We start from the raw sequence: 113,736 nt of genomic DNA, 5'->3' as shown, positions 1-113,736 counted from the left end.
ACGTCGCACCTCTGGGCTTCACCCTCGCCGCCGTCTGGGTGGCCGTCCTGTTCGTGCTGGCCGGCGGCGGTCACTGACCACCGCCGGCCGGGCCCGGCTCAGACCAGCCGGGACGTCCAGAGCAGACTCAGCCCGCCCGCGCACAGCGCCAGCAGCAGGGCTATCCCCGCGTACCACTGGGTGATCTCGCGCGGCTCCGTCCGGTAGCCGATCGAGCTGCCCATGTCCTGGTAGACCTGCTTCAGCTCGCTGGCCGACGCGGCCTCGTAGAAGAAGCCCTGCGTGGTCTCCGCGAGCTGAGACAGCGCGGTGCGGTCCACCGGCACCCGCTGGAGCTGCCCGCCGATGTCGACCTGCCCCGAATCGGTGCCGAACGCGATGGTGGACACCGGCACGTTCGCCGCCTGCGCCGCCGCCGCGGCCTCCTCCACCGACCGGCCGGAGGTCCGGTAGCCGTCGGACAGCAGCACGATGCGGGCCGGCGGGATGCCCGCCGCGCCGTCGGCCGGCACCGAGCGGATCGCCTCCAGGCAGGTGAAGACCGCCTCGCCGGTGGCTGTCGCCTCGGCCAGCACCAGCCCGTCGATGGCGGCGTTCACCGCCGCCCGGTCCTTGGTCGGCGGCACGAGCACGTTCGCCGACTTCGCGAACGACACGAGCCCCAGGTTGTAGCTCTCCGGCAGCTCGCCGACGAACTGTTTGGCCGCCTCCTGGGCCGCCTCCAGGCGGTTCGGCGACACGTCGTCGGCCTGCATCGACAGCGACACGTCGATGGCGAGCATGACGGTGGCCCGCTCCAGCGGCTCGCGGGTGTCGATCGCCGGGCGGGCCAGCCCGGTCGCCAGCACCAGCAGGCAGAGCAGGAACGCGACGGCCGCCACGTGCCGCCGCCAGCCCAGTCCCTTGGGCGCGACGGTACGCAGCAGGTCGACGTTGGTGAACCGCAGCGCGTACTGCCGGCGGTGCAGCTGCCGCCAGACGTACGCGGCGGCGAGGGCGAGCACCGGCAGCACGGCCAGCAGCCACCACGGTTGCAGAAAACGGATCATCGAGTCGTCCCTCGGGTGCGGGCGTGCCGCTGCGCGGCGACGAAACGCACCATGTCCAGCAGCCAGTCTCGGTCGGTACGCAGGCGCAGGTGGGCCGCGCCCGCGGCGCGCAGCTCCGCGGCGATCGCCCCGCGCTGGGCGGCCGCCGCCTCGGCGTACCGCCGGCGCAGGCCCGGGTCGGCGGTCTGCACCTCGTGCAGCTCGCCGCTCTCCGGGTCGACCACCGGCAGCACCCCCACGTCGGGCAGTTCCAGCTCCCGCGGGTCGACCACCTCCACGGCCAGCACGTCGTGGCGGACCCGCAGCTTACGCAGCGGCCGGCCCCACTGTGGCGGCGGCGCGAGGAAGTCGGAGATGACCACCGCCACGCCGCGCCGCCGGGGCGGCCGGTTGAGCATGTCGACGAGCGCGCCGAGGTCGCTGCGGCCCGGCCGGATCTCGGCGCCGGCCACCGCCCGCAGCAGCCCCTGCGCCTCCTTGCGGCCTCCGCGGGCGGGCAGCCGCAGCAGCGTCCCCGGCCCACCGGCCCCGCCGGTGCCGACGACAGCGCCGATCCGGTTGCCGCCGCGCACCGTGAGGTGGGCCAGCGCGGCGACGGCGGCGATCGCCACGTCCCGCTTGAGCCACCGCCCGGTGCCGAAGTCCAGGCTGGCCGACATGTCGACCGCCAGCCAGGTCTCCAGCTCGCGGTCGGCCACCGTACGCCGCACGTGCGGCATTGTGGTGCGGGCCGTGACCGGCCAGTCCATCCGGCGCACGTCGTCGCCGGGGCGGTACTCCCGGGACTCCCCCGCCTCGCTGCCCGGTCCCGGCAGCAGCCCGGCGTAGTCGCCCTGGAGCAGCCCGTCCAGCTTGCGGGTGACCATGAGCTGGAGACGGGCCAGCACGGCCCCGGAGCGGTCGCCGGTGGCGAGCCGGGTGGGCGGGGTCACGGCCGCTGCCCGGGCCATCCGTTGTGCGGCACGGCCGGCGGCGGTGTGGCCTGCTGGCGGGGCGCGACGGCGGGCAGCGGGATGGTCGACATCACCCGGTGCACGATGTGGTCGGCCGGTACGTCGTCGGCGAGCGCGTCGTAGCTGAGCACCAGCCGGTGCCGCAGGATGTCCGGCGCGATGTCCTGCACGTCCTGCGGCAGCGCGTAGTCGCGCCCGCGCAGCAGCGCCAGCGCGCGGGTGGCCCGGACCAGGCCGAGCGAGGCGCGCGGGCTGGCGCCGTACTGGATGAGCTGGGCGACGTCGGGCATGCCGTGCTCGGCGGGCGCCCGGGTGGCGAGCACCAGCCGGACCGCGTAGTCGACGAGCGCGTTGTGCACGAAGACCTGGTCGGCCTTGTGCTGCAGCGCGATCAGTTCCGGGGTGTCGAACACCCGGACCGGCTCCGGCGGGGCGACGCCCATCCGGTAGACGATCTCGCGTTCCTCGGCGTCGGTCGGGTACCCCACGACGATCTTCATGAGGAAGCGGTCCCGCTGCGCCTCCGGCAGCGGGTAGACGCCCTCCTGCTCGATCGGGTTCTGGGTGGCCATCACCAGGAACGGGTCCGGCACCCGGTGACTCTCGCCACCGATCGAGACCTGCCGCTCGCTCATCACCTCCAGCAGCGCCGACTGCACCTTCGCCGGCGCGCGGTTGATCTCGTCGGCGAGCAGGAAGTTGACGAAGACCGGACCCAGCTCGACGTCGAACTTCTCGCTGGACTGCCGGTAGATCCGGGTGCCCATGATGTCGGCGGGCACCAGGTCCGGGGTGAACTGCACCCGGGCGAACGACCCGCCGACGACCCGGGCCAGGGTCTCCACGGCGAGCGTCTTGGCCACCCCGGGTACGCCCTCCAGCAGGCAGTGCCCGCGGGCCAGCAGCGCGACGAACATCCGCTCGACCATCCGGTCCTGGCCGACGATCACCCGCTTGATCTCGAAAAGCGCCCGCTCCAGCAGCGTGGCGTCCTGGGCCGGGGTGGTGGCCGCCGGGGGCGGGCCGTCCGGCGGCGCCTCGGTCGGGTTCGGCACGTCGGGTGTGGTCGGCTGGGCCACCGGTCCTCCACAGCAGGGTCGTCGTCGCGGCGTGGTGCGTATCAAGACTGTCATGCCTCGCTGAGAGCCGAGGGTGGGAGAGGCACGATTTTCGCCGCGCCGTCCGGCCACGCCGTACCGCCGCACGGAAAACGCTGAACACGGGTGGACAACAAGGGGTCCGCAGTGTGTACGATTCACCCCGTCGCCGGGCGGCTCCCCCCGTGGCCGCCCGGCGCTAAAACTCCCGGCGTGCGACGCCTAGACTCGCCCCGGTGACGACTCCCAACGCCCCGGAAGACGCGCTGATCTGCTCGGCGCGGGGCTGTCGCGCGCCCGCCGCCTACCAGCTCCGCTGGCACAATCCGCGCCTGCACGCGCCCGACCGGCGCAAGACCTGGCTCGCCTGCGCGGCGCACCGCGGCTCTCTCGGTGACTTCCTCGACGCACGCGGCTTCCTCCGCGAGGTGGTCCCGGTGCCGGGATCGCCTACGCTCGGAGCGTGAGCGAGCAGACGAACCGAGCCCGTACCGCCGTCGAGCACGGCTGGTCCTCCCGGTGAGCGGTGACGGCCACACCGGGTCCCCGTCCGCCTCGCGCAGCGCGCTGGAGCCCTGGCCGGACACGGTCGACTGGCAGCCGATCTCCCGCGACCTGATCTGGGTGGAGCTGATCCGGCTCGGCATCGGGCTGGCGGTGTCGCTCGTGGTGCTCGGCGTAGCCTGGGCGCTGTCCGGGCACTGGCTGCTCGGCGCCGCCGTCGGCGTGGCCCTGCTGATCGGCGTCTGGCGGGCGATCACCATCGTGCGCGCGGTCCGCGCCTGGGGGTACGCAGAGCGCGACGACGACCTGCTGGTGCGGCACGGCCTGCTGGTGCGGCGGCTCTCCATCGTGCCGTACTCCCGGATGCAGTTCGTCGACGTGAGCGCCGGTCCGCTGGAGCGTGCCTTCGACCTCGCCACCGTGCAGTTGCACACGGCGGCGGCCGCCAGCGACGCCCGCGTGCCGGGGCTGCGCCCGGCCGAGGCGTCCCGGCTGCGCGACCGGCTCACCGCGCTGGGCGAGGACCGGGCGGAGGGCCTGTGAGCGAGCCGAGCGACTCCGGCGCGCCGCTCCCCCGGGACGACCGGCCCGGTCCGCCACCACCGGCCGGTCCGCAACAGCCGCCTGCCGCCGGAGAGCAGCCTGCTCCGGGGCAGCCGGCCAACGGGTATCCCTGGCCGCCCGTGCCGGGTTACGGCCCGCCCGCCGCGCCGCCCGGCCACGGACCCCCACCCGGATACGGGCCACCGCCCGGATACGCGCCACCGCCCGGATACGGGCCCCCGCCCGGGGCCGGGATGGCATCCGGTCCCGACGCGACGCCCGGGCCGTGGCCCGCGCCCGCTCCGCCGTACCCGGGACCCTGGGGTCCGGCGGCCGCGCCCTCGGCGGACGGCGAGGAACCGCGGCAGCGGCTGCATCCGCTGAGCCCCGCGCTGCACGGCGCGAAGTCGCTCGTCGTCGTGATCGCCGGTCTCTCCTGGTCGACGCTGTCGCGGGTCGGGTTCGGCTGGTTCGCCCTGCTGGTCACGGTCTTCGTGCTCGGGGCCACAGTGCTGTCCGTGGTGAGCTGGTGGAACACCGGTTACCACCTGGTGGGCCGTGAGCTGCGCGTGTACGAGGGCCTGCTGTGGCGGCGCACGCGCGCCATCCCGCTGGAACGGTTGCAGGCGGTGGAGGTGGTCCGGCCGCTGCTGGCCCAGCTCACCGGCCTGGCCGAGCTGCGCCTCGAGGTGGTCGGCGGGGGCAAGACCGAGGCGCCGCTGGCCTACCTCAGCGTGGCCGAGGCCACCGCGCTGCGGCAGCGGCTGCTCGCGGTCGCCGGCCGGGCCCCGGCGCCCGCCGTGGCCGAGCCCGGCGTGCCGGCCGCCCCGGGCGCGCCGGTCGCGACCGCGCCGGCCGGACGCCGGCTGCACGTCGTACGCAACCAGGACCTGCTGGTCAGCCAGCTGCTCACGCCGCAGGCGTTCCTGCTGCCGGTCGGCGTGGTGTTCGTGGGCGCCCAGTTCCTCTCCGAGGGCTCGTGGTCGTTCATCGCGGTGGCGAGCACGCTCACCGCGATGGCGGGCGTGGTGCTGCAACCGGTCCGCCGGGTGCTCGACGACTGGAGTTTCCGGCTCGACCGGGACGACGGCACGCTGCGCGTGCACAACGGGCTGCTGGAGACGCGGATGCAGACCGTGCCGCTGCACCGGGTGCAGACCGTGCGGGCGACCTGGCCGCTGCTCTGGCGGATGAAGGGCTGGCTGCGGCTGCGCCTGGAGGTGGCCGGTTACTCGGCCGGTGAGCCGGACGACCGCAACCGCCCGGACCGGCTGCTGCCGGTCGGCGACGCCGGCATCGGCGCGACGATCGTGGCGGAGGTGCTGCCCGGCGTGCGCCTGGACGAGCTGCCCGGCACGCCGCCCCCGTCCCGGGCCCGCTGGCTGCGCCCGCTGAGCCGCAAGGTGGTCGGCGCCGGCCTCGACGAGCGGGTCTTCGTGGCCCGCTCCGGGCTGGTGACGCGCCAGGTGACGCTGGTGCCGTACGCCCGGATCCAGAGCGTGCGCGTCACCCAGGGCCCGGCGCAGCGGCTGCTGCGGCTGGCCACCGTGCACGCGGACACCGCCGGTGGAGCCGGCGCGACAGCCGTCGACCGGGACCTGGCCGACGCGTGGGAGCTGGCCGCGGAGCTGACCGAGCGGTCGCGGGCCGCCCGCGGAGCCGACCACCGACGCTGACCCCGGACCGCCGGGCAGCGGCCGGGCCGGTGGCGTCGCGCGACCGGCGAGAAGCCCAGCCGGCGGGCAGCGGGGGCCTAGCGTCGCTCGGCCGGCACCGCGTCCCGGTCGTCGGCGTCCCGCTCCGGGGTGCCGGGCTCGACCGCGGTGCCGCCGCCGGTGACGGGCTGCGGCACGTCGGCGGCGACGGCGGGCTCGCCGGCCTGCCGGGCCCGCCGGGCCGCCCACCAGCGCTCGGCCAGGCCGACGACCAGGAACGTCAGGCCCACGTACGCCCAGCCGACCAGCACGTCGATCAGGTAGTGCTCGCCGCTGTACATCAGCGTGAACGTCATGGCCAGCGGATACGCCAGCATCAGCGGCCACCAGCGCTTGCGCACCGACCGCATGAAGAACAGCACCACGAACAGCGCGAACGCGGTGTGCAGCGACGGCATGGCGGCCACCGGGTTGGAGGCGATCTGCCCGGCGTTGAGCAGGTTGCCCGCGCCGTGCATGCCGATCTCCTTCCAGCCCCGGGTGGAGATCCGGGCCACCTCGGTGAGCAGCCCGTTCTGCGCCGCCCACCACGGCGGCGCGGCCGGGTAGAGGAAGTAGGTGACCAGCCCGGCGGCGCAGAGGAAGCCCCAGCGGGACATGTACGCGATCCAGCGCCGCCGGTTGCGCATCCACAGCACCGTGGCGGCGGCGAACGTCGCCACAAAGTGCGAGAAGTAGATCCAGCTCACCAGCACGTCCCACCAGCGCACCTCGGCCGGGTCGTACAGGCGCTCCTGGAGCCAGATCGTCGGCACCTCACCGCCGGTGAGCCAGCCGGTCAGGAACCGGTCGGCGACGATCAGCTCCATCGCGTGCGGAGTGGCGCCGTTGTCGGCGAAGCCCCGGGACAGGTTGTACGCGGCGAGCAGCAGCACCACCGGGATCCAGTCCCGGGCGAAGCGCAGGTGGCTGCGCCACGGGCGGGCGGAGTTCCAGGCGATGGTGCCGGCCCAGATCCACAGGAACGCGTACGCCGGGTCGGTGGGCAGGCCGATGACGAGCCAGGCCGCCACGAAGGCGACGCCCCAGATGGTCATCGCGATCACACGGCGGCGCCCGCCGTCGGGCGACTCGGTCTGCGCGGCGGGTGCGGGGGACGGGGATTGTGTCAGCTCGGCCATCGCGGACAAGGTTAACGGCGGTCGTACGGTGAACCGACGGGCGGGCGGCACGACCGGGACGGTGGCGGCTCGGACGCCGTACGGGCCCCGCCCACCTGCACTAGGCTCGGCCGCATGCAGGAGCAGCCGGAGTCGCCTTTCACGCCGGGCCTGACCGCCCGCGTCGAGCTCACCGTGACCGACGCCGACACCGCCCAGGCGGTGGGCTCCGGGGACGTGCCGGTGCTCGGCACCCCGCGCGTGCTGGCGCTGGCCGAGGCGGCGACCGTGGCCGCCACCGCGACCCGGATGCCGTCCGGGTCGACCACCGTCGGCGTCCGCGTCGAGCTGGAGCACCGCGCGGCCACCCCGGTCGGGCGTACCGTGGCCGCCCACGCCGAGCTGGTCAAGGTCGACGGCAAGCGGCTCGTCTTCGAGGTGACGGTCACCGACGGGCCGACAGTGGCGGCGCAGGGCCGGGTCGAGCGGGCGCTGGTCGACCGGCAGCGCTTCGTCGAGCGGGCCGTCGGCCCCTCATGACCGCCGGCTTCACCGAGGTCGCCCCCGGTGTGCACGTGCGACGTGAGCCGCTGCTGGCGGTGAACGTGGTGCTCGTGGTCGGCGACGGCGCGGCGCTGCTGGTGGACACGCTCTCCACCGCCGGGCAGGCCCGGGAACTGGCGGCGGCGGCGCGGGCGGTGACCCCGCATCCGTGGACGATCGTGAACACGCACCACCATTTCGACCACTGCTTCGGCAACGCCACGCTGGCCGGGCCGGACACCGCGATCTACGCGCACGCCCAGGCCGCGGCGGCGCTGCGGGACCGGCCCGACGCGCTGCGCCGCGCCGCGTACGAGGAGATGCGCGCCGAGCAGCCGGCGCTGGCCGAGGAGCTGGCGCGTACCGAGCTGCGGGCGCCGACGCACGAGGTGGTCGAGGAGACCGTGCTCGACGTCGGGGGCCGCCGGGTGGTGCTGCGCCATCCCGGGCACGGGCACACCGACGCCGATCTGGTGGTGCACGTGCCCGACGCGGACGTGCTGGTCGCGGGCGACCTGGTGGAGCAGAGCGGACCGCCGGCGTTCGAGGAGTCGTACCCCCTGAGGTGGCCGGACGCGGTGGCCGACCTGCTGCGGCTGACCACGCCCGCGACGGTTGTGGTGCCCGGCCACGGCGAGCCGGTCGGCGTGGACTTCGTCCGCGACCAGCACGCGCAGCTGGCGCGGCAGGCGTGGCTGATCCGCGCCGGGCACACCGGCAGCGCGCCGCCGGAGCGGGTGGCGGCCGAGTCGCCGTTCGGCGCCCGGCCGGGCCTGATCGCGGCCCGCCGCGGCTACGCGGAGCTGGACGGCACGGCCTGACCGGCGGCCGGTCTCAGCCGGCGTCGGCGAGGATCTCGCGGAGACGGTTGCGACACTCGGCGACGAACGCCGGGAAGGTGTGCCAGTAGTAGGAGACACCGCTGGCCGCGACCCCGAGCGCCCAGGCGCGGGCGCGGGCCCAGGTCACCTCGTCGATGCCGAGCGCCTGCCGGTAGGCGTGCCGGGCCTGCGGTGGAAGATCCCAGATCGGCGCGTGCTCCGCGTCCGGGTGCCCGACGGTCAGCCCGCCGAAGTCGATGACCGCGCACAGCCGGCCGTCGCGCGCCAGCAGGTTCGTGGGCTTGAGGTCGGTGTGCAGCCAGACGTGCGGGCCGGTGGGTTCGGGCAGGGTGAGGGCGGCCCGCCACAGCCGGTCCAGGGTGTCGACGTCGGTCTCGTCGCCGATTTTGCTCCGGCAGTCGTCGAGTGCCGCGCTGATCCAAGTGTCACAGGGGTGCAGGCTGCCGCCGCGGTATCCGCTCAGCGCGTCCGCGCGGGTCGCGCCGAGCAGGTCGGCCGCGTGCAGGCGGCGCACGAACACCGCCAGGTCGGCGCCGAGGGCGGCCCAGCCCCGGACCGTGCCGGGTCCGACCTCGTCGCCGTGGATCCACCGCTGCACCGACCACGGCAGCGGGAAGGCGGCGGTCGGCGTCCCGGCGTGGAGCGGTTCCGGCACCGGGTACGGCAGCAGTGGCGCGAGCCGGGGCAGCCACGTCTGTTCCTTGCGCAGGGCGCCGGCCTTGTCCGCGGTCCGGGGCAGCCGGACGAGCAGGTCGTCGCCGAGCCGGTACATGGTGTTGTCGGTCCCGGCGCCGGCCGGGGTCAACGGCAGCGCGGCCCACTCGGGGCGCTGGTCGGTCAGCAGCGCCCGGACGATCCCCTCGTCCACCGGTGTCTCGTCCTGGTGCAGCATCACCCGGTGATCATCCGGCCCCGGGCGGCGCGACGGCCACCGGGTTTCCGGGCGCACGGTGGTCCCGTTCCGGGCGGGTGTGTGCCCGCAGCGTGGTGAGCAGCGTGTCGAGGTGCGGGACGGCGGCCAGGATCGCGTCGCGCGCCGCCGGGTCGAGGTCGGCCAGCGCCTCGGTGAGCAGCGCGGTGCGGTGCCGTTGGTGGTCGGCCATCCGCCGGTGGGCGGCCTCGGTGACGCGCAGCCGGACCACGCGACGGTCGGCGGCGTCGCGGTCGCGGGCCAGCAGCCCGGCGTCGGTGAGGTCGCGGACCAGCGTGCTCACCGTGTTGGGGGCCGTGCCGAGGCGCTGGGCCACCTCCTTGCCGCTGATGCCCGGCGTGTCCCGGACGAGCAGGAGCAGTTCCACCTGAGCTTCGGGCAGCGGGTCCCGTCCGGCGCGCGCTGTGGACCGGCGGCGTACGAGCCGGTGCAGCTCCCCGACGACCGCGCCGAACCGCGCGACCTGCTCGTTCGTCGCCACGGAGTCACCCGCCTCACATCGCAATAGTTCTGACTACAGAGGTAAGGTACCCGAGCACACCGGATCAGGGGGTACCCGCTCGTGAGTCAAGCCGCGCCGACCGCCGCACGCCCGACCGGCGCCGGCGCCACCGCGTCCACCGGCGGCGCGAGCCTGCTGGTGCTGCTCGGCACGCTCACCGCGATCGGCCCGCTCTCGCTCGACATGTACCTGCCCGCGTTCCCGGCCATGACCCGCGACCTCGGCGCCGACCAGGCCGGCATCCAGCTCTCGCTCACCACCTGCCTGATCGGCCTGGCGTTCGGCCAGCTCGTCACCGGGCCGCTCAGCGACCGCTGGGGGCGCCGCCGCCCGGTGCTGGTCGGCGTGGTCGCGTACACCGTGCTGGCGCTGGCGTGCGCGGTGGCGCCGAACGCCCCGCTGCTGGCCGCCGTCCGGTTCGCCCAGGGCGTGGCCGGCGGCATGGGCGTGGTCGTCGCCCGGGCCGTGGTCCGCGACCTCTACTCGGGCCGCGACGCCGCGAAGTACTTCTCCCGGCTCACACTGGTCTTCGGGGTCGCGCCGATCGCGGCGCCGGGCGTGGGCAGCCTGGTGCTCCGGTTCGGCTCCTGGCGGGCCGTCTTCCTGGTGCTGGCCGCCATCGGAGCGGTGCTGGCCGTCGCCGTCGCGCTGCGCCTGCCGGAGACGCTGCCGGCCGAGCGCCGCAGCACCGGCGGGCTGGGGGCCACCGCCCGGACCATGCGGTCGCTGCTCGCCGACCGGGTCTACCTCGGGTACGCGCTGACCCAGGGCTTCGCGTTCGCCGGCCTGTTCGCGTACATCTCGGGCTCGTCGTTCGTGTTCCAGGACGTCTTCGGCGTCTCCGCGGCGGTGTTCAGCGTCATCTTCGGCGTCAACGCGCTCGCCCTGGTCGCCGTCGGGCAGCTGAACGCCCGGCTGCTCGACCGGTTCCCGCCACGCCGGCTGCTGGTCACCGCGCTGGCGGTCGGCCTGGTCGCCGCGGCCGGCGTGCTGAGCGGCGCGCTGACCGACGGCCTCGCGCTGACGGCGGTGGCGCTGTTCGGGTACGTCGGCGCGCTGGGCATGGTGACGCCGAACAGCACGGCGCTGGCGCTGGACGCGCACGCCCGCCACGCCGGCACCGCCGCCGCGCTGATGGGCGGCATCCAGTCGGTGGTCGGCGCGGTGGCCGCGCCCCTGGTCGGGCTCGGCGGCGAGGGCAGCGCGCTGCCGATGGCCACGGTGCTGGCCGGCGCCGCCGTCCTCACCCTGATCACCGTCCTGACGATGACCCGCACGCGCTCCGGAACCCACCCGCCGCTCGCGGGGTGAGCGCGTCGCGCGGGGTGAGCGCGCGCCGCGCGAATGCGTTAAGAAGGGGCCCCTTCTCTACCGGAGGCGTTAACAAGGGGCCCTTCCTTTCACGCGAAGCGGGTGGTCACCTCGGCGCGGGTGGGCATGGCGGTGGCGCCGCCGGGTGACTCGCAGACCACCGCTGCCACCCGCAGCGCGAACGCCACCCGATCAAGCCAGCCCGCCGGGTCGGCCGGCTCACCGGCGGCCAGCAGCTCGGCCACCAGCGCGCCCATCACCGAGTCCCCCGCGCCTGTCGCGTCCACCGCGTCGACCTTCGGGGCGGGCACGCGTACCACGTCGTCGCCGGCAGCGACAAGCGCGCCGTCCGCGCCGAGCGTGACCACGACCGTGCTCGCGCCCAGTTCCCGCAGGTACGCGGCCACGCCCGCGACCGGCTCGTCCGGGTAGAGCACCCGCGCGTCGGCGGCGCTGAGCTTGACCAGGTGCGCCGCGGCGGCGAACTCGGCGACCACCGCGCGCAGCCCGTCCAGCGCGCCCGGGGCGGTGAGCAGGGTGGGACGGACGTTCGGGTCGAACACCCGCAGCCCGCCGGCCATCGACCAGGCGCGGCGGGCGGCGGCCAGCACCGGCGGGTCGAGCAGCACGATCGAGCCGCAGTAGAGCACGTCCGCGCCCTCGACCAGCGCCACGTCCAGGTCGTCCGGGCCGAGCAGCGCGTACGAGCGGGGCTCGCCGTAGAAGCGGAACTCCGGCTCGGCGCCGGCGAACGTGGCCACCGCGAGCGCGGTCGGGGCCGGTACCGTCACCGCCCCGGTCACGTCCACGCCGGCGCCGGTGAGGAAGGCGCGGATCCGTCCGGCCAGCGCGTCGTCGCCGAGCGACCCGACGAACCGCGCGTCCCCGCCGAGCCGGGCGATCGCCACCGCCACGTTGAGCGGCCCGCCGCCGATCGCCTGCCGGTAGACGGGCTCTCCGTCGTGCTCGGCGTCGAGCAGGTCCACAAGCGCCTCGCCGAGCACCACCGCGTACCCCATCCTGGCTCCCCTCGTCGTCCTCCCCCGATCCTGGCGCATGCCGGGGTCGCGGCGCGCCGGGACCTGGGCATCGAGCACCGCCTATTGCGGGTCGCGCCCGGACGTGGTGGGATGGCGGTGCCGGGTGACGGCGCGGGGGCTGCCGCGCCTCCGGCCGCCGGGTCGATCAGACGCGAGGGCATCCACGGTCCGTGGGCAACGGACCGCAGACGGTGCGCGCCCGTCGACGGCCCCGGCCGCACTCCGACCGGGCGCGGGCACCGCGATCGCCGCATCCGCTCGTCCCAGCGGAGCGGGCCGAACCGGGCCACGCTCCGCGAGTCAGGAGATCCCCGTGCACCGAACCCGTACGGCCGCGTTGCTCACCGCGGCCGCCACCCTGGCCCTGGGCGCGTTCGCCCTGGCCACCAACTCCGGACCGGCGGCCGCACACGGCGCGGCCATGACGCCGGGCGCCCGCACCTACCTGTGCTGGAAGGACGGCCTCACCGGAACCGGTGAGATCCGGCCGAACAACCCCGCCTGCTCGTCGGCGGTGGCCACGAGCGGGGCGAACTCGCTGTACAACTGGTTCAGCGTGCTGCGCTCCGACGCCGGCGGGCGGACCGTCGGGTTCATCCCCGACGGTAAGCTGTGCAGCGGCGGCAACCCCAACTTCAGCGGGTACGACGCGGCGCGCACCGACTGGCCGCTCACCCACCTGACGGCGGGCCGGTCGATGGAGTTCCGGTACAGCAACTGGGCCCACCACCCGGGCACGTTCTACTTCTACGTGACCAAGGACAGCTGGAGCCCGAACCGGCCGCTGGCCTGGAGCGACCTGGAGGAGCAGCCGTTCCTGCAGGTGACCAACCCGCCGCAGCGCGGCGCGGTCGGCACCAACGACGGCCACTACTACTTCACCGGCAACCTGCCGTCGAACAAGAGCGGCCGGCACATCATCTACTCGCGCTGGGTCCGCTCGGACAGCCAGGAGAACTTCTTCGGCTGCTCGGACGTGACGTTCGACGGCGGCAACGGCGAGGTGACCGGGATCGGCTCGGGCGGCAGCAACCCCCCGACGACCGCGCCGCCGACGACCGCGCCGCCCACCACCGCGCCGCCGACGACCGCGCCGCCGACCTCGCCTCCGCCGGTGACGACCAGCCCGACCATGCCGTCCGGCGCCTGCATGGCGGTGTACAAGGTGGTCACCGCCTGGGGTGGCGGCTTCCAGGGCGAAGTGACGATCATGAACCACAGCACCCGGACGTACTCCGGGTGGACCGCGAACTGGACCTGGCCCAGCGGCCAGACCATCAACCAGGTGTGGAACGGCACGTTGAGCGGCAGCGGGGCGTCGGTGAGCGTCTCCAACGCCGCCTACAACGGCAGCGTTCCGCCGGAGGGCACCACGACGTTCGGCTTCACGGCGAACTTCTCCGGCACCAACTCCCTGCCGACTGTCACCTGCACCGGTCGCTGATCACGCACTGAGAAGGGCCCCCGGGATTTCCCGGGGGCCCTTCCTCGTCACGCTCGGGTCAGCGGACCATGCTGCCGACGACCGGCTTGGTGAGCAGCGCGGACTGGTTGCGCTGGATACCCGGGTCGAGCGTCTTGGCCACGAAGATGGCGTGCCAGATGCAGAAGATCAGCACGGTCCACACCTTGCGGGAGTGGTCGGCCTCCTCCCGCTTGTGCTCCTCCAGCAGGCGCATCGCGTACGACAGGTCGATCAGGTCGCCGGCGCCCGAGGTGGACAGCACGTGCCGCGCCCACTCGTACATCTCGCCGCGCAGCCAGACCCGGGTCGGGGTCGGGAAGCCCAGCTTCTTGCGGTTGACGATGGCCGGCGGCACGACGCCCTGCAGCGCCTGGCGCATCGCGTACTTGGTGGCCTCGGAGCGGGGCGGCAGCTTCAGGTCGACCGGAATGCCGGCGGCGACGTTGAACACCTCCCGGTCCAGGAACGGCACCCGCACCTCCAGCGAGTGCGCCATCGAGATCCGGTCGGCCTTGACCAGGATGTCGCCGCGCAGCCAGGTGTAGAGGTCGACGTACTGCATCTTGGTGACGTCGTCCAGCTCGGTGCACTCGGCGTAGATCGGCGCGGTCACGTCCGTGTAGCGCACCGAGGGGTCGTAGCGGCGCAGCAGGTGCTGCTTCTCCTCCTCGGTGAACATCCGGGCGTTGCCGTAGTAGCGCTCCTCGATCGGGGTGGTGCCGCGCTCCAGGAAGCTCTTGCCCTTGACGCCCTGCGGGATCGCCTTGGACACCGCGCGCAGGCCCTTCTGCACGCCGTCGGGCAGGCTGTTCACCGCGTTGAGCGACAGCGGCTCCCGGTAGATCGTGTAGCCGCCGAAGAACTCGTCCGCGCCCTCGCCGGAGAGCACCACAGTGACGTGCTCGGCGGCCTTCTTCGCCACGAAGTAGAGCGGCACCAGCGCCGGGTCGGCGACCGGGTCGTCCAGGTGCCAGACGATCTTCGGCAGCGCGTCGATCATGTCCTGCGGCCCGATCTTGGTCGGGATGGTGGTCACGTCGAGGTGCCGGGCCGAGTCCTGGGCCACGTCGATCTCGGAGTAGCCGGGCACGTCGTAGCCGACGGTGAAGGTGAGGATGTTCGGGTTGAACTCGCGGGCCAGCGCCACCACGGCGGTGGAGTCGATGCCGCTGGACAGGAACGAGCCGACCGGCACGTCCGAGCGCATGTGCATCCGGACGCTCTCGCGCAGCGTCTCCCGGATGTCGTGGTAGAGCCGCTGCTCGTCGGAGACCGGGGCCGGGCGGAACACCGGCCGGTACCAGCGGCGCACCTCGATCCGGCCGCCCGGGGTCCAGGTCAGGTACTCCCCCGAGCCGATCCGGCTGATCCCCTTGTGCAGCGTGCCCGGCTCCGGCACGTACTGCAGCGTCAGGTAGTGGCTCAGGTTCGCGGTGTCGATGCCTGCGTCGCCCTGGTACGCCGAGTGCGCGAACGGCAGCAGCGCCTTCTTCTCCGAGGCGAGGTAGAGGCCGTCCTGGGTCTCCAGGTAGTGCAGCGGCTTGATGCCGAAGTAGTCGCGCGCGCCGAAGGCCCGCCGCTCCTGCCGGTCCCAGATGACGAACGCGAACATGCCGCGCAGCTTGGTGAGCACCTGCTCACCCCAGTAGTGGTAGCCGGCGACGATCACCTCGCCGTCGCCGTTCGTGGCGAACTGGGCGCCGTAGTCGCGGATCAGCTCCTCACGCAGCTCGATGTAGTTGTAGATCTCGCCGTTGAACGTGAGCAGGTAACGACCGCCCGCGTACGGCAGGGGCTCGTGGCTCAGCGCCACGTCGATGATCGCCAGGCGCTTGTGCGCGAACACGCCGTCCGCGTACCGGCCGGAGGCGTCGCCGACCACCTCGACCCCGGTCTCGTCCGGGCCACGGTGGTGCAGGCACTCCAGTGCGCCGGCGATGTTGTCGCGGTGGGTGGCGGCGTCGCCGCGCGCGCTGAAGAAGGCCAGGAGTCCGCACATGGCCGCCATCTTTCCACGCGCCGGAAGCCACCGTCGCGGCACCGCAGGCACCTCCCGCTGTCGTGCGCGCGGTACCGTCTGGACCAGCGACGAGGCTCACGGAGGGACGGATCATGGCCGAGGAGCGGACGCAGCAGGGCAAACCGGCGGACGGTACGGAGTCGCACGACCCGGACTTCCCGGAGGCGTTCCTGTCGTTCATGCGCCAGGGCTGGCGGGACACCGAACTGCCGGTCGCCCCGCGCCCGGAGGCGCCCAACCACGCCAAGCGGCGGGCCGCGCTGGCCGAGGCCTTCCCGGGCGAGACGCTGGTCATCCCCACGGGCAACGAGAAGGTACGCGCCAACGACACCGAGCACCGGTTCCGGCCGGGCAGCGACTTCGCGTACCTGACCGGCGACCTGGAGCCGGACAGCGTCCTCGTGCTGCGCCCGGGTGGCGAGTCCACGCTGTTCATGCGGCCCCGGTCGTCGCGGGTGACCGACGAGTTCTTCCGCAGCCGGCACGGTGAGCTGTGGGTGGGCCGCCGGCCGACGCTGCGCGAGAAGTCCACCGAGCTGGGCCTGCCGACGGCCGACCTGAGCGAGCTGGACGCGACGCTGGCCGAGCTGGCGCCGGGGCGTACCCGGGTGCTGCGCGGTTTCGACGCCAGGGTGGACGCGGCGGTGCGTCCCTACGACGGCGCGCGCGCCGAGGGTCAGCCCGGCCGCGACCGGGAGCTGGCCATCACGATCGCCGAGCTGAAGCTGGTCAAGGACGAGTGGGAGATCGCGCAGCTCCAGGAGGCGTGCGACGCCACGGTGCGCGGCTTCGAGGATGTGGCGCGGGCGCTGCCGGCCGACCGTGGCGTCTCCGAGCGGCTGCTGGAGGGCGTCTTCGCGCTGCGCGCCCGGCACGACGGCAACGACGTCGGCTACGGCTCGATCGTCGGGGCCGGCGAGCACGCCACGGTCCTGCACTGGGTGCACAACCACGGCGCCACCCGCCCGGGTGACCTGCTGCTGATGGACATGGGCGTGGAGAACCGCAACCTCTACACCGCCGACGTCACCCGGGTGCTGCCGGTCGACGGCCGGTTCACGCCGTTGCAGCGTCAGGTCTACGACGCGGTGTACGCCGCACAGCAGGCCGGCATCGAGATGTGCCGGCCGGGCGTGGCGTTCCGGGACGTGCACCTGGCCTCGATGCGGGTGCTGGCGGAGGCGCTGAAGGATCTCGGGCTGCTGCCGGTGAGCGTGGACGAGGCGATGGACCCGGCCTCGACGGTCTACCGGCGGTGGACGCTGCACGGCACCAGCCACATGCTCGGCATCGACGTGCACGACTGCGCCAACGCGCGCAAGGAGAACTACCGGGAGGGGCCGCTCGGCGAGGGGTACGTGCTCACCGTCGAGCCGGGGCTCTACTTCCAGCCGGAGGACGAGCTGGTCCCCGAGGAGCTGCGGGGCATCGGCGTCCGGATCGAGGACGACATCCTGGTCACCGCCGACGGCCCGGTGAACCTCTCGGCCGGGCTGCCGCGCCGTTCCGACGAGGTGGAGACCTGGCTCGCCGAGCAGCGTGAGGCGGGCCCCCGCCTGCCCGGCTGATCCTCGCGGGCCGCGACGTCCGGCGGGCTCCACCACCGCGCCTTCCCGGCAGGTGGTGGGGCCCGCCGCCGTCTGGGCCGTTCCTGTCCCGCTCACGTGGTTGGTCACCGACCGCCGTTCGTGGGAGGAATGCGGGCTTTTTTCGGATACGTCTTCCTCGCGAGGAACCTTCTCATACGGTGTCGATCAGAGGCTACAACCGGTTTGTAGCTGGTCGCCCGGCCTGGGGCGGTGCGACCCGTTTGGGAAGAACCGAAAGGGCTCTCATGTCGAACGACGTAACGACACCCGACGGTGGAGCGCCGATGGCGCCTCCCCCGCGGACGAACAAGCGGCGGGCGCTCTGGGTCGCCACCGGCGTGGCCGGGCTGACCGGCGTCGTCGGTCTGGCGGCGCTGGGTGGTCTCGCCGCCCGCGACGACAAGTCCGGCACCGAGCCGGTGGCGGACAACCACGCCGCCGCTCCCCAGAACGCCGGCAACGACTCCGACACCAGCAAGGGCGACGAGGGGTACGGCAAGGACGGCAAGGACGGCAAGGACCGTGGCCAGGAAGGCCGCGACAAGGGCGAGTGGGGCCCGGACAAGGGCGACTGGGGCAAGGACGGCAAGGACGACCACGGCAAGACCCGCGAGGTCGCCTGCGACGACGACGCCCTCATCGACGCCCTCGAACTGGCCAACCGCGACCACGGCGGCACCCTGAAGCTCGCCGAGAACTGCACCTACGAACTCGGCGTCAAGGACCGCAAGTTCGGCTCCGCCCTGCCCGAGATCAAGCAGGACGTCACCATCAAGGGCAACGGCTCCACCATCAAGCGCGACGCCGAAGACACCTTCCGCATCTTCCGCGTCCGCGACGGCGGCGACCTCACCCTCAAGGACCTCACCGTCAAGGGCGGAAACGCCAACGAGTTCAAGTACCCCGGGCCGTCAGTGCCGAAGGCGGCCGACCCGGCCGAGCTGGACGCCAAGCGGACCGAGGGCGACGGCGGCGCGCTCCTGGTGGAGCGTGGCGGCAGCGCGCACCTGGTCAACGTGAAGCTGACCGACAACAACGCCGAGGGCGACGGCGGCGCCGTGGCCAACTACGGCCGCACCTGGCTCAAGGAGAGCAAGGTCGTCAGCAACCACGCCCAGGGCGACGGCGGCGGCATCTTCAACGAGGGCATCCTCAAGGTCGAGGAAACCCACGTCGACGACAACACCGCAGCCGGCAACGGCGGCGGCATCGCCAACGGCAGCGGTGAGCACCACGACGGCCCGGTCGACCTGGCCTCGGCGGCCAAGGCCGACAAGGGCGAGCACGGCAAGCACCGCGCCGGCACCGTCGAGATCATCGGGGCGTACGAGGGCAAGGACGCCTCACTGAGCACGCTGAGCCACAACCGGGCGGGTCACCACGGTGGCGGCCTGTTCAGCAGCGGCGGCTGGGTCACCGTCTCGTTCACCGCCATCGGCGGCAACGTCGCCTGCGACAACGGTGGTGGCGTCTACGCCGAGAGCACGGACCTGCTCATGGAGAAGGTCCACGTGGCGGGGAACCACGCCGACGGCAACGGCGGCGGCGTGGTGACGACCGGCGGGCGGAACTGGGTCGGCAACGGCGCCGAGAAGGACGGCCGCGAGGGCAGCGCCACGATCTCCGACAGCGCCATCGTCGACAACACCGCGGGCCGGTTCGGCGGCGGCATCTACAACGGTGAGTGGCTTCTCAAGATCGAGGACGGCTTCCTCACCCGCGAGCACGACAAGGACGACAACGCCACCCTCACCATCCGCGACACCGAGATCAAGGCCAACACCGCCCTCAACGGCGGCGGCATCTTCAACAACAAGGCCAAGATCACCCTCACCAAGACCCACGTCACCAAGAACACCGCCACCGACTCCAGCAAGCTCCACCGGGTCGCCGGCGGCGTCCTCAACAACGAAGGACGCGTCAAGCTCGACGACCAGTCGCTCATCAGCAACAACGACCCCACCAACTGCGCCAACACCGTCGAGGACTGCTTCAACTGATTCGTTCCACCACATAACCGGGGAGCCCTCCTCGCGCCACGGACGGCGCGCGGAGGGCTCCCACCCCGAAGCAGCGGTGACGCGCGCCCCGACTGGCCGCGGTGTCCCCCGCCGGGGCGTCCGGGCCGCACTGCGCCCGCCCATCCCACCCGCACCCTTATGCGGGTTTTTTTCGTGTATGACCACGAGGCGAAGAAGGTTCTCATACGGTCGTTCTCAGCAGCTACAACCGATTTGTAGCGAAGGCCGCCTCGCCAGGGCGAAGCGACCTTGTCAGGTACAAGGAGAGGGCAGAGAGCTCCGATGTCCAACTACCTTCGCAATAACAATGGCGACACCAGCAAGACCATCTCCCCGCTCCGGCGTCGCCGGATGTGGCTCGCCACCGGCGTCGTGGGCCTGACCGGAGCGGTCAGCCTCGCCGGCGTGGCCTATGCGACCACCGGGGCCACCGGCCCGCACCGGCTCGCCGACGTCAAGTGGTCGACCACGCAGCAGCTCAGCGACGGCGACCACGGCGACAAGGGCGCCGAGGACAAGTACGGCCGCGACGGCTACGACAAGGACGAGTACGGCAAGGACGGGCACGACAAGGACGGGTACGGCAAGGACGGCAAGGACCGTGGCCAGGAAGGCCGCGACAAGGGCGAGTGGGGCCCGGACAAGGGCGACTGGGGCAAGGACGGCAAGGACGACCACGGCAAGACCCGCGAGGTCGCCTGCGACGACGACGCCCTCATCGACGCCCTCGAACTGGCCAACCGCGACCACGGCGGCACCCTGAAGCTCGCCGAGAACTGCACCTACGAACTCGGCGTCAAGGACCGCAAGTTCGGCTCCGCCCTGCCCGAGATCAAGCAGGACGTCACCATCAAGGGCAACGGCTCCACCATCAAGCGCGACGCCGAAGACACCTTCCGCATCTTCCGCGTCCGCGACGGCGGCGACCTCACCCTCAAGGACCTCACCGTCAAGGGCGGAAACGCCAACGAGTTCAAGTACCCGGGTGGCGGGGCTCCCGGCGGCGGCCAGCCGCCGGCCGCCGCTCCGGCCGCCGCCCCGGCCGCCCCGGCTGTCGCGGCCCCGGCCGCGGCGACCACCGCAGCCGCTGCCACGCCCGTCGTCGACGGCATGAACGGCGGCAAGGACGACGACAAGCGGGTCGAGGGTGACGGCGGCGCGCTGCTCGTCGAGCGCGGCGGCAGCGCCTACCTGGACAACGTCAAGCTCGTCGACAACAACGCCGAGGGCGACGGCGGCGCCGTGGCCAACTACGGCCGCACCTGGCTCAAGGAGAGCAAGGTCGTCAGCAACCACGCCCAGGGCGACGGCGGCGGCATCTTCAACGAGGGCATCCTCAAGGTCGAGGAAACCCACGTCGACGACAACACCGCCGGCGGCAACGGCGGCGGCATCGCCAACGGCAGCGGCATGTCCGGCCAGCACGGCCCGGCTGCCTCGGCCGCGCCGAAGGGCTACGACCCGAAGGGCAAGCACCACGAGGCCGGGATCGTCGAGATCTTCGGTTCCGACCACGGCAAGGACGGCGTCAAGTCCAGCCTGTCGGACAACCGCGCCGGCAAGAACGGCGGCGGCCTGTTCAGCAGCGGCGGCACCGTCACGGTCTCCTTCACCGCGATCACGGGCAACACCGCCTGCGAGAACGGTGGCGGCGTCTACGCCGAGAACACGGACCTCGACCTGGACAAGGTGCACGTGGCCAAGAACCACGCCGACGGCAACGGCGGCGGCGTGGTGGTCACCGGCGGCAAGCACTGGGGCTACCCGAACAACAAGGAGCACGCCAGCGCCACGATCGCCGACAGCAAGATCGTCGACAACACCGCCAACCGCTTCGGCGGCGGCATCTACAACGGTGAGTGGCTCATCAAGATCGAGGACGGCTTCCTCACCCGCGAGCACGACAAGGACGACAACGCCACCCTCACCATCCGCGACACCGAGATCAAGGCCAACACCGCCCTCAACGGCGGCGGCATCTTCAACAACAAGGCCAAGATCACCCTCACCAAGACCCACGTCACCAAGAACACCGCCACCGACTCCAGCAAGCTCCACCGGGTCGCCGGCGGCGTCCTCAACAACGAAGGACGCGTCAAGCTCGACGACCAGTCCCTCATCAGCAACAACGACCCCACCAACTGCGCCAACACCGTCGAGGACTGCTTCAACTGACCTGACGGTCCCGGGGTACGCGACCGGCCCCCTGCCACGTGACGTGGCAGGGGGCCGGTCGGCCGCGCCGGTCAGCTCTGGACGAACACCGCCACGCTGCGCGCGGGCACTGTGAACGTGCCGGCGGCCCGGTCGAACGACGCGGTACGCAGCGCCGGGTCGGCCGAGTTCCGCAGCACCGGATGCAGCGCCACGTTCGCCCCGCGCAGCCCGGCGACCGTCTGCTTCGCCGTCTCCGGAGTGGCGTTGAAGACGACCGTCACCGACTTCCACTTCCCGTCCAGCCCTCGCGCGTCGAGGGTCATGGTGAGCACGCCCGGCGTCTCCTTCGTGCCGGACAGCGGGAACGCCACCCGCTTCTGCACCTGCTCGGCGGTGCTGAGCCCGAACACCGGCGAGGACCGGCGCACGCGCAGCAGCTCCGCGTACCGGGCGTCGGCCAGCTCGACCGCCGCGCAGTCCGGCACCAGCTTCGGATCGGCCAGCAACGGCTTCGCGTACGACCACTTGTCACGGTTGTCCTGCTCCGGCGGCAGGCCGGCGCCGAACCCGTTGCCCTGGGCGCAGTCCCAGCGGATCTGGTTGAACCAGTCCCCCGAGTTGTACGAGTTGCGGTCCAGCGACTTCGAGCGCAGCCGCTCCGAACCGGTGGTGACGAAACCGGCGCCCTGCCCGAGCGCGGTGGTCGACAGCGCGAGCACCTGCATGCGGGCGCGGTCCTGCGCCGAGGTCGCCTGCGGCAGCTTGTACGCCAGCGCGTCGTACAGGATCTCGTTGTCGTGCGCGTCGACGTAGGTGACCGCCTCGCCCGGCGCGGCCGTGTATCCGGCCGGCGCGCCCTTGTAGTCGACCTGCGCACCGGTGACCCGCTTCCCGGAGGAGTCGGTGAACCGGTAGTCGCGCAGGTTCCCGGTCAGCCCGACCTTGATGAGGTCGTGCTGGTGCAGCAGCCGGGCCCGCTGCTCGGCCGCCGTGCCGTTCACCTCGTCGCCGTTCGGGTCGGTGTACAGGCCGGAGGCGAAGCCCTGCGCCCGCGGGTTGGCGTCGAACGGGCCGCCGCCGCGTACCGCGTCACGGAGCCGGTCGTTGAACGTGCCGATGCCGGTGCCGGCCATGTTGGCCTGGGTGGCCTGCGTGAACCGGGCGTCGTCGGCGACCTCGCCGAAGTTCCAGCCCTCGCCGTACAGCAGGATCTTCCGGCCGTCCACGCCGTCGCGGGCGAGCGTGAGCTTGTCCAGCGCGGCGCGTACGGCGAGGATGTTCGCCTTCGGGTGGTGGCCCATCAGGTCGAACCGGAAGCCGTCGACCTTGTACGCCTTGGCCCAGGTGACGATCGACTCCACCACGAGCTTGCCCATCATGGCGTGCTCCGGGGCGGTGTTGGCGCAGCAGGTCGAGTTGGCCACCGACCCGTCGTCCAGGAGCCGGTGGTAGTAGCCCGGCACCACCTGGTCGAGCACCGACTTCGGGTCGGCGCCGGCGGCCGAGGTGTGGTTGTAGACCACGTCCATGACCACCCGCAGGCCGGCCTTGTTCACCCCGGCGACCATCTGCCGGAACTCGGTGGTGCGCTTGGCGCCGTTCGGGTCGGTGGCGTACCCGCCCTCGGGCACCGTGTAGTGCAGCGGGTCGTACCCCCAGTTGTAGCCGTCGGTGTCGGCGACCGCCGCGACGCACTTCTGCTGCTGGTCGGAGTCCGGCGGCAGCGCGGCCAGGTCGCAGGCCGGCTTGGCCTGGTCGGCCCGCTTCTCCGGGATGGTGGCGAAGTCGAAGGCCGGCAGCAGGTGCAGGTAGTTGACCCCGGCGTCGCCGAGCGCCCGCAGGTGCTTCATGCCCGCCGTCTGCGGGTCGGTGAACGCCAGGTAGGTGCCCCGCCGCTCGGCCGGGACCGTGCTGTCGGCGACGGAGAAGTCCCGCACCGACAGCTCGGAGATCTGGGCCTTCGACGCCGGCGGGGCGGCCGGCTTGCGCAGGTTCGCCCAGCCGGCCGGCGCGAGCGCCGGGTCGGTCAGGTCGACGATCTGGCTGTGCGTGGAGTTCGGCGCGAGCGCCACCGAGTACGGGTCGGTCACCGACGCGGTGACCATCTTCTGCGTGGCCGGCTGCCACGCCTGCACCGCGTAGCGGTAGTAGCGGCCGTTCCACGCCTTCGTGCCGCGTACCGACCAGACGCCGGTGCGGTCGTCGCGTCGCATCGACACTGTGGTCGGCTTGGCGGTGGGCGAGTCGAACAGCTCCAGCGACACCGTCCGCGCGGTCGGCGCCCAGACGGCCAGCGTGGGCACCCGCCCGGCGAACGTCGGGCCGAGCTTCGCCCCGGTCGCGGCGGCGTAGACGTCGTCGAGCACCCCGGGGATCTGCACGCCGGTGGCGGCGAGCAGGGCGCCCGCGGCGTCCCGCTCGGTCACCACGAGCTGCCCGCGCAGCGCCGCCGGCACCTTGGCCAGGTCGCCGCGCGCGAGCGTGAAGGCGCGACGGTCCCAGAGATGGGGGTACGCCTGCCGTTGCGCCTCGGTCAGCCCGTTGGGCTGCGCCCGCAGCGGCAACTCGGTGTACGTGCCGGTCAGCTCGCCGTCGGCGACACCGATCCCACCGGCCGGGGCGACGGCGAGCGCGTACCGCCTGCCGTCGGTCGGGCCGGTGGCCCAGGCGAGCGTGGACCTGTCGATCCAGTTCGCCTTCTGCCGGGTGATGTCGATGTCGGTCGCGGCGTCGGACGTGGTGGTCGGCAGCAGCCGGCCCTTGACGCCCGCGAGCAGCCACACCTCGCGCCCGGCGGTGGCGAAGTCGAGCCGCTGGTCCTCGGGGTGGTCCTTCTCGTCCCCCTTGTGCACGATGTAGCTCAACCCGGTCGCGCCGGCGGTCAGCGGCACCCGGAACACCGCACCGAAGGCGTCGGTCTTCTCCGGCTTGAGCGGCGTGGCCCAGTCGGTCGGACTGGCCGCGCCGTCCCACAGGTGCAGACCCCAGCCGTCGTAGTTGCCGTCGGCCTTGCGCCAGTGGATCAGCGCCGTGTCCTGCGCGACCGGCGGATCGGGTTCGCCGGTGGCGGCCTGCCGCGTCGGGTAGACCTCCGGATCGCCCTGCTTGACCCAGACCTCCCCGGTGCGGGTCACGTCGACGAAGCGGTCGGCCGCGACGTCCTTGTTGCCGTCGGAGTCGACCACGACGAAGCCGACCGACTTCGCGCCCGGCTTGAGCTTCACCCAGGCGAACCTGCCGTACGAGTCCTCGCCGGCGAACGGCTGCCCGGCGGGCCATTCGGTGACGTACGCCGGGTCGATGTCACCCCAGGCGTAGAGCCGCCAGTCGTCGTACCCGCCGGCCGGTCGCTTGTAGTGCACGATCGCCCAGTCCCGCGACTCGCCCCGGTCCGGGGTGCCGACGGTGCCGGTGGCGCGGGCGGTGGCGGTGCGGCCCTTGCCGTCACGGACCACTGCCTTGTACTCGATCTTCGTGCCGCCGGGCAGGCCGGTCAGGTCGTGGTGCACGGTGTACGGGGCGCGGTGCGCGCTGCCGAGCAGCGTCCACTTGCCCCCGGCGACCCGGGCGGCGAACGTGACGGTGGCGAGCGGGTCGCCGGTGACCTGGGCGGTGACGGTGGCCTTGCCGGGGGCGGGCGTGTCACCCGGCTCGGTGATCGTGATCTTCGGGGCGGCTCCGGGGTGCGGGATCGCCCGGTCGGCCTTGAGCACCACCGCCGACATCGCCGGCACGGTGAGGCTCAGCTTGCCGTCGGCGGCGGCCGTCGCGGTGGCGGCGCCGCCGTACACGCCGGTGAAGCGGGCGCCGGCCGACCAGGTGTCCACCGAGACAGTCTGCGGGGTCGCGGCGTTGTTCACCGCCGCCACGTACTCGATCCGGTCGGCGGGCAGGACGCGGGAGAACGCGAAGACGCCGGGGCCGTCGGCGGCGTGCCGGGTGACCTGGACGCCGTCGCGCAGCGCCGGGTGCGCGGCCCGCAGGCTGCCCAGCTCGGCGATGGTCCGGTAGAGCGGGTGGCGGGTGTCGTACTGGTCGGCGGCGTGCGTGCGGGTGGTGCCGATCAGGTCGTCGTCGAGGTAGTCGGCGGTCCGCGAGGCGAACATGTCCTGCCGGGCGTCCTTGTCTCCGCCCGGTCCGGTGAAGCCCTGCTCGTCGCCGGAGTACACGACGGGCTGGCCGCGGGTGAGGAACATGAGCTGGTGGGCGAGCTGGCTGCGCGTGAGCTGGGCGGCGTCGTCCCCGCCGCCGGCGGCGACGAACGAGCCGATCCGGCCCATGTCGTGGTTGCCGAGGAACGTGGTGAGCCGGTTGGCGTTCGTGTCCCGCGCGGCGTACAGGTCGTCCTTGGCGTACACGTCGGCGAGGGCCTTGGCCGATCCGTCGGCGGCGGCGTAGCCGCGTGCCGCCTCCTGGAAGGAGAAGTCGAGCGTGGCGGGCAGACCGCCGCGCCGCACGTAGGTGGACTGGATCTCCTGTTCGGCGCTGTAGACCTCGCCGAACATGAAGAAGTCCTTCTTGCCGGCCTTGGCCGCGGCGGACTCGACGCCCCGGGCGAACTGCGGCCAGAACTCCAGGTTCGAGTGCTTGACGGTGTCGAGGCGGAACCCGTCCACGCCGGCCTTGCCGATCCACTCGGCGTAGATGTCGGTCATGCCCCGCACCACTTCGGGCCGCTCGGTCCACAGGTCGTCGAGGCGGGAGAAGTCGCCGTACTCGCTGTTCTCGCCGGCGAAGGTGGAGTCACCGCGGTTGTGATACATGGTCGGGTCGTTCAGCCACGCCGGCACCTTGACCTTCGCGTCGGCCGGGGTGACGAACGTCGGCGTGTACGGGAACGACTTCTCGTTGACGGCGGGGAACTTCCGGGTGCCGTCGGCGTAGTTGCGGTCCTCGAAGGGACGCCCCTGCGCGTCGCGGTACGGCGCGGTCTTCTTGTCCACGTAGCCGTACTTGTCCTCGGCGTACCGGATGACGTCGGCGGTGTGGTTCACGATGATGTCGAGGTAGACCTTGATGCCCCGCCGGTGGGCGAGGTCGACCAGCTTCTTCAGCTCCGCGTTGGTGCCGAAGTGCGGGTCGACCTGGGTGAAGTCGGTGATCCAGTAGCCGTGGTAGCCGGCCGAGACGTCCGCGCCGCTGCCCTGCACGGGCCGGTTCTTGAAGATCGGCGCGAGCCAGATGGCTGTGGTGCCGAGCCCCTGGATGTAGTCCATCCGGTCGATCAGGCCCTTGAGGTCGCCGCCGTGGTAGAAGCCCTTGTCGGTCGGGTCGTGGCCGGTGGTGAGACGGCCGCCGGTCAGGCCGCCGGTGTCGTTGCGCTTGTCGCCGTTGGCGAACCGGTCCGGCAGGACGAAGTAGAACTGTTCGGCCTTGGCGGTGTTGCGGCCGGCCGTGAGCAGCACGTCGGGGGACGGCTCACGGTTCCACTGGGGAGCGTTGCCGGCGGCCAGGACGTCGGGGGTGGCGGCGCGGTCGGGGGCGCCGTCGCCGAGCTGGTGGAGGGCCACCGGAACGCCGACGACGGCGAGCACGAAGGAGGTGACCAGGGCGAGCAGCGCCTTGGGGGATATCGGCGGCGGTTTCATCGACGGCCTTTCTCTGGTCGCTGATTCGCCCGCACGCTAGCCCTTGCCGAAACATTCTGCAATACCTTGCAAACCCTGCCGCAACAAAGCAGACACCTTGCAAGATGAAGCAGACACGTCGCCCCTACCCGGGGCCGGGTCCTACCGGGCGGCGCAGGGCGTGCCGTCGACGGTGCAGCTCGCCGGCCGGGCGCTCGCCCGCTCGATGTGGAACCGCACCGGCAGGGACTGCCCGGGCGCCAGGTCGAATCCACTGCGGTAGGTGAACACGCCGTCGGCGAAGCCGAACACGCCCTGCTCGGCCCCCTCGACCCAGGCGGTCACCAGCCGGCCCCCGGGGAACACCGCGCGCACCGTCCAGCCCCGGTGCGTGCGTGCGGTGTTGACGAGCAGCACCTCACCGATGAAGCCGCCCTCGAAGGCGCTGTGCACGCTGTACCGGCCGGTCACCGCGGACGGCGGCGGCGGTGGAGGAGGCGACGGGGGCAGCACCGGCCGGGCGACGGCCCGAGGGCTGGACGTCGGCGCGGCCGGCGTCGGCGCCGCGGGTAGCACCGTGGACCGGGGCGACAGGCCCGGCATCACCGGAGCGGTGGTGGAGGAGACCGGCGACGGCCCGCTCGCGCCGACCGCCGTGGGGGTCAGCGGCACGGACGGCAACGGCATCAGCGGATCGGCCGGATCGGCCGCCGGGAACGTGCTCCGGCCCCGCACCGAACCGAGCGCCACCGCCAGCAGGACCACCATCACGACCACGCCGGTGGCGACGAGGATCCAGGGGGACGAGGTCATGGCGGCCCCGGGCTGCGGGCCGGGGCGACGCTTGTGGGACATGGTCCTCCTGTCGGGGGTCCGGGCCAGAGTAGCCACCCGGACCGGGCTGCGGCGAGGATCCCGATCGAGCACTGCCGCACGGCGTGGACACCTGATACCTTGCACGCCGATCAATGACCACAATGGCTCGTCGAGCCGGTAGGACGGTTGGCCAGTGACTGAGTGGCAGGGAAACATCCGGCGGGCATCCACGGCGGACACCGCCGTCGTGACCGCGATTCTCGCCGAGGCGTTCATGCGGGATCCGGTGAGCGGCTGGGTCTTCCCGGCCGACGACCACCGCGCGCGGGTTCATCCCGCCTTCTTCGGACCGTTCGTCGCGCTGGCGCTGCGCACCGGCGAGGTCCACGTCGCGGGTGACGGGCTGGGCGCGACGCTCTGGCTGCCCACCGGCGACGGCCACGAGGCCGAGGACGGCGACGAGTTCGCCGAGATGGAGGCCGCGATCGGCGCGGAGGCCATGAAGCGGTTCGGCATGCTCGACGAGATGATGAGCGCCCGCCACCCGAGCGAGCCGCACTGGTACCTGCCCTTCATCGCGGTGCACCCGGACCATCACGGCAGGGGCGTCGGGTCGGCGCTGCTGCGTAACAAGCTGGCCGAGCTGGATCAGGCCGGTTCCGCCGCGTACCTGGAAGCCAGTTCGCCGCGCAACGCCGCGCTCTACGAGCGGCTCGGGTTTCGGCGCCGCCCCGCCACGCTCGACCTGCCGGACGGGCCCAGCCTCTACCCGATGTGGCGCGACCCGGCCTGACCGGGATCGTCCCGCCCCGGCCTCACCCGGGGCGGGACGTCAACGCCGTACCGTCGTGGTGCTGACGTCGAGCGCGCCCACGACGGCGGCGAGCAGTCCGTCGAGCTGCCCCGGCAGGAACCGGCGGCAGTCCCGCATCCGGGCGCCGACCTGCGGGTCGAAGATGTTCGCGGCCAGCCCGACCGCCTCGGCGAGACTTGCCAGCAGCAGCGTGCCCGGGTCCAGCTCGGCCGGGGACGAGTGCATCAACATGGCGGTCAGCCGGACCCGCGGCGAGGCCGCCTGGTTCGGGTCGTTGGCCGGCCAGCGCACCGTCCGGCCGATCAGTTTGCCCTGCTCCCGGCGGAGCACGCCGGCGGTGACCAGCCGGGTGCCGACGCGTTCGTTGATGTTGAGCTGGGTCCGCAGGTAGCGGATCCAGAGCCGGGCCGGGTGCGCGCCCTCGCGACGGAGGATCTCGGTGATCAGCAGATCGGTCAGCGGCTCCTGCCACAGTCGCGGATCGACAGCGGCGATTCCGCCGCCGTCGAGGGCGATCCGGCCCTCGAACATCAATTCGGCGAGCGCAGCGCCGGCCAGCCCGCACTCCAGCCGGTCGACAGCGACATGTGGCTTGCCGGTGAACTCGTCGTGTCCGATAAGGAACAGCGCATCCGCAAGCCGATAGGTGGCCTGCGCCCCGGGGTAGGTCATGGTCCATCCTCGAACGGTGGCCGTGAACGTCGACACGGGACGGTACGGCATGACCACGCACAGCTCAATTCCGGTCGATCAGGCGCGCCCTAATCGATATCGAAGCGGGCTTGTCACGATCAGTGATCACCAATACCCTGCTTCAGGTTGTTCCGAAGTAGACAGCAGAACCCCCTCACTCCCCCTCCCCTGGAGAAGCCTTGTCCTCCGATCCGTTCTTCTCCGACGGTGGGCTGCGCCGCGGTCGTCTCGGCACCGCTCACCTCGTCTTCTTCACCGTCGCCGCATCGGCGCCGCTGACCGTTCTCGGCGGTGGTGTCACCACCATGTACGCGGTCAGCGGCAACATCGGCGCCGCGCTCGGATACGTGCTCCTCGCGGCGGTGCTCGCCGTCTTCGCCACCGGCTACGCCGCGATGAGCCGGTACGTCGCCAACGCGGGCGCGTTCTACGCGTACATCGCCAACGGCCTCGGCCGAGCCGGCGGGGTGGCCGGCTCGGCGGTCGCGCTGGCCGCGTACAACGCTATTCAGATCGGCCTCTACGGCCTGCTCGGCGCGATCCTCGGCGACTTCATGGACGCCAAGACCGGCATCAGCCTCGACTGGTGGGTCTGGGCGCTGCTGGCCTGGGTGTTCATCGGCGCGCTCGGCGTCCTGCGCATCGACCTGAACGCCACCGTGCTGGCCGTGCTGCTCATCCTCGAGTGCATCGCCGTGCTGATCTTCGACCTGGTCGCCTTCGCCAACCCGGCCGGCGGCGCGGTCACCACCGCAGGCATCAGCCCCGGCCACCTGTTCGGCGCCGGATTCGGCGCGGTCCTCGCGTTCACCATCGCCTCCTTCACCGGCTTCGAGAGCGGCGCCATCTACAGCGAGGAGGTCAAGGACCCGCGGCGCACCGTGGCCCGGGCCACCTACATCGCGGTGGCGTTCACCGGTCTGTTCTACGCGTTCTCCGCGTGGGCGCTGACCGTGCTGACCGGCCCGGAGAACGCGCCGGCGGCCAGCGCCGAAGCGGGACCCGGCATCATCTTCGGCGCGCTCGACCAGTACACCGGCGCGGTCGTCGCGGACATCGCCAACGTCCTGTTCATCACCAGCGTGCTCGCCGCCCTGCTGTCGTTCCACAACGGCGTGGCGCGTTACCTGTTCGCGCTGGGCCGCGAGCGGGTCCTGCCGCGCTTCCTCGGCGCGACCTCCAGCCGCAGCGGCGCCCCGGTCGCGGGCTCGGTGATGCAGAGCGTGCTCGCCGTCGTGGTGTTCCTGGCCTTCGCGATGACCGGCCGCGACCCGGTGATCGACCTGTTCACCTGGCTGTCCGGCGCGGCGGCGGTGGGCGTCGTGCTGCTGATGACGCTCACCTCGGCCTCCGTGGTGGGCTTCTTCCGGGGCCGTCCCGGCCCGGAGAACGCGTGGCAGCGGGCGATCGCCCCGGGCCTCGGCACGGTCCTGCTCACCGCCGTGCTGCTGGTGCTGCTGTTCAACTTCGACGCGCTGCTCGCGCCCGACACCGCGAGCTACCTGAAGTGGCTGCTGCCGGCCATTCCGGTGGCGGCGGGCGTGCTCGGCCTGCTCTGGGGCGTGGTGCTGCGCACCAGCCGGCCCGAGACGTACCACCGGATCGGCCAGGTCACCGAGGAGGGCCTGCACGAGCCCGGCCTGCACCCGGCCCCCGAGGCCGACCGCTGGGCCGGCGCCCACCACCGCTGACGCCAGTGGGCGCGGCGGCCGGCCTCGCGGGCCGGCCGCCGCGCCACCACGATCAGGCGGTACGGATCACGGTGCAGATCACCGGGCCGTCCTCGGTGGTGCGCAGCAGATAGCGGTAACGCTCGCCGGGCACCGCGCCGCCCTGGCTGTCCAGGAACTCCCAGCGCACCGCCACCTCGGTGAGCAGCGCCGAGACCTGCTGCACGTCCTCGATCTGCGCGTTCGCCGCCACCAGTTCCCGCTCCTGGTAGTCGGGGGCGGCGCCGACGAAACTGAGCGCCACCGCCGCCGGTGACGTGAACGAGAAACTGTAGGTGTCGGCGACCACCAGCCCGGGCAGGGCGTAGCAGCCGGCGATGGCCGGCACGTCGGCGGTGGTCAGCGCCACGCCGTACCGGTCGAAGAAGTCGGTGAGCGTGTCGAGGTCGGTGGAAGCCGTCACGACGCTCCTGATTACCGGCGCGGCGCGGCGGCAAACCTGGTCAGCGCGGCGGGATCCGTACCTCGATCTCGGCGCCGAGCTGCGCGCCACCGCTGAGTGCCAGGTCGTCGCCGCTCCAGAACCGCCCCGGGTCGTACCAGTTGGGCCGCCGCCCGGTGGGCAGCAGCCCCATCGTCTCGTAGGTCACCGCGACCACCTCGGCGCAGTACGCCGTCTCCAGCGCCGCCGCGTTCTCCCTGCTGGTGTCGCCGGTCTCGCCTCGGGCGCCTGCATCGCCGGCCCTGCCCTGGCTACCGGTCCCGCCGGCCCTGCCCTGGCTGCCGTTCTCTCCTCTGTCGATGATCCTGCTCAGGATGCCGGTCTGGTTCCTGTCGCCCGCCTTGCCCCGGAGGCCGCCGAGGCTCAGGCGGCGCGGGCGCGGCAGCCGGCCCCGGGCCCACCGCCAGGCGAGTTGCGCGGTGGACGGGAACGGCGTGCCGTCCAGACGCGCCACGGTACGCAGCACCGCCTCCTCCATCGCCGGATCGGCGGGCGGTTCGAGCTGACGCAGCCAGCCCCGCTGGCCGTACCGGTTGCCCCAGACGCAGACCGCGTCGCGCAGGTCGTGCAACTGGACGCCGCGCTGGTGGGTGCCGGTCCACATGTCCGGCAGCGAACGGCCCAGCTCGGCGTGCCACATCAGCGGCGGCATGTCGTCGAGCACCACGGCCATGCCCACGTGGTTGACCGGGCTGTTCGTGGTGATCTGGATGGCCCGGTCGGGCACGCTGCGCCCACGGAACACCCACAGGTCGCCGGTACGGGTCAGCTCCACGGCCTCGTCCAGGCTGATGCTCATGGAGGACTACCCTATGCGGATGCGGCAACGGATGCGGTGGTGGAAGGTACTCGGACTCGCGGGTCTCGCCGGCGTCGCGGCGACCGGCGTGGTCGTGGCGCGCGCGGAACGGCGGCGCCGGGCGTACACCCCGGAGGAGATCCGGGAGCGGCTGCGCGAACGGCACGCCAAGGCGTCGTCCTCCTGAAGGGACGGTCACGGGGCGGCGCGGTCGGGCGGGTTCTCCTAGCATCGGCGTGATGGGAACCAGCTTCTGGGAAAGCCCGTTCGTCCTCGATCCCCGGCCCGCCGCGGTGGAACGGCACGGCGACGTCGACCTGCACGTGCCCACCGGTGACGGCCCACATCCCGCCGTCGTGATCGTGCACGGCGTACCGGGCCCGCCCGAGGCGCCGGACGCACGCGACTGGCCGCTCTACCGGGGCTACGGCGCGCTGCTCGCCGAACGCGGCGTGCTGGCCGCGATCCCCCGGCTCACCGTGACGAGCCCGGACGACCTGTACGCCGTCGCCGCGCGCGTGGCCGCCGCCGCCGAACTGCTCCGCGCCGATGCTCGCGTCGACGCCGAGCGGCTCGGCCTCTGGTTCTTCTCCGGCGCCGGCCTGCTGCTCGGCGACTGGCTCCGCGACCCGCCCCGCTGGCTGCACGGCATTGCCGCGACCTATCCGCTGCTGGCCCCGCTGCCCGGATGGCCTCCGGTCGACGCACGCTTCCGCCCGATCGAGGCCCTGGACCCGCCCGTCGCCACGGGCGACGCCGCTGCCACCCCGGCGCACCCCGGCGATGCCACGACGCCGGGCGGCGCGGACTCCGCCGGTACCGCCCTCGACGGTTCCGGCGTCGGCGGTACGAACTCCCACGGTTCGGACTCCAGCGGTGCGGGCATCGACGGTTCGGACTCGGGCGGTTCGGACTCCAGCGGTGCGGACTCGGGCGGTTCGGGTCTCGGCGCGGCGCGGACGGACGAGGCGGTTCGGCCGACGCTGGTGCTGACCAGGGCGGGGCGGGAACGGCCCGAGGTCGCCCCCACCATCGAGGCGTTCACGGCGGTCGCCCGGCGACGCGGCATCCCGCTGCACGTGGTGGACGTGCCGAACGGGCAGCACGGATTCGACGCGCTGGACCACACCGAGGAGTCCCGCGCCGCCGTCCGCACCGCCCGAGACGCGCTGCTCAACCTGCTGACCGCCCCCTGACCACGGCCATCAGCGCCCGTGGCGCCACCCCTCCCACGTCCCAGGACTAGCGTTCCGCCACTCGGACAACCCTCAAGATCTTGGTACGAAATGGCCCCTCCGAGGGCCATTTCGTACCAAGATCTCCCCAACGCCCCACCCCGCCACGGTGATCATGAAGTTAGCCGGGACAAATCGGACGCAAAATGCCGTCAACTTCATGATCAGCGGGGTGGTCGAGCGCCTGAAGCCCACAAACTCGCCTACCCGGCCGAGCGCAGACTTTCCCGGTCTGCCAGCCGCCGCACGACTCCATCTCCATCGTCAACGTGCCGTTCCCGCTCGCCCAGTCCGACCCACCCGGTCCGGCCCGGCACGCCGCGTCCCACCCTTCGCGCCCTCAGCACCGCCCACCGCCGAAACCGCCGACCGAGCACCGAGCACCGAGCACCGGATGATCAAGGAGTTTGGGTCACTTCGCGAGCCGGATCCGCACCCAAACTCCTTGATCACCGGGGCGCGGCGGGCCAGAGCGCGGAGCCCGGCGAGGCAGAGCGCGGAGCCCGGGGAGGCAGAGCGCGGAGCCCGGGGAGGCAGGGTCGGGGGGCGTGAAAAGGGGTGGGTCAGCGGTCGGCTGCGGGGACCGGCTCGGGGGTGTCAGGCGCGTCCATCGGTTGCAGGCGCTTGGCCCGGCGGCGCAGCCACAGAGTGCTGACCACGCCGGCCAGCACCGCCAGCACCAGCCCGGCCCAGGAGATGTCCTTGAGCCAGTGCTCGGCGGCCCGGCCGAGGTAGAACAGCAGGTACGTCGTGCCGAACGCCCAGACCAGACCGCCTGCGGCGTTCGCGATCAGGAACCGGCGGTACGGCACGCGCAGCGCCCCGGCCAGCGGGCCGGCGAGGATGCGCAGCAGCGCGACGAACCGCCCGAAGAACACCGCCCAGACGCCGTGCCGGGCGAAGCTCAGCTCGGCTCGGGCCAGGTGTGCGGGGCCGAGGTGTTTCGGGAAGCGACGGCCGAGCCGTTCCAGCAGGGGACGGCCGCCGCGCCGGCCGACGGCGTACCCGACGGAGTCGCCGAGGATCGCGCCGGTGGCCGCGGCGGTGGCCACCCATTCAGGGCCGACGGCGCCGGTGGCGGCGAGCAATGCGGCGCTGACCAGCACGATCTCGCCGGGCAGCGGGATGCCCATGCTCTCGACGCCGATCACCGCGCCCACGAGCAGGCAGATGAGGCCCGGTGGGAGGGCGGCGAGCCAGTGCTGTACGTCGACCACCCGCCGACCCTACCCGCGCCCGGTCACCCGGCGGGGGCCAAGAACTCCAGGCGGTTGCCGTGCGGGTCGTGCGTGTGGAACCGGCGCATGCCGGGAATCTCCTCGTCGCCCCAGGTCACGGCGTGGCCGGCGGCGTCCAGGCGGGCGGCCAGCTCGTCCAGGTCGGGCCGCACCAGCGCCGGGTGGGCCTTGCGGGCCGGGCGGAAGTCGTCCTCGACGCCCAGGTGCAGTTCGGCGTCGTACCCGGTGAACCAGCAACCGCCGCGGGCGGCGAGGGCCGGGGGTTTGGGCTTCTCGGTGAGGCCGAGCAGGCCGGCGTAGAAGGAGCGGGAGAGATCCTCGGAGCCGCGGGGGCAGGCGAGCAGGACGTGATGGATCATGGTGACACCTCCTCGTCCCGCAGCGTGGCACGAGGTTGCATGAATAGCAAGACGGACGTACGGTTTTGTAGAGACCGACGCAGGTAAGTGTTGCCTAAGCACGGCGGCGCCCCGGTCGGTGCGACAAACTGCTCAGGACTACTCACGGTCGCTGGTGTGAAGGAGTACGACGTGGCGAGCCTCGACACCTTCGGTGCGAAGACCCAGCTACGCGTCGGAGACGCGAGCTACGAGATTTTCAGGATCGACAAGGTGGAGGGCCACGAGCGACTGCCCTACAGCTTGAAGATCCTGCTGGAGAACCTGCTGCGGACCGAGGACGGCGCGAACATCACCGCCGACCACATCCAGCAGCTCGGCGCGTGGGACGCCACCGCCGACCCGAGCGTGGAGATCCAGTTCACCCCGGCGCGGGTGCTGATGCAGGACTTCACCGGCGTGCCCTGCGTGGTCGACCTGGCCACCATGCGCGAGGCGGTACGTGACCTGGGCGGCGACGCCACCAAGGTCAACCCCCTCGCTCCGGCCGAGCTGGTCATCGACCACTCGGTCATCGCCGACCTGTTCGGCCGCGAGGACGCCTTCGAGCGCAACGTCGAGCTGGAGTACGAGCGCAACAAGGAGCGCTACCAGTTCCTGCGCTGGGGCCAGACCGCGTTCAACGAGTTCAAGGTCGTCCCGCCGGGCACCGGCATCGTGCACCAGGTCAACATCGAGTACCTGGCCCGTACGATCATGGAGCGCAACGGCCAGGCGTACCCGGACACGGTCGTCGGCACCGACTCGCACACCACCATGGTCAACGGCCTGGGCGTGCTGGGCTGGGGCGTCGGCGGCATCGAGGCCGAGGCCGCGATGCTCGGCCAGCCGGTCAGCATGCTGATCCCCCGGGTCGTCGGCTTCAAGCTCTCCGGCGAGATGCCGGCCGGCACCACCGCCACCGACCTGGTGCTGACCATCACCGAGATGCTGCGCAAGCACGGCGTGGTCGGCAAGTTCGTCGAGTTCTACGGCCCGGGCGTGAGCGCCGTGCCGCTTGCGAACCGCGCCACCATCGGCAACATGTCGCCGGAGTACGGCTCGACCGTGGCGATCTTCCCGATCGACGCCGAGACCGTCCGCTACCTGAAGCTGACCGGCCGCGACGCGTCTCAGGTCGCGCTGGTCGAGGCGTACGCCAAGGAGCAGGGCCTCTGGCACGACCCGGAGCGCGAGCCGGAGTACTCCGAGCGCCTGGAGCTTGACCTCGGCACCATCGAGCCGTCGCTGGCCGGCCCGAAGCGCCCGCAGGACCGGGTGCCGCTGGGCAGCGCCAAGACGCTGTTCCGCGCCGCGCTCAGCGACTACGTGGCCGCCGACGAGACCGGTGGCGACCCGGGCCGCAAGCCGGGCGTGCCGCAGCAGGAGAAGCCGTTCGGCGCCGACGGCCCGGCCGACGAGGCGTCGGCTGAGTCCTTCCCGGCCAGCGACTCCCCCGCCAACGGCGTGAACGACCCGGCGGACGCGCCGCGCGACCTGGAGACCGCCGCGGTGGGTTCGGGCGGCCGCGCCAGCAATCCGGTACGCGTGACCGGCGCCGACGGCGTCGAGTACGAGCTGGACCACGGCGCCGTGGTGATCGCCGCGATCACCTCCTGCACCAACACCTCGAACCCGCAGGTGATGATCGGCGCCGCGCTGCTGGCCCGCAACGCGGTGGAGAAGGGCCTGGCCCGCAAGCCGTGGGTGAAGACCACCCTGGCGCCGGGCTCGAAGGTCGTCATGGACTACTACGACCGCGCCGGCCTGACCCCGTACCTGGACAAGCTCGGCTTCAACCTGGTCGGCTACGGCTGCACCACCTGCATCGGCAACTCCGGCCCGCTGCCGGAGGAGGTCTCCGCCGCCGTCAACGACGGTGACCTGGCGGTCGTGTCGGTGCTGTCCGGCAACCGCAACTTCGAGGGCCGGATCAACCCGGACGTCAAGATGAACTACCTGGCGTCCCCGCCGCTGGTGGTCGCGTACGCGCTCGCCGGCACCATGGACATCGACCTGGCGAACGAGCCGATCGGCGAGGACGCCCAGGGCAACCCGGTGTACCTGCGGGAGATCTGGCCGAACAGCGCCGAGATCCAGGACGTCATCGCCTCGGCGATCGGCGCGACCGGCTTCAGCGCCGCGTACGCCGACGTGTTCGCCGGTGACGAGCGCTGGCAGTCGCTGCCGACCCCGACGGGTGACACGTTCTCCTGGGACGGCGAGTCGACGTACGTGCGCAAGCCCCCGTACTTCGAGGGCATGCAGCAGGACCCGACCCCGGTGCAGGACATCGCCGACGCGCGGGTGCTGGCGAAGCTGGGCGACTCGGTCACCACCGACCACATCTCCCCGGCCGGCTCGATCAAGGCGGACTCCCCCGCCGGCAAGTACCTGGCCGAGCACGGCGTGGCCCGGCACGAGTTCAACTCGTACGGCTCCCGCCGCGGCAACCACGAGGTGATGATCCGGGGCACGTTCGCCAACATCCGGCTGCGCAACCAGCTCGTCCCGGGTGTCGAGGGCGGCTTCACCGTCAACCACCTGACCGGTGAGCAGACCTCGATCTACGAGGCCTCGATGGCGTACCAGGAGGCGGGCGTCCCGCTGGTCATCCTGGCCGGCAAGGAGTACGGCTCCGGCTCGTCGCGTGACTGGGCCGCAAAGGGCACCATGCTGCTGGGCGTGAAGGCGGTCATCGCCGAGTCGTACGAGCGGATCCACCGCTCGAACCTGATCGGCATGGGCGTGCTGCCGCTGCAGTTCCCGGGCGGCGAGACCGCCGAGTCGCTGGGCCTGACCGGCACGGAGACGTTCTCGTTCAGCGGCGTCACCGCGCTGAACGACGGCGAGACCCCGCGCACCGTCAAGGTCACCACCGACACCGGCGTGGAGTTCGACGCCGTGGTCCGCATCGACACCCCGGGTGAGGCGGACTACTACCGGCACGGCGGCATCCTGCAGTACGTGCTGCGCCGCATGATCGCCAACTGATTCGCGTACGGCTGACAAAAGGGCCGCTTCCCGCTCCGGCGGGGAGCGGCCCTCGCCGTACCGCGGTCGTCGCAGCCGGAGGGCGACGGCCCCACGCCTCGGCGTCGGTGAGCGGCAGGAACCACAGGACACGCCGCCCTACCAGGGCCGAGGCATCACCACCGCAGCCGGCACTGCCCTGATCACCACCGTCCAGGGAGGCTGCCCGCCCCGGCGCAGCCCGCCGCGCGAACATCCACCTCGTCCGACGCTCACGCTACGCTGCCCGGGAATTGCGATCGACACCCCTGGAGACGACCACATGGGCAAGGTGTTCACCGCACACAGCGGCCCGGACGAACTCGACCTCGACCCGGCGATACTCCGGTGACGTCAACCGAGACGGGCCCCGGAAGCAGTTCGCTGGCGATCAGACATGCGTGGCCGGCAGTGCTGGGCGCGCTTTTCCTCTCCCTCGCAGCGACCGGGTGGGAGATGTTCCAGGTGTACCGCGTCTGGGACACCTGCGACGCCGGAGGCCCCGGGGCGGGGATCTTCCTTTTTTCTTTCCCACCCGTCCTGGCGATAGGGCAATTCGCTGTCGTCGCGCTCATCGCCCTCGCCATCCTGTCTCCGGCCTGGTCGCGGTCCAGTGCGGCAGTCCTTGCGGTCGTCGCCGCCGTGGTGAGCGTCGTCGTGCTGGCCCTGTGCGCCTGGATGTTCTTCGTCTACGCCGGATTCCCCGTGGAGACCGAATACTGCCCGACCCCGCAGCCCTCGTGGTGGCGCGACTGAGAACGCCGCCGGTTTCGCGCCCGATGTGCGCCTACTCCAGCACGGCCTTGAGCCGGGCCAGGTCGGCCTCCACGAGTGCGGTGTCCCTGTCGAACTCCGTGTCGCTCATGCCGGGCATTCGCCGCAGGCTGAACACCACCTCCGTGGCGTCACCGTCGGCGATCGCACGCAACGGCACGTACACCGTCTCGCCCGACGGTGTCAGCACCTCGTGGTCGAGCACGCCGAACTCGTTGGCCGGCGCGAACGTCAGCCGCGCCCGCCCCTCGGGCGTGTCCACGAACCACTGGCCGTCGACCCGGGCCACCGAGCCGCCGAGGCCCGGCGCCCAGCGGGACAGGTTCGCCGGGTCGGCGGCGAAGGCGTACACCTCCGACACCGGCCGGTCGATGTGGACGCTGAGGTGCCGGGTGTCGGTGGCCATGCGCCGATGGTGCCATGCCTGTCGCACGCTCACGCTACGCTGCCGCTGATTTCGACAGGCACCCCCGAGAGGCACACCCATGGGCATGATCTTCAACGCGCGCCGGCTGTCCGCCGAGGAACTCGCGGCGGTGCTCGCCGACCCGGAGAAGGTCGGCACTCTGTTCCAGGGTGGCCCGGACGAGCTCGACCTGGACAAGGCGTGGCACGGGCTGCACTACCTGCTGACCGGCGACACGTACGAGATCCGGGGTGACGCCGGGCCGGCCGTCCTGGGTGGTGACCCGATCGGCCCGGATCTCGGCATGGGCCCGGCCCGGCTGCTCATGCCCGACGCCGTGCGCGCCGTGGCCGCCGGGCTCGACGCGGTGGACGAGGCGAGGCTGCGGGCCCGCTTCGACCCGGCGGCCATGTCGGAGGCTGAGATCTACCCCCACATCTGGGACGACGGCGGCGACGAATTCGACGGCTACCTGCTGCCGAACTTCACCGCCCTGCGCGACTTCTACCGCGCCGCTGCCGAGCACGGGGACGGCGTGCTGCTCGCCATCACCTGACCCGGTACCGTGCCGGCGTGGGACTCGACGCGTTCGTGTACTGCCGGTGCTGGCAGGACGGCCTCACCACACCGTGCCCGGTCGAACCGGTCGGCCTCGACGAGGACGGCTGTCTCGCGCTGTTGCGGCAGTGGGAGGGCAACGAGGCCGCGCACCGCACGTTCGACGCCTGGCTGGCGAAGGCGTGCCCGCACAAGGCCATGGAACAGGCGAGCGAGCACGTGTCCAACTGGGCCGGCGTACGCCTGTTCCAGCAGGCGCTCCGCACTGCCGGCGAGGAGCGCTTCCCGACGCTCGCCACCGCGCTGCCGAACCTCAACGGCGGCTCGCTGCCGGCCGACCGGGCGGCGGTGGCGCTCGCCGAGTTGGACGCGTTCGCGCGCACCGCCCGGATTACCGACGAGGTCGAGCTGATCGACGAGGCGACCGGCCGGGTGCTGACGCAGTACGTCGAGAGCTACCGCGGGGTGTTCATGCTCGGTCCGGACTACCGGGCCGGCGTCGATCCGGACGGCTTCTTCGTCCTCGACACCGCCGACCCGCCCGCCACGCTGTTCCGGGCCGTCCGGTTCAGCCAGCGGCCGCTGCCCGGCGACCGGGTGGAGCTCACCGCCGGCGGGACGCGGACGGTGCTGGCGATGCCGCCGGTGGGCGCGCACGGCGAGCCGCCGCCCGAACGGCTCGCGGTGCGGTCCCGGAGCCGGTCGGGCGACGACTTCGCCTACATCGTGGAGCCGTTGCGCCGGCTGTGCGCGGCGTCAGTGGCCACCGGCAACCCGGTGATGTGGTTCTGACGCGCCGCACTCACCATGGGATGACGCCCGCGTCCTCGAAGTAGCCGCCGGTCGGCCCGTCGGCGGGCAGCGTCGCGAGCCGGATCGCGATCGCCGCGCCCTGTTGCGGAGTCCGCACGCCGCGGAAGGCGTTCAGGTCGGTCGCTGTGAAACCCGGGCAGGCGGCGTTGATCAGGAGGCCCGTGCCGGCCAGCGCCCGCGCGTACTGGATCGTCACCGCGTTGAGCATGCTTTTCGACGGCGAGTACGCCACCGACAGCGGCCCGGTCTGATGTTCGCCCTCGGAGTTGCTCTGCCGGGCCAGTGAGCCGACGCCGCTGGACATGTTGACGATCCGGGGCGACGCCGAGCGGCGCAGCAGCGGCAGCATCGCCTCGGTCACTCGGACCACCCCGATCACGTTGACCTCGACGGCGGTGCGGATGGTCGCGAGGTCGACGTCACCCGGGTGCTGGGGCACGCCACCGGTCACGCCCGCGTTGTTGACGAGCACGTCCAGACCGCCGGCCTCCGTCTCCAGCAGCCGGGCGGCGGCGGCCACGCTCGCGTCGTCGGTGACGTCCAGCGGTACGCCGAACGCGTCCACGCCGCCGGCGCGCAGCTTCGCCACCGCCTCGGCGAGCCGCCGCTCGTCCCGTGCGCCGACGCCCACCCGCCAGCCGAGCGCGCCCAGGCCGGCCGCGATCTCGTACCCGATTCCCTTGTTCGCGCCGGTCACCAGCGCGATCGTCCGTTCGCTCATGCCTCGATCCTGGCCGCGGGCCGCACAGGGTTCCAACACCGCTTCGGTGGCGTGCGATACCTGACGGGTATCGATCCGGGGGTACGGTGGCGGGATGGAGACGCGGGAGCTTCGCTACTTCGTGGCGGTGGCCGAGGAGCTGCACTTCGGCCGCGCCGCGCGCCGTCTCGGCATCGCCCAGCCGCCGCTGTCGCGTGCCATCCAGCAGCTCGAACGCCGCCTCGGCGTGACCCTGCTGGAGCGGGACAGCCGCAGCGTCGCGCTCACCGCGGCCGGGTCGGTGCTGCTGCGGGAGGGCCGGGCCGCCCTCGACGCCGTGGACGCCGCCGACCGCCGCACCCGCCGCGCCGGGCAGGCCGCGGCCGGTGGCCCCGGGCTGGTGCTGGCGACCAAGGCGGGGGCGTCGAGCGAGCTGCTGCCGAAACTGCTCGACGCGTACGCCGCCGAGCCGGACGCGGTCCCCGTCGAGGTCCTGCTGTGCGGCATCGGCGAACAGGAAGGGCTGCTGCGCGACGGACGCGCCGACGTGGCGCTGCTGCACCTGCCGTTCGACTCGACGACCGGGCTGGACACCGAGGAGCTGATCACCGAACCGCAGGTGGCGATCATGCCGGCCGGGCATCCGCTGGCCCGGCGGCCACACCTGCTGATGGCCGAGGTGGAGGCGCTGCCGGACCTGCCGATGCCGCGCTGGCCCCGGGCCGACGGGTCGTACCCGGACGGGCCGGGCCCCGAGGTCCGGGACCACGCCCAGTTGTTCCAGCTCATCGCGCTCGGCCGGACCGTGGTGGTGCTGCCGGAGTCGGCCCGGTCGCTGCTGCTCGCCGACTTGGCCGCGGTGCCGGTGCCGGACGCGCCCGCGGTGACCACTGTCATCGCGTGGCCGCCGCACAGCCGGTCCCGGGCGCTGGCCGGCCTGATCCGGACCGCCACCCGCCTCTGACGCCGGCCCCTAGGCGGGCAGGTCCTTGCGCATCTGCTGGGTGACCACCCGGTATCCCGACGTCTCGTACAGCTTGCGCGCCGTCTCGTTGGCGCCGAAGACGTTCAGCTCCAGCGCCTGGGCGCCGTGCTCCCGGGCCGCCCGCTCCCCGGCCGTGAGCAGCGCCCGCCCGAGCCCCCGGCCCCGATGCTCGGCCGCCACCTCGATGTCGTAGAGGTAGGCGCACCCGGCAAGGCCGCGCGGATGGGTGAGGCTGATCCACAGGCGCCCGACCGGCGAGCCATCGGCCAGCACGCCGAGCAGGAACAGCATGCCGGGCGTGGCCATGGCCTGCGGCAGCAGGACGGCGTTCGCCTCGCGCGCGCGGTCGAGCGCCTCCTCCGGAGCCCAGTTGCCGGCGGTGACGTGCTCTCGCGCGTAGTCCGCGGTCAGCTCGTCCTGCCAGCGGTCGAACTCCTCCGGGCTCATCGCCCGGACGCTCAGCTCGGTCATGCGGCTCAGGCTCTCACGATTCGCCCGCCCGGGCTGCCCCGGGAATCCGTGGCGGCGAGGCGCTCAGTCGGTGGCGGCGCGACGGCGGGCCTCGCGCAGCTTCATGGCGTGCTCCAGCAGCGTGATCAGCACCTCCTTGGCCGACTCGCGCTTGCGCGCGTCGCACAGCACCACCGGTACGCCCGGGTCCAGGTCGAGCGCCGCCTGCACCTCGTCGAGCCGGAACTTCTTGGCGCCCTCGAAGCAGTTCACGGCCACCACGAACGGCGTGCCGCGCCCCTCGAAGTAGTCGATCGACGGGAAGCAGTCCGCCAGCCGGCGTGTGTCGGCGAGCACCACCGCCCCGAGCGCGCCGAGCGCCAGCTCGTCCCAGACGAACCAGAACCGGTCCTGCCCGGGCGTGCCGAACAGGTAGAGCACCAGGTCGTCGCTGAGGGTGATCCGGCCGAAGTCCATCGCCACAGTGGTGGTCGACTTCTCCTCCACGCCGGACAGGTCGTCGATGCCGATCCCGGTCTCGGTCAGCACCTCCTCGGTGCGCAGCGGTTTGGTCTCGCTGACCGCGCCCACCATGGTGGTCTTGCCGACGCCGAACCCGCCCGCGATCAGGATCTTGATCGCGGTGGGCAGCGGCGCGGCGCCCGCCGGCCGCTCAGAGCGCCCGTAGTCCATTGATTACCGCCTCGAAAACGTGCTCGTCGGGAAGGCCGGCGGCGGTCGCGCGCGGCTCGCGTACCTGCACCAGGCTGCGGGCGGCCAGGTCTCCGAGGAGGACCCGGACCGTGCCCACCGGCAGGTCGAGGTGAGCGGCGATCTCGGCCACGGACAGAATCCGCTGGCAGAGGCCGACTATCGCCACATGCTCCGGGCCCAGCCCGGAATCCGATCCGACATCCGCGCGGGTCGCGGTGACCAGCGAGATCAGGTCGAACGTGCCGGTCACCGGGCGGGCTCGGCCGCCGGTCACCGCGTACGGGCGCACCACCGGGCCGGCGTGGTCGTCGACCCACTCCTGCTCCGCGGAGTCCCCCCGGCCGGTCATCGTGCCGCGTTCTCGCCGAGGTGCTGTTCCCGGGTCGGTGACGCGACGAACCGGCCGACCCGGGTGACAAGCATGGCCATCTCGTACGCGATCAGGCCGACGTCCGCGTCCTCCGAGGCCAGCACCGCCAGGCAGGCGTTGCGCCCGGCCGCGGTGACGAACAGGAAGGAGGACTGCATCTCGATGATGGTCTGCTGTACCTGCCCGCCGCCGAACCGCTTGCCCGCGCCGCGGGCCAGGCTCTGGATGCCCGCCGCCATGGCGGCCAGGTGCTCGCCGTCGTCGCGGCTCAATCCGCGGGACGAGGCCATCAGCAGTCCGTCGGTGGAGAGCGCCACGGCGTGCTCCGCCTGCTTGACCCGGCCGACCAGGTCATCCAGCAGCCACGTCAGATCCGCGCTCGAAGCCGTCTTCTGCGCCACTCGTCGTCCTCTTCTTCCCGGCTGTGTGCCGTTCTCTTCCGGTTTGCGTCGCGTCGACGTTCCGGTCAGGTGACCTGCTCGTCCGCGTCGGCCGGCGCACCGCCGGCCCCCTGCGCCCCGCCGAGCAGACGCGCGGCATCGGTACGGCCGCGTCGGGTGCCGCTCTGGTAGGAGCTCATCATCCGGCGCACCTGCTCCGGTGCACGCGCCGTGTCGTCGTCGGCGGCGTCGTCGACCGCCTCGGTCTGGTCGTGTCGCAGTTCCGGCGCGAGGCTGGCCTGGCGTACCCGGACCGGCAGCCCGGCGTCGGTCACCGGCGACTCCTCCGGCTCCGCCTCCGGGGAGGAATCCGGCGCGGCGGCCGGGCGGCGCTCCACCACGGCCAGCTCCGTGGTCGGGCCCGCCACCGCCGGCTGCCGCTTACGGGTACGGGCGGGCAGCCCGGACGGGGTCAGCCGGGGCGCCCGCGTGGCCGGCTCCGGCACGGGCGGGGCCGCCTCGGCCGGCTCGTCCGGTTCGGCGCCACCGTCGGCGTCGGACGCGGTGGCCGGTTCGGTCCCGGCGTCGGCCGGCGTGCTCAGCGTCGCGGTGACGGCCGGCTCGGCGGCGGGAGGACCGTCGGATCCACCGGCGCCGTCGGCGGTGGTGATCAGTTCGCGCGGGATCAGCACCACGGCCGTGGTGCCGCCGTACGCGGATTCCTTGAGCTGCACCTTGACGCCGTGCCGCTCGGTGAGCCGGCTGACCACGAACAGGCCGAGCCGGGCGGCGTCGGCCAGGTTCAGCTCGGACCGGTCGACGATGCGCGCGTTGGCGGCGGCCAGCTCGTCGGCGCTCATGCCGAGGCCCCGGTCCTCGATCTCGATGGCGAAGCCGTTCGCCACGAGCTGTCCGCGGACCTCCACGATGGTCTGCGGCGGCGAGAAGGAGAGCCCGTTTTCGATCAGCTCGGCCAGCAGGTGGATGACGTCACCGACGGCGCGGCCGGTCAGCGACACCTCGCCGAGCGGGCGCACTGTCACCCGGGTGTAGTCCTCGACCTCGGCGACCGCGCCGCGGACGACGTCGACCATCGGCACGTTGCGGCGCCAAGCCCGGCCGGGCGTCGAGCCGGAGAGCACGATCAGGTTTTCCGCGTTGCGCCGCATCCGGGTGGCCAGGTGGTCGACCCGGAACAGGTCCTCCAGCTCCTCGGCGTCGTGTTCCCGGCGTTCCATCGCGTCCAGCAGCGTGAGCTGCCGGTGCACGAGCGCCTGGGTGCGCCGGGCCAGGCTGAGGAAGACGTCGCGTACGCTGCGGCGCAGCTCGGCCTGCTCGACGGCGGTGCGGACGGCGGTCTCCTGCACGACGTTGAACGCCTTGCCCACCTGGCCGATCTCGTCGTCGCCGAACTGCAACGGCGGCGCCTCGCGGGCGACGTCCACCTCCTCGCCGCGGCCCAGCCGCTCCACCACGCTCGGCAGCCGCTCGTGCGCCAGACTGAAGGCCGCCTCCCGCAGCCGTTCCAGCTGCCGTACCAGCGCCCGTGCCGTGGTGATCGAGACGACCACGGAGGCGATGACGGCGAGCAGGCCGAGACCGGCGGCGAGCACCAGCCGCACGATGACGCCCACCGCGACCGGCATGGCGCGGGCCACGATGTCCTCACCGCCGGCCAGGATCACCCCGCGCAGGTCGGCCATCGCCTGCTCGGCGGCGGCCTGCCACGCCGCGGCGGTCACCGGCGGGCGCACGTCGGCGCCCTTGGCCGCGAGGACCCGGTCCTGCAGGGTCCGCAGCTGCTGGAACGCGTCGCCCTCGACCATCCGCTCGAAGCGTGCGCGGTCGGTCGGGGCGAGGTCCCGGGCGGTGCGGTCGGCGAGGAACCACTGCGCGCCGACCAGGCGGGCGAACGCGGTCTGCTCGGCCACGGTGATCCGGTTGGCCGCGATCGCGCCGGTGATCAGCGCGTCCTGTTGGGACAGCAGCTCCCGGGACCGGTTGAGGTCGATGAGCGCGGCGGTGTCCTTGGCGATCTCGTCGTCGTCGAGGCCGCCGAGCGCGTCGAAGACGGCGAAGATCGCGTCGACCGCCTCGTCGTACGCGTTGAGCGTGGCGGTCCGGTCGATGGTCTTGCGGCTCACGTCGGCGCGTACCTGACCGAGCTGGTCCAGCTCGGTCTTCAGCTCACCGAGCCGCTGCATCAGCTCCTCGCTGGCCGGGACCTCGGTACGCCAGTCCTGCGCCGAGCGCCACAGCACGGTGGCGGTCTCGTCGGTACGCGCGCGCTGGGCGTCCAGCTCCCGCAGCCGGCCCGGATCGGACTCGCCCAGGTAGCGCAGCGACAGCCGCCGCTCGGCCTGCAGCTCCTGCAGCAGCGGGTCGCTCGGCTCGAAGACGCGCGCGTTGAGCGCCTGCACGCCGAGCAGGTTGAACCCGTCCCGCACGGTCACCCACGCGGCGAACGCCCACAGCGCGATCAGCGACGCCAGCAGCGCGATGATCTTCGTACGGAGATTCGTACTGCGGGAACCCATCACACCGTCCTGGCCCGGTCTACGGTCGGTCCGAAATCCGATCGACTCCGGCGCACGCTAGCAGCCGTCGTGAACTCCATTCAAGCGATCCTGATCATGGTGGGTCCGGCCTCGACGGCGCGGCCGGAGGCCGCCAGCACCGCCGCGCGCACGATCTGCGTCGGGCGGTAGAGATCCTTGTCGTGCCATAGTGCCGGTTCGTCGTCGCATCCGTCCAGCTCGGACAGTCGACGCCGGCCGCGGGCGAGCGCCGCGCCGATCCGCGCGTCCCCGGAACGGCCCGCGCCGGCCAGGGCGAGCACCGCGTACGCGGTCTCCTCGGCGGTGCCGTGCCATCGTCCCCAGGAGCCGTCCGGGCGCTGCGTGTCCAGCAGCCAGGCGACGCCCCGCTCGACGGCGGCGCGCGCCGTGCCGTCGGGCGCGTGGTCGGCCAGCGCCAGCAGCACCGCGTAGGTGGCGTAGTAGGCCGAGGCGTGCCAGCGGTCCTCCCACCGCCCGTCCGGCTCCTGCCGTTCGAGCAGCCACTCGGTGACCCTGCGGCGCGCGCCGGTGACTCCGGGTCCGCTCGGCTGCTCGCCGAGCGCGTCGAGCACGTGCGCGTTGGTGGTCAGCGACGCGCCGTCCTCCCCCGGCCAGGTGCAGAAGTGCCGCCCGGTGTCGAACCCGGCCAGCGGCCCGACGCCCGGCGCGCGGCCCAGCCGGGCCAGCGCGTAGAGCGCGACAGCAGTGGTGTCCGCGTCGGCGGGCAGGCCGGGCGCGGTGGCCGCGCCGGACGGGCCGACGGCGGCGCGCAGCTCGGTGAGCACCGGCTCGGGCGCGCCGACCGGCACACCGGCCCGGACCAGGATGCCGAGCACCCAGGCGCGCTCGAAGACGGTGATCGGGCTGGCGCAGGGCACCGGGCCGGGCCGGGCCACCGCGCGCAGGTAGTCCAGCGCCGCTCCGGGCTCCGGCCGGCCCAGCCAGGCGGCCGTGGCGGCCGGCGAGGCGCCCACCGCGCCGCTGGCCGAGGGACGCACTCCCGGCGCCCGGTACGCCAGCTCCCCGGCGACCTCCAGAGCGTGCGCCAGCTTCTCCGGCACGGCCCGCCCGGCGGCCAGCAGCCCGCGTACCCCGGTCAGCCGGGTCGGGTCGAGACCGGCCGGCAGCGGCAGGCGGGGCCGGCCGGCCCACTCGGCCAGCCCGGGTGGCGGACCGGCCGGTCCGGCGAGGTGCCGGTCCACGGCCGTGAGCAGCGCCGGCACGATCAGGTCGGTGGCCGGGAGGTCGGGCGGGGCGCCGCCGCGCAGCGCGCCGGCCAGGAACGTCAGGCCCCGGTGGGCCGCCGCGGTCGGCGCGGTGGCCGGCCCGTCGCGGCGCAGCACGGTCAGCAGCGCCTCGACCGCGCTCAGCGTCGGCACCAGCGCGTACCCGCCGGGGCCGCCCCAGCCGCCGTCCGGCCGCTGCCGGCCGAGCAGCCAGGCCAGGCGCCGGTCGTGGCCGTCCAGCCAGGGCGCGAGCGTGACCAGCCGGGCGGTCTCGTAGATCGACGGTGACGTCTGTCCGGACGGCTCACCGGTGAGCGCGGCGAGCAGTTCACGCGCGGGCGCGGGCCGCCCGGCCAGCGCCGGTCGGGCGGTGATCGTCACCGCACACCCCAGAAGTCGGTGCTCCGGTAGAAGCCGGTGGTGAAGCCGAGCTGCCGGGACAGGAAGTCGGCCTCCCGGGGCGCCTCCCCGGCCAGCTTCGCCAGCAGGACGCGGCAGTGGTCGACCTGCTCGGCGAACCGCTGCTCGACCTCCGCCGGGTCGTCCACCAGCAGCAGCGCGTTGAGGTCGCCGGACTCGGCGTCCCGGCGGTGGGTGCCGAGGTCGTTCACCAGCCGCAGGGCCCGCTGCACCTCGTCGCTGACGGCGACCGCGCGGTCCATCGCCTCGGTCGTGGACACCGATCCGGTGTGGATCCAGTGCGCCACGTTGACCACCGTCGCGGCGAGGTTGTCGGCGTTGGCCAGGTAGTCGGCGAGCGTGGGGCGGCCGGTGCGCCGCCAGTCCCACTCGCGGGCCATCGCGTCGAGCGTGCGTTCCATCGCCGCATGCCAATGGCCGCGCAGCGCCGGATAGCCGGGCGCGGCGGCGACGTCGTCGCGCAACTCGGCCAGGAACCGGCCCAGCGGGTCGTCGGCGCCGGCGCCGTCGAGCACGTCCAGGCAGGTACGGGCGACCCGGTCCACGGCCGCCCGGCTGGTCGCCTGGTGGTCGACCAGCCAGTCCACGGCGAACCCCCAGAGCACCGCGCGGTTGGTCACGGCCAGCTCGGCGGCGCTGTGCCAGGGCGCGCTGAACGCCATCGCCTGCGCGATGCTGCTGAACAGCGTCGCGTCGAACGGGTCAGCGGGGAACAGTTCGGGGTGCGCGGCGGCGGCCTTGCGCAGGCCGCGCTGGCCCTGCGCGGCGAGCGCGCAGACCCGGCCCTGCTCCGCCGCGGCGGCCACCGGATCCGGTGTCGGCCCGTCGGTCACGCGCGCTCCGCCCGCCCGGCCGCGACGAGCGTCAGCTCCACCCGCTCGCGTGGTCGCAGCGCCGCGGCCAGCCGCAACCCGGGTACGCCGGGGCGGTGCAGCCGGAACCGGTAGCGGCTGAGCATGGTGGCGAGGATGAGCTGCGCCTCCAGATAGAACAGGTACATGCCGAGGCACTGGTGCGGCCCGCCGCCGAACGGGAAGTGGGCGTACCGGTGCCGGGCCCGGACCCGCTCGGGCCGGAACCGTTCCGGGTCGAACTCGTCCGGGCGATCCCAGAACTGCCGCATCCGCTGGGTGATCAGCGGGCTGACCGCCATCGTGGCGCCGGGCTCGATCGGCACGCCGTCGATGACGTCCTCGGCGACCGCGCGGCGCGGGATGATCCACCCGATCGGGTAGAGCCGCAGCAGCTCGTCCAGCACCATCCGGGTGTACGTGAGCCGGCTCAGGTGCTCGCGGCGTACCGGCTCATCGCCGACCACCTCGTCGATCTCGGCGTAGAGCCGCTCGGCCACCTCGGGGTGCTGGTCCAGGTGCGGCCAGGCCCAGGTCAGGACGTTGATGGTGGTCTCGGTGGTGGCGGCGAACATCGCCACGGTGTCGTTGCGGACCTGCCGCTCGTCGAGCTGCCGCCCGTCGTCGGTGCGGGCCTGCCAGAGCGTCGAGATGACGTCGTCGCCCTGGTCGGCGGACTCGCGGGTCTCGCGGACGATCGGCACCAGCACGTCGTCCACGATGCGGACGGCGCGGGCGAACGTCCGGTCCCCCGGCATCGGCAGGGAAAGCGGCGCGAACGGCACGATGATGCGCGGGATGACGGCGGTGGCGATCCGGTCCTGTGCCTCGATCACGCGCATCGCGTCCGGCACCGAGATCCGGTCGGCGAAGAGCACCTTCATGATCGCCCGGCTGACGATGCGCGCCTGCTCCACGCCGATGTCGACCGGGCGCCCGGCGCGGGCCGGCTCGTCCAGCTCGTCGACCGCGTCGCGGATCGCGTCGGCCATGCCGTCGACGAGCGCCTCCACCCGCTTGGCGGTGAACATCGGCTGGAGCATGCGGCGGCTGGCCGACCAGATCTGCCCCTCGCCGAGGATGCCCTCGCCGAACAGTCGCTTCACCGGGCGCCAGAACAGCCCGTCACCGGCCCGTTCGTAGTTGTCCGCCCGGTCGCGCAGCACGTGCTGCACGTGCCTGGGATGGGTGACCAGGTACGGCCGGAACGAACCGAGGTTGAGCCGGACCAGCTCGCCGTCGGTACGGTTACCGATGTCGATGAGCGCCCGGGCGGGATCGCGGAGCGCCGCCGGCAGGATCTTCCGCAGCGGCACGGTTCGTGGTCGGCCGGTGGGCCCCGGTGTGTCCGTAGGTTCGGGCACCTGAACGCTCCCTCGGTTGACTCAGGGTCGCGACTCCGTATCGAGCCGTAATGTTGCTCGCGAGCATGCCATCCTGAGCCGCAGATCAAAAGGCAGGTCGGAGGATATTTCACGTAACAACAATCTCTTTGTCGAGAATGGAATTACTGGGATGTGCGTCACTCGCGTACACAGTGGTGTGTCCCGCGGAGTGCGAGCCCGTCTCACCTATCCGGTACGGCCGACGCCGCCAGAACCCGGGCGGGGACCGGCCCGCTGTGCCAAGCTTCGGGCATGGACGACAAGACCATCCTGAGCCGGATCTCGGAACTCGTCGACGAGGAGCACCGGCTGCGGGCCGACGCGCAGCAGCACGAGTCCGGCACCGACGACGAGGCCCGGGAGCGGCTGCGGGCCCTGGAGGAGTCCCTGGACCAGTGCTGGGACCTGCTGCGCCGTCGCCGTGCCGCGCGCCAGGCGCACGGCGACCCGGACGCCCAGGGCGAGCGCCCGGTGCCGGAGGTCGAGCGCTACCTGCAATGACCCGCAAGGGTGGGCGCCCCGGGCGGTCGAACCGCCCGGGACGCCCACCCGTCAGCGGATCCCCGCCTCCCGCAACAGCGCCTCGGTGAGCGCCTCCGGGTCGGTGACGGTGGCGGGCATCCCGCGGGCCGCGAACCAGGCGGCCACCACCCGCACGTCGCGGGCCAGGAACTCGCCGCCCTGCGGGTTGGCCACCACGTCGACCACCTGCGGCAGGTCGATCAGCACCAGCCGGCCCGCGTGCACCAGCAGGTTGTACGGGGACAGGTCGCCGTGGGCGTACCCGGCCCGGGCCAGCACGGTCAGCGCCTCGACCAGCTGGTCCCACAGATCGCGCAGCTCGGCGGCGTCGGGGCGGACCTGCGCCAGCCGCGGCGCGGCCTCCCCCGCCCCGGCGTCGCCGACGAACTCCAGCATCAGCTCGGTGCCGAGCAGCTGCACCGGATAGGGCACGGCGATCCGCCCGGAGGCGGCGCCGATCTCCCAGAGCTGGGACAGCGCGGCGAACTCGGCCGCCGCCCACTGCCCGGCGATCATCTGCCGGCCGAACGCGGTACGGCCGGTCATCGCCCGCATCTCCCGCGACCGGCGCACCCGGCGGCCCTCCAGGTAACCGGCGTCGCGGTGGAAGAGCCGGTGCTGGGCGTCGCGGTACCGCTTGACCGCCAGCAGGCAGGAGCGGTCGGTGTCCGGCACCGCGCGGCGGACGAGGTGGACGTCCGCCTCCTTGCCGGTCTTGAGCACCCCGAGCTCGGTGTCCCGGGCGGCCAGCTCGGTGACCAGCCAGTCCGGGTACGGCTCGGGGCCGTGGACGGCCCGGTCCCAGGAGGACCAGCTGTCCTCCGCGTCGGGCTCGGCGTCCGGGTCGGTGAGGGTCGGCGTGGGCCGCCCCCGCTTCAGGAAGTCGGTTTCGTCGTCGTCGAAGCGGCTCTTGCCGCGGCCACGGCGCTGCGGCGCCGGGAAGTCGTGATCGCGCACGGGTGGATCTGTCCTTCGATCGAGGCTGGTGGAGGCAGGTGGAACGACCCTGCGAAGACGGCCATGACCGACCTCCTCTCCTCGACCGGGCATCACCCGGCAGCGCACTCGCGCGGCACCATGCTCGTCCGCGGCCCGGCGCGGGTCAACGGATTTTCCCCCGCCGTGCGGCCGGCCCGTCCGACCGCCGTGCGGCCCTTCGATCCGGCCGCAGTGCCGCCGGACGGCCCGTCGATCCGGCCGCAGTGCCGCCGGACGGCCCGTCGATCGGCCGCCGGTCAGCCGGCCAGCACGGCCGCGACGGCCGCGATCAGCCCGTCCTCGACCCGGGTCGGCGCGAACCGGGGGTCCGACCAGCGGCGTCCCCGGTGCAGCCAGACGCTGGGCAGGCCCACTGCCGTCGCGCCGCCGATGTCCGCCTCCGGGCTGTCGCCGACCACCCACGCGCCGCGCAACGGCATCCGGGCCCGCTGGGCGGCGAGCGCGAAGATCCTCGGGTTCGGCTTGCTGACGCCGGCCTCCTCCGAGATCACCCAGTCGGCGACGTAGCGGTCCAGGCCGGTCTTGCGGATCTTGGCGTCCTGTTGACGGGACGCGCCGTTGGTGACCACCACCGGCACCCAGCCGGCGTCGGCGGCGATCCGCAGCGCGCAGGCCACCAGCGGATCGAGCCGCATGTGCGCCACCACGCCGTCGTGCAGCTCGTCGACCAGGTCGATCGAGGGGATGCGCAGCGCGTACCGGTCGCGGATCGCGTCCGCCACGTCCCATCGGTTGGTCAGCCCGTCGGCGTCCACGGACACCAGCCAGTCGAGGTCGGCGGGCGGCGCGCCGATGCCCGCCAGGAAGCGTTCTCCCCAGACACGGAACGGCCCGTCGCGGTCCAGCAGGGTGTTGTCCAGATCGAGCAGGAGCAACGGCACTTGGGCACCCTACGGGAACGCTCGGGGCACCGACAGGGCCCCGGTGCCCGCCACGGTCAGGCGACGAGCGCCGTGCGGGCGGCCCCGGCGTCCACCGGCCGGTCGAGCAGCATGGTGTGCGCCGCGCGGGTGGCCGCCAGCGCGTCCGGGTCCAGCGTCGCCACCAGTACGTCCTCGCCGGTGTCGGCGCCCCGCGCCAGCGGCCGGCCCTCCGGGTCGTACACCGCCGCGCCGCCGTTGAACCGCCAGGGATCCGCGCCGCCGACCGCGTTGGCGAACACGACGTACATGGTGTTGTCCAACGCGCGGGCGGCGTAGTAGAGGTCACGGCGGTGCGCCGAGCCGGCCAGGTAGCCGCTCGGGCAGAGGTACCCGTGCGCGCCGTCGCCGGCCGCGGCCCGCGCGTGCTCCGGGAAGCAGCCGTCGTAGCAGACGCCCAGGCCGAACCGCCACGTGTCGACTTCGAGCGTCGCGCCCCGGCGGCCCGCGTCGAACAGCTCGCGCTCACCGCTCCAGAGCTGCTGCTTGTCGTACGCAGCGGTGACCGTGCCGGCCGGGTCCACGACGAGCGAGGAGATCGTGCGCCGCCGGTCGGGGTGGCGGACGGCGGCGCCGATCACCACGGCGGCGCCCGCGTCGGCGGCGGCGGTACGCAACGGGTCCAGCCGGGGGTCGGCTACCCGGCCGTCGGCGTCGGCGGCCACGTCGGTGCTGTCCGGGTCGGCGCCCAGCGTCGGCGGGTGGTACGCCGGCAGGAACAGCTCGGGCAGCACCACGACCCGGGCGCCCGGGGCGCGGCCGACGAGGCGGGCGGCGGCGCGGGCGTTGCCGGCGACGTCGCCGGGCACGGGCTGAGCCTGGACGGCGGCGACGGTGAGCGGGCGCGCAGGAAGGGCGGTCACGCGCCGATCCTAACCATCCGGTAAGCAGCGGATGATCTTCGGAAATCGCATCTCAAGCCGTACGTACGGTTTGCATCACGCGGTCCCACCTGGGACGATCCACAGGTGCCCAGAGTAAGTCAGGACCAGCTCGACGCGCGCCGTCAGGAGATTCTCGCGGCGGCGCGGGCGTGTTTCGCCCGGCACGGCTACGAGGGCGCCACCGTGCGGCGGCTGGAGGAGGCCACCGGCCTGTCCCGTGGCGCGATCTTCCACCACTTCCGGGACAAGGACTCCCTGTTCCTGGCCGTCGCCGAGGACGACGCCGCCGCCATGGTGGAGACGGTGGCCCGCAACGGCCTGGTCCAGGTGATGCGGGACCTGCTCGCCCGGGCGGTCTCGCCGGACACCACCGGCTGGCTCGGCAGCCAGCTGGAGGTCTCCCGCCGGCTGCGCACCGACCCGGCCTTCGCCAAGCGCTGGGCGGAGCGTTCCGAGGCCATCGCCGGGGCGACCCGGGAACGCCTGGTGCGTCAGCGCGAGGCCGGCGTGCTCCGCGACGACGTCCCGATCGACGTGCTGGCCCAGTTCCTGGAGCTGGCCTACGACGGGCTGGTGCTGCACCTGGCGATGGGCCGCCCGGCCGGCGACCTGGCCCGGGTGCTCGACCTGGTCGAGGAGGCCGTGCGCCGGCACTGAGCCGCTCCGGTCTCGGTCCGGTAACTGCGCCGCTCCAGGAGATCCACTCTGGCGCGCCTGCTCCACAATGAGCCGCGACCCCTCCTCGCGACAGGAGCAGACGATGACCCCCTCCGACACCTGGGGCATCCCCGGCCCCGTATTCCTGCGCTGGTATCTGCTGCTCGCCGTCGTCCTGGTCATCGGTGCGATCGTGTACCGGCGTCGCATGCTGGCCGGCACGCCGGTGACCGACCACGGCACGCTGGGGCCGCAGCAGGTCGCATACCTCAACGGCGGCGACCAGCTCGCCGTCTGGGCCGCGCTCGGCGCGCTGCGCCACTCGGGCGCGGTCGGCGTACGACCGGACCGGCGGCTGGCCACCGGCGGTCCGCTGCCGGCCGGGGCCACCCCGCTGGACCAGGCGGTCCACTACGCGGCGAGCCGTGGTCTGCGTACCCGGGAACTGGCCGCCGACGAGTGGGTGCGGCGGGCGATCGACGAGCTGCGCGACGGTCTGGTCCGCCGGGGCCTGGCACTGGACCAGGAGCGGCGCCGGACGCTGCGACGCGGCGCGCTGCTGATCGGATTCCTGCTGGCAATCGGCGTCGTACGCGCGATCTCCGGCCTGCTCAACGACCGGCCCACCGGCTGGCTGCTGCTCAGCCTGCTCCCGCTCGGCCTCGCGTTCGTGCTGCTCAACCGCGTGCCCTGGCGTACCCGGGCGGCCACCGCGGCGCTCAACGACATGCGCCGCCGGCACACCTGGCTGCGCCCGGCCGCCTCCCCCGCGTACAACACGTACGGCCCGGCCGAGGTGGCGCTGGGCGTGGCGCTGTTCGGCACCGCCACGCTCTGGACCATGGACCCGGGCTTCGCCGAGCAGGCCGAGATCCAGCGCCAGGCGATGGGCAGCGCGGGCGGCGCCAGCTCCGGCACCTCCTGCGGCGGCGGGGCGACCGCCGGCGGCGGCAGTTCGTGCGGCGGCGGCAGCTCCTGCGGGGGTGGCGGTGGCTGCGGCGGAGGCGGGTGCGGCGGATGACCGGCCCGTCCGGCGTCGGCATCGGCATCGGCTGGCGACCCGAGATCGCCGGGTTCGTGGCCGGTCTGCCGGGGCTGCGCTTCGTCGAGGTGGTCGCGGAGGCGGTCGCCCCGGCCGGGCCGCTCCCCGACGGGCTGGCTGAGCTGCGCGAACGCGGCGTCGACGTCGTACCCCACGGGGTGCGGCTGTCCCTCGGCGGCGCGGAGCCGGTCGACCCGGAGCGGGTGGCGCACCTGGCCGGGGTGGCCGCGGCGCTGGACGCGCCGCTGGTCAGTGAGCACATCGCGTTCGTGCGGGCCGGCGGCCTGGAGGCCGGCCACCTGCTGCCGCTGCCGCGCAGCCGCGAGGCGGTGGCCGCGGTGGTGGCGAACGTCCGCCGGACCCAGGCGGAGCTGCCGGTGCCGCTGGCCCTGGAACCGATCGCGGCGTTGTTCGACTGGCCCGACGACGAGCTGGACGAGGCGGACTTCCTCACCGAGATCCTCGACGCCACCGGCGCGCTGCTGCTGCTCGACGTCGCGAACGTGCACGCCAACGCCCGCAACCGGGGCGGCGACCCGACCGAGCTGCTGGACCGGCTGCCGCTGGAGCGCATCGCCTACGCGCACGTCGCGGGCGGCGCCGAGCACGGCGGCTTCTACCACGACACCCACACCGACCCGATGCCCGAAGCCGTGCTCGACCTGGTCCGCGAGTTGTGCGCCCGGCACCGCCCGCCCGCGCTGCTGCTGGAACGCGACGGGCACTACCCGCCCGCCGCCGAGCTGCGCGCGGAGCTGGACGCGCTCGCCGCCGCCTCCGGCCACCCGGTCGTCACGTGAGCGGCGACCTGGCGGCCCGGCAGGCCGAGCTGGTCGCCGCGCTCGTCGCCGGTGCACCCCTGCCGCCCGGTTTCGCCCCCGCGCCGGTCGAGGCGGCCCGCCGGGCGCTGCTGCGCAAACGCGCCGGTGACGTGGCCCGGCACTGGCCGCTGCTCGCCGCGGGTCTCGGCGCGGACTGGCCAGCGACGTTCACCACGTGGGCGGACGGCCGCCCCACGAACGGCTCCCTGCGCGACGGCTGGGACCTGGCCCGCGCGCTGCGCGACCGGGGCACGCTGCCGCCGCTGGGCGCGGAGGAACTGGCCGCGCGCGAGGCCGCGAGCCACTACGACGGCCACCGCCCGCCCCGGCCCCGCCGGATGCCGGCCGTCGCCCGGGCCGGCGGCGCCGTCGCGGCCCAGTTCGCCGGCCGGGTACGCCTGCTGCGGCCCGCCCCGCGCTGACACGCGACCTCCGGTACGGCAGGATCGGGCGTATGGATCTCGGACTCGCCGACCGGGTGTACGTGCTGACCGGCGCCTCCGGCGGCCTCGGCTTCGCCACCGCCGAACAACTCGTCGCCGACGGCGCCCGGGTCGTCATCGCCGCGCGCGCCCCGGAACGGGTGGCCGCCGCGATCGAGGCGCTCGGCGACCCGCAGCGGGCGATCGGGCTCACCGCCGACCTCACCGACCCCGGCACCCCGGACCGCCTCGTCGCCGCCGCCCGCGAACACTTCGGCCGGCTCGACGGCGCGCTGATCTCCGTCGGCGGCCCGCCGCCCGGCACCGCCGCCACTGTCACCGACGAGCAGTGGCGCGAGTCGTTCGAAACCGTCTTCCTGGGCAGCGTCCGGCTCGCCCGCACGGTGGCCGGCGCGCTGACCGACGGCGGCGCGATCGGGCTGGTGCTGTCCACGTCGGTACGCGGACCGCTGCCCGGGCTCGGCATCTCCAACGGCCTGCGGCCGGGCCTGGCCGGCGTGGCGAAGGACATGGCCGACGAGTTCGGCCCGCGCGGCGTACGCGTGGTCAGCCTGCTGCCGGGACGGATCATGACCGACCGCAACCGGGAACTGCTGGCCGGTTCCGGCGACCCCGAGCGGGCCCGAGCCCAGGCCGAGGCCGCGATCCCGCTGGGCCGCATCGGCGACCCGGCGGAGTTCGGCCGGGTGGCGGCGTTCCTGCTCTCCCCCGCCGCCGGGTACGTCACAGGGGTGACCGTCCCTGTCGACGGCGGCGCGCTGCGCGGGCTGTGAGTGTGGCTGCGGTGGCCGGGCTTTTCGCGACGGTGGCTCCGACGAGCGGGCTTTCCGGGTTCGTGGCTGCGTCGAGCCCGCTTTTCGCGACCGTCGCTGCGCTGAGCGGGCTTTCCGGGGTTACGGCTCCGGTGAGCGGGCTTGCCGCGGGCGTCGCTTCGGTGAACGCGCTTTCCGCGGCCGTCGCTGCGGTGAGCGGGCTTTCCGGGGTCGTGGGTCCCGTGAGTGGGCTTCCCGCGGCCGTCGCTGCGGTGAGCGGGCTTTCCGGGGTCGTGGGTCCCGTGAGTGGGCTTCCCGCGGCCGTCGCTGCGGTGAGCGGGCTTTCCGGGGTCGTGGCTCCCGTGAGGGGGCTTTCCGCGGCGGCTGTGGTGCGCCGGGGGCGGATGGCCGTGCCCGCGGCGGGCTGGATGTCGCTGGCGGCTGGCGTCTGCCGGGCACCCGGGGCGGTGGGCCGGTGAGTGATCGACGGCGGCCGGGCGGTGGGCGGCCCGAGGCCGCGCCCGGCCCCGGCACGCCCGCACGGCGGCACCCACGCCCCAGCCGCGAGCAGCTCGCCGCGGCGGCCGACCGGCTGCTGCCGGACGTGATCGCGCCCGGTCTGGACGTGCTCTTCGTCGGCATCAACCCGGGCCTGTGGTCGGCGGCCACGGGCTGGCACTTCGCCCGCCCGGGCAACCGGTTCTGGCCCGCCCTGCACCGGGGCGGCTTCACCCCGCGTCTGCTGCACCCCAGCGAGCAGGACACGATGCCAGCGCTCGGCCTCGGCATCACCAACATGGTGGCCCGCGCCAGTGCCCGCGCCGACGAGCTGACCGCCACGGAACTTGTCGACGGCGCCGCCATGCTCACCGCGAAGGTCGAGCGGTACCAGCCGCGCTGGGTGGCGGTGGTCGGCGTGACCGCGTACCGGATCGGGTTCACCCGGCCGAAGGCCGGCTTCGGGCCGCAGCCCGAGACGCTCGGGCCGGCCCGGCTCTGGGTGCTGCCCAACCCGAGCGGCCTGAACGCCCACTTCACCCCGGAGACGCTCGGCGCCGCGTTCGCCGAGCTGCGTGCCGCGGTCGTCGCGGGTTAGGGCTTGGCTCCGGGAGTCCGGTGCCAGCCGGGGCGCCGACGGTCCGCCCAGTCGGCCCGGCCCAGCCGGCCCGCCCCGGGTCTAGCCGGTCCACCCCGGTCCAGCCGCCCCCGCCGGTCCGCCGGTCGACTCCGGTACAGCCGGTCCAGCCGCTCCGCCGGGTCGGCCCCGGTCCGCCGGGTCGGCCCCGGTCCAGCCGGTCCGCCCCGGTCCAGCCGTTGCGCGCCGGGAGTGGGGCCTCGTCGGTCCGCTAGTTGGCTGCCGCCGGGGGCAGGGCCTCGTGGGCGACGTAGGTGCCCATCGGCACCGTGGTCACGACCGGCTCCGGCTGCTCCGCCTCGGCGTGGGGCGCGGGCGAGTCGGTGACCGCGAACTGGGTGCGGTACAGCTCGGCGTACAGGCCGCCGACGGCCACCAGCTCGTCGTGCCGGCCGCGCTCCACGATCCGGCCCTCGTCGAGCACGAGGATCTGATCGGCGTCGCGCACTGTGGAGAGCCGGTGCGCGATCACCAGCGCGGTACGGCCGGTCAGCGCCACCGACAGCGCCCGCTGCACCGCGGCCTCACTCTCCGAGTCCAGGTGTGCGGTGGCCTCGTCCAGGATCACGATCGACGGGGCCTTGAGCAGCAGCCGGGCGATGGCGATGCGCTGCTTCTCGCCGCCGGAGAAGCGGTAGCCCCGCTCGCCGACTGTCGTGTCGAGCCCGTCCGGCAGCGTCCGGACCAGGTCGGCCACCTGCGCGCCGGCCAGCGCGGCCCAGATCTCGTCGTCGGTGGCGTCGGGTTTGGCGTAGCGCAGGTTCTCCCGGATGGTCTCGTGGAACAGGTGCGAGTCCTGGGTGACCACGCCGATCTCGTCGCGCAGCGAGGCGAGCGTCGCGTCCCGCACGTCGACGCCGCCGACGAGCACCTGGCCCTCGCTGACGTCGTAGATCCGGGAGATCAGCATGGACAGCGTCGACTTGCCGGCGCCGGAGGGGCCGACCAGGGCCACCATCTGCCCGGGCTCGACGGCGAACGAGACGCCCTTGAGCACGGGCTCGTTCACCGTACGGTCGAGGGTCGAGACCTCTTCCAGCGACGCGAGTGACACCTCGGCGGCGCTCGGGTAGCGGAAGCGCACGTCGCGGAATTCGACCCGGCCGGCGCCGCGCGGCACCGGCACCGCGTCGGGCTTCTCGGCGATGGACGGGCGCAGGTCGAGCACCTCGAAGACGCGGTCGAACGAGACGAGCGCGCTCATCACGTCGACCCGGACGTTGGACAGCGCGGTGAGCGGGCCGTAGAGGCGGGTCAGCAGCAGCGCCAGCTTGACGACGGTGCCGGCGCTGACCGCCCCGGTGACCGCCAGCCAGCCGCCGACCCCGTAGGTGAGCGCCTGGGCCAGCGACGCGACGAGCAGCATCGCCACGAAGAACGTCCGCGAGTACATCGCGGACTGGATGCCGATGTCGCGCACCCGCTCGGCCCGGCGGGCGAACCGGTCGGCCTCGACCTCAGGCGCGCCGAACAGCTTGACCAGCAGCGCGCCGGCCACGCCGAACCGCTCGGTCATTGTCGCGTTCATCTTGGCGTCGAGGTTGTACGACTCGCGGGTGATCTCGGCCAGCCGCCGGCCCACCCGGCGGGCCGGAATGATGAAGATCGGCAGCAGCACCAGCGCCATCACGGTGATCTGCCAGGACAGCACGAGCATCGCGGCGGCGGTGAGCACGAGCTGGATGACGTTGCTGACCACGCCGGACAGCGTCGAGGTGAACGCCCGCTGCGCGCCGAGCACGTCGTTGTTGAGCCGGCTCACGAGCGCGCCGGTCTGGGTGCGGGTGAAGAACTGCAGCGGCATGCGCTGCACGTGGTCGTAGACCCGGGTGCGCAGATCCAGGATGATGCCCTCGCCGATGCGGGCCGAGTACCACCGCTGGACCAGGGAGAAGAGCGCGTCGGCCACGGCGAGCGCGGCGATGATCAGGGCGAGCCGGACCACCGTCGCGCGGGCGTCCGGGCCGGCCCCGGCGATCGCGTCGATCACGTCGCCGGCGAGCAGCGGAGTGGCCACGCCGATCACCGCGGCGACGATCACGGTGATCAGGAAGACGACGATGTCACGCCGGTAGGGCTGGGCGAACGCGACGATCCGCCGGGCGGTGCCGCGCTTGAGCTCGTGGGTGGAGACCTCGTCCCGGTTACGCAGCGACCGGAGCATGCTCCAGCCGCCCATGCCGCCGCCGGCCATCGGGTGGGACACGCGTCACCTCCGGGTCGTCAGGCAGCATGAATCGTCGGAGTCCATTCTCCAGACGCCTGTGACAACCTCGCGAGTAACCCGGTTCTTCCCGAACGGTCCTTACGAAATCGCGCTTCCGGGCCGGTTACTCGCCCCGGCCGGCCAGGTCCCGGATGCGCCGGGTCTGCGACTCCCGCTCGGCGCGCTGCTGCTCGGCGTGCGAACGGTCCGCCGCGCCCGCCAGGAGCGCCTTGATCTCGACGATCGCGTCCCGGTTGTTGGCGAGCAGCCCGGCCGACAGGTCACGCACCGCGGCGTCCAGCTCGTCGTTCGGCACCACGAGCGTGGCCAGGCCGATCCGGTCCGCCTCGGCGGCGTCCATCCGGCGGCCGGTGGCGCAGATCTCCAGGGCACGCGAATAGCCGACCAGCTCGACCAGGCGGCGCGTGCCGGCCAGATCGGGCACGAGGCCGAGCGTCACCTCGGCCATCGAGAGCTTGGCGTCGGCGGCGAGCACACGCATGTCGCAGGCGAGCGCGAGCTGGAAGCCGGCGCCGATGGCGTGGCCCTGCACCGCGGCGATCGACACGACGTCCGGCCGGTGCAGCCAGGTGAAGCCGCCCTGGTACTCGGCGATCCGGTCGGCGCATTCCGCCTCCGGGAGCGCGGCCAGCTCGGCGAAGGAACCCGGCCCGGTGGCACCGGCGACCGCCAGGTCCAGGCCCGCGGAGAAGGCTCGCCCCTCGCCGCGTACGACGACCACGCGGACGTCGCCGGGCAGGTCGCGGGAGAAGTCGCTCATCGCGCACCACATCGCCGGGGTCTGCGCGTTGAGCACGTCGGGCCGGCACAACGTCACCGTCGCGACCGGCCCGTCGCAGTCGAAGCGCACTCCGGTCGTCTCGGCGGTCACCGGACGGCCCGGAACACTGCGCTGATGGACGACGCTGGGCGGCGGGTCACGCCTTCTTCCGGCGCCGGGCGCCGCCGCGCTGCCGCAGCTGCACGCCGGATTCGGTGAGCACACGGTGGATGAACCCGTAGGAACGGCCCGTCGAGGCCGCCAGAGCACGGATGCTCTCACCCCCGGTGTACCGCTTTACCAGGTCTTTGGCGAGCGTCTGACGCTCGGCCCCGACGATCCGGCGACCCTTCTCAGTGCTGGTGGCTGTGCCGGTGGCTGCCATGCTGATCCCTCACGTCCCAGACTGTGCGGTTCGGATACGGTCCCACCTATTAGACCGCCTCGGACGATCATGCGCCAGATATCAACTATTCGCCAACCGACACGCTACGCAATGTCAGCTTCCCGATAGAGTGATCCTTCCGGCCGGCTGATCCGTACCGGCCCGCCGGACGAGCCCGTCCGCGGCAGTTCGGCGAGGTGGCGGCATCGACGGGCCCACGCTCACCCCGTGGCCGGCCGTTCGATGCCGGCGAGAGCACGCGAGTCACCGCCAACCGGCCCACCGATCGACAGGCGACGATTCGTTCCGCGCCACTTCGGCGAAGTGGCGGCATCCTCCCCCATGATCGACACCACTTCCCCGAAGTGGCTGCATCACCGCGCCCCGGACACCCCCACTTCGGCGAACTGGTGTGGATCATGCCGATGGTGGGTGCGCGAGGAAGGCCGCGAAGGCAGGCCGGGCAAGCCAGGCGGGTGGACGGGCGAGCGGGCCGAGCGGGGTCAGGTGGCTTGGGTTGACGGTGGGCGACCGGTGCGGCGGGCCGTATCGTGCCCCGCGTGATTGACGTGATCACGGCTGCGGCGGGTGCCGCCGGTGTCTTCGCCGCCACGAACCTCGACGACATCGTCGTGCTCACCGTGCTGTTCGTGGCCGCCCGGCACAGCGGCCGGCCCCGGCCGTGGCAGATCGTCGCCGGGCAGTACGCGGGCATCGGCGCGCTCGTCGCGATCGCGGTGGTTGCTGCCGCCGGGCTGCTCGTGGTGCCGGACCCGTGGCCCGGCCTGCTCGGGCTGCTGCCGATCGGGCTGGGCGTCCGCGCGTTGCTGTCCCGCGCCGACGACGACGAGCCGCCGGCGGTGGTCGGCAGCCTGCTCGGCGTCGCCGGGGTGACCGTGGCGAACGGCGCGGACAACATCGCCGTCTACATACCGGTGTTCCGCTCCCTCGACCCGGCCACCGGCCTGGTCTGGTTGCTGGTGTTCGCCCTGCTGGTGGCCGTGTGGTGCGAGGTCGCCGCCGCGCTCGGCGGGCACCCCCGGGTGGTGGCCCTGGTCGGCCGCGCCGGCCACTGGCTGGTCCCGGTGATCTTCATCGTCATCGGCGCGGTCATCCTGCTGACCTCCGGCGTCCTCCCCCACGCGGCCACCCTCCTGACCTGACCACCACCCCGCCCGCCCGACCGCCCCAGGCCCAACCCGGAACGGCCCCCACCCAGCCCGTCGATCATGAAGTTGACGGCGATGTGGATCTCCAAAAGTGCCGCCAACTTCATGATCAACGAGGGAAAGCGGGGGAAGGCCGACCACGAGCGGGGTCAGGCCAGCTCCACCAGTTCCAGGAGGTCGTCGGACCAGGCGTCCTCGTCGCCGTCGGGCAACAGGATGGCGCGGTCCGGCTTGAGCGCGCTGACCGCGCCCGGGTCGTGCGTGACCAGCACGATCGCGCCCGGGTAACGGGCGATCGCGTCGAGCACCTGCTCGCGGCTGACCGGGTCGAGGTTGTTCGTCGGCTCGTCCAGCAGCAGCACGTTGGCGCCGGAGCAGACCAGCGTGGCGAGCGCCAGCCGGGTCTTCTCGCCGCCGGAGAGCACGCCGGCCGGTTTGTCCACGTCCTCGCCGGAGAACAGGAACGCGCCGAGGATCTTGCGCAGGTCGGTGTCGGTCTGGTCCGAGGCGGCGCTGCGCATGTGCTCCAGGATCGTCCGGTCCACGTCGAGCGTCTCGTGCTCCTGGGCGTAGTAGCCCAGCCGCAGCCCGTGCCCGGGGCGCACCTCGCCGGTGTCCGGCTCCAGCAGCCCGCCGAGCATCCGCAGCAGCGTGGTCTTGCCGGCGCCGTTGAGGCCCAGGATGGCAACCCGGGAACCGCGGTCCACCGCCACGTTGACGTCGGTGAAGATCTCCAGCGACCCGTACGACTTGGACAGGCCGGTGGCGGTCAGCGGCGTCTTGCCGCACGGGGCGGGGCTCGGGAACCGTACCTTGGCGACCTTGTCCGCGACGCGGACCTCGTCCAGGCCGGAGAGCAGGCGCTCGGCGCGCCGGGCCATGTTCTGCGCGGCGACGGTCTTGGTGGCCTTGGCCCGCATCTTGTCCGCCTGCGCCATCAGCGCGCCGGCCTTCTTCTCGGCGTTGGCCCGCTCCCGGCGGCGGCGCCGCTCGTCGGTCTCCCGTGCCTCCAGGTACGCCTTCCAGCCCAGGTTGTACGTGTCGACCACGGAGCGGGTGGCGTCCAGGAACCAGACCTTGTTGACCACCGCCTCCAGCAGCGAGGCGTCGTGGGAGATCACGATCAGGCCGCCCTTGTGGTTGCCGAGGAAGCCGCGCAGCCAGGTGATCGAGTCGGCGTCGAGGTGGTTGGTGGGCTCGTCGAGGAGCAGGATGCCGCCGCCGTTCTCCCCGGCGTCGCGGAACAGGATCCGGGCCAGCTCGATGCGGCGGCGCTGACCGCCGGAGAGGGTGCCGATGGTCTGCGCCAGGGCGCGGTCGGGCAGGCCGAGGTTGGCGCAGATCCGGGCCGCCTCGGCCTCGGCCGCGTAGCCGCCGAGGGAGGCGAACTGGTCCTCCAGCGCGCCGTACCGGCGGACCAGCCGCTCGTCGTCGGCGCCCTCGGCGAGCTTGTCCTCCAGTTCCTTCATCTGCGCCATGAGCACGTCCAGCCCGCGGGCGGAGAGCACCCGGTCCCGGCCGGTGACGTCCAGGTCGCCGGTACGCGGGTCCTGCGGCAGGTAGCCGATGGCGCTGCGCCGGTCGATCTGTCCGCCGTACGGCTGCCCCTCCCCGGCGAGCACCTTGAGCGTGGTGGTCTTGCCGGCGCCGTTGCGCCCGACCAGGCCGATCCGGTCCCCCGGCTGCACCCGCAGGGTGGTGTCGGACAGCAGGATCCGGGAACCGGCGCGCAGTTCCAGGCCGGTGGCAGTGATCATTTCGGAGTACTCGCTCTCGGGTCCGGAAGGGCTGACTCAGGGCACGCGAAAGCGCCGGCGGGTGGTGATTTCCCGTCGGCGCGGGGCGGTTCAGCCTTCGCAGCGCAGCACGGGGGCAAGTGTACCGGGCCCCGCGGACCCTCTCCGCCGGATTACCGAGCAAGATCATCGGGTACCGAAACCGCCGTCCGGACCCGGTCCGGTACCGCAACCATCACAAACGGACACATCGGTGATCGGGGTCAAATGGAGCTGAACGAGAACGCGCGGGTCGACACCAGCCAGGTGGACGACCGGCGAGGGTCCGGCGGAGGCGGCGGGATGGGCATCCCGATCCCGATCGGCGGTGGCCGGGGCGGGATCGTGGGCATCATCATCGCCGTGCTCGTCGCCCTGGTGGGCGGCGGCTTCGGCCTCAACGCCGCCACCAACGGCGGCGGCTCCGAGCAGGGCGACAACACCTCGCTGGAGCAGAAGTGCTCGGCGCAGGACGCGCTGGAGCAGCTCGACTGCCGCAACACCCTCTACGTCAACTCGATCCAGGCGTACTGGCGTACCGCGCTGCCGGAGGCGTTCGGCGAGCAGTACAAGCCGTCGAAGACCGTGTTCTTCAGCCAGAACGTCAGCACCGCCTGCGGCGCCGCCGACTCCGGCGTGGGCCCGTTCTACTGCCCGGCCGACGACCAGGTGTACATCGACCTCACGTTCTACCGGCTGCTGGCCGACCAGCTCGGCGCCAAGGGCGAGTTCGCCCAGCCGTATGTGCTGGCCCACGAGTACGGCCACCACGTGCAGGACCTGCTCGGCACCGAGGCGCAGATGCGCCGTCAGCAGCAGCGCGACCCGCAGAGCGCGAACGCGCTGTCGGTGAAGCTGGAGCTGCAGGCCGACTGCTACGCCGGCGCGTGGGCGAAGAACGCCACCGGCACCGCCGACGACCGCGGGCAGAAGATCTTCAAGAGCATCACCGAGGAGGACATCTCCCAGGCCATCGACGCCGCCGAGAAGATCGGCGACGACGCGATCCAGGAGCGCTCCGGCCGGCCGGTGAATCCGGACGAGTTCACCCACGGCACCTCGGAGCAGCGCAAGCAGTGGTTCACCAAGGGCTTCACCACCGGCGACCCGAAGTCCTGCGACACCTTCGGCGCCGGGGCCTGATCCCCGCACCGCGCATCGGCCCGCACCGCCGCAGACCGGCGGTGCGGGCCGATGTCGTTTCCGGGGCCGGTCAGGCCGGCACTGTCACCTGGGCCGGGGTGGACCGGTTGACCGTCGTCCCGTCCCCGAGCTGGCCCCCGCTGTTGTCGCCCCAGCACCACAGGCCGGCGTCGGTACGGATCGCGCAGCCGTGGTCGGTGACCGCAAGGCCGCCGGTCCAGCTGGTGGCGGCGCCGACCTGCGCGGGCGCGGACCGGTGGGTGGTGCTGCCGTCGCCCACCTGTCCCGCCGAGTTCTTGCCCCAGCACCACAGCGTGCCGTCGGTACGCGCCGCGCAGCTCGTGTCGCTGCTCGCGGCGATCCGGTTCCAGGTGGTGGCGGTGCCGATCTGCACCGGCGCGGTCCGGTAGGTGCCGCTCACGCCGAGCTGGCCGTAGCCGTTCTCACCCCAGCACCACAGCGCGCCGGAGCGGACCCCGCAGGTGTGCGCGTACCCGGCCGCGACGCCGGTCCACCCGGTCGCGGTGCCGACCTGCGCGGGCGCGGTCTGGGGCGCCAGGTTGCCGAGCCCGAGCTGGCCGTCCGAGCTGGACCCCCAGCACCAGAGCGTGCCGCCGGTCCGGATCCCGCAGGTGTGCCCGTAGCCGGTCGAGACGCTCACCCAGTCGGTGGCCGTGCCGACCTGCAGCGGGGTGTTCGCGACGTACGGCGAGGCGCCGACGCCCAGCTGCGTGGTCCGGTTGAAGCCCCAGCACCACAGCGTGCCGTCGGTGCGGATCGCGCAGGTGTGCTGGGGGCCGGCGTCGACCCGGGCCCAGGTGGTCGCGGTGCCGACCTGCACCGGGGCGGTGCGGCTGGTGGTGGTCCCGTCGCCGAGCTGGCCCCGGAAGTTCGAGCCCCAGCACCACAGCGTCCCGTCCGTGCGTACCGCGCAGGTGTGCCCGGAGCCGCCGTCGACATCGGTCCAGGTGGCGGTGCCGACCCGCGTCGGGGCGCTGCGGTTGGTGGTGGTGCCGTCGCCGAGCTGGCCGGCGTAGTTGGAGCCCCAGCACCACAGTCCCCCGTCGGTGCTGATCGCGCACGTGTGCGCGCCGCCCGCGGTGACGCTGCTGACTGTGGGTGCGGCGAGCGCGGCGCCCTGCACGGGGCCGGCGTTCGCCGTGCCCGCGGTCAGCGCGGCGGTGAGCACGAGGCTTCCGGCGCTCATTGCCGCCGCCGCGACGAGGAGTCTCGTCGCACGGCGCCACCGGGCCCGCAGGCGGCCGTCCTGATATCCGCTCATGAAGTTGTCGTCTCCCAACGATGTCGGCGCGTGATGGCGGAGGCGAAGCTGCCCTGCGGGTCGCCCGGAGACCCGGCTTCGTGACACCGACGATAGGCATCGAGTCGATTCGATGCACCATCGAGGAGCGGGATTGAGCCGTCTTGAGGTGATCTTTCCTGTTCAGCGGACCAGGATGTGGACCGCCCGGGCGGCGGCGACTGCGGCCACCAGGACGGCGTGCCGGGGCTCGGGCACGTCGAGCAGGCGCGGGGCGCGCAGCGCCGTCAGCGGGGCCAGCCGCCGGTCGGCCAGCACCGTGTCCACCGCGCGCCGGTCACCGCCGCAGACGAGCGTCGTCAGCGTGCCCGCCTCCGGTAGCAGCAGGCGCACGGCCAGCTCGGCCGCGTCGCCCAGGGCCGCCTTCGCCTGGTTGTCGCGCCGCCGGGCGAACCGCTGCTGGGACCAGCCGCCCGCCGCGGTACGACCCTGCACGTAGCGGGTGTCCACCTTGGAGACCACCAGGTCGACGCCGTCGGCGACACCGACGGCGACAGCGCCCTTGCGGGCCAGGAGCAGACCGATCCGGCGGGCCGCCGTGGCAGCAGCGACAAATCCGGGTACGTCCGCCGACGCGCTCGCGCCGGGCGGGGTGTGCAGCTCGGCGGTGGCGTCGTCCGGGGCGGTGAGCAGCAGCCCGTACTCCTGGACGGTCGTCGTCGGCGGGCCGTGCCGGTCGGTGAAGCCCTCGACCCAGCGGGCGACGCGGCCGGGGTCGACCTCGACCCACCGGCCGCCGCCGGCGGCGGGTCGGCTGCTCATGGCCCGACGGTACGCCATCGCCGGGCCCCGGAACGCAACGCGGGAGGACACCGTGATCGGCGCCCTCCCGCGTCTACCGCGCGGATCAGTGGACGGTGAGGTTGCCGCCCTTCAGCGCGACCTCGGCGGTGCCGCCGCCCGTCCAGTCGGACGAGAAGAGCAGCGAGCCGCCCTTCCACAGCGTGACCCCGACGGTGTCGTTCCGACCCGGGGCACCCCGGTCGGTCACCGTCACGGCCAGGGTCAGTCCGGAGGCCACCAGCTTGCCCTTGCTGTCGTACAGGGCGGCCTGGTAGCGCACCTGGGCGGCCTTGCCCGCCGAGGTGACGCCGAGCGCGTCGACCGTGTCGGCCTTGATCGTGTACGCCTTTCCGCCGGAGCGGAACTCGACCTCGGCCTTGCCGGTGGCGGGCTTGTTCGCCTTGCCCGGCTTCGCGTTCAGCTCCACCTCGACGGTGGAGTTCACGTCGGCCGGGTAGGTGCCCGCCGAGCGGGTCGCGGTGAGGTGACCGCCACCGGTGAGGAACGCGCCGTCGGAGACGGCGACAGTCACCTGCGCGGTGGCGCTGCCCGTGTAGTTGCCGCCCACCGTCGCGGTGACGGTGTGCGTGCCCTTGGGCAGGGTGGCCTCGCATGCCGCGGACGCGCTCGTGGTGGCCGTGCCGAGCAGGGCCGGCACCGCGGTGCAGAGCGTCACGCCGTCCTTGGTGAAGGTGACGGTGGCGGTCCGGATGTCGCCCGCTGTGGTGTCCGTCGCGCCGGGCAGCACCGAGCTGTCCCGGACCACGGCCCGCAGCAGGGCCTTGCCGGAGGCGCCGCCGGTCGCGATGTTCACCAGCGTGTCACCGGCCCAGCTCACCGCCGCGTCCTCGGCGGTGACAGTGATCGTGAACGAGGTGGCGCCGGTCAGGCCGGCGCCGTCGGAGACGGTCACCGTGACCGGGTAGTCGCCCGGGGCCGCCGTGGTCGTGCCGGCGACCGTCCAGGTACGCGAGCCCGGCCGGGCGTCCGTCGCCGAGGTGCTCGTGACGGCCAGGGACAGGCCGGCGGGCAGCCCGGAGGCGGCAGCGGTCAGGTCCGCGCCGGCGGTGTCGCCGTCGGTGGCGGTGACCGTGACGGCGGGCGAGAGCGGGTCGCTGTACTGGACGCTCACCCCGTCCGGTGCGGTGCTGGTGACGACCGGGGCGGAGCGGATGGTGAAGTCGGCGTCGTTCACGTCGAAGAAGACGTTGCCGACGGCCTCGATCTTGATCCGGGCCTTCTCGGTCGCCACGTTCGGCAGCGTCACCGTCGCCGAGCCGGTGTTGGCGGTCTGCTCCGCCAGTACGTACGGGAAGGTCAGCCCGCCGTCGGCGGACAGCGAGATCTTCACCTGCGCGGCGTTCACCGGAGCCACGTCGGTGCCGGCCACGTCCCACGTCACGGTCTGGGCCGAGCCGCCGTCCAGGACGGCGGCGGCGCCCTGCGAGGTCACCAGGAACGGGCCCGCGTCCGGCGCCAGCACCACGGCGACGTCGGCGCTGCCGATGCCGCCGCCACCCAGCCGCCCGTCCCGGGCGGTGAGCTTGAAGTGCAGGGTACGGTCGCCCGCGATGCCGACCCAGTCGCGGGTGGGCAGGAACTCCGAGTAGCAGTCGACCAGCTCGGCCGGCACGTTCGAGGCGCCACCGGTCGCCGGCGGCGCCGGGGCCGCCGGGCAGGCGCCGGTGGCGGCGTTGGTGTTGCCGGCCAGGATCTGCCGCATGTCCGGGAACACCCGGGTCGAGTCGGTGGTGACCGCGTTCAGACCCGGCGAGTAGTACTTCAGCGTGTCCGTCGGCGACACGATCGCCGCCTCGCCGAACACCCGGAACAGCGGACCGTTGACCTTCGTGTTGTTCGTCAGCGCGGTGCCGGTCGTGGCGCCCCTGTCGTTCTGCTCCCACAGGTACGTGACAGTGTCGCCGTCCGCGTCGGTGGCGCCGCCGGTCAGCGCGAACGGCGTACGAACCGGAATGGTGACGGTGTCCGGAACGGTGACCACCGGGGCGTGGTTGGTGGTCTCCTCGACCAGCCAGCCGCCGTTGTCGATGGCGCCGCCCTTGGCCGTCTCGCCGACGAAGCCGGAGGCGCCGGAGACGTTCGTCAGCTCCAGCGACGCCACGTTGGTGGTGGCCAGCGTGCCGCCGAAGGTCACCTGGAAGCCGTTGTCGTTGAGGGTGCCGCTGCCGCCGAAGGCAGCCACGGTGACCGTCGCGCCGACCGGCCAGCCGGCGATGCCCTCGATGGCGGCCTTGATGCCGGCGGTGGTGTAGTTGACGCCCCGCACGATCGGCGCCGAGTCGTTGCCCGCGTAGCGGACGGTGAACGAGTCACCGTCGGCGTCGAACCCGTACAGCGAGACGTTCTGCACCTCGTTGATCGCCGGGCGGCTCGACGTGACGTAGTTGGTGATCTCGGTGTAGCTGCGGTGCGACCAGTACGGGTCGCTGTGCGGCTGGAGGTTGTCCTGCTGGCAGATCCCCGCGTACGCCATGATCGACGAACCGCTGCCCGGCTCGTACGAGTTGGCCGCGCTGCGGTTGCCGCCCGAGCAGTTGTACTGCGTGCCGTTGAACGTGTGGTTGCCGGCGAACTGGTGACCCATCTCGTGCGAGACGTAGTCGACCGCGTAGAAGTCGCCGACCGGTGTCGGCAGGCCGGTGCAGCCCTGCGCCTTGCCGTTGCCGCCGATCACGCCGAGGCTGGCCACGCCGCCGCCGTTGACGCCCAGGCCGATGTGGCCCACGTCGTAGTTGCTCGCGCCGACCAGCTGGCCGAGCACGATCCGGTTATGGCTGAGCGTGCCGCTGCCGCAGGAGGTGAGCTGCGCCGGCGTGAAGCAGGCCACCGCGCCGCACGGGCCGTTCGGCTCGGTGGCCAGGGCCGGCGTGTTCAGGTTGGTCTTGTCGGTGTCGTTGATCAGCACGAGCCGGATCGCGGTCTCGTCCTCGTAGATCTGGGTGACCCGGTTCATCAGCGTCACCTTCGCGGCGGTGACGTTCTCCGCGCCGAAGTAGGTGGCGTACGACGGGTCGGTCACCAGCGCCACCCGGTAGGTGCGCAGCTTCACCAGCGGCCCGGCCGGGACCTCCGCCGCGGCGATCTCCCGGCCAGCGCGTGCGCCTCCTGCGTGACGTCCTCACGCTCGACGAACTCGCCCTCCGGGTGCTCCAGGTCGCGGGCGAAGTAGCTCGCGTGCAGGCTCTGGTCGCCCTGGTAGTACGGGTCGATGTACCAGTTGCCCTTGGCCGACCGGACCGAGGCGTGGAACCCGAGCGGGGTGAGGTCCGCGCGGATGGTCGCGGCCGGGTCGTCCAGACCCTTGCCGGCGTACGTGGTGATCTCCGGGTGCTTCGCGGCCAGGCCGGCTTCCATGACCGGCGAGTCGACCAGCTCGAAGCGCTGGAACGTGCCGTCCGGAGCGGGCAGCGACACCACCTGCTTCGCCACCCGGGCCACCGCCACGCGCTTCTCGGCCGGCGCCTTGTCCAGCAGGCCCTTCATGGTGCCGCGGTCCAGCTTGTACGCGGCCAGCCGCTTGGCCTTGACGGCGGCCTTACGGCCCGCCTTGGTGGCCGCCGGCTTGCCGTCCACCTTCTGCCACGGTCCGTGGACGCCGGGTGCGGCGGATGCGGGCGCGGGCACCGCGAGAACGGGAAGCGTCGCCGCGGCCAGCGCCGCGACGAGGAGGGCAGCGGTCCGTCCGCGCCGGGCGGGTTGCCGGTCGCGCGGCGGACGCCACAGGGTGATCCTCAAGTCTTCTCCCTGCCGGGTCGAGTGTGGACCGATGCACGACCGGCGGGGATGACCGGAACGTACGTCGATGGTCCACGGATTGTTCCGTGACCCTAGGACCACTAGCGAGCCCGAACATCACCCGCAAAGACGATGCGATTCTGTCTGGACGGTGCTTCGGGTCGTCCCGGCTCACGGGATCCGCGCTTCGCCAGGCCGCGCCGGTCGGCCTGACGGCCGAGGACACCTGTGGTCGGACGCGGGACCGGAACAGCGCTTTCCGTCATCCGCAACTGCCGTTTCGGCCGATCCCCGGGTAACTGATCATGAACGGGCTCGCAATCGGGCCGACACATGGTCGTGTCCACGTCGGTCCCGGTTGTGTCCACGCCGGTCACACGTCTAGCGCTGTGGCGACCGCGAGGGCGGCGATGATGACGCTGGACAGCAGCGCGGTGACCCGCCGCCCGCGGGGCCCGGTGAGGGCCCGGCCGATCAGCGAGCCGCCCCCGGCGATCAGCAACTGCCAGCTGGCCGAGGCGAGGAACACCCCTGCCGTGAAGGCGGCCGCCCCGGCCGGGCCGGAGCCGAGCACGTCACCCCGGCCGAGGACGAGCGCCACAAAGTAGACCACCGTGGCCGGGTTGAGCAGGGTCAGCGCGAGAACCGCGGCGAACGCCCGCACCGGCGTGTCCAGCCCACCCCGCGGCGCAGTCGGGCGCGGGGTGGCCGCGCTCGCCCCATGCGTGCGACCGCCTTCCGCGCTCGGCTCCGGCGTCGGGGCGGGCGGGCGCGGCTCCGGCGTCCGGGCGAGTGGGGTCGGCTTCTGTATTGGGGCGGGCGGCGTCGGCTCCTGCACCGGGGCAGGCGGCGTCGGCTCCTGTGTCGGGGCGGGCGGGCGCAGCGCGCGCCAGGCGGTGAGGCAGGCGAGGGCGAGCAGCACCCCTGCGGCGACCAGCCGCAGTGGACCTGCGAACGGCGCGAGCCGACTCGCCACCGCGGCGCCGCCCAGCGCCGCGACGGCAGCGTAGAGACCGTCGGCGGTGGCCACGCCGAGCGCCGCCGCCGCACCGACCCGGAACGAGGTACGCGCGCTGAGCCCGAGGATGAGGATCGCGATCGCGCCGACCGGAATGGCGACGCCGTAGCCGGCGACCAGGCCGGCCAGGAACGCCCCGGTCACGACGACGGGAGGTGGGGCGAGGCGGCCGGCGGCAGGGCGCGCTGTCGACGCGCGGCGGTGGCCGCACGGACAGGAGCCTGCTTCGGGTACGCCTCGATCACCCGCTCATCCTGCGCCCACGCTCCCCCGCCCCGCGACCACTTTTCCCACGCCCCCGCGCCCGCCCCCACCCACGCCCGTTCCCGCTCCCGGGCCCGCGCTGGGCTGGGCTGGGCTGGGCTGGGCTGGGCTGGGCTGGGCTGGGCTGGGCTGGGCTGGGCTGGGCTGGGCTGGGCTGGGGATCTTGCACGGGGTCGCCCCGTGAGGGCGATTCCGTACCAAGATCTTGCCGTTCCGGGCACCGGTGCCGGTGCCGACGCTGCCAGACCCCTTGATCGACACCACTACCCCGATGTGGTGGCATCGGAGCCACTCTGACCACACCACTTCGGCGAAATGGTGTCGATCAAGCCGAACAGGCGGGCAGCTTCCCAGCATGAGGGAGCCGCATCTCGAAATGAGGAAGGCGGAGAAACCTTGGTACGAAACCGCCCCCACGAGGGCGATCTCGTACCAAGATCCCGCCACCGCGGGCACCGGCGCCCGCGGTGGCGCTGTCAGCCCACCTTGATCGACACCGTTACGCCGATGTGGCGGCATCGGAGCCACTCCGACCACACCACTTCGGCGTAACGGTGTCGATCAAGCCGAGCAGACGGAAGGTGTCCCGGCATGAGGGAAGCGGGGAGATCTTGGAAGGGAGTGGCCCTCGGAAGGGCCATACCGCCGGGGCAACAGACGCTGCGGGCGCGGCACCCCCTCAGGGGTGCCGCGCCCGTGGCGGTGACCGGGTGAACGGTCAGACGTTGAAGCCGAGCGAGCGGAGCTGGTCGCGCCCCTCGTCGGTGATCTTGTCGGGGCCCCACGGCGGCAGCCAGACCCAGTTGATCCGGATGTCGTTGACGAGGCCGCCGCCGGGACCGGTGGTCAGCGCCTGCCGCGCCTGGTCCTCGATGACGTCGGTCAGCGGGCAGGCCGCCGAGGTCAGCGTCATGTCCAAGGTGGCGATGTTGTCGTCGTCGACGTGGACGCCGTACACCAGGCCCAGGTCGACCACGTTGATGCCCAGCTCGGGGTCGACGACGTCCTTCATCGCCTCTTCGATGTCGCCGACCGCGGCCTTGCCGCCGGCCGGCACCGCCGCGCCCGCCGCCGCACCCGCGGCTGCGCCGTCGGCAACAGCCCCGTTGACGGCCGCGCCACCGGCAACCGTGCCGTCGGTCGCCACCGCGCCGGTCTCCGAGGTCATGTTGGTCTCGTCGCTCATGCCTTCACCTCCGGGCTCACGCCCACCCCGGCGCGTGCCGCGGCGTCCTTGAACGCCATCCACGACAACAGCGCGCACTTGACCCGGGCCGGGTAGCGCGCGACACCCGCGAACGCCACCCCGTCACCGAGCACGTCCTCGTCCGGCGTGACCTGGCCCCGCCCGGACATCAACTGCACGAACGCCTCGTGCACCACGGCGGCGTCGCTCGCGGCCCTGCCGCGCAGCAGCTCGTGCAGGATGCTCGCCGACGCCTGGCTGATCGAGCAGCCCATCCCGTCGTACGAGATGTCGGTGAACACCGTGCCGTCGGTCGCCACCCGCACGGTGATCTCGTCGCCGCAGGTCGGGTTGACGTGGTGCGCCTCGCCGACCCGGGCGGCCGGATCCGCCGCGTCCCGCAGGCCGCGGCCGTGCGGGTGCTTGTAGTGGTCCAGGATGATCTCCTGGTACAGAGACTCAAGCTGCATCACTCGAACACCTTCCGCACCTGCTCCAGACCCGCCACCAGGGCGTCGATCTCCGCGGTGGTGGTGTAGAGGTAGAACGACGCCCGCGTGGTGGCCGGCACCCCGAACCGGGTGCACACCGGCTTGGCGCAGTGGTGTCCCACCCGCACCTGCACGCCGAGCGAGTCGAGCACCTGCCCGACGTCGTGCGGGTGCACGTCACCGAGCGCGAACGAGATCGTCCCGCCCCGGCCCACCGGCACGGTCGGGCCGAAGATCCGCAGGCCCGGCACGGTGGCGAGAGCGTCCAGCGCGTACGCGGTCAGCTCCTTCTCGTGCCACTGGATGGCCGGCATGCCGATCGCGGTGAGGTAGTCCACCGCCGCGCCGAGCGCGACCGCCTCGGCGATCGGCGGGGTGCCCGCCTCGAACCGGGCCGGCGGCGCGGCGAACGTCGAGCGCGCCATGGTCACCGTCTCGATCATCGAGCCGCCGCCCATCACCGGGGGCATCGCGGCGAGCAGCTCGCCCCGGCCCCAGAGCACGCCGATGCCGGTCGGGCCGCACATCTTGTGCCCGGTGAAGACGATGAAGTCGGCGTCGTAGTCGACCACGTCCATCGGCAGGTGCGGCACCGACTGCGAGCAGTCGAGCAGCAGCAGCGCGCCGACCTCACGTACCCGCGCGGTGATCCGCGAGGTGGCGTTGACGGTGCCGAGGATGTTCGACATGTGCACCAGCGAGACGATCTTCGTCCGCTCGGTGACCAGGTCGTCCAGGCCGGACTCGTCGAGCCGGCCCTGGTCGGTGACCGGGAACCAGCGCAGCGTCGCGCCGGTGCGCTCCGCGAGCAGCTGCCACGGGACGATGTTCGAGTGGTGCTCCATCTCGGAGATCACGATCTCGTCGCCGGGGCCCAGCCGGAACCGCGGGTCGCCGTCCGCGCGCAGCGAGGCGTTGGAGAACGCGTACGCCACGAGGTTGATCGCCTCGGTGGAGTTCTTGGTGAACACCACCTCGTCGACGCTCGGCGCGTTGATGAAGGCGGCGATCTTCGCCCGCGCGCCCTCGTACGCCTCGGTGGCCTCGGTGCCCAGCGTGTGCACCGAGCGCGACACGTTGGCGTTGTGCAGCGCGTAGTGCTCGGCGAGCACGTCGAGCACCTGCCGCGGCTTGTGCGAGGTGTTGGCGCTGTCCAGGTAGACCAGCGGGTGGCCGTTGACCTCCCGGTCGAGGATCGGGAAGTCGGCCCGCACCTTCGCCACGTCGAAGCGCGGCACGTCGTCGTACTGCGGCATGCCCGCCGGGATGGCCATCGAGGTCATGTCGAGTCTCAGGCCCGCGCCGCGCCGGCTCCGGCGGCGTACCGCTCGTAGCCCTCTTCCTCAAGCTTGTCGGCCAGTTCCCGGCCGCCCTGCTCGACGATCCGGCCGGCCACGAAGACGTGCACGAAGTCGGGCTTGATGTAGCGCAGGATGCGCGTGTAGTGGGTGATCAGCAGCAGGCCGGTGTCACCGGTGTCGCGCACCCGGTTCACGCCCTCGCTGACCACGCGCAGCGCGTCCACGTCCAGGCCGGAGTCGGTCTCGTCGAGGATGGCGATCTTCGGCTTGATCAGCTCCAGCTGCACGATCTCGTGCCGCTTCTTCTCGCCGCCGGAGAAGCCCTCGTTGACGTTGCGCTGGGCGAACGCCGGGTCCATCTGGAGCTTCTCCATGGCGCCGCGCAGCTCGCCGGCCCAGGTGCGCAGCTTCGGCGCCTCGCCGTCGATGGCGGTCTTGGCGGTACGCAGGAAGTTGGCCACCGACACGCCGGGGACCTCGACCGGGTACTGCATGGCCAGGAAGAGGCCGGCGCGGGCCCGCTCGTCGACGGACATGGACAGCACGTCCTCGCCGTCGAGGGTCACCTCGCCGCCGGTGATCTCGTACTTCGGGTGACCGGCGATCGAGTACGCCAGCGTCGACTTGCCGGAGCCGTTCGGGCCCATGATCGCGTGGGTCTCGCCGGAGCGCACGGTCAGGTCGACCCCGTGCAGGATCGGCTTGAGCTCACCCTCGGGCAGCTTGACCGACACCTTCAGGTCGCGGATCTCCAGGGTGCTCATCAGCGGGTCACTCCATTGCTCGGCAGCGGACGGCCGTCGCCGTCCACGGAAAGGTAGATGTCGCCGTCACGGACTTCGACGGAATAGACGGGTACGGGTTCGGTAGCGGGCAGCCCGGTCGGCTCACCGGTACGCAGGTCGAAACGGGATCCGTGCAGCCAGCATTCCAGCGTGCAGCCCTCGACCTCGCCCTCGGACAGCGCCACGGCGGCGTGCGAGCACTCGTCGTGCACGGCGTAGAACACGTCGTCCCCGCCGTGCACGATCGCGACCTGCACACCGTCCACGTCGGCGCTGATCACGGTGCCCTTCGGCACGTCCTCGGTGGAGCAGATCCTGAGCATCAGGCGCCGGCCTTGGTGAGCCGGGCCTCGATCGCGTCGCCCAGGCGCTCGCGCAGCTCCTCGACCGGGATCTTGTTGATCAGCTCGGCGAAGAAGCCGCGCACCACCAGGCGCCGCGCCTCGGCCTCCGGGATGCCCCGGGCCATCAGGTAGAACAGCTGCTCGTCGTCGAACCGGCCGGTCGCGCTGGCGTGCCCGGCGCCGGCGATCTCGCCGGTCTCGATCTCCAGGTTGGGTACGGAGTCGGCCCGCGCGCCGTCGGTGAGCAGCAGGTTCCGGTTGATCTCGTACGTGTCGGTGCCGGTGGCCTCGGCGCGGATCAGCACGTCGCCGACCCAGACCGTGTGCGCGTCGTCGCCCTGCAGCGCGCCGCGGTAGCCGACGTTGCTGCGGCAGTCCGGCACTGTGTGGTCGACCAGCTGCCGGTGCTCCAGGTGCTGGCCGGAGTCGGCGAAGTAGACGCCGTACAGTTCGGCCTCGCCGCCGCGCTGGGTGTACTCCACCGACGTGTACTGCCGGACCAGGTCGCCGCCGAGGCTGACCTGCACGTGCACGATCCGGGCGTCGCGGCCCAGCCGCACCTTGAGGTGCTGCGCCTGCACCGCGTCGTCGGCCCAGTCGGCGACGGTGACCAGGGTCAGCTTCGCCCCGTCACCCACCGACACCTCGACGTTGTCGGCGAGCGTGGCCGAGCCGACGTGCTCGACCACGACGGTGGCCTCGGCGAACCGCTCCACGTCGACGAACGTGTGGCCGAACGCGAGCGCGTCGGCGTTCTCGCCGACCACCCGCAGGCGCACCGGCTGCTCCACGACCGCGTCGCGGGCGATCCGCACCAGCAGCGCGCCGTCGGCCCCGCCGTACGCGAGCGCGCTGACCCGGTCGAACGGGGTGAGCACGCTGCCCACCCGGGGGTCGTCCCTGCCGATCCGGTCGACGGTGACGCCCTCAGGCAGGTCGCCGTACTCGTGCCGGACGGCGCCGGTCGCGCCCTGCGCCGCCGCGGCCAGGCCGCGCAGGCGCTTGAGCGGGGTGAAGCGCCACTCCTCCTCCAGGCCGGTCAGGGCCGGGAAGTCGGCGACGTCGTACGAGCGGAGCGCCTGCGACTTGGTCGTGGGCGGTGCGGAAGCCTGGGTAGTCATCTCTTCCTTGGTCTGTTCTGCGACGAGGTGTCATTAACCGGAGGGCGGGTCAGGGCCCCCGCGGCCCGGCCTGACTGGTCCGGGCTCGCGGTCAGGCTCAGCCGACGGCGCCCTCCATCTGCAGCTCGATCAGGCGGTTGAGCTCCAGCGCGTACTCCATCGGAAGCTCCTTGGCGATCGGCTCGATGAAGCCGCGCACGATCATCGCCATCGCCTCGTCCTCGCTCAGGCCCCGGCTCATCAGGTAGAAGAGCTGGTCCTCGCTGACCTTGGAGACGGTCGCCTCGTGCCCCATCGACACGTCGTCCTCACGGATGTCGACGTACGGGTAGGTGTCGGAGCGGGAGATCGTGTCGACCAGCAGCGCGTCGCACTTGACGGTGCTCTTGCTGCTGGTCGAGCCCTCCAGCACCTGCACCAGACCGCGGTACGAGGTGCGGCCGCCGCCACGGGCGATCGACTTCGACACGATGGTCGAGGAGGTGTGCGGCGCGGCGTGCACCATCTTGGCGCCGGCGTCCTGGTGCTGGCCCTCACCGGCCATGGCGACCGAGAGCACCTCGCCCTTGGCGTGCTCGCCGGTCATGTAGACCGCCGGGTACTTCATGGTGACCTTGGAGCCGATGTTGCCGTCGACCCACTCCATGGTCGCGCCCTCGTGGCACACGGCGCGCTTGGTGACCAGGTTGTAGACGTTGTTCGACCAGTTCTGGATGGTCGTGTAGCGGCACCGGGCGTTCTTCTTGACGATGATCTCCACGACCGCGCTGTGCAGCGAGTCGGAGGAGTAGATGGGCGCGGTGCAGCCCTCGACGTAGTGCACGTACGCGCCCTCGTCGACGATGATCAGCGTCCGCTCGAACTGGCCCATGTTCTCCGTGTTGATCCGGAAGTAGGCCTGCAGCGGGATGTCCACGTGCACGCCCTTCGGCACGTAGATGAACGAGCCACCGGACCAGACGGAGGTGTTCAGCGCGGCGAACTTGTTGTCGCCGACCGGGATGACCGTGCCGAAGTACTCCTTGAACAGGTCCTCGTGCTCCTTGAGCGCGGTGTCCGTGTCCAGGAAGAGGACGCCCTGCTCCTCCAGGTCCTCACGGATCTGGTGGTAGACCACCTCGGACTCGTACTGCGCCGCGACACCGGCGACCAGGCGCTGCTTCTCCGCCTCCGGGATGCCGAGCTTGTCGTAGGTGTTCTTGATGTCCTCGGGCAGCTCCTCCCAGGAGGTGGCCTGCTTCTCCGTGGACCGCACGAAGTACTTGATGTTGTCGAAGTCGATCCCGGTGAGGTCGGCGCCCCAGTTCGGCATCGGCTTGCGGCCGAACAGCCGCAGGCCCTTGAGCCGCAGGTCGAGCATCCAGGCCGGCTCGTTCTTCTTGGCCGAGATGTCCCGCACCACCGCCTCGCTGAGGCCGCGCTGAGCGGACGCCCCGGCGACGTCGGGGTCGGCCCAGCCGTACTCGTAGCGACCGAGGGCGGCGAGCTGCTCCTCCTGGGTCAGGGGCTGAACGATCTGCTCGGTCATTTATCTGTCCTCACAGTGGTGACGGTGGAACCGGACTGGGCGGGAATGTGCGTGGTGCACACGCCGTCGCCGTGCGCGATGGTGGCCAGGCGCTGTACGTGGGTGCCGACCAGACGGGAGATGACCTCGGTCTCGGCCTCGCACAGCTGAGGGAACTCGGCGGCCACGTGCGCCACCGGGCAGTGGTGCTGGCAGAGCTGGCCGCCGGAGGCGATCGTGGACGCGTTGGCAGCGTAACCCTCGGCGGTGAGCGCCCCGGCGAGCGCCTCGGCCCGCGCGAGCGGCGCGTCTCCCGCGTCCTCCATGGCCGCCCGGCAGCGGGTCTCCAGCGCGGAGACCTGCTCGGCCGCGAACGCCGCGACCGCCTCGGCGCCGCCGGTGCGGGCGATCCACCGCAGCGCGGCGGTGGCCATGTTGTCGTAGTGGTGGGTGCCGCAGCGACCGCGGGCCGCCTCGGTGAGCGCGAAGACCTTGGCCGGCCGGCCCCGCCCCCGGCTGCCGCGCACGACCTGGTCGCGGGCGACCACGTCGCCGTCGGCGAGCATGGCGTCGAGGTGCCGGCGGATCGCGGCCGGGCTGAGGCCGAGCGCCGAGCCGAGCTGCGCCGCGGTGGTCGCGCCGCGCTCCAGCAGGAGCTGGGTGACCCGGTCGCGGGTCGACAGGTCGGCCGGAGCGGACTCCCGCTCGACGGGCCGGACCCCACGACGCGACCGCGAACCGTCGGTGACCGCACTGGTCACCGACGCCCGGGACAGCGCCGCCGCGTTTTTCACAACGGCAACGTTACGTAATTCGTCCGGGGCCCGCAAACCCGGGTCCGGTGATTCCGACCACCGGGGTGGCGGAGTCACCCGATCGGGATCAACTACGGTGCGTAGGATTCGCTCCGTGAAGCGTTCCGTCCGGTTCCCGGTCTCGTCCACGCTGCTGCGCCGCCTCGCGCTCGCCTCGATCATCGCGAACGTCGCGATCGTGGTCACCGGCGGGGCCGTCCGGCTCACCGCGTCCGGCCTCGGCTGCCCCACCTGGCCCCGGTGCACCGACGACTCCTACACCACGACCGCCGAGATGGGCGTGCACGGGGTGATCGAGTTCGGCAACCGGCTGCTCACCTTCGCGGTGGGGATCATCGCACTCGCCGTCGTGCTGGCCGTGCTGGCCCACCGCCCCCGCCGGCGCGGGCTGCTCCCGCTGGCCGTCGGCGTGCTGTTCGGCATCCCGGCCCAGGCGGTCGTCGGCGGCATCACCGTGCTGACCAACCTCAACCCGTGGGTGGTCGGGCTGCACTTCCTCGCCTCCATGGCGGTCATCGCCGCCGCGTACGCGCTGTGGCGGCGCATCAAGGAGCCGGACGGGCCGGTGACCCCGACAGTGCCGGCGCCGCTGCGTACCCTCGCCTGGATCACCACGGCGGTGAGCGCGTCGGTGCTGGTGGTCGGCACCTGGGTGACCGGCAGCGGCCCGCACGCCGGCGACCACGGCGCGGCCCGCAACGGCCTGGACCCGGCAGCGATCTCGCAGGTGCACGCCGACGGCGTCTTCCTGCTGATCGGCCTGTCGGTGGCGCTGTACTTCGCGTTCCGGGCGGTCGGCGCGGCGCGCGCGGCGCGGGCCGCCGCGGTGCTGATCGCGGTCGAGCTGGGCCAGGGCGTGATCGGCTTCGTGCAGTACTTCACCCACCTGCCCGGCGTGCTCGTCGGCGCGCACATGCTCGGCTCCTGCCTGGTGCTGCTGGCCACGCTCGGCGTCCTGCACGCGACCCGGGAGCGGCTGCCGGCCGTTCCGCCGGCCCCGGCCGAGCCGGTCGCCGAGCCGGTGGGCGCCGGCGCCTGAGCGGCGCGTTATCGCACGACGGGAACGGGAAAGCGGTCCGGGCCACGGACCGCACGCCCGAGGGGAGTTCCCGGTGCCGCGCAAGAGCCTCGCCACCACCACGCCGCAACGGCTGACGCCGGTCGCCGGCGCGCCGCTGTGGTGCGACGCCCACGAGCACGGCCTCACCGGCGACGGGGTGACGAACGATCAGCCGGCCCTGGCGGCGCTGGTGGACCGGCTCGGCGCCGGGTACGACGCCGACGGCCGGGCCCGGGTGATCTACTGCCCGCCGGGCCTCTACTCGATCCGCGACGCCGGCACCGTCTGGCGCAGCGGCGTCTCGCTGCTCGGCGCCGGGCCGGCCGCCACCCGGTTCCTGCTCAGCAACGAGGGCAACCGCAGCGAACCGGTCCCGCTGGCGTACTGGACCACCGTGCAGCACGGCGCCGACCGGGACCGGCACATCGCCGACTGCACGTTCGCCGACTTCGAGATCGACGGCTCCGGGGTCGCCCAGACCGCCTACGACTACCTGGCCAAGGGGCTGGGCCTGCAGTACGTGGTGCGCGGCGTGTTCCGCAACCTCTACATCCACCACACCGGCGCGACCGGCCTGGGCTGCGACTTCCTCCAGGACGGCCTGATCGACGGGGTGGTCGCGGTGGGGTGCGGCCGGCTGGACAACGGCGACCAGATGGGCGGCGCCGGGATCGGCATCGGCATCGGCGGCTGGGGCGACGTGGAGCGCCTCACCATCGCCAACTGCACCACCATCGGCAACGGCACCAACGGCATCTTCCTGGAGTTGCAGAAGGACTACTGGACCCCGCCGCGCGGCATCCGGATCATCGGCTGCCACAGCCAGGCCAACCGGTTCGGCATCTCCGACTGGGGCGCGGACGGGCTGATCGTGTCCGGCTGCACCATGACCAACAACCTGGAGGCCGGCTTCGACGTGTCGGGCAACGGCACCGCCGGGGTGGCCGGGCGCGGCGGCCTGCTCACCGGCTGCGTGATCGACTCGAACGTCGGCGACGGGATCAGCATGGGCAACACCCCCGGCCCGTACACGGTGCAGGGCAACCGGATCAGCCGCAACGGCGGTTTCGGCTACCACGAGCACGACCTGGGCCACGGCTACCGGGGCGCGGCGGCCGACGTGGTGATCCAGGACAACGACATCCGGGAGAACGCGCTGGACGGCATCCGGATCGACCGGCCGATGCTCGACACGTCGATCGTCGGGAACCGGATCCGGGACAACGGCTGCCGCTCCGCCCCGGCCCACCGGGGTTCGGGCGAGGCGGTGCGCTACGGCCCGCGCGAGGTCACCGACGGCAACGCGGACTGGCCGGACGGCGGGCACCGGGGCAAGGTGGTCCGGGTCGGCTCACGGGACGCCGTGGTGTCCGACAACAGCGCCACCCGGCTCTCCCTGGCCGAGGTACGCCCGGACGGCTCCACCGGCTGGAGCGCGGCCACGCCGGGGCCCGGCACGGCGTACGAGCTGCCGGACTCTCCGCCGGCCTGCGGCGGCATCACCATCGCCGCGCCGTTCGACTCGGCCACCGTGCGCGGCAACCGGATCTGGCACCGGGACGCCGACACCCAGGCGTACGGAATCTGGGTCACCGAGGCGGGCAGTTGCGTCTCGTGCGCGTTCGAGGACAACGACCTGGCCGGCACCGCTGCGGCGCTGCGGCTGGACACGCCGCCGATCGGTGGCCGCTGGGCGCGCAACCACAGCGACCGCGACTGAGCGTCGTGCGCTCGCCTCGGGCTCAGCGGCGGGGCAGGTGGGCGAGCACCGCGTCGGCGAGCCGGTCCGGCGCGCCGTCGGCGTACCCGACGAACAGGCTCGGCTCGGTCAGCTCCAGCTCGACCAGCACCGGCGCGCCGTCCGGGCCGGGGATCAGGTCGACCCGGGCGTAGAGCAGCCGCTCCGGGCCGCCCGGCACGGTCGCCAGCACCTTCTCGGCAACCTCGCGCTGCTGCGCCGTGGCGGTGCGCGGGTCGATCCGCTCCTCCTTGTAGAGCGCGGCCTCGCCCAGGTCCGGCCCGGTCAGCATCGGACCCTTGCGGATCGCGTGGCTGAACGCCAGGCCGCCGGGGCCGGCCAGGAACAGCAGCGCGGTCTCCCCGGCGGTGTCCACCGCCTCCAGGTACGGCTGGACCATGGTGAGCCGCCCGGCGTCGGAGAGCCGCCGGACGTGGGCCACCGCCAGCTCGCGGTGCTCCGGGTCGGTCAGGTCGTAGCGGCCGGTGTCCTGGCTGCCGGCGCTGACCGCCGGCTTGATCACGTGCTCGCCCCCGGCGGGTGGCGTCCACGCCTGCCCCGGCTCGACCCACACCGTCTCGACGGTGGGCACTCCGGCGGCGGAGAGCTCGGACAGGTAGCGCTTGTCGGTGTTCCAGGCGACCACGTCGGCCGGGTTGGCCAGGGCCGGCACGGTACGCGCCCAGGCCACGAACTCGTCGCGCCGCCGCGCGTAGTCCCACGGCGAGCGGAGCACGACCAGGTCGTACCCGGCCCAGTCGACGGCCGGGTCGTCCCAGACCGCGATCTCGGCGGTGACCCCGCGGGCGGCGAGCGGGGCGAGCGCGAGCCGGTCGTCCGGGTCGAGGTCGGGCAGCTCGGCGCAGGTGACGAAAGCGACCCGGGGTTTCCCCCGGGTCGACTGGTGGTGGTTGGTCATTCGGTCTATGTCAACGGGCCATGGTGCGCCGGGCCATCGACCGCCACAGGTCGTTGCTCGGACGCATCTGGTCCATCAGTTCACGCTCCCAGGCGTTCTCGACGTCGACCCCGGCCTTGGCGCATGCCTGCCGCGCCACGTCGGTGCCGTCGGCGAACTGGTCCGCCCACACCCCGTCGGAACCCACGAGGACGATCCGTGCGCCGCGCTTGCCGACGTACTCGATGACCGCCTTCGCGCCGCCGTGTCCGGCGGCGAACGACTTGATGCCCGCGACCAGGCCCTGGGGGGCCTGCTCGGCGGTCTTGTCAGCCGTCAGCGTCGTATCGGAACCTTCTGCCATGACGCGAAGCCTAAGCAGACTTCCACTCGGATGTGCGAGAACCATGAACTGAATGTGATGCCAATTACCCGTCGGTTTAAGAAGAACCACAGGTGATTCGCCCGTACATGTCCCTTAAATCTGGGCAAAGCAGGCAGGCGAGATCGTCACAATCTGTCCAGGTTGGCCCGCTCCGCGAAAGCCCGAAAAAAATTTCTGATGAACCGCCGGACGGGCGGGTCAGAGCAGGGCGTCGAGCGCGACGGCCGCGAAGAGGATCGTGAGGTACGTGGTGGACCAGTGGAACAGGCGCATCGGCTTGACCGCCTCGCCACGCGTGGCCCGCCGGCACAGCTTGTGCGCCTCGACGAGGAAGATCCCGCCGACCACGAGCGCTGTCACCCCGTAGATCGGGCTCATCCCGAGCGGCCAGACCGCCAGCGAGGAGAGCACCGTGAGCCAGGAGAACCCGATGATCTCGGCGTTGACCCGCCGCACCGAGGCCACCACCGGCAGCATCGGCACGCCGGCGCGCGCGTAGTCGGCCTTGTACTTGATGGCCAGCGCGTAGAAGTGCGGCATCTGCCAGAAGAAGACCACAGCGAACAGGCCCCAGGCGGCCGGCGCCAGCGAGCCGGTCACAGCGGCCCAGCCGATCAGCACCGGCGCGGCGCCGCAGATGCCGCCCCAGAACGTGTTGGCGGCCGTGGTCCGCTTCAGCCACAGCGTGTAGACCAGGTCGTAGTAGGCGATCGCGGCGAGCGTCAGCACCGTCGCCAGCCAGTTGGTGGTCGCCGCCATCAGCGCCACCGAGACGGCCGCCAGCACCAGGCCGAAGATCAGCGCGCTGCGCGGCGACACGGTGTGCGTGGGCAGCGGGCGGCGCTTGGTGCGCCGCATGAGCTGGTCGATGTCGCGGTCGATGTAGCAGTTGATGACGCTCGCCGCGCCCGCCGCGAGCGACCCGCCGACGAGCACCACGGCGACCAGCCACAGCGACGGCATCCCGCCGTGCGCCAGCATCATCGCCGGCACGGTGGTGACCAGCAGCAGCTCGACGATCCGCGGCTTGGTCAGCGCCACGTACGCCGCCACCACGGCGCGTACGTCCCGCCGGCCGCTCGCCGGCACCTCCGCCACAGTGCCCACCGGCGGCTGCCCGGCAGGGTTGCTGACGGGGCGCTCGGTGATCATGCTCACGGATTGCCACCTTCCGGCATCGGCGGGGGAGGTCGTTCGGCCCGGACCCTTCGAGGCCCACACACCGCCCCACACACTACGCGGCGTCGTTTTGGCTGCCCCGTGGACCCGGCAACGGTGCGAGCCGTCACACCTGCGGTTGAACGACGGAACGTTCGCGATCCGTACAGAACAGCATGCTGAGATCCCCGGGCGGACGTTTAGCACCGCTCGATAGGGTCATCAGTGAGGGTTCCGCCCATCTGCCGAGGAGCACAACCATCGTGGCTGCCAACCGACCCGAGCTTCCCGCTCTCAACTGGTCCGACCTCGACCGCAGGGCCGTCGACACGGTCCGCGTGCTGGCCATGGACGCCGTGGAGAAATCCGGCAACGGCCACCCGGGGACGGCGATGAGCCTCGCCCCCGCGGCGTACCTGCTCTTCAACCGGGTCATGCGGCACAATCCCGCCGACCCGAACTGGGCTGGCCGCGACCGGTTCGTGCTCTCCGCCGGCCACTCCAGCCTGACGCTCTACATTCAACTCTTCCTGTCCGGCTACCCGCTCGCGCTGGACGACCTCAAGGCGCTGCGCCAGTGGGGCTCGCTCACCCCGGGTCACCCGGAGCACGGCCACACCCCGGGCGTGGAGACCACCACCGGTCCCCTCGGCCAGGGCCTCGGCAACGCGGTCGGCATGGCCATGGCGGCCCGCCGCGAGCGCGGCCTGTTCGACCCCGAGCCGGACCGCGCCGACTCGCCCTTCCGGCACGACATCTGGTGCATCGCCTCCGACGGCGACATCGAGGAGGGCATCACCCACGAGGCCAGCGCGCTCGCCGGTCACCAGCAGCTCGGCAACCTCTGCGTGATCTACGACGACAACGAGATCTCGATCGAGGACGACACCCGCATCGCCAAGAGCGAGGACGTCGCGGCCCGCTACGAGGCGTACGGCTGGCACGTACAGACCGTCGACTGGCGCAGCGGCGACGCCGACCAGGGCGACTACCACGAGGACGTGGAGGCGCTGTACCAGGCGTTGCTGGCCGCCAAGGCGGAGACCGACCGGCCGTCGTTCGTCGCGCTGCGCACGATCATCGGCTGGCCCGCCCCGAACAAGCAGAACACCGGCAAGATCCACGGGTCGGCGCTCGGCGCGGACGAGGTCAAGGCCACCAAGGAGATCCTCGGCTTCGACCCGCAGCGCACCTTCGAGATCGACGAGGAGGTGCTCAAGCACGCCCGTCAGGTGCTGGAGCGCGGCGCGCAGGCGCAGGCGGAGTGGACCACCCGGTTCGACGCCTGGGCGCAGGCCAACCCGGAGCGCAAGGCGCTGTGGGACCGGATGTCCACCCGTACCCTGCCGACCGGCTGGACCGACGCGCTGCCCACCTTCGACGCGGACGCCAAGGGCGTCGCCACCCGGGCCGCCTCCGGCAAGATCCTGGAGGCCCTCGCGCCGGTGCTGCCCGAGCTGTGGGGCGGCTCGGCCGACCTGGCCGAGAGCAACAACACCACCATGAAGGGCGAGCGGTCGTTCGTCCCGGCGGCGCACGCCACCAAGGACTTCCCCGGTGACGAGTACGGCCGCACGCTGCACTTCGGCATCCGCGAGCACGCCATGGGCTCGATCCTCAACGGCATCGCCCTGCACGGCGGCACCCGCCCGTACGGCGGCACCTTCCTGGTGTTCAGCGACTACATGCGCCCGGCGGTGCGGCTGGCCGCGCTGATGAAGCTGCCGGTTACCTACGTCTGGACGCACGACTCGATCGGCCTCGGCGAGGACGGCCCGACCCACCAGCCGATCGAGCACCTGACCGCGCTGCGGGCCATCCCCGGCCTGGACGTGGTCCGCCCGGCCGACGCCAACGAGACGGTCTGGGCGTGGCGGCAGGCGCTGGAGCACACCGACCGGCCGACCGCGCTGGCGCTCAGCCGCCAGGCGCTGCCCACGTTCGACCGCACCGACCTGGCCGGCGCCGAGGGCGTCGCGAAGGGCGGGTACGTGCTGGCCGAGGCGTCCGGCGGCAAGCCGCAGGTGATCCTGATCGGCACCGGCTCGGAGATGCAGCTCTGCCTCACCGCGCGGGAGCGGCTGGAGGCCGACGGCACCCCCACCCGGGTCGTCTCGATGCCCTGCCAGGAGTGGTTCTTCGCGCAGGACGAGGCGTACCGGGAGTCGGTGCTGCCTCGCGGGGTAAAGGCACGGGTGAGCGTGGAGGCGGGCATCGCGATGTCCTGGCGGGCGATCGTCGGCGACAGCGGCGAGTGCGTGAGCATCGAGCACTACGGCGCCAGCGCGCCGCACACCGTGCTGTTCGAGCAGTTCGGGTTCACCCCCGACCGGATCGTGGGCGCCGCGCACGCGGCGCTGACCCGGGTGGGCGACATCACCGGTTTCACGACCGGCAACTGAGGGGAGCGTGGACGGCATGACGGACAGGCTGAAGGAACTCCAGGGCGCCGGGGTGGCGATCTGGCTCGACGATCTTTCCCGGGTACGGCTGAGTTCCGGCGGGCTGGACAAGCTGCGCCGGGAGAGCCACGTAGCGGGGGTGACCACCAACCCGACGATCTTCGCCAAGGCGCTGAGCGACGCCGACGAGTACGACTGGCAGCTTCGTGACCTCGCCGTACGTGGTGTGGACGTCGAGGAGGCGGTCCGCATGCTCACCACGTACGACGTGCGGTGGGCCTGCGACGTGATGCGCCCCTCGTACGAGGCCAGCGCCGGCGTGGACGGCCGGGTGTCGATCGAGGTGGACCCGCGCTCGGCGCACGACGCGGCGAAGACCGTCGCCGAGGCCAAGGCGCTGTGGTGGCTGGTCGACCGGCCGAACCTGTTCATCAAGATCCCGGCCACCGAGGAGGGCCTGCCCGCGATCACCGCGACGCTCGCCGAGGGGATCAGCGTCAACGTCACGCTGATCTTCGGCCTGGACCGGTACTCGCAGGTGATGGACGCCTTCCTGGCGGGCCTGGAGCAGGCGCAGGCCAACGGGCACGACCTGTCGAAGATCGGCTCGGTCGCCTCGTTCTTCGTCTCCCGGGTCGACAGCGAGGTGGACAAGCGGCTGGAGAAGATCGGCTCCGACCAGGCCAAGGCGCTGCGCGGCAAGGCCGCTGTCGCCAACGCCCGGCTGGCGTACGAGCGCTACGGCGAGGTCTTCTCCTCGGCGCGCTGGCAAAAGCTGGCCGACGCGGGCGCCCACCCGCAGCGCCCGCTGTGGGCCTCCACGTCGACGAAGAACCCGGACTACCGGGACGTCATCTACGTCGAGGAGCTGATCGCGCCCGGCACCGTCAACACCATGCCGGAACCGGTCATCCACGCGTACGCCGAGCACGGCGAGACCAAGCCGGACACCGTCACCGTGGCGTACGACGACGCCCGCAAGGTCTTCGCGGACCTCCAGTCGGTGGGCGTCGACCTCTCCGACGTCATCGCCACGCTGGAGCGTGAGGGCGTGGAGAAGTTCGAGGCGAGCTGGGTGGAGCTGCTGGAGGGGGTCAAGAAGTCCCTCGCCGAGGCGGCCAAGGGTTCGGGCAGCCCGCACCGGGCCGCCGGGGAGAACGCGCAGGCGGCCCAGCAGGCCGGCGGCAACGCGTGACCGACGGCGTCCGACGCGTCCCGGGGCCGGGCCCCGGGACGCGTCGCGCCGTACCGTGTGACGGGTGAGAGGCGACACCATGAGTGACCTGCTGGCCGGGCGGGCGGACATGGCCGCCGGCCTGGCCGTGCGCGGCGCCGACGCGGTCGGCGCGTCGGCGCGGGCCACGCTCGTCTCCCACGACGTCCCGGCCCGGCTCGCGGCGGCGGACCCCACCCTCTGGGGGCCCGCCGCCGAGACGGCGGCGCTCACCCGGCTGGGCTGGCTGCACGCCCACCGGCGCAGCCGGGACCTGCTCCCCCAGCTCGCCGAACTGGCCGCCGAGCTGGACGACCTGGACCATGTGGTGCTGGCCGGTGACCGCGGCGACACGCTCGCCGCCGAGGTGCTGGCCGAATGCCTCGGCCGGCCGGTGACGGTGCTCGGCACCGCCGATCCGGGGCCGGCGCGGGCCGCGCTCGCCGACCGTCCGGCGCGTACCCTCCTGGTGCTCGCCGCCCGGCACGGCCTGGACCGGACCACCGACGCCCACCTGCGGGCCTACCGGCAGGCGTGGGCGGACGAGGGCCCGGATGCCGCCCGGCACGTCGTGGTGGTCACCGAACCCGGCACGGAACTCGCGGCGCGCGCTGACGAGCTGGGCGCTGTGGTGCTCCCGGCCGAGCCGGGCGTGGCCGGGCCGTGGGCCGCGCTCACCGCGTTCGGCCTGGTCCCGGCGGCGCTGGCCGGCGCGCCGGTCGCCGAGGTGCTGGACGAGGCGGAGGCGCTCACCGCCGCGCTCGACCGGGACCGGGACAATCCGGGCCTCGCGCTCGGCGCGGCCCTGGGCGCGGCGCCCGGCGCGGGCCGGGACACGGTCGCGCTGGTCCCCGACGGCACCGGACTCGACGGCCTGGGCCGCTGGGCGGGCGCGCTGCTCGCCGACGCGACCGGCGGGCGGCTCCTGCCGCTGGTCGCGGAGTCCCCGGACTCCCCCGGCGCCACCGGGCCGGGCGTGCTCACAGTCGGTCTCGGCGGCGCCCTCGGCGCCGGCGTCGGCCCGGGCGTGGCCGCCGACGTCGCGGTCAACGGGCCGCTCGGCGCGCATCTGCTCACCTGGACCTACGCCGCCGCGACCGCCGCGGTGACGCTGCGGGCCGACCCGTTCGCGTCGCCCGCCGCCGCGGTGGCGGACCACGAGCCGGACAGCGGGCCGCCGTCGTCGGTCGAGGACACGATCGAGGTGTACGCCCCGAACGGCGCGCCGGCCGACCTGGCCGGCGCGCTGCGCTGGCTGCTCGACGGGCTGGGCGAACGGGAGCACCTCGTGGTCACCGCGTACCTCGACCCGCGCGCCGACGCGGCGGTGGCCGGGCTGCGCCCGCTGCTGGCACGGCACACCGGACGGCCGGTCACCTTCGCCTGGGGACCGCGCCGGCCGGAGCACACCGACACCCGCGGCCGGCACCTCCAGATCACCGGTGCGGTCACCGATGATCTGGAAGTGCCCGGCCGTCCGTACACCTTCGCGCAGCTCCAGGCGGCCCAGGCCGCCGGTGACCGGCAGGCCCTGGCCGGCCGGGAACGACCGGTGCTGCGACTGCACCTGACCAAGCGGGCGGCTGGCGCCGCCCAGCTGCTGGATACGGCCGGACGGACACGCACGTGACGATCAATGACCTGGAATCAGCGGACCGAGACGCAGGAGGAGGTGGCCCGGTGAACCCGCTGCGCGACGTCCAGGACCGGCGGTTGCCCCGGATCCCCGAGCCGTGTGCCCTGGTGATCTTCGGGGTGACCGGCGATCTGGCCCGCAAGAAGCTGCTGCCGGCGGTCTACGACCTGGCCAACCGGGGGCTCCTGCCGCCCGGGTTCGTGGTGCTCGGCTTCGCCCGCCGGGACTGGGGCGACGGCGACTTCGAGTCGGTGGCGCACGAGGCGGCCAAGAAGCACGCCCGTACCCCGTGGCGGGAGGAGGTGTGGGCCCGGCTGGCCGGCAACATCAAGTTCGTCGGCGGCTCGTTCGACGACGACGCCGCGTTCGACCAGCTCGCCGCCACCCTCGACGAGCTGCGCGACTCGCACGGCATCGCCGGCAACGCCGCCTTCTACTTCTCCATCCCCCCGGCGGCCTTCCCGGTGGTGCTCAAGCAGCTCGCCCGCACCGGCATGGCGGACAACGACAAGTCCGGCGGCTGGCGCCGCGTGGTGGTGGAGAAGCCGTTCGGCAACGACCTGCCCTCGGCCAAGGCGCTCAACGACCTGGTCGACGACGTCTTCACCCGCCAGGACGTGTTCCGGATCGACCACTACCTCGGCAAGGAGACGGTCCAGAACATCCTGGCGCTGCGGTTCGCGAACAACCTGTTCGAGCCGCTGTGGAACTCCAAGTACGTCGACTCGGTGCAGATCACCATGGCCGAGGACGTCGGCATCGGCACCCGGGCCGCCTTCTACGACTCCGTCGGCACCGCCCGCGACGTGCTCCAGAACCACCTGCTCCAGCTGCTCGCCCTGGTCGCGATGGAGGAGCCGACCAGCTTCGACGCCGACGAGATCCGCGCCGAGAAGCTCAAGGTGCTCAAGGCGATCACCGTGCCGCACGACGTCTCCCAGGACACCGTGCGCGGCCAGTACCTGCCCGGCTGGGTGGGCGGCGAGCGCGCCAAGGGCTACCTGGAGGAGGAAGGCGTCCCGGAGGGCTCCACCACCGAGACGTACGTGGCGGTGAAGCTGGGCATCCAGAACCGGCGCTGGGCCGGGGTGCCGTTCTACATCCGGGCCGGCAAGCGGCTGCCCCGGCGGGTCACCGAGGTGGCCATCATGTTCAAGAAGGCGCCGCACCTGCCGTTCAACGCCGCCGACATGGAGTCCCTCGGCCCCAACCAGCTCGTCATCCGGGTGCAGCCGGACGAGGGCGTGGTGCTGAAGTTCGGCTCCAAGGTGCCGGGCACCACGATGGAGGTCCGCGACATCGCGATGGACTTCCAGTACGGCGAGGCGTTCACCGAGTCCAGCCCCGAGGCGTACGAGCGGCTCGTGCTGGACGTGCTGATCGGCGACCGGACGCTGTTCCCGGACGCCGCCGAGGTGGAGCAGAGCTGGCAGGTCGTCGACCCACTGGAACACGCCTGGGAGGGCACCACGCCGGAGCCGTACCGGGCCGGCGAGTGGGGACCCCGGGCCGCCGACGAGATGCTGGCCCGCGAGGGCCGGGCTTGGAGAAGAGCATGATCGGGCTGTGGGACACCACCGGCAACGAGGTGGTCAAGGCGCTGGCCGCGGAACGGCGCAGCGCGGGCGGAGTGGCCAGCGGCATGGCGCTCACGCTGATCGTGGTGGTGGACGAGAAGCGGGTCCGGGAGGCCGAGGCGGCCGCCACCATCGCCGCGGCAGCGCACCCCTGCCGGCTGCTCGTGGTGGTCCGCTCCGACGTGGAACGCGACCGCAACCGGCTGGACGCGGAGATCGTCGTGGGCGGCCGGCTCGGGCCGTGCGAGGCGGTCGTGACCCGGATGTACGGGCGGCTCGCGCTGCACGCCGAATCCGTGGTGATGCCGCTGCTCGTGCCGGACGTGCCGGTGGTGACGTGGTGGCACGGCGAGCCGCCGGAGGAGATCGCCACCGACTTCCTCGGTGTGGTGGCCGACCGGCGGATCACCGACTCGGCGCAGGCCGCCGACCCGATCGCCGCGCTGCGGCAGCGGGCCCACGACTACGCCCCCGGAGACACCGACCTGGCGTGGACCCGGATCACCCCGTGGCGCACGCTCGTCGCGGGCGCGTTCGACACCACCCAGGCCCGGGTCACCGAGGCCAGCGTGGTGGCGCCCCCGTCGGACCCGACGGCGGCGCTGATGAGCGGGTGGCTCAAGGCCCGGCTCGGCATCGAACCGGCCTGGGAGCGGAGCGACGAGTTCCCGCGGATGCGTCAGGTGCAGCTGCGCTGCGCCAACGGCGACGAGCTGACGCTGACCCGGGACGACAGCATCGCGGTGTTCCGGCGTACCGGGCAGGAGGACCGCACGCTGCCGCTGGTCCGCCGGCCGCTCGGCGACGAGCTGGCCGAGGAGCTGCGGCGCCTCGACGCCGACCAGGTGTACGCGGAGGCGCTCGGCGCCGCGGCCGGGATCACCGGGCTCGACCAGCGCCCGGCCCAGCGGGTGCACGTGTGGAAGGATCCGGCGACCGCCCAGCGGGCCGAGGCCGGCGTGACCGCGCACGCGGGCGCGACCGCGAACGAGTGACCGCCCGGACCGGGCGGCCGGAAGCACAGGTGACCGCCGGTGGGCGGCCGGAACACGAGGGCACGGATGACTGAGGCGAGTGTCGCCGTACACGCCGACCCCGACCTGCTGGCGCAGGCGGTGGCGGCCCGGTTGGTGGTGAAGCTGCTCGACGCGCAGGCCGAGCGCGGCCAGGCGTCGGTGGTGCTGACCGGCGGGCGGATCGCCGCGGCGGTGTACCGGGCGGTCGGGCAGCTGCCCGCCCGGGACGCGGTCGACTGGTCCCGGGTCGACGTGTGGTGGGGTGACGAGCGGTTCCTGCCCGCCGGTGACCCGGAGCGCAACGAGACGCAGGCACGGGCGGCGCTGCTGGACACGGTGCCGCTGGACCCGGCGCGGGTGCACCCGATGCCGGCCTCCGACGGCCCGGCCGGTGATGACCCGGAGGCGGCCGCCGCCGGGTACGCGCGGGAGCTGGCCACCGCCGCCCGGCCCGGCAACGCGGTACTGCCCCACTTCGACGTGCTGATGCTCGGCGTCGGCGAGGACGGGCACGTGGCGTCGGTGTTCCCGGAGCACCCGGTGCACCACGACAACCGCCCGGTCAGCGCGGTGCGGGGCAGCCCGAAGCCGCCGCCGGTGCGGACCACGCTGACCCTGCCGACGATCAACACGGCCGAGGAGGTGTGGCTGATCGCCGCCGGGGCGGACAAGGCCCGGGCGGTGGGCATGGCGCTGGCCGGGGCCGGGCCGGTGCAGTTGCCGGCCGCCGGGGTGCAGGGCGTCTCCCGTACCCTCTGGCTGCTCGACCGGGCCGCGGCGGCCAACGTGCCCCCGCGCCTGCGCAGCCTCCGCTGAGGTGTAAGGAAGGGCCCCTTCTTAACGCCTCCGGTAGAGAAGGGGCCCCTTCTTAACACGTCTCGGCTCAGGCGCGGCCGCGTCGGCGGCGCAGCGCGTCGAGGGCCTCGGCGAGCAGCGCCTCACCCTCCTCCGGCGTGCGCCGCTCCTGCACGTACGCCAGGTGGGTCTTGTAAGGCTCGGGGCGCGGGCGGCCCGGCGGGTCGCCCGGGTCGGGGCCGGCCGGCTCGCCGCAGCGGGGGCACTCCCAGGCGGCTGGCGTCTCGGCCTCGGCGGCGATCAGGAACTCGACCCGGTGCCCGTGGCGGCACCAGTAGACGACCGGGCGGCGCGGGGCGGGCTCGACGCGCTGGTCGAAGCGCTCCGGGGCGGACCCGACCCGGGTGCCGCGGATCACGTTGTTGCTAGGCACTGTTGCTCGCTCCCTGTCGTCGGAGGGGACCGCCGCCGGAGGGGGTGGGCGACGGGCGACGCGCGGAGAAACAAAACTGCGCGCGGTCCGTGACGGACCGCGCGCAGATTGTACGCTTCTCAGCGCCGACTCAGGTGCCGGTGGCCATCTGCAGGCGCAGCCAGAGCCCGAGCCCGACGATGCAGGCGAACCAGACGATTCCCACCAGAACGGTGTAGCGGTCGAGATTCTTCTCGGCCACCGAGGAACCGGCCAGGCTGGAGCTGACGCCGCCGCCGAACATGCTCGACAACCCGCCGCCCTTGCCGCGGTGCAGGAGGATCAGCAGGACGAGCAGCACGCTGGTGATGACCAGCAACGTGATCATCGTATAGGCGAACCAGATCGGCATGGCGGGGGTCAGTCCTCTCGTTGCGATCACTGCCCGGACCTGTCGGGCACTGCGGCACCGACCGGTGGACGGGCAGCGTCAAGGATAGCGAGCGATCAGCGGGCGGTGTGCTCCGGGAACCGGCAGATCTTCGCGAACTCCTCCGCGTCCAGGCTCGCGCCCCCCACGAGGGCCCCGTCCACGTCCGGCTGGGCCATGATCGCGGCGACGTTCGACGCCTTGACCGACCCGCCGTAGAGGACCCGGACCTGCTCGGCGGTGTTCTCGTCGTAGGTCTCGGCGATGCGCTTACGCACCGCGCCGCAGACCTCCTGGGCGTCCTCCGGCGTGGCCGTCTTGCCGGTGCCGATCGCCCAGACCGGCTCGTACGCCACGACGACCTTGGTGACCTGCTCGGCGGTGAGACCCTTCAGCGCGCCGTCGAGCTGGTCGCAGCAGTGCCGCACCTGACCCGACTGCTCCCGGACCTCCAGGCCCTCGCCGATGCAGAGGATCGGGGTGAGCCCGTTCGCCAGCGCCGCCGACACCTTCGCGTTGACGAGCGCGTCGTCCTCGTGGTGGTACTGCCGCCGCTCGGAGTGGCCAACCACCACGTAGCCGCAGCCCAGCTTGGCCAGCATCGGACCGGCGATGTCACCGGTGTACGCGCCGGACGGGTGCGGCGACAGGTCCTGCGCGCCGTAGCCGATCAGCAGCTTGTCGCCGTCCACGGCGGTCTGCACGGTACGCAGATCGGTGAAGGGCGGCAGCACCACGCACTCGACGTCGGTGAGCTGCTTCTCGTTCAGGCTCGCGGCCAGCTTCTGCACCAGCAGGTTGGCCTCGAGGTGGTTCAGGTTCATCTTCCAGTTGCCGGCCATCAACGGCCGGCGGGTCGTGCTCGCCATTCAGTTCTCCAGGGCCGCGATGCCGGGGAGGGTCTTGCCCTCCAGGTATTCCAGGGAGGCGCCGCCGCCGGTGGAGATGTGCCCGAACGAGGACTCGTCCAGGCCCAGCGCGCGTACCGCCGCGGCCGAGTCGCCGCCGCCGACCACGCTGAACGCGTCGGCCTTGGTGATCGCCTCGGCCACGCCCCGGGTGCCGTTGGCGAACGCCGCCATCTCGAACACGCCCATCGGGCCGTTCCAGAAGATGGTCTTCGCCTGCGACAGCGCGGCGGCGAAACCGGCCACCGTCTCCGGGCCGATGTCCAGGCCCAGCCGGTGGCTGGGGATGCCGTCGGCGGGCACGGTGTCGTGCGCGGCGTCCGGCGCGAAGGCGTCGGCGGCCACCACGTCGACCGGGAGCATGATCTTGCCGGGCGCGCGCTCCATCAGGTTGCGGCAGGTCTCGACCATGTCCTTCTCCAGCAGCGACGTGCCCACCTCGTGGCCCTGAGCCTTGAGGAAGGTGAAGCACATCCCGCCGCCGATGAGCAGCCGGTCCACAGTCGGCAGCAGCGCCTCGATCACCGCGAGCTTGTCGGAGACCTTCGAGCCGCCCAGCACCACCACGTACGGCCGCTCCGGGGAGCCGGTGAGGCGGCTGAGCACCTCGACCTCGCGCAGCACCAGCCGCCCGGCGAAGTGCGGCAGCCGGGCCGGTACGTCGTGCACGCTGGCGTGCTTGCGGTGCACCGCGCCGAACGCGTCGTCCACGTACGCGTCACCGAGCGCGGCGAGCTGGTCGGCGAACGCGCCCCGCTCGGCGTCGTCCTTGCTGGTCTCGCCCTTGTTGAACCGCAGGTTCTCCAGCAGCGCGACCTGTCCGTCGGCCAGGCCGGCCACGGTGGACCGCGCCGAGTCACCGACGGTGTCCTCGGCGAAGGCCACCGGGGCGCCGAGCAGCTCACCGAGCCGCCCGGCGACCGGGCGGAGGCTGAACTGCGGGTCCGGGGCGCCCTTCGGGCGACCCAGGTGCGAGCAGACGACCACCTTCGCGCCGGCCTGCACCAGCGCGCTCAGCGTCGGCAGGACGGCCCGGATCCGGCCGTCGTCAGTGATCTCCCCGGTCTGCTTGTCGAGCGGGACGTTCAGGTCGGCGCGCACGAGCACGCGCCGACCTGACACCCCCTCGGCGAGCAGGTCGTCGAGGTTACGGATCGTCACAGCGACTGACCCACCAGCTTGACCAGGTCCACCAGGCGGTTCGAGTAGCCCCACTCGTTGTCGTACCAGCCGACGACCTTGACCTGGTTGCCGATCACCTTGGTCAGCGGCGCGTCGAAGATGCACGACGCCGGGTCGGTCACGATGTCGGCGGAGACGATCGGGTCCTCGTTGTAGGTGAGGATGCCCCGCAGCGGGCCCTCGGCGGCGGCCTTGAGCGCGGCGTTGACCTCGTCCACGGTGGTCTCCCGGCCGACCGTCACGGTCAGGTCGGTGGCGGAGCCGGTCGGGATCGGCACGCGCAGCGCGTAACCGTCCAGCTTGCCCTTCAGCTCCGGCAGCACCAGGCCGATCGCCTTCGCGGCGCCGGTCGAGGTCGGCACGATGTTGAGCGCGGCGGCGCGGGCCCGGCGCAGGTCCTTGTGCGGCGCGTCCTGCAGGTTCTGGTCCTGCGTGTACGCGTGGATGGTGGTCATCAGACCCTGCTGGATCCCGAACGTGTCCTGCAGAACCTTCGCCATCGGCGCGAGGCAGTTCGTGGTGCAGGAGGCGTTCGAGATGATGTTGTGCTTGGCCGGGTCGTACTGGTCCTGGTTGACGCCCATGACCACTGTGACGTCCTCGTTCTTCGCCGGCGCGGAGATGATGACCTTCTTGGCCCCGCCGTCGAGGTGCGCCTTCGCCTTGGTGCCGTCGGTGAAGAAACCGGTGGACTCGATGACGACGTCCGCGCCGACCTCGCCCCACGGCAGGTTCGCCGGGTCCTTCTCGGCGTACGCCTTGATGGTCTTGCCGCCCACGGTGATCTCGTCGGCGGTGGCCTTCACCTCGTGCGGGAGGCGGCCCAGGATGCTGTCGTACTTGACAAGGTGGGCGAGCGTCGCGTTGTCGGTCAGGTCGTTGACCGCCACGACCTCGATGTCAGCGCCGGACGCCAGCACTGCCCGGAAGAAGTTGCGGCCGATCCGGCCGAAGCCGTTGATGCCAACCCGGATGGTCACAGGTCCCATCTCCTCGCGTTCTGGTCCGCCGGCGCCAGACCGGGGCCGGCGGAGGTGTGTGCGCCGACCGTTGGAGCCGGCCGTCGACATGTCATCTCGGCCACCCCGCCGCGGTCACGGAGACCTGACCGCCCGAGGCGGTGAGCACGGCGAGGGATGCCTGTGCGCGGCCCCCTTGCCGTACGCAGCGACCATATCCGAGCGTGCGACGTCGCGCTGCGGCGGGTGGTGACCCCGCTCGCGGTGCTCGCCGCCCGAGTCCTATCAGACCACGAGCATGTCGGGCGTGACTGCCGCTTCCGTATCCGGGATGCCCAGGTCGCGGGCGCGCTTGTCGGCCAGCGCGAGCAGCCGGCGGATCCGGCCGGCGATGGCGTCCTTGGTCAGCGGCGGCTCGGCGAGCGCGCCCAGCTCCTCCAGGGACGCCTGACGGTGCTCCAGCCGCAGCCGGCCGGCCGAGGTCAGGTGGTTGGGCGCGTCGTCGGCGAGGATCTCCAGCGCGCGGGTCACCCGGGCGGCGGCGGCCACCGCGGCACGGGCCGAGCGGCGCAGGTTGGCGTCGTCGAAGTTGGCCAGCCGGTTGGCGGTGGCGCGCACCTCCCGGCGTACCCGCCGCTCCTCCCAGGCCAGCACGCTGGAGTGCGCTCCTATGCGGGTGAGCAGCGCGGCGATCGCGTCGCCGTCCTTGACCACCACCCGGTCCACGCCGCGCACCTCGCGGTTCTTCGCGGTGATGCCGATGCGGCGGGCCGCGCCGACGAGCGCCAGCGCCGACTCCGGGCCGGGGCAGGTGATCTCCAGCGCGCTGGAGCGGCCCGGCTCGGTGAGCGAGCCGTGCGCCATGAACGCGCCCCGCCAGGCCGAGACCGCGCAGCAGACGTTCGCCGCCACCACGTGCGGCGGCAGGCCGCGCACCGGGCGGCCTCGCACGTCGAGCAGGCCGGTCTGCCGGGCGAGCGCCTCGCCGTCCTTGACCACCCGCACGATGAAGTGGCTGCCCTTGCGCAGGCCGCCGGAGGCGAGCACGTGGATCTCGCTCGGGTAGCCGTAGACCTCGGCCACCTCCCGCCGCAGCCGGCGGGCCACCGCGCCGGTGTCCAGCTCCGCCTCGACCACGACGCGGCCCGACACGATGTGCAGACCGCCCGCGAAACGCAGCAGGGCGGCCATCTCCGCCCGCCGACAGCAGGGCTTGGGCACGTCGACCCGACTCAGCTCGTCCTTGACCGCAGCCGTCATCGCCATAGTGCGCCCCCTCACGGACCGGTTCCGGCGTGTCGCCGGTGTTTACGTACGTGTCTAACGATCGGCGCGCAGGACAGGCACCAGCGCGGCGCCCAGGGCAGCTGGATCATGACGGGGCGTGCCGTCGAGGACGGCGACGGGAGCGAGGACCAGCCGGGCACCAAGCGATTCTGCCGCACGTTCGACCGCCGCGGGATCACCCACCGCCGTCGAGTCCGCCAGCACCCGGTCCACCTTCAGCTCGGGCAGATAGCGCCGCAGCGTGTCCAGATGGTCGGGCAGGGAGAGCCCGGAGGTCTCCTTCTCGGCCACCAGGTTGAGCGTCACCAGCCGCCGCGCCGGGCTGGAGACGATCGCGTCGGCCAGGCCCGGCACCAGCAGATGCGGCAGCACGCTGGTGTACCAGCTGCCCGGCCCGAAGATCAGCCAGTCCGCGGCGCGTACCGCGGTCACCGCCTCGGCGCACGCCGCCGGCGCGGGCGGGTTGAGCCGCAGCGACTCGACGGTGCCCGGCGTGACCGCGACCTGGTGCTGCCCGCGCACGGTGGACACCTCGTCCGGATGGGCCGGGTCGGCGCCACGGACCCGGGCCTCGATGCCCACCGGCTGGCGGGACATCGGCAGCACCCGCCCCACCGAGCCGAGCATCGCGCCCGCGTGGTCGAGCGCGGCCACCGGATCGCCGAGCAGCTCGGTCAGGCCGTGCAGCAGCAGGTTGCCGACCGCGTGACCGGCGAGCGAGTCACCGGCGCGGGCGGCCGGGACCGGCGCGGCGAGCGTCGGCGCCGGCGGCACGGCGGTGGTGAAGCGGTACTGGAACAGCGCCGCGCTGCGCCGGGTCGCCGGATGGTCGCCGGCCAGCGCGACGAGCGCCTGACGCAGGTCACCCGGGGGCAGGCCGCCGCGCTCGGCGCGCAGCCGCCCGCTGGACCCGCCGTCGTCGCCGACGGTGACCACCGCGGTGATGTCCAGGTCCAGTTCGGGTACGCAGTGCCGCAGCGCCCGCAGCGACGCCGAGAGCCCGTGCCCGCCGCCGAAGGCGACCACTCTGGTCGGGATCACTCCCGCCCCAGGTCCCGGTGCTGGGCGTTGGCGGCTATGCCGGAGCGGCGCAGCCGGGCGGCCAACTCCTCGGCGATCGCCACGCTGCGGTGCTTGCCGCCGGTGCAGCCGACCGCCACGGTCAGGTAGCGCTTGCCCTCCCGCTCGAAGCCGGCGGTGGTGGCGTTGACCAGGTCGGCGTACCCGGCCACGAACGCGTCCGCGCCCTCCTGGCCCAGCACGTACGCGCTCACCGCCTCCTCCCGGCCGGTGTGCTCGCGCAGCTCCGGCACCCAGTACGGGTTGGGCAGGAACCGGGCGTCCATCACGAAGTCGGCGTCCGGGGGCAGTCCGTACTTGAAGCCGAACGAGATCACCGTGATCCGCAGCCGGCGGGCGTCCTCGCCGCCGAACAGCTCCTCGACCCGGCGCCGCAGCTGGTTCACGTTCAGGTGGCTGGTGTCGATGATCACGTCGGCCTGCTCGCGGGCCTCCTCCAGCAGCGTCCGCTCGACGGCGATGCCGTCGGCCAGCCGCCCGTCGCCCTGCAACGGGTGCGAGCGGCGCACGCTCTCGAACCGGCGGATCAGCACCTCGTCGTCGGCGTCGACGAAGACCACCCGCGGCTGGAAGCCGCGCTCGCGCAGCTCCCGGATCGCCCCGGCCAGGTCGGTGGAGAACGCGCGCGAGCGCACGTCCAGCACCATCGCCGTACGCCGGGCCGCGCCGCCGGCCTTGAACGCCAGCTCGGCCATGTCGAGCAGCAGCGCCTGGGGCAAATTGTCGACCACGTAGTAGCCGACGTTCTCCAGCGCCCGAGCCACAGTGCTGCGCCCGCCGCCGGACAGCCCGGTCACCACCACCAGTGAGGTGTCCGACTCGGCCGGTGCCGTCTCCGCCTCGGTCGGCCCCAGGTCTCCCGCTGTACGCGCCTCGCTCACCCGCTACCCCCAGCCGTGGCGCCGCGGCCGGTCGGCCGCGCATGGTCAATCAGCGACTCTAACGGCTGCGACCCGGCTCGGGATTCCACGGGGTGACGACCGGAACATGTCGCCGTCCCCGCAACGGCTCGCCGGGGCGGCGCTGTCGGGGGACGATCGTAGACTGCCCGGATGGTCTCCCCCACCGACGAGCGGACCACCTCCCCACCGGCCGGCGACGCGCTTGAGGTTCTGCGGCGGGTCTTCGGGTACGACGCCTTCCGCGGCTTCCAGCAGGAGGTCGTCGAGCACGTGGTGGGCGGCGGCGACGCGCTGGTGCTCATGCCCACCGGTGGCGGCAAGTCGCTGTGCTACCAGATCCCGGCGCTGGTGCGCGACGGCGTGGCGGTGGTCGTGTCGCCGCTGATCGCGCTCATGCAGGACCAGGTCGACGCGCTCACCGCCGTCGGCGTACGGGCCGGTTTCCTCAACTCGACGCAGGACCCGGCGCAGCGGCGCCGGGTCGAGGCGGCCTACCTCGCCGGCGAGCTGGACCTGCTCTACCTCGCCCCGGAAGGGCTCGCCGTGCGCTCCACGCTCGGCCTGCTGGAACGCGGCCGGATCGCCCTGTTCGCGATCGACGAGGCGCACTGCGTCTCGCAGTGGGGGCACGACTTCCGGCCCGACTACCTCAACCTGTCGATGCTGCACGAGCGCTGGCCGGACGTGCCCCGGATCGCGCTGACCGCCACCGCCACCCGGGCGACCCGCACCGAGATCGCCACCCGGCTGCGGCTCACCGAGGCCCGGCACTTCGTGGCCAGCTTCGACCGGCCCAACATCCAGTACCGCATCGTGCCCAAGCGGGAGCCGCGCAAGCAGTTGCTGAGCCTGCTGCGCGACGAGCATCCCGGCGACGCCGGCATCGTCTACTGCCTGTCCCGGGCCTCGGTGGAGAAGACCGCCGAGTTCCTGGTCGCCAACGGCATCCCCGCGCTGCCGTACCACGCCGGGCTGGACGCCACGACCCGCGCCACCAACCAGCAGCGCTTCCTGCGCGAGGACGGGCTGGTCATGGTCGCCACGATCGCGTTCGGCATGGGCATCGACAAGCCCGACGTACGCTTCGTCGCCCACCTCGACCTGCCCAAGTCGGTCGAGGGCTACTACCAGGAGACCGGCCGCGCCGGGCGCGACGGGCTGCCGTCCATGGCCTGGCTGGCGTACGGGCTGCAGGACGTGGTGCAGCAGCGCAAGATGATCGAGACGTCGGAGGGCGACCTGGCGCACCGGCGCAACCTCGCCGCCCACCTGGACGCGATGCTGGCGCTCTGCGAAACGGTCCGCTGCCGCCGCTCGCAACTGCTCGAATACTTCGGCGAGACCGGCGTGGCCGCCTGCGGCAACTGCGACACCTGCCTCGACCCGCCGGAGTCCTGGGACGGCACCGTCGCCGCGCAGAAGCTGCTCTCCACCGTCTACCGGCTCGACCGCGAACGCAACCAGCGCTTCGGCGCCGGGCACAGCATCGACATCCTGCTCGGCAAGCACACCGACAAGATCGACCAGTACGGCCACGACTCGCTCAGCACGTTCGGCATCGGCACCGACCTGCGCGAGGCCGAGTGGCGTGGCGTGGTGCGCCAACTGCTCGCCGAGGGTCTGCTCGCCGTCGAGGGCGACTACGGCACGCTGGCGCTGACCGAGGCCAGCGCGGACGTTCTCGGCCGCCGCCGTACCGTCACACTGCGCAAGGAGCCGGAGCGTCCGGCGGCCGGCCGGTCCGCCAAGCCCCGGGGCGCCGCCACAGTCGTCGCCGACCTCTCCCCCGCCGCCGCGCCCGTCTTCGAGCGGCTCCGCGCGTGGCGCGCCGCCACCGCCAAGGAACAGGGCGTCCCGGCGTACGTCATCTTCCACGACGCGACGCTGCGGCAGATCGCCGCCGAGCCACCGGCCTCCCTGGCCGAACTGTCCCGGGTCAACGGGGTGGGCGAGAACAAGCTCGCCAAGTACGGCGAGGCGATCCTGGCCGTACTCGCCGAGTCCTGAGTACGCGAAAGGGCCCGACCCCTGTGGTGGGGTCGGGCCCTTTCGTCATGGTGGTTGGGTCAGGAGCTGTAGCCGCGGCTGGCGATCCAGCGGGCGAGTTCGTCGACGTCCATGCGGTAGGAGGCCTGGTTCGGGTTGGCCGAGTCGGCGATCGTGACGATCTTGCCGTCGTCGCGGTAGCCGACCACGCTGATGTAGTGGCCGCCCTCGAAGGAGTGGGCGTTGCCGTCGGTGTCGGTGGCGGTGCCGGCGATGTTGGCGACCACGGCGCGGCCGTCGTCGACGGTGGTGACCACGTCGGCGCGCAGCTTGTCGACCTTGTCGCGGTCGCGGGCCTTGTCCACGGGGATCTCGGTGGACTTGTAGACGTCCTTACCGGTCTCCTTGTTCAGCACCGGGGTGATGTCGTTGATGGAGTTGGTGCCGGCCTCGGTGGTGCCCATCTCCTGGGCCATGGCGTGCACGTCGATGTTCTTGCCCTGCACGCTCAGGGCGTTACGGGCGGCGGCGGGGCCGCAGAAGTAGAAGTTGGGCTGGGCTTCGTAGCGCACGTCCAGTTCCCGCTCGCCGTGGCCCTTACGGTCAGCCACCACACTGGAGGTGGGGCTGGTGGTGGGGGCGGCGTGGGCGGCGATGGCGGGGCCGGCGATTCCACCGGCGGTGGCGGCGATGCCGGCAGCGGTCAGAACGGTCTTGCGCAGCAGAGTGGTAGCCATGATCAGTTGCCTCTCTGTCGGGGGTACGCGGCGATGGGGGATGCCGCGAAAGGGGGAGGTCTTGGGGGTGCCCGTGAAAGGGCTGGCACGCGGGCGGCCGTGGGGCCTGCTCTGCGCGGCTCGGGGTGTAACGACTTGCGGGCCGGGGTCATTCCCGCCGACCGTGCTTCCTGGCCGGGGTGATGACCGTGGTGGCCTGCGGGGATGTAACGACGTCCGGGCCGGGCCGATTCCCTGACCTGGCGATCCGCTCGCCGGCGCCGGGCCGGGTGCTCCGCGGCTCGTGCCGGTGTTCGGGCGGTCAGCTATGTACAACGCCCCGCGCCCGCCGCCGATTCCACCCCCACGGTGGCACCGACCACAGCCCCGCAAGGCCCACCGCCGCGAACCGGACACCGCTCACCAAACCACCCGCCTCGGTCCCGCCCCGGTGCGGATGGCCCGGGCGGGGTGCGGATGGAATCCGCGAGATGCTGGCCTCGAACGGCCAGCCGTCACAGCTCCACCCGACCCACACGCGCGATCTTGCACTTGGGTGTCCGGCAAACCTCGCAGAGCTGGCATCCCTGGGGCACTAAGTGCAAGATCGCGTGGGCGTGGGCGTGGTGCGTGGGCGCGGGCAGGGGCATGGGCCACTGCCGTGGGCGCGGGCGCTGCCGTGGGCGGGGGCGCTGCCGTGGGCGCGGGCGCTGCCGTGGGCGCGGGCGCGGGCCGTTAAGCCGTGGCCGGGGGCCGGGGGCCGGGCGTGAGCGGTCGACGGTGACCCCGTGACAGCACTCGCGTCCAGGACTGGGCTGCCGTTTCGCACCCACCACACACAGTCCGCGCGGTGAGCGAGATCTTGGTACCAAATGGCCCCTATGGGGGCACTTCCGTACCAAGATCTGCCAGGACTCTCAGCATGCGGGACAGCGCTCGCACCAACCGGGAGCCCGACCGTCGGTGGAACGTCATGGGTGTCAAACGGGGGCGGAGACACCCATGGCGTCCCACTCAGGCGTTGACGTGCCGGCAGGCCGGATGGCGAGCGAGCGCAGGGAAGGTCAGGACGGGGTCGTGGCGTCGGCCGGGGAGCCGTCCAGTGCGGCCAGGATCGCCTCGGCCGTACGCCTGCCGACGCCGGGCACCTCGGTGATCTCCTCCACGGTGGCGGTGGAGAGCCGCTTCAACGAGCCGAAGTGCCGCAGCAGCGCCTTGCGGCGTACCTCGCCGAGGCCGGGCACATTGTCCAGCGCCGACTCGGTCATCCGCTTGGAGCGGCGCTGCCGGTGGAACGTGATGGCGAAGCGGTGCGCCTCGTCGCGTACGCGTTGCAGCAGGTAGAGCGCCTCGGACGTGCGGGGCAGGATCACCGGGAACTCGTCGTCGGGCAGCCAGACCTCCTCCAGCCGCTTGGCCAGCCCGCACAGCGCCACGTCGTCGATGCCCAGCTCGGCGAGCGCCTTCGCGGCGGCGGCGACCTGGGGCGGGCCGCCGTCGACGACGACGAGCTGCGGCGGGTACGCGAACTTGCGCGGCCGCCCGGTGGTCGGGTCGATGCCGGGCCGGTCGGGGTCGGAGGCGGTCTCCTCGCCCAGCTCACCGGTCTCGGCGCGGGCGTCGAGGTAGCGGGCGAAGCGCCGCCGCAGCACCTCGGACATGGCCGACAGGTCGTCGGTGGCGCCGCGCACGATGAAGCGACGGTATTCGCTCTTGCGGGGCAGCCCGTCCTCGAACACGACCATGCTGGCGACCACGTCGGTGCCCTGGATCTGCGAGACGTCGAAGCACTCGATGCGCAGCGGTGACGTGTTCATGGCGAGCGCGTCGGCGATCTCGTCGAGCGCCTGGCTGCGGGTGGTCAGGTCGCCGGCCCGCTTGAGCTTGTGCCGGGCCAGCGCGTCCTTGGCGTTGCGCTCGACTGTCTCCAGCAGCGACCGCTTGTCGCCGCGCTGCGGAACCCGCAGCGAGACCCGGCTGCCCCGGCGGGTGGAGAGCCAGTCGGCGAGCGCGTCGGCGTCGCCGGGCAACTCGGGGACGAGCAGCTCGCGCGGCACGTCGGCCTCGCCCTGCTCGCCGCCGTACACCTGGGTGCAGAAGTGGTGCACGAGGTCGCCGGTGCTCAGCTCCTCGGTCTTCTCCACCACCCAGCCGCGCTGGCCGCGCACCCGGCCGCCGCGCACGTGGAACACCTGCACGGCGGCTTCGAGCGGGTCGTCGGCGAACGCGACCACGTCGGCGTCGGTGCCGTCGCCGAGCACCACCGTCTGCTTCTCCATGGCCCGGCGCAGCGCCGCGACGTCGTCGCGCAGGCGGGCGGCCCGCTCGAACTCCAGTTGCTCGCTGGCGTCGAGCATCTCCTTCTCCAGCCGGCGGACCATGGTGTCGGTGCGGCCGGCCATGAAGTCGCAGAAGCCGTCGACGATCTCGCGGTGCCGTTGCGCGGTGACGCTGCCGACGCACGGCGCGGAGCACTTGCCGATGTAACCGAGCAGGCAGGGCCGGCCGACCTGCCCGGCCCGCTTGAACACCCCGGAGGAGCAGGTCCGCGCCGGGAAGACGCGCAGCAGCAGGTCGAGCGTCTCGCGGATCGCCCAGGCATGGGAGTACGGCCCGAAGTAGCGCACGCCCTTGCGCTTGGCGCCGCGCATCACCTGCAACCGGGGGTATTCCTCGTCGAGCGTGACCGCGAGATAGGGGTACGACTTGTCGTCGCGGTAGCGGACGTTGAACCGGGGGTCGTACTGCTTGATCCAGGTGTATTCCTGCTGGAGCGCCTCGACCTCGGTGGCGACGGTGATCCAGTCGACCGACTCGGCGGTGAAGACCATCTGCCGGGTGCGCTGGTGCAGGCCGACCGGGTCGGCGAAGTAGGAGTTGAGCCGGCTGCGCAGGTTGCGCGCCTTGCCGACGTAGATCACCCGGCCGGTGCCGTCGCGGAAGCGGTAGACCCCTGGCGACTCCGGGATGGTGCCGGGCGCGGGACGGTAGGTCGAGGGGTCAGCCACGCCGTCAAGCCTAGTCCGCACCCCCGACACCCGGCCGCCGCCGCGCCCCCGGGCGACCGGGGGCGCGGCGGGGTCAGGCCAGGCGGATCTGGTCGCCGTCGACGGTGATCTCCTTGGCCGGGAGCGGCTTGGTGGCCGGGCCGCCCTTCACCGAGCCGTCGGTGATGGAGAACCGGCTGTTGTGGCAGGTGCAGTTGATCGTGCCGCCGTCGACGTTCGACACCGGGCAGCGCTGGTGCGTGCAGATCGGGTCGAACGCCTTGAACTGGCCGGCCTCGGGCTGGGTGATCACCACGCCCTGGCTGGCGAAGACCGCGCCGCCGCCGACCGGGATGTCCGAGGTACGGGCCACGGCGTTGCTGCCGGCCCGGTCACCGCCGCCGGCGTCACCGGTGGCGGTGGCGCCGGGCGGGCCACCGCTGGTCGGGGCGAGCCCGGGCGACGCGTCGTCGTCGCTGCCGCAGCCTGCGAGCACCACGGCCGCGCCGACCGCGCCGGCGCCGGCGAGCAGGGCACGGCGGCTCTGGGTGACCGGTCGGGTCAACGCCTGGTCATCACTCATATCCGGCCTTTCTCTCGACTTACTGCGGAAACACGCACCAGCGTGGGACACGGTTCATACTGGCGCGTCAACGAACCGGGCATCGCGGTGGAGGACGTCGGTCAGCGCGCCCCGGCCGGCACCTTGCGGGCCCGCGGCTTGGCGGTGCCGTTGGCCTTGGCCGCCCGGGTGGTGGCCGCCTTGGCGCCCTTGGCCTGCCCGTCGAGCTTGAGGATCGGCCGCAGGAACTGCCCGGTGTGGCTCTCCGGCACCTCGGCGACCTCCTCCGGCGTGCCGGTGGCGAGCACGGTGCCGCCCCGGTGGCCGCCCTCGGGACCCATGTCGATGAGCCAGTCGGCCGTCTTGATCACGTCGAGGTTGTGCTCGATGGTGATGACCGTGTTGCCCTTGTCGACCAGGCCCTCCAGCACCATCAGCAGCTTGCGGATATCCTCGAAGTGCAGGCCGGTGGTGGGCTCGTCGAGCACGTAGACGGTGCGGCCGGTGGAGCGCTTCTGCAGCTCGGAGGCGAGCTTGACGCGCTGCGCCTCGCCGCCGGACAGCGTCGGCGCGGGCTGGCCGAGGCGCACGTAGCCGAGGCCGACGTCGACGAGCGTCTTGAGGTGCCGGTGGATGGCCGGGATGGCGGAGAAGAACTCGGCCGCCTCCTCGATCGGCATGTCCAGCACCTCGGCGACCGTCTTGCCCTTGTAGTGCACTTCGAGCGTCTCGCGGTTGTAACGCGCGCCCTTGCACACCTCGCAGGGGACGTAGACGTCCGGCAGGAAGTTCATCTCGATCTTGATGGTGCCGTCGCCGGAGCACGCCTCGCAGCGCCCGCCCTTGACGTTGAACGAGAACCGGCCCGGGCCGTACCCCCGGACCTTGGCCTCGGTGGTCTCGGCGAAGAGCTTGCGGACGTGGTCCCAGACCCCGGTGTAGGTCGCCGGGTTGGAGCGCGGGGTACGCCCGATCGGCGACTGGTCCACGCCGACGACCTTGTCCACGTTCTCCAGGCCGGTGATCCGGGTGTGCCGGCCGGGCACCAGCCGGGCACCGTTGATCTGGTTGGCCAGCACGGCGTAGAGGATGTCGTTGACGAGCGTCGACTTGCCCGAGCCGCTGACCCCGGTGACCGCGATGAGCTGGCCGAGCGGGAAACTCACTGTCAGGTTGCGCAGGTTGTGCTCGCGCGCGCCGTGCACCACCAGCTCGCGGCCCGGCGTCTGCGCGCGGCGGGCGGCCGGCGTCGGGATGGCCTTGCGCCCGGACAGGTACGCCCCGGTGACCGACTCGGTGTTGTCCAGCAGCGCCGGCACCGAGCCGCTGTGCACGATCTTGCCGCCGTGCTCGCCCGCGCCCGGGCCGATGTCGACGATCCAGTCGGCGACCCGGATGGTGTCCTCGTCGTGCTCGACCACGATCAGCGTGTTGCCCAGCCCACGCAGCCGCAGCAGCGTCTCGATGAGCCGGTGGTTGTCGCGCTGGTGCAGGCCGATGGACGGCTCGTCGAGCACGTAGAGCACGCCGACCAGGCCGGAGCCGATCTGGGTGGCGAGCCGGATGCGCTGCGCCTCGCCGCCGGAGAGCGTGCCGGCGGGCCGGTCCAGGGAGAGGTAGTCCAGCCCGACGTCGAGCAGGAACTTCAGCCGGGCGTTGATCTCCTTGAGCACCCGCTCGGCGATCATCTTCTGCCGGTCGGTCAGCTCGATGCCGGCCAGCAGGTCGGCGGCCTCGCCGACGGACAGGTTGCAGACCTCGGCGATGCTCTTGCCGGCCAGGGTGACCGCGAGCACCTCGGGCTTGAGTCGCGCGCCGCCGCAGGCCGCGCAGGGCACGTCCCGCATGTAGCCCTCGTACTTGTCGCGGGACCACTCCGACTCGGTGTCGGTGTGCCGGCGCTCGATCCACTGCACCACGCCCTCGAAGCCGGTGTAGTAGGAGCGCTCGCGGCCGTACTTGTTGCGGTAGCGCACGTGCACCTGGTCGTCGGAGCCGTGCAGGATCGTCTTCTGCGCCCGCGACGGCAGCGCCCGCCACGGCGTGTCGATGTCGAAGTGCTCGGCCTCGCCCAGCGCCTCCAGCAGCCGCAGGAAGTATTCGAGGTTGTGCCCGGTGGCCCACGGCTGGATCGCGCCCTCGCGCAGCGTGCGCTCCGGGTCGGGGATGACCAGCTCGGGGTCGACCTCCTTCTTGGTGCCCAGGCCGGTGCACTCCGGGCAGGCGCCGTAGGGGGCGTTGAAGGAGAAGACCCGGGGTTCCAGGTCCTCGATGGCGAGGGGGTGGTCGTTCGGGCAGGCCAGGTGCTCGGAGTAGCGGCGCTCGCGGGCCGGGTCGTCCTCCGGCAGGTCGACGAAGTCGAGCAGCACCAGGCCGCCGGAGAGCCCGAGCGCGGCCTCGACCGAGTCGGTCAGCCGCTGCTTGGCGGTCGGCTTGACGCTGAGCCGGTCGATCACCACCTCGATGGTGTGCTTCTCCTGCTTCTTGAGCTTCGGCGGCTCGGTCAGCGGGTGCACCACGCCGTCGACCCGGGCCCGGGCGTAGCCCTTGGCCTGGAGTTCGGCGAACAGGTCGACGTACTCGCCCTTGCGGCCGCGCACCACCGGCGCGAGCACCATGAACCGGGTGCCCTCGGCCATGGCCAGGACCCGGTCGACGATCTGCTGCGGGCTCTGCTTGGAGATCCGCTCGCCACAGATCGGGCAGTGCGGCTCGCCGATGCGGGCGAACAGCAGACGGAGGTAGTCGTAGACCTCGGTGATGGTGCCGACGGTGGAGCGCGGGTTGCGCGAGGTGGACTTCTGGTCGATGGAGACGGCGGGGCTGAGGCCCTCGATGAAGTCGACGTCGGGCTTGTCCATCTGGCCGAGGAACTGCCGGGCGTACGACGACAGCGACTCGACGTAGCGGCGCTGCCCCTCCGCGAAGATGGTGTCGAACGCCAGGCTCGACTTGCCCGAACCGGAGAGCCCGGTGAAGACGATCAGGGCGTCCCGGGGCAGGTCGAGACTGACGTCACGCAGGTTGTGCTCGCGCGCGCCACGGATGATCAGTCGGTCGGCCACGGTGCGTGTGCTCCCGGAAGAAGAATATGAGGCGGATCTGTGCATCAGACGCCGGGTCTGGATGGTTTTCACAGGTTGTCGGGGGCGCAGAGAAAACGCCCCGGCAACTCTAGCCCCGACGTATGACAACTTCCGTCGCGCGAACATTCCCCCAGCTCAGGCCGGTCGGGCGGGAACCACTCACTCCTGCCCGACCGGCTCGGGCCGGTTCAGAATGCCCCGGGAGCCGGGGGCGTCGCCGGACGCCCCGTGCGTCGCCGCCCGCCACGCCAGCCGCCCCGCCGTTCGGCCGCCAGCCGGGCCGCGCGCCGGCCGCCCTCGTACTCGATCTCCCGCTGCAGCCGGCGCCAGCTCTCCCAGCGGCGCACCGGCAGCACGCCGTCCTCCAGCGCGTCGCGCACCGCGCAGCCCGGCTCGGCGTCGTGGGCGCAGTCGCCGTACCGGCAGCCGGCGGCCAGCTCGGCGATGTCGGCGAAGGCGCGGTCCAGACCGGCGGCGCCGTCGAGCAGGCCGACCGCCCGTACACCCGGGGTGTCCAGCACCGCTCCCCCACCCGGCAGCGGCACCAGCGACCGCCAGGTGGTGGTGTGCCGGCCCTTGCCGTCGACCCGGCGGATCGCCTGGGTCCGCATCACCTCCGCCCCGGCCAGCGCGTTGACCAGGCTCGACTTGCCGGCGCCGGATGGACCGAGCAGGCCGAGCGTGCGCCCGGGGCCGACGAACCGGCGCAGCGGCGCCAGGCCGGCGCCCCGCTCGGCGCTCACCGGCAGCACCGGCACGCCCGGCGCGAGGTCGGCCAGCTGCCGGGCCACCGCGTCCGGGTCCGCGGCGAGGTCGGCCTTGGTGAGCACGACGAGCGGCTCCGCGCCGGACTCGTGCACCAGGGACAGCAGCCGCTCGATCCGCGCGGCGTCCGGCTCCGGGTGCACCGGCTCGACCACCGCGGCGGCGTCGAGGTTGGCGGCCAGCACCTGGCCGCTGGCGTCCTTGCCGGCGGTACGCCGCACCAGCGCGGTACGCCGCGGCAGCACCGCCTCCAGGGTGACCGGTCCGTCCGGCCAGGTGGACAGCAGCACCCAGTCACCCGCGCAGGGCAGCGCGGTCAGGTCACGGGCGGCGGCGGCGAGCACGGCGCCGCCGAGGCTGGCCCGTACCGGCCCCTGCGGGCTCAGCACGGTGCAGACGCCCCGGTCCACCCGGGCGACCCGCCCGGGACGGTGGCCGGCACGCCGGTCGAGGTGGGCCGCCCAGTCGGCGTCCCAGCCGAGGGCGGTCAGATCGAGAGTCATGGTGTCCTCATCGGTGTCGAGGGGATGCATGGCGGAACACACGCGCTGCGACCGGCATGCGCACCACCTCCCCTCCGACTCCCGGTGCCGCAGTTGGCGACGACCCGGGCCGCGCGGCCCGAGGTCGTCGGCCCCGACGGTAGGTGGCGCGCCGACGCGCCGAAAGCGATTTCCCCGGCGGCGTGGCCCGCCCCGGCCCGCTAGGGTCGAGCCGTGAGAACGAGATGACCGCCGACCCCCTGCTGCTGACCGGCCCGCTGGCCGAGGCGAACGACCGGCTCCTGCGTACCGTCTCCGGCCTGACCGCCGCGGACGTCGCGGCGCCCTCCCTGCTGCCGGGCTGGTCCCGGGCGCACGTGCTCACCCACCTGGCCCGCAACGCCGACGGGTTCGTCAACCTGCTCACCTCCGCGCGCACCGGCGAGGACATCCCGATGTACGCCTCGGCGCAGGTCCGCGCCGCCGACATCGACGCCGGCGCCGACCGCGGTCCGGCCGACCTGCTCGACGACGTACGCCGCAGCGGCCAGCGCTTCGACGCGGCGGTCGCGGCGATGCCCGTCGACGCCTGGGGCGCCACCGTGCAGACCCGGCGCGGCCCCTGGCCGGCGGCGATGCTGGTCTGGGGCCGGCTGCGCGAGGTCGAGGTCCACCACGTCGACCTGGCGGCCGGTTACCGGCCGGCGGACTGGCCGGAGGCGTTCGCCCAGCGGCTGCTGCACGAGGTGGTGACCGGGCTGTCCGGCAATCCGGCCGCGCCGGCCATGGTGCTGCGCTTCGACGGCGCGGCCTCCGAACTCGTCGTGGGCGACCCCGAGGGGGCGCCCACGGTCACCGGCCCCGCGCCGGAACTCGCCGCCTGGCTGACCGGCCGGGGCGCGGGCGAGCTGCTCACCGTCGACCCCGACGGCCCTCTGCCCAACCCACCGGAATGGATCTGAGCATCGTCATGACCTACACCGGAGACGTCACGCCCGGCGGGCCGCCGGCCGTACGCGAGCTCGACCGGCTCACCGTCAGCAAGCTGTCGGTGGGCCCGATGGACAACAACGCCTACCTGCTGCGCTGCCAG

100 protein-coding genes (1 of these 100 running past the window's edge) are annotated in these 113,736 nt (G+C 72.7%); 39 read left to right on the top strand and 61 right to left on the bottom strand.

The window, feature by feature from the left end; all coding sequences use genetic code 11:
• Window positions 1-98: 98 nt before the first annotated feature.
• From ACSDG8_RS27330 to ACSDG8_RS27320, 3 genes are read right to left on the bottom strand one after another with little or no spacing between them, the layout of a single operon-like run.
• On the bottom strand, window positions 99-1,049 hold the full coding sequence (locus ACSDG8_RS27330; RefSeq protein ID WP_210895099.1) for a VWA domain-containing protein: 951 nt from the start codon (window positions 1,047-1,049) through the stop codon (window positions 99-101).
• The gene (locus ACSDG8_RS27325) at window positions 1,046-1,999 is read right to left on the bottom strand and encodes a DUF58 domain-containing protein (protein WP_210895098.1); all 954 of its coding nucleotides are present in this window, start codon (window positions 1,997-1,999) and stop codon (window positions 1,046-1,048) included. The genes ACSDG8_RS27330 and ACSDG8_RS27325 overlap by 4 nt, the downstream gene beginning before the upstream one ends.
• Window positions 1,978-3,081 (bottom strand): AAA family ATPase, encoded by a 1,104-nt coding sequence (locus tag ACSDG8_RS27320; RefSeq protein WP_210895097.1) that lies wholly within the window; start codon window positions 3,079-3,081, stop codon window positions 1,978-1,980. The genes ACSDG8_RS27325 and ACSDG8_RS27320 overlap by 22 nt, the downstream gene beginning before the upstream one ends.
• A 254-nt stretch (window positions 3,082-3,335) precedes the next feature.
• Between ACSDG8_RS27320 and ACSDG8_RS27315 the strand changes: the two genes are divergently transcribed.
• The 3 genes from ACSDG8_RS27315 (at window position 3,336) to ACSDG8_RS27305 (ending at window position 5,822) form a co-directional block, all read left to right on the top strand.
• Window positions 3,336-3,566, top strand: a complete 231-nt coding sequence (locus ACSDG8_RS27315; protein WP_210895096.1) for a hypothetical protein — start codon at window positions 3,336-3,338, stop codon at window positions 3,564-3,566.
• A gap of 52 nt (window positions 3,567-3,618) precedes the next feature.
• Window positions 3,619-4,146, top strand: a complete 528-nt coding sequence (locus tag ACSDG8_RS27310; RefSeq protein ID WP_210895095.1) for a PH domain-containing protein — start codon at window positions 3,619-3,621, stop codon at window positions 4,144-4,146.
• Window positions 4,147-4,400: 254 nt separating this feature from the next.
• A complete protein-coding gene (locus ACSDG8_RS27305; RefSeq protein WP_247678671.1) occupies window positions 4,401-5,822 on the top strand; it encodes a PH domain-containing protein in 1,422 nt (473 codons plus the stop codon).
• Between the two features lie 77 nt (window positions 5,823-5,899).
• Here ACSDG8_RS27305 and ACSDG8_RS27300 read toward each other — a convergent pair whose 3' ends face one another.
• Window positions 5,900-6,982, bottom strand: coding sequence for a phosphatase PAP2 family protein (locus ACSDG8_RS27300; protein WP_210895094.1), 1,083 nt, complete (start codon window positions 6,980-6,982; stop codon window positions 5,900-5,902).
• 114 nt (window positions 6,983-7,096) lie between these two features.
• Here ACSDG8_RS27300 and ACSDG8_RS27295 point away from each other — a divergent pair, with 114 nt between their 5' ends.
• Together ACSDG8_RS27295 and ACSDG8_RS27290 are read left to right on the top strand one after the other, a co-directional pair.
• A complete protein-coding gene (locus ACSDG8_RS27295) occupies window positions 7,097-7,501 on the top strand; it encodes a thioesterase family protein (RefSeq protein WP_073831352.1) in 405 nt (134 codons plus the stop codon).
• Window positions 7,498-8,325: an MBL fold metallo-hydrolase gene (locus tag ACSDG8_RS27290; RefSeq protein ID WP_210895093.1), complete on the top strand. Its 828-nt coding sequence runs from the start codon at window positions 7,498-7,500 to the stop codon at window positions 8,323-8,325. Before ACSDG8_RS27295 ends, ACSDG8_RS27290 begins: the two co-directional genes overlap by 4 nt.
• A 13-nt stretch (window positions 8,326-8,338) precedes the next feature.
• On the opposite strand, the gene ACSDG8_RS27285 is transcribed toward ACSDG8_RS27290, so the two are convergent.
• Both ACSDG8_RS27285 and ACSDG8_RS27280 read right to left on the bottom strand, forming a co-directional pair.
• Window positions 8,339-9,238 (bottom strand): aminoglycoside phosphotransferase family protein, encoded by a 900-nt coding sequence (locus ACSDG8_RS27285; protein WP_210895152.1) that lies wholly within the window; start codon window positions 9,236-9,238, stop codon window positions 8,339-8,341.
• A gap of 10 nt (window positions 9,239-9,248) precedes the next feature.
• Entirely contained in the window at window positions 9,249-9,758 is a 510-nt protein-coding gene (locus ACSDG8_RS27280; RefSeq protein ID WP_210895092.1) for a MarR family winged helix-turn-helix transcriptional regulator, read from the bottom strand.
• An 81-nt stretch (window positions 9,759-9,839) separates the two neighbouring features.
• On the opposite strand from ACSDG8_RS27280, the gene ACSDG8_RS27275 reads away from it, so the two are divergent.
• Window positions 9,840-11,090, top strand: a complete 1,251-nt coding sequence (locus tag ACSDG8_RS27275) for a multidrug effflux MFS transporter (protein WP_210895091.1) — start codon at window positions 9,840-9,842, stop codon at window positions 11,088-11,090.
• Between the two features lie 89 nt (window positions 11,091-11,179).
• Here ACSDG8_RS27275 and ACSDG8_RS27270 read toward each other — a convergent pair whose 3' ends face one another.
• Window positions 11,180-12,109 (bottom strand): carbohydrate kinase family protein, encoded by a 930-nt coding sequence (locus ACSDG8_RS27270; RefSeq protein ID WP_439427336.1) that lies wholly within the window; start codon window positions 12,107-12,109, stop codon window positions 11,180-11,182.
• Window positions 12,110-12,437: 328 nt separating this feature from the next.
• Here ACSDG8_RS27270 and ACSDG8_RS27265 point away from each other — a divergent pair, with 328 nt between their 5' ends.
• Window positions 12,438-13,574 (top strand): lytic polysaccharide monooxygenase auxiliary activity family 9 protein, encoded by a 1,137-nt coding sequence (locus ACSDG8_RS27265; RefSeq protein WP_210895151.1) that lies wholly within the window; start codon window positions 12,438-12,440, stop codon window positions 13,572-13,574.
• Window positions 13,575-13,632: 58 nt separating this feature from the next.
• Here ACSDG8_RS27265 and asnB read toward each other — a convergent pair whose 3' ends face one another.
• Window positions 13,633-15,594 (bottom strand): asparagine synthase (glutamine-hydrolyzing), encoded by a 1,962-nt coding sequence (gene asnB, locus ACSDG8_RS27260; RefSeq protein WP_210895089.1) that lies wholly within the window; start codon window positions 15,592-15,594, stop codon window positions 13,633-13,635.
• Between the two features lie 113 nt (window positions 15,595-15,707).
• Between asnB and ACSDG8_RS27255 the strand changes: the two genes are divergently transcribed.
• From ACSDG8_RS27255 to ACSDG8_RS27245, 3 genes are all read left to right on the top strand, one after another.
• Complete coding sequence (locus ACSDG8_RS27255; protein WP_210895088.1) at window positions 15,708-17,183, top strand: aminopeptidase P family protein; 1,476 nt, start codon at window positions 15,708-15,710, stop codon at window positions 17,181-17,183.
• 305 nt (window positions 17,184-17,488) lie between these two features.
• Entirely contained in the window at window positions 17,489-19,204 is a 1,716-nt protein-coding gene (locus ACSDG8_RS27250) for a hypothetical protein (RefSeq protein ID WP_247678644.1), read from the top strand.
• Between the two features lie 303 nt (window positions 19,205-19,507).
• Window positions 19,508-21,400, top strand: a complete 1,893-nt coding sequence (locus tag ACSDG8_RS27245; protein ID WP_210895086.1) for a hypothetical protein — start codon at window positions 19,508-19,510, stop codon at window positions 21,398-21,400.
• Between the two features lie 71 nt (window positions 21,401-21,471).
• Here the strand turns inward: ACSDG8_RS27245 and pulA are convergent, their stop codons facing one another.
• Both pulA and ACSDG8_RS27235 read right to left on the bottom strand, forming a co-directional pair.
• Entirely contained in the window at window positions 21,472-26,970 is a 5,499-nt protein-coding gene (gene pulA / locus ACSDG8_RS27240) for a pullulanase-type alpha-1,6-glucosidase (protein WP_210895085.1), read from the bottom strand.
• A 141-nt stretch (window positions 26,971-27,111) separates the two neighbouring features.
• Window positions 27,112-27,804, bottom strand: a complete 693-nt coding sequence (locus tag ACSDG8_RS27235; RefSeq protein ID WP_210895084.1) for a cellulose binding domain-containing protein — start codon at window positions 27,802-27,804, stop codon at window positions 27,112-27,114.
• 208 nt (window positions 27,805-28,012) lie between these two features.
• On the opposite strand from ACSDG8_RS27235, the gene ACSDG8_RS27230 reads away from it, so the two are divergent.
• Window positions 28,013-28,558: a GNAT family N-acetyltransferase gene (locus tag ACSDG8_RS27230; RefSeq protein ID WP_307856111.1), complete on the top strand. Its 546-nt coding sequence runs from the start codon at window positions 28,013-28,015 to the stop codon at window positions 28,556-28,558.
• A gap of 39 nt (window positions 28,559-28,597) precedes the next feature.
• Here the strand turns inward: ACSDG8_RS27230 and ACSDG8_RS27225 are convergent, their stop codons facing one another.
• Complete coding sequence (locus ACSDG8_RS27225) at window positions 28,598-29,251, bottom strand: GOLPH3/VPS74 family protein (RefSeq protein ID WP_174536467.1); 654 nt, start codon at window positions 29,249-29,251, stop codon at window positions 28,598-28,600.
• A gap of 200 nt (window positions 29,252-29,451) precedes the next feature.
• On the opposite strand from ACSDG8_RS27225, the gene ACSDG8_RS27220 reads away from it, so the two are divergent.
• Window positions 29,452-30,963 (top strand): APC family permease, encoded by a 1,512-nt coding sequence (locus ACSDG8_RS27220; RefSeq protein ID WP_210942490.1) that lies wholly within the window; start codon window positions 29,452-29,454, stop codon window positions 30,961-30,963.
• 52 nt (window positions 30,964-31,015) lie between these two features.
• Here the strand turns inward: ACSDG8_RS27220 and ACSDG8_RS27215 are convergent, their stop codons facing one another.
• Window positions 31,016-31,405 carry a hypothetical protein gene (locus ACSDG8_RS27215; RefSeq protein WP_064445336.1) on the bottom strand — a complete coding sequence of 130 codons (390 nt, stop codon included), beginning with the start codon at window positions 31,403-31,405 and terminating at the stop codon, window positions 31,016-31,018.
• A 40-nt stretch (window positions 31,406-31,445) separates the two neighbouring features.
• The gene (locus ACSDG8_RS27210; protein ID WP_210895081.1) at window positions 31,446-32,243 is read right to left on the bottom strand and encodes a hypothetical protein; all 798 of its coding nucleotides are present in this window, start codon (window positions 32,241-32,243) and stop codon (window positions 31,446-31,448) included.
• On the opposite strand from ACSDG8_RS27210, the gene ACSDG8_RS27205 reads away from it, so the two are divergent.
• Together ACSDG8_RS27205 and ACSDG8_RS27200 are read left to right on the top strand one after the other, a co-directional pair.
• On the top strand, window positions 32,242-32,430 hold the full coding sequence (locus tag ACSDG8_RS27205) for a hypothetical protein (protein ID WP_145751969.1): 189 nt from the start codon (window positions 32,242-32,244) through the stop codon (window positions 32,428-32,430). The genes ACSDG8_RS27210 and ACSDG8_RS27205 overlap by 2 nt on opposite strands.
• A 52-nt stretch (window positions 32,431-32,482) precedes the next feature.
• Entirely contained in the window at window positions 32,483-33,439 is a 957-nt protein-coding gene (locus ACSDG8_RS27200; protein WP_439427335.1) for a hypothetical protein, read from the top strand.
• A 602-nt stretch (window positions 33,440-34,041) separates the two neighbouring features.
• Here ACSDG8_RS27200 and ACSDG8_RS27195 read toward each other — a convergent pair.
• On the bottom strand, window positions 34,042-34,695 hold the full coding sequence (locus ACSDG8_RS27195) for a DedA family protein (RefSeq protein WP_210895080.1): 654 nt from the start codon (window positions 34,693-34,695) through the stop codon (window positions 34,042-34,044).
• Window positions 34,696-34,718: 23 nt separating this feature from the next.
• On the bottom strand, window positions 34,719-35,075 hold the full coding sequence (locus ACSDG8_RS27190; RefSeq protein ID WP_210895079.1) for a glyoxalase: 357 nt from the start codon (window positions 35,073-35,075) through the stop codon (window positions 34,719-34,721).
• A gap of 156 nt (window positions 35,076-35,231) precedes the next feature.
• On the opposite strand from ACSDG8_RS27190, the gene ACSDG8_RS27185 reads away from it, so the two are divergent.
• Together ACSDG8_RS27185 and ACSDG8_RS27180 are read left to right on the top strand one after the other, a co-directional pair.
• Window positions 35,232-38,087, top strand: coding sequence for an aconitate hydratase (locus tag ACSDG8_RS27185; RefSeq protein WP_439427334.1), 2,856 nt, complete (start codon window positions 35,232-35,234; stop codon window positions 38,085-38,087).
• A gap of 366 nt (window positions 38,088-38,453) precedes the next feature.
• Window positions 38,454-38,861 carry a hypothetical protein gene (locus ACSDG8_RS27180; RefSeq protein ID WP_210895077.1) on the top strand — a complete coding sequence of 136 codons (408 nt, stop codon included), beginning with the start codon at window positions 38,454-38,456 and terminating at the stop codon, window positions 38,859-38,861.
• 31 nt (window positions 38,862-38,892) lie between these two features.
• Here ACSDG8_RS27180 and ACSDG8_RS27175 read toward each other — a convergent pair whose 3' ends face one another.
• Window positions 38,893-39,285: an SRPBCC family protein gene (locus ACSDG8_RS27175; protein WP_210895076.1), complete on the bottom strand. Its 393-nt coding sequence runs from the start codon at window positions 39,283-39,285 to the stop codon at window positions 38,893-38,895.
• A gap of 85 nt (window positions 39,286-39,370) precedes the next feature.
• On the opposite strand from ACSDG8_RS27175, the gene ACSDG8_RS27170 reads away from it, so the two are divergent.
• Both ACSDG8_RS27170 and ACSDG8_RS27165 read left to right on the top strand, forming a co-directional pair.
• Entirely contained in the window at window positions 39,371-39,841 is a 471-nt protein-coding gene (locus ACSDG8_RS27170; protein WP_247688012.1) for a YfbM family protein, read from the top strand.
• A gap of 17 nt (window positions 39,842-39,858) precedes the next feature.
• Window positions 39,859-40,635, top strand: a complete 777-nt coding sequence (locus tag ACSDG8_RS27165) for a hypothetical protein (RefSeq protein WP_210895074.1) — start codon at window positions 39,859-39,861, stop codon at window positions 40,633-40,635.
• 10 nt (window positions 40,636-40,645) lie between these two features.
• Here ACSDG8_RS27165 and ACSDG8_RS27160 read toward each other — a convergent pair whose 3' ends face one another.
• Window positions 40,646-41,377, bottom strand: a complete 732-nt coding sequence (locus tag ACSDG8_RS27160; RefSeq protein WP_210895073.1) for an SDR family oxidoreductase — start codon at window positions 41,375-41,377, stop codon at window positions 40,646-40,648.
• A 94-nt stretch (window positions 41,378-41,471) separates the two neighbouring features.
• On the opposite strand from ACSDG8_RS27160, the gene ACSDG8_RS27155 reads away from it, so the two are divergent.
• On the top strand, window positions 41,472-42,320 hold the full coding sequence (locus tag ACSDG8_RS27155; protein WP_210895072.1) for a LysR family transcriptional regulator: 849 nt from the start codon (window positions 41,472-41,474) through the stop codon (window positions 42,318-42,320).
• Between the two features lie 9 nt (window positions 42,321-42,329).
• Here the strand turns inward: ACSDG8_RS27155 and ACSDG8_RS27150 are convergent, their stop codons facing one another.
• The 8 genes from ACSDG8_RS27150 to ACSDG8_RS27115 form a co-directional block, all read right to left on the bottom strand.
• Entirely contained in the window at window positions 42,330-42,812 is a 483-nt protein-coding gene (locus tag ACSDG8_RS27150) for a GNAT family N-acetyltransferase (protein WP_210895071.1), read from the bottom strand.
• 63 nt (window positions 42,813-42,875) lie between these two features.
• Window positions 42,876-43,484 (bottom strand): GTP-binding protein, encoded by a 609-nt coding sequence (locus ACSDG8_RS27145; protein WP_210895070.1) that lies wholly within the window; start codon window positions 43,482-43,484, stop codon window positions 42,876-42,878.
• Window positions 43,465-43,854: a DUF742 domain-containing protein gene (locus ACSDG8_RS27140; RefSeq protein WP_073831382.1), complete on the bottom strand. Its 390-nt coding sequence runs from the start codon at window positions 43,852-43,854 to the stop codon at window positions 43,465-43,467. The genes ACSDG8_RS27145 and ACSDG8_RS27140 overlap by 20 nt, the downstream gene beginning before the upstream one ends.
• Complete coding sequence (locus ACSDG8_RS27135) at window positions 43,851-44,276, bottom strand: roadblock/LC7 domain-containing protein (RefSeq protein ID WP_439427333.1); 426 nt, start codon at window positions 44,274-44,276, stop codon at window positions 43,851-43,853. Before ACSDG8_RS27135 ends, ACSDG8_RS27140 begins: the two co-directional genes overlap by 4 nt.
• 65 nt (window positions 44,277-44,341) lie before the next feature.
• Complete coding sequence (locus ACSDG8_RS27130) at window positions 44,342-46,792, bottom strand: nitrate- and nitrite sensing domain-containing protein (protein ID WP_210895069.1); 2,451 nt, start codon at window positions 46,790-46,792, stop codon at window positions 44,342-44,344.
• Window positions 46,793-46,872: 80 nt separating this feature from the next.
• Complete coding sequence (locus ACSDG8_RS27125) at window positions 46,873-48,420, bottom strand: prenyltransferase (protein WP_439427332.1); 1,548 nt, start codon at window positions 48,418-48,420, stop codon at window positions 46,873-46,875.
• Window positions 48,417-49,292: a terpene synthase family protein gene (locus ACSDG8_RS27120; RefSeq protein WP_210895067.1), complete on the bottom strand. Its 876-nt coding sequence runs from the start codon at window positions 49,290-49,292 to the stop codon at window positions 48,417-48,419. The genes ACSDG8_RS27125 and ACSDG8_RS27120 overlap by 4 nt, the downstream gene beginning before the upstream one ends.
• Window positions 49,289-50,626: a cytochrome P450 gene (locus ACSDG8_RS27115; RefSeq protein ID WP_210895150.1), complete on the bottom strand. Its 1,338-nt coding sequence runs from the start codon at window positions 50,624-50,626 to the stop codon at window positions 49,289-49,291. The genes ACSDG8_RS27120 and ACSDG8_RS27115 overlap by 4 nt, the downstream gene beginning before the upstream one ends.
• 321 nt (window positions 50,627-50,947) lie before the next feature.
• Between ACSDG8_RS27115 and ACSDG8_RS27110 the strand changes: the two genes are divergently transcribed.
• A complete protein-coding gene (locus ACSDG8_RS27110; protein WP_030503278.1) occupies window positions 50,948-51,196 on the top strand; it encodes a DUF2630 family protein in 249 nt (82 codons plus the stop codon).
• Window positions 51,197-51,247: 51 nt separating this feature from the next.
• Here ACSDG8_RS27110 and ACSDG8_RS27105 read toward each other — a convergent pair whose 3' ends face one another.
• From ACSDG8_RS27105 to ACSDG8_RS27095, 3 genes are all read right to left on the bottom strand, one after another.
• Window positions 51,248-52,174 (bottom strand): serine protein kinase RIO, encoded by a 927-nt coding sequence (locus ACSDG8_RS27105; RefSeq protein ID WP_439427331.1) that lies wholly within the window; start codon window positions 52,172-52,174, stop codon window positions 51,248-51,250.
• A 278-nt stretch (window positions 52,175-52,452) separates the two neighbouring features.
• Window positions 52,453-53,097 (bottom strand): HAD family hydrolase, encoded by a 645-nt coding sequence (locus tag ACSDG8_RS27100; RefSeq protein WP_210895064.1) that lies wholly within the window; start codon window positions 53,095-53,097, stop codon window positions 52,453-52,455.
• 56 nt (window positions 53,098-53,153) lie between these two features.
• Window positions 53,154-53,999 (bottom strand): carbon-nitrogen hydrolase family protein, encoded by an 846-nt coding sequence (locus ACSDG8_RS27095; RefSeq protein WP_210942492.1) that lies wholly within the window; start codon window positions 53,997-53,999, stop codon window positions 53,154-53,156.
• A 105-nt stretch (window positions 54,000-54,104) separates the two neighbouring features.
• Between ACSDG8_RS27095 and ACSDG8_RS27090 the strand changes: the two genes are divergently transcribed.
• The 6 genes from ACSDG8_RS27090 (at window position 54,105) to mug (ending at window position 58,831) form a co-directional block, all read left to right on the top strand.
• The gene (locus ACSDG8_RS27090) at window positions 54,105-54,677 is read left to right on the top strand and encodes a TetR/AcrR family transcriptional regulator (protein ID WP_210895062.1); all 573 of its coding nucleotides are present in this window, start codon (window positions 54,105-54,107) and stop codon (window positions 54,675-54,677) included.
• A gap of 103 nt (window positions 54,678-54,780) precedes the next feature.
• A complete protein-coding gene (locus ACSDG8_RS27085; protein WP_210942493.1) occupies window positions 54,781-55,698 on the top strand; it encodes a TIGR04222 domain-containing membrane protein in 918 nt (305 codons plus the stop codon).
• The gene (locus tag ACSDG8_RS27080; RefSeq protein WP_439427330.1) at window positions 55,695-56,519 is read left to right on the top strand and encodes a DUF692 domain-containing protein; all 825 of its coding nucleotides are present in this window, start codon (window positions 55,695-55,697) and stop codon (window positions 56,517-56,519) included. Before ACSDG8_RS27085 ends, ACSDG8_RS27080 begins: the two co-directional genes overlap by 4 nt.
• Complete coding sequence (locus ACSDG8_RS27075) at window positions 56,516-56,962, top strand: hypothetical protein (RefSeq protein ID WP_210895059.1); 447 nt, start codon at window positions 56,516-56,518, stop codon at window positions 56,960-56,962. The genes ACSDG8_RS27080 and ACSDG8_RS27075 overlap by 4 nt, the downstream gene beginning before the upstream one ends.
• A gap of 32 nt (window positions 56,963-56,994) precedes the next feature.
• Window positions 56,995-57,756: an SDR family oxidoreductase gene (locus ACSDG8_RS27070; RefSeq protein ID WP_439427329.1), complete on the top strand. Its 762-nt coding sequence runs from the start codon at window positions 56,995-56,997 to the stop codon at window positions 57,754-57,756.
• 454 nt (window positions 57,757-58,210) lie between these two features.
• A complete protein-coding gene (mug, locus tag ACSDG8_RS27065; RefSeq protein WP_439427328.1) occupies window positions 58,211-58,831 on the top strand; it encodes a G/U mismatch-specific DNA glycosylase in 621 nt (206 codons plus the stop codon).
• A gap of 250 nt (window positions 58,832-59,081) precedes the next feature.
• On the opposite strand, the gene ACSDG8_RS27060 is transcribed toward mug, so the two are convergent.
• The 3 genes from ACSDG8_RS27060 to ACSDG8_RS27050 all read right to left on the bottom strand — a co-directional run bounded on the left by ACSDG8_RS27060 (window position 59,082) and on the right by ACSDG8_RS27050 (window position 62,242).
• Window positions 59,082-61,064: an ABC transporter ATP-binding protein gene (locus ACSDG8_RS27060; RefSeq protein WP_439428074.1), complete on the bottom strand. Its 1,983-nt coding sequence runs from the start codon at window positions 61,062-61,064 to the stop codon at window positions 59,082-59,084.
• 136 nt (window positions 61,065-61,200) lie between these two features.
• Entirely contained in the window at window positions 61,201-61,968 is a 768-nt protein-coding gene (locus tag ACSDG8_RS27055) for an enoyl-CoA hydratase/isomerase family protein (RefSeq protein WP_439427327.1), read from the bottom strand.
• Between the two features lie 46 nt (window positions 61,969-62,014).
• On the bottom strand, window positions 62,015-62,242 hold the full coding sequence (locus ACSDG8_RS27050; RefSeq protein ID WP_007072022.1) for a helix-turn-helix domain-containing protein: 228 nt from the start codon (window positions 62,240-62,242) through the stop codon (window positions 62,015-62,017).
• Window positions 62,243-62,802: 560 nt separating this feature from the next.
• Here ACSDG8_RS27050 and ACSDG8_RS27045 point away from each other — a divergent pair.
• On the top strand, window positions 62,803-63,405 hold the full coding sequence (locus ACSDG8_RS27045) for a cadmium resistance transporter (protein WP_439427326.1): 603 nt from the start codon (window positions 62,803-62,805) through the stop codon (window positions 63,403-63,405).
• A 155-nt stretch (window positions 63,406-63,560) separates the two neighbouring features.
• On the opposite strand, the gene ACSDG8_RS27040 is transcribed toward ACSDG8_RS27045, so the two are convergent.
• The gene (locus ACSDG8_RS27040; protein ID WP_210895054.1) at window positions 63,561-65,168 is read right to left on the bottom strand and encodes an ABC-F family ATP-binding cassette domain-containing protein; all 1,608 of its coding nucleotides are present in this window, start codon (window positions 65,166-65,168) and stop codon (window positions 63,561-63,563) included.
• Between the two features lie 246 nt (window positions 65,169-65,414).
• Here ACSDG8_RS27040 and ypfJ point away from each other — a divergent pair, with 246 nt between their 5' ends.
• Window positions 65,415-66,329 (top strand): KPN_02809 family neutral zinc metallopeptidase, encoded by a 915-nt coding sequence (gene ypfJ, locus ACSDG8_RS27035; protein WP_210895148.1) that lies wholly within the window; start codon window positions 65,415-65,417, stop codon window positions 66,327-66,329.
• 70 nt (window positions 66,330-66,399) lie between these two features.
• Here the strand turns inward: ypfJ and ACSDG8_RS27030 are convergent, their stop codons facing one another.
• The 13 genes from ACSDG8_RS27030 to ACSDG8_RS26970 form a co-directional block, all read right to left on the bottom strand.
• Window positions 66,400-67,611 (bottom strand): RCC1 domain-containing protein, encoded by a 1,212-nt coding sequence (locus ACSDG8_RS27030; RefSeq protein ID WP_210895053.1) that lies wholly within the window; start codon window positions 67,609-67,611, stop codon window positions 66,400-66,402.
• Between the two features lie 162 nt (window positions 67,612-67,773).
• Window positions 67,774-68,412, bottom strand: coding sequence for an acVLRF1 family peptidyl-tRNA hydrolase (locus tag ACSDG8_RS27025; RefSeq protein ID WP_210895052.1), 639 nt, complete (start codon window positions 68,410-68,412; stop codon window positions 67,774-67,776).
• Between the two features lie 85 nt (window positions 68,413-68,497).
• Window positions 68,498-71,503 carry a M12 family metallo-peptidase gene (locus tag ACSDG8_RS27020; RefSeq protein ID WP_439427325.1) on the bottom strand — a complete coding sequence of 1,002 codons (3,006 nt, stop codon included), beginning with the start codon at window positions 71,501-71,503 and terminating at the stop codon, window positions 68,498-68,500.
• On the bottom strand, window positions 71,500-72,189 hold the full coding sequence (locus tag ACSDG8_RS27015) for a hypothetical protein (protein WP_439427324.1): 690 nt from the start codon (window positions 72,187-72,189) through the stop codon (window positions 71,500-71,502). Before ACSDG8_RS27015 ends, ACSDG8_RS27020 begins: the two co-directional genes overlap by 4 nt.
• Before the next feature lie 373 nt (window positions 72,190-72,562).
• Window positions 72,563-73,351, bottom strand: coding sequence for a LysE family transporter (locus tag ACSDG8_RS27010; RefSeq protein ID WP_439427323.1), 789 nt, complete (start codon window positions 73,349-73,351; stop codon window positions 72,563-72,565).
• Window positions 73,352-74,189: 838 nt separating this feature from the next.
• The gene (locus ACSDG8_RS27005) at window positions 74,190-74,657 is read right to left on the bottom strand and encodes a metal-sulfur cluster assembly factor (RefSeq protein WP_439427322.1); all 468 of its coding nucleotides are present in this window, start codon (window positions 74,655-74,657) and stop codon (window positions 74,190-74,192) included.
• Window positions 74,654-75,127 carry a Fe-S cluster assembly sulfur transfer protein SufU gene (gene sufU / locus ACSDG8_RS27000; RefSeq protein ID WP_064445308.1) on the bottom strand — a complete coding sequence of 158 codons (474 nt, stop codon included), beginning with the start codon at window positions 75,125-75,127 and terminating at the stop codon, window positions 74,654-74,656. Before sufU ends, ACSDG8_RS27005 begins: the two co-directional genes overlap by 4 nt.
• Window positions 75,127-76,431: a cysteine desulfurase gene (locus ACSDG8_RS26995; protein WP_439427321.1), complete on the bottom strand. Its 1,305-nt coding sequence runs from the start codon at window positions 76,429-76,431 to the stop codon at window positions 75,127-75,129. Before ACSDG8_RS26995 ends, sufU begins: the two co-directional genes overlap by 1 nt.
• An 8-nt stretch (window positions 76,432-76,439) precedes the next feature.
• Complete coding sequence (gene sufC / locus ACSDG8_RS26990) at window positions 76,440-77,213, bottom strand: Fe-S cluster assembly ATPase SufC (RefSeq protein ID WP_210895048.1); 774 nt, start codon at window positions 77,211-77,213, stop codon at window positions 76,440-76,442.
• Window positions 77,213-77,557: a non-heme iron oxygenase ferredoxin subunit gene (locus tag ACSDG8_RS26985; protein WP_210895047.1), complete on the bottom strand. Its 345-nt coding sequence runs from the start codon at window positions 77,555-77,557 to the stop codon at window positions 77,213-77,215. The genes sufC and ACSDG8_RS26985 overlap by 1 nt, the downstream gene beginning before the upstream one ends.
• Complete coding sequence (gene sufD, locus ACSDG8_RS26980) at window positions 77,557-78,699, bottom strand: Fe-S cluster assembly protein SufD (RefSeq protein ID WP_210895046.1); 1,143 nt, start codon at window positions 78,697-78,699, stop codon at window positions 77,557-77,559. The genes ACSDG8_RS26985 and sufD overlap by 1 nt, the downstream gene beginning before the upstream one ends.
• Window positions 78,700-78,796: 97 nt before the next feature.
• Window positions 78,797-80,227, bottom strand: coding sequence for a Fe-S cluster assembly protein SufB (sufB, locus tag ACSDG8_RS26975; protein ID WP_210895045.1), 1,431 nt, complete (start codon window positions 80,225-80,227; stop codon window positions 78,797-78,799).
• On the bottom strand, window positions 80,224-81,000 hold the full coding sequence (locus ACSDG8_RS26970; protein WP_210895044.1) for a helix-turn-helix transcriptional regulator: 777 nt from the start codon (window positions 80,998-81,000) through the stop codon (window positions 80,224-80,226). Before ACSDG8_RS26970 ends, sufB begins: the two co-directional genes overlap by 4 nt.
• A 97-nt stretch (window positions 81,001-81,097) precedes the next feature.
• Here ACSDG8_RS26970 and ACSDG8_RS26965 point away from each other — a divergent pair, with 97 nt between their 5' ends.
• Together ACSDG8_RS26965 and ACSDG8_RS26960 are read left to right on the top strand one after the other, a co-directional pair.
• Window positions 81,098-82,060, top strand: a complete 963-nt coding sequence (locus tag ACSDG8_RS26965) for a COX15/CtaA family protein (RefSeq protein ID WP_210895043.1) — start codon at window positions 81,098-81,100, stop codon at window positions 82,058-82,060.
• 73 nt (window positions 82,061-82,133) lie between these two features.
• The gene (locus tag ACSDG8_RS26960) at window positions 82,134-83,801 is read left to right on the top strand and encodes a right-handed parallel beta-helix repeat-containing protein (protein WP_210895042.1); all 1,668 of its coding nucleotides are present in this window, start codon (window positions 82,134-82,136) and stop codon (window positions 83,799-83,801) included.
• Between the two features lie 22 nt (window positions 83,802-83,823).
• Here the strand turns inward: ACSDG8_RS26960 and ACSDG8_RS26955 are convergent, their stop codons facing one another.
• The 3 genes from ACSDG8_RS26955 to ACSDG8_RS26945 form a co-directional block, all read right to left on the bottom strand.
• Window positions 83,824-84,738: an ATP-grasp domain-containing protein gene (locus ACSDG8_RS26955; protein ID WP_210895041.1), complete on the bottom strand. Its 915-nt coding sequence runs from the start codon at window positions 84,736-84,738 to the stop codon at window positions 83,824-83,826.
• Between the two features lie 10 nt (window positions 84,739-84,748).
• The gene (locus ACSDG8_RS26950; RefSeq protein ID WP_210895040.1) at window positions 84,749-85,081 is read right to left on the bottom strand and encodes a hypothetical protein; all 333 of its coding nucleotides are present in this window, start codon (window positions 85,079-85,081) and stop codon (window positions 84,749-84,751) included.
• A 219-nt stretch (window positions 85,082-85,300) separates the two neighbouring features.
• Window positions 85,301-86,260, bottom strand: a complete 960-nt coding sequence (locus tag ACSDG8_RS26945; RefSeq protein WP_210895039.1) for a heme o synthase — start codon at window positions 86,258-86,260, stop codon at window positions 85,301-85,303.
• Between the two features lie 263 nt (window positions 86,261-86,523).
• Here ACSDG8_RS26945 and tkt point away from each other — a divergent pair, with 263 nt between their 5' ends.
• The 6 genes from tkt to pgl all read left to right on the top strand — a co-directional run bounded on the left by tkt (window position 86,524) and on the right by pgl (window position 94,920).
• Window positions 86,524-88,662: a transketolase gene (gene tkt, locus ACSDG8_RS26940; protein ID WP_210895038.1), complete on the top strand. Its 2,139-nt coding sequence runs from the start codon at window positions 86,524-86,526 to the stop codon at window positions 88,660-88,662.
• 16 nt (window positions 88,663-88,678) lie between these two features.
• On the top strand, window positions 88,679-89,857 hold the full coding sequence (gene tal / locus ACSDG8_RS26935) for a transaldolase (protein ID WP_210895037.1): 1,179 nt from the start codon (window positions 88,679-88,681) through the stop codon (window positions 89,855-89,857).
• Window positions 89,858-89,936: 79 nt separating this feature from the next.
• A complete protein-coding gene (locus ACSDG8_RS26930; RefSeq protein ID WP_210895146.1) occupies window positions 89,937-91,505 on the top strand; it encodes a glucose-6-phosphate isomerase in 1,569 nt (522 codons plus the stop codon).
• A 50-nt stretch (window positions 91,506-91,555) separates the two neighbouring features.
• Entirely contained in the window at window positions 91,556-93,070 is a 1,515-nt protein-coding gene (gene zwf, locus ACSDG8_RS26925) for a glucose-6-phosphate dehydrogenase (RefSeq protein WP_210895036.1), read from the top strand.
• On the top strand, window positions 93,067-94,083 hold the full coding sequence (locus ACSDG8_RS26920; RefSeq protein ID WP_210895035.1) for a glucose-6-phosphate dehydrogenase assembly protein OpcA: 1,017 nt from the start codon (window positions 93,067-93,069) through the stop codon (window positions 94,081-94,083). The genes zwf and ACSDG8_RS26920 overlap by 4 nt, the downstream gene beginning before the upstream one ends.
• 66 nt (window positions 94,084-94,149) lie before the next feature.
• Window positions 94,150-94,920 carry a 6-phosphogluconolactonase gene (gene pgl, locus ACSDG8_RS26915; protein WP_184686807.1) on the top strand — a complete coding sequence of 257 codons (771 nt, stop codon included), beginning with the start codon at window positions 94,150-94,152 and terminating at the stop codon, window positions 94,918-94,920.
• Window positions 94,921-94,987: 67 nt separating this feature from the next.
• Here pgl and ACSDG8_RS26910 read toward each other — a convergent pair whose 3' ends face one another.
• The 8 genes from ACSDG8_RS26910 to rapZ all read right to left on the bottom strand — a co-directional run bounded on the left by ACSDG8_RS26910 (window position 94,988) and on the right by rapZ (window position 102,038).
• Entirely contained in the window at window positions 94,988-95,332 is a 345-nt protein-coding gene (locus ACSDG8_RS26910; protein ID WP_210895034.1) for an RNA polymerase-binding protein RbpA, read from the bottom strand.
• A 130-nt stretch (window positions 95,333-95,462) separates the two neighbouring features.
• Window positions 95,463-95,723 carry a preprotein translocase subunit SecG gene (secG, locus tag ACSDG8_RS26905; RefSeq protein WP_073831416.1) on the bottom strand — a complete coding sequence of 87 codons (261 nt, stop codon included), beginning with the start codon at window positions 95,721-95,723 and terminating at the stop codon, window positions 95,463-95,465.
• A 95-nt stretch (window positions 95,724-95,818) separates the two neighbouring features.
• On the bottom strand, window positions 95,819-96,610 hold the full coding sequence (gene tpiA / locus ACSDG8_RS26900; protein WP_210895033.1) for a triose-phosphate isomerase: 792 nt from the start codon (window positions 96,608-96,610) through the stop codon (window positions 95,819-95,821).
• Complete coding sequence (locus ACSDG8_RS26895; RefSeq protein WP_210895032.1) at window positions 96,611-97,810, bottom strand: phosphoglycerate kinase; 1,200 nt, start codon at window positions 97,808-97,810, stop codon at window positions 96,611-96,613. It lies immediately after the preceding gene.
• Complete coding sequence (gap, locus tag ACSDG8_RS26890) at window positions 97,807-98,811, bottom strand: type I glyceraldehyde-3-phosphate dehydrogenase (RefSeq protein ID WP_073831419.1); 1,005 nt, start codon at window positions 98,809-98,811, stop codon at window positions 97,807-97,809. The genes ACSDG8_RS26895 and gap overlap by 4 nt, the downstream gene beginning before the upstream one ends.
• Window positions 98,812-99,075: 264 nt before the next feature.
• Window positions 99,076-100,056 (bottom strand): DNA-binding protein WhiA, encoded by a 981-nt coding sequence (gene whiA, locus ACSDG8_RS26885; protein ID WP_030503240.1) that lies wholly within the window; start codon window positions 100,054-100,056, stop codon window positions 99,076-99,078.
• A gap of 54 nt (window positions 100,057-100,110) precedes the next feature.
• Window positions 100,111-101,118 (bottom strand): gluconeogenesis factor YvcK family protein, encoded by a 1,008-nt coding sequence (locus tag ACSDG8_RS26880; RefSeq protein ID WP_210895031.1) that lies wholly within the window; start codon window positions 101,116-101,118, stop codon window positions 100,111-100,113.
• Complete coding sequence (gene rapZ / locus ACSDG8_RS26875; protein ID WP_374223491.1) at window positions 101,115-102,038, bottom strand: RNase adapter RapZ; 924 nt, start codon at window positions 102,036-102,038, stop codon at window positions 101,115-101,117. The genes ACSDG8_RS26880 and rapZ overlap by 4 nt, the downstream gene beginning before the upstream one ends.
• A gap of 171 nt (window positions 102,039-102,209) precedes the next feature.
• Here rapZ and recQ point away from each other — a divergent pair, with 171 nt between their 5' ends.
• Window positions 102,210-104,066, top strand: a complete 1,857-nt coding sequence (gene recQ, locus ACSDG8_RS26870) for a DNA helicase RecQ (protein ID WP_210895030.1) — start codon at window positions 102,210-102,212, stop codon at window positions 104,064-104,066.
• Window positions 104,067-104,125: 59 nt separating this feature from the next.
• Here recQ and ACSDG8_RS26865 read toward each other — a convergent pair whose 3' ends face one another.
• The 5 genes from ACSDG8_RS26865 to rsgA form a co-directional block, all read right to left on the bottom strand.
• A complete protein-coding gene (locus tag ACSDG8_RS26865) occupies window positions 104,126-104,782 on the bottom strand; it encodes a C39 family peptidase (RefSeq protein WP_210895029.1) in 657 nt (218 codons plus the stop codon).
• Between the two features lie 1,043 nt (window positions 104,783-105,825).
• Complete coding sequence (gene uvrC / locus ACSDG8_RS26860) at window positions 105,826-107,769, bottom strand: excinuclease ABC subunit UvrC (RefSeq protein WP_210895028.1); 1,944 nt, start codon at window positions 107,767-107,769, stop codon at window positions 105,826-105,828.
• Window positions 107,770-107,842: 73 nt separating this feature from the next.
• On the bottom strand, window positions 107,843-108,331 hold the full coding sequence (locus ACSDG8_RS26855; protein ID WP_073831424.1) for a Rieske (2Fe-2S) protein: 489 nt from the start codon (window positions 108,329-108,331) through the stop codon (window positions 107,843-107,845).
• Window positions 108,332-108,432: 101 nt separating this feature from the next.
• Window positions 108,433-111,375, bottom strand: coding sequence for an excinuclease ABC subunit UvrA (gene uvrA, locus ACSDG8_RS26850; RefSeq protein ID WP_210895027.1), 2,943 nt, complete (start codon window positions 111,373-111,375; stop codon window positions 108,433-108,435).
• A gap of 209 nt (window positions 111,376-111,584) precedes the next feature.
• Complete coding sequence (gene rsgA, locus ACSDG8_RS26845) at window positions 111,585-112,664, bottom strand: ribosome small subunit-dependent GTPase A (RefSeq protein WP_210895026.1); 1,080 nt, start codon at window positions 112,662-112,664, stop codon at window positions 111,585-111,587.
• A 224-nt stretch (window positions 112,665-112,888) separates the two neighbouring features.
• Here rsgA and ACSDG8_RS26840 point away from each other — a divergent pair, with 224 nt between their 5' ends.
• Both ACSDG8_RS26840 and ACSDG8_RS26835 read left to right on the top strand, forming a co-directional pair.
• Window positions 112,889-113,605, top strand: coding sequence for a maleylpyruvate isomerase family mycothiol-dependent enzyme (locus tag ACSDG8_RS26840; RefSeq protein WP_210895025.1), 717 nt, complete (start codon window positions 112,889-112,891; stop codon window positions 113,603-113,605).
• An 8-nt stretch (window positions 113,606-113,613) separates the two neighbouring features.
• Window positions 113,614-113,736: the 5' end (the start) of an MBL fold metallo-hydrolase gene (locus ACSDG8_RS26835; RefSeq protein ID WP_210895024.1), read on the top strand. Its footprint extends 531 nt past the window's final position; the window shows 123 of its 654 coding nt (coding positions 1-123); its start codon is at window positions 113,614-113,616; the stop codon falls past the right edge of the window.

It is taken from the genome of Micromonospora sp. LA-10 (assembly GCF_051853095.1).
GTDB classification, from domain to species: domain Bacteria; phylum Actinomycetota; class Actinomycetes; order Mycobacteriales; family Micromonosporaceae; genus Micromonospora; species Micromonospora echinospora_A.
The sequence above is the reverse complement of the archived record's forward strand: the minus strand, read 5'-3'. Positions and strand labels throughout refer to the sequence as shown.

Excerpts from the sequence above, each read along its gene's own strand:
- ACSDG8_RS27150 (WP_210895071.1), bottom strand. The coding sequence starts at position 42,812 with ATGACCGAGCTGAGCGTCCGGGCGATGAGCCCGGAGGAGTTCGACCGC.
- sufD (WP_210895046.1), bottom strand. The coding sequence starts at position 78,699 with ATGACTACCCAGGCTTCCGCACCGCCCACGACCAAGTCGCAGGCGCTC.
- ACSDG8_RS27255 (WP_210895088.1), top strand. The coding sequence starts at position 15,708 with ATGGCCGAGGAGCGGACGCAGCAGGGCAAACCGGCGGACGGTACGGAG.
- ACSDG8_RS26855 (WP_073831424.1), bottom strand. The coding sequence starts at position 108,331 with ATGAGTGATGACCAGGCGTTGACCCGACCGGTCACCCAGAGCCGCCGT.
- ACSDG8_RS27160 (WP_210895073.1), bottom strand. The coding sequence starts at position 41,377 with ATGAGCGAACGGACGATCGCGCTGGTGACCGGCGCGAACAAGGGAATC.
- ACSDG8_RS27025 (WP_210895052.1), bottom strand. The coding sequence starts at position 68,412 with ATGAGCAGCCGACCCGCCGCCGGCGGCGGCCGGTGGGTCGAGGTCGAC.
- ACSDG8_RS27190 (WP_210895079.1), bottom strand. The coding sequence starts at position 35,075 with ATGATCCATCACGTCCTGCTCGCCTGCCCCCGCGGCTCCGAGGATCTC.
- pulA (WP_210895085.1), bottom strand. The coding sequence starts at position 26,970 with ATGAAACCGCCGCCGATATCCCCCAAGGCGCTGCTCGCCCTGGTCACC.
- sufC (WP_210895048.1), bottom strand. The coding sequence starts at position 77,213 with ATGAGCACCCTGGAGATCCGCGACCTGAAGGTGTCGGTCAAGCTGCCC.
- ypfJ (WP_210895148.1), top strand. The coding sequence starts at position 65,415 with ATGGAGCTGAACGAGAACGCGCGGGTCGACACCAGCCAGGTGGACGAC.
- ACSDG8_RS27285 (WP_210895152.1), bottom strand. The coding sequence starts at position 9,238 with ATGCTGCACCAGGACGAGACACCGGTGGACGAGGGGATCGTCCGGGCG.
- ACSDG8_RS27325 (WP_210895098.1), bottom strand. The coding sequence starts at position 1,999 with ATGGCCCGGGCAGCGGCCGTGACCCCGCCCACCCGGCTCGCCACCGGC.
- tal (WP_210895037.1), top strand. The coding sequence starts at position 88,679 with ATGACGGACAGGCTGAAGGAACTCCAGGGCGCCGGGGTGGCGATCTGG.
- recQ (WP_210895030.1), top strand. The coding sequence starts at position 102,210 with ATGGTCTCCCCCACCGACGAGCGGACCACCTCCCCACCGGCCGGCGAC.
- whiA (WP_030503240.1), bottom strand. The coding sequence starts at position 100,056 with ATGGCGATGACGGCTGCGGTCAAGGACGAGCTGAGTCGGGTCGACGTG.
- ACSDG8_RS26840 (WP_210895025.1), top strand. The coding sequence starts at position 112,889 with ATGACCGCCGACCCCCTGCTGCTGACCGGCCCGCTGGCCGAGGCGAAC.
- ACSDG8_RS27225 (WP_174536467.1), bottom strand. The coding sequence starts at position 29,251 with ATGACCTACCCCGGGGCGCAGGCCACCTATCGGCTTGCGGATGCGCTG.
- ACSDG8_RS26920 (WP_210895035.1), top strand. The coding sequence starts at position 93,067 with ATGATCGGGCTGTGGGACACCACCGGCAACGAGGTGGTCAAGGCGCTG.
- ACSDG8_RS27110 (WP_030503278.1), top strand. The coding sequence starts at position 50,948 with ATGGACGACAAGACCATCCTGAGCCGGATCTCGGAACTCGTCGACGAG.
- ACSDG8_RS27060 (WP_439428074.1), bottom strand. The coding sequence starts at position 61,064 with ATGGCCGGCGGCGGCATGGGCGGCTGGAGCATGCTCCGGTCGCTGCGT.
- ACSDG8_RS26985 (WP_210895047.1), bottom strand. The coding sequence starts at position 77,557 with ATGCTCAGGATCTGCTCCACCGAGGACGTGCCGAAGGGCACCGTGATC.
- ACSDG8_RS27245 (WP_210895086.1), top strand. The coding sequence starts at position 19,508 with ATGTCCAACTACCTTCGCAATAACAATGGCGACACCAGCAAGACCATC.
- secG (WP_073831416.1), bottom strand. The coding sequence starts at position 95,723 with ATGCCGATCTGGTTCGCCTATACGATGATCACGTTGCTGGTCATCACC.
- ACSDG8_RS27005 (WP_439427322.1), bottom strand. The coding sequence starts at position 74,657 with ATGAGCGACGAGACCAACATGACCTCGGAGACCGGCGCGGTGGCGACC.
- ACSDG8_RS27080 (WP_439427330.1), top strand. The coding sequence starts at position 55,695 with ATGACCGGCCCGTCCGGCGTCGGCATCGGCATCGGCTGGCGACCCGAG.
- tpiA (WP_210895033.1), bottom strand. The coding sequence starts at position 96,610 with ATGGCGAGCACGACCCGCCGGCCGTTGATGGCCGGCAACTGGAAGATG.
- ACSDG8_RS27130 (WP_210895069.1), bottom strand. The coding sequence starts at position 46,792 with ATGGGTTCCCGCAGTACGAATCTCCGTACGAAGATCATCGCGCTGCTG.
- sufU (WP_064445308.1), bottom strand. The coding sequence starts at position 75,127 with ATGCAGCTTGAGTCTCTGTACCAGGAGATCATCCTGGACCACTACAAG.
- sufB (WP_210895045.1), bottom strand. The coding sequence starts at position 80,227 with ATGACCGAGCAGATCGTTCAGCCCCTGACCCAGGAGGAGCAGCTCGCC.
- rsgA (WP_210895026.1), bottom strand. The coding sequence starts at position 112,664 with ATGACTCTCGATCTGACCGCCCTCGGCTGGGACGCCGACTGGGCGGCC.
- ACSDG8_RS27210 (WP_210895081.1), bottom strand. The coding sequence starts at position 32,243 with ATGAGCATCAGCCTGGACGAGGCCGTGGAGCTGACCCGTACCGGCGAC.
- ACSDG8_RS27250 (WP_247678644.1), top strand. The coding sequence starts at position 17,489 with ATGGCGCCTCCCCCGCGGACGAACAAGCGGCGGGCGCTCTGGGTCGCC.
- ACSDG8_RS27205 (WP_145751969.1), top strand. The coding sequence starts at position 32,242 with ATGGAGGACTACCCTATGCGGATGCGGCAACGGATGCGGTGGTGGAAG.
- ACSDG8_RS27170 (WP_247688012.1), top strand. The coding sequence starts at position 39,371 with ATGATCTTCAACGCGCGCCGGCTGTCCGCCGAGGAACTCGCGGCGGTG.
- ACSDG8_RS27235 (WP_210895084.1), bottom strand. The coding sequence starts at position 27,804 with ATGTCCCACAAGCGTCGCCCCGGCCCGCAGCCCGGGGCCGCCATGACC.
- ACSDG8_RS27270 (WP_439427336.1), bottom strand. The coding sequence starts at position 12,109 with ATGGGGTACGCGGTGGTGCTCGGCGAGGCGCTTGTGGACCTGCTCGAC.
- asnB (WP_210895089.1), bottom strand. The coding sequence starts at position 15,594 with ATGTGCGGACTCCTGGCCTTCTTCAGCGCGCGCGGCGACGCCGCCACC.
- ACSDG8_RS26865 (WP_210895029.1), bottom strand. The coding sequence starts at position 104,782 with ATGGCTACCACTCTGCTGCGCAAGACCGTTCTGACCGCTGCCGGCATC.
- ACSDG8_RS26950 (WP_210895040.1), bottom strand. The coding sequence starts at position 85,081 with ATGGCAGAAGGTTCCGATACGACGCTGACGGCTGACAAGACCGCCGAG.
- ACSDG8_RS27030 (WP_210895053.1), bottom strand. The coding sequence starts at position 67,611 with ATGAGCGGATATCAGGACGGCCGCCTGCGGGCCCGGTGGCGCCGTGCG.
- ACSDG8_RS27140 (WP_073831382.1), bottom strand. The coding sequence starts at position 43,854 with ATGACCGGCCGGGGGGACTCCGCGGAGCAGGAGTGGGTCGACGACCAC.
- ACSDG8_RS27050 (WP_007072022.1), bottom strand. The coding sequence starts at position 62,242 with ATGGCAGCCACCGGCACAGCCACCAGCACTGAGAAGGGTCGCCGGATC.
- ACSDG8_RS27300 (WP_210895094.1), bottom strand. The coding sequence starts at position 6,982 with ATGGCCGAGCTGACACAATCCCCGTCCCCCGCACCCGCCGCGCAGACC.
- ACSDG8_RS27290 (WP_210895093.1), top strand. The coding sequence starts at position 7,498 with ATGACCGCCGGCTTCACCGAGGTCGCCCCCGGTGTGCACGTGCGACGT.
- pgl (WP_184686807.1), top strand. The coding sequence starts at position 94,150 with ATGACTGAGGCGAGTGTCGCCGTACACGCCGACCCCGACCTGCTGGCG.
- ACSDG8_RS26995 (WP_439427321.1), bottom strand. The coding sequence starts at position 76,431 with ATGACCTCGATGGCCATCCCGGCGGGCATGCCGCAGTACGACGACGTG.
- ACSDG8_RS27040 (WP_210895054.1), bottom strand. The coding sequence starts at position 65,168 with ATGATCACTGCCACCGGCCTGGAACTGCGCGCCGGTTCCCGGATCCTG.
- ACSDG8_RS27305 (WP_247678671.1), top strand. The coding sequence starts at position 4,401 with ATGGCATCCGGTCCCGACGCGACGCCCGGGCCGTGGCCCGCGCCCGCT.
- ACSDG8_RS26955 (WP_210895041.1), bottom strand. The coding sequence starts at position 84,738 with ATGACCAACCACCACCAGTCGACCCGGGGGAAACCCCGGGTCGCTTTC.
- ACSDG8_RS26930 (WP_210895146.1), top strand. The coding sequence starts at position 89,937 with ATGAGTGACCTGCTGGCCGGGCGGGCGGACATGGCCGCCGGCCTGGCC.
- ACSDG8_RS27155 (WP_210895072.1), top strand. The coding sequence starts at position 41,472 with ATGGAGACGCGGGAGCTTCGCTACTTCGTGGCGGTGGCCGAGGAGCTG.
- ACSDG8_RS27145 (WP_210895070.1), bottom strand. The coding sequence starts at position 43,484 with ATGGACTACGGGCGCTCTGAGCGGCCGGCGGGCGCCGCGCCGCTGCCC.
- ACSDG8_RS27070 (WP_439427329.1), top strand. The coding sequence starts at position 56,995 with ATGGATCTCGGACTCGCCGACCGGGTGTACGTGCTGACCGGCGCCTCC.
- ACSDG8_RS27200 (WP_439427335.1), top strand. The coding sequence starts at position 32,483 with ATGGGAACCAGCTTCTGGGAAAGCCCGTTCGTCCTCGATCCCCGGCCC.
- ACSDG8_RS27175 (WP_210895076.1), bottom strand. The coding sequence starts at position 39,285 with ATGGCCACCGACACCCGGCACCTCAGCGTCCACATCGACCGGCCGGTG.
- ACSDG8_RS27085 (WP_210942493.1), top strand. The coding sequence starts at position 54,781 with ATGACCCCCTCCGACACCTGGGGCATCCCCGGCCCCGTATTCCTGCGC.
- ACSDG8_RS27330 (WP_210895099.1), bottom strand. The coding sequence starts at position 1,049 with ATGATCCGTTTTCTGCAACCGTGGTGGCTGCTGGCCGTGCTGCCGGTG.
- ACSDG8_RS27295 (WP_073831352.1), top strand. The coding sequence starts at position 7,097 with ATGCAGGAGCAGCCGGAGTCGCCTTTCACGCCGGGCCTGACCGCCCGC.